Here is a 115,343-nt window from a genome sequence, read left to right on the forward strand (position 1 = left end):
GATATAGCTTCAGGGCTTGGATTGGATATCTTGATTGAGGTGCATGACCGAAATGAACTGGCGGTTGTACTGAGCACAGAAAAGATAACCCAACCTAACGTCCTGCTAGGAATTAATAACCGTAATCTACGTACCTTCGAGACCTCTTTGGAGACAACAGCCGAGCTGGCAGCTCTTGTGCCGCAAGGTGTTCCAGTGATCAGCGAAAGTGGAATTTCCGGGTCAAAAGACATCGGCTACCTAAGAACTACTGGTGCTCACGGAGTGCTCGTTGGGGAGTATCTAATGCGTCAAGCTAACGTAGAGGATGCGGTTAACGGTTTGCTCGGTGAGCTTCCTAACGGAAAGGACCGTGTCCGGCATGGCTGAGACATTAGTAAAAATCTGTGGACTTCAGGACGTTGAAGTGCTAAAATCTATGTTACACTTACCACTAGATTATATCGGATTTGTTTTTGCACCTAGCCGCCGGAAGGTATCCATAGAGCGTGCTGCCGAACTGATTGCAGAACTTCCAAATTGGAAGACTGGTGAAATTCCTAAGGCTGCAGGAGTTTTTGTTAATCCGGAGCTGGATGAGTTGAACGAATTGTTGTCTGTGGTGCATTTAGATGTAATTCAGCTCCATGGACAGGAGAGCCCGGCTTTTTGCCAGCAGGTTCGCCAAGCTTATCCACAGGTTCAGGTATGGAAGGCACTGTCCGTTGCTGATCAAGAGCGGGATAAAGCTGAAAATGAATATACCTTGGAAGATTACGCAGCTGCAGTAGATGCGGTTTTATTAGATACGTATGATCCATTGCAGAGCGGCGGCTCTGGCCGAACCTTCGCATGGAACAAATTACCTGAGTACCAAGAAATTGCAGTACGACATGGCTTGCCCTTGTTTGTGGCTGGAGGGCTTCATTCAGATAATGTTGGTGAATTGCTTGATACCTATGTCCCGTATGGGGTAGACGTATCGAGTGGAGTAGAGACTGACGGCATTAAGGATATTCAAAAAATGACAGCTTTTGTGGAAAGGGTGAAGCAATCATGATACAAGTACCGGACCAGCATGGACGTTTCGGTTCATTCGGAGGCCGCTTCGTGCCCGAGACTTTGATGAATGCATTGATTGAGTTGGAGGAGGCCTACCGTAAGTTTTCGGCAGATCCAGCTTTTCAGGAAGAAATAGATTATCTATTAAAGCAGTATTCCGGACGGGAGACCCCGCTGTATTATGCGGAACGTCTGAGCAAACATCTGGGAGAAGCTAAAATATATTTGAAGCGTGAAGATTTGAATCATACAGGTGCCCATAAGATTAACAACGCGATTGGTCAAGGGATTTTGGCCAAAATGATGGGAAAAACGAAGGTGATCGCTGAGACTGGCGCGGGTCAACATGGTGTAGCCACAGCTACAGTTGCAGCTCTGCTAGGTATGGAATGTAAGGTGTTTATGGGGGAAGAGGATACGCGCCGCCAGGCCCTTAATGTATTCCGGATGAAGCTGCTTGGTGCAGAAGTGATTCCCGTTACTTCCGGATCGCGCACTTTAAAAGATGCCGGCAACGAAGCGCTTCGCTACTGGGTTAGCAATGTAGACGATACCTTCTATATATTGGGTTCAGCTGTAGGACCGCATCCTTATCCGATGATGGTCCGTAACTTTCAGCGGGTTATTGGGGATGAAACACGGCGCCAGATTCTGGAGGCTGAAGGAAGGCTGCCGGATCTGCTCGTAGCTGCTGTAGGCGGTGGCAGTAATGCCATCGGTATGTTCTATCCATTCGTTGAGGATGAAAGTGTCGGTATGATTGGTGTAGAGGCGGCTGGTAAAGGCATTGATACCCCTTTTCATGCGGCAACAATGAGTAAAGGAACTCATGGCGTATTCCAGGGTTCGATGAGTTATCTCCTGCAGGATGAGCATGGACAAGTAACAGAAGCACATTCCATCTCCGCAGGCCTGGATTATCCTGGTGTGGGTCCTGAACACTCCTATCTAAAAGATATCGAACGCGCAAAATATGTACCGATTACAGATGCAGAGGCGCTAGATGCATTGAAGCTGCTATGCGTAACGGAAGGCATTATTCCAGCGTTAGAATCGGCGCATGCGATAGCACATGTTGTAAAAATGGGTCCAACCCTTACTAAGGATGATATTGTTGTCATCTGCCTGTCAGGCCGGGGAGACAAAGATGTAGAATCCATTATGGCGTATACAGAAGGGAAGGGAACTGAATGACAACCCAAACTACAAACCGGATGGATTTGGTATTCCGGAAGCTTAAAGCTGAGAACCGAACCGCATTGATTCCTTTTCTGACTGTTGGAGATCCAGATTTGGAGACTACTCTTGCCATCATTACTGAACTGGAGACAGCAGGTGCAGATATTCTGGAGCTGGGAGTACCTTACTCTGATCCGCTTGCAGACGGCCCTGTAATTCAGAGAGCATCTGCCCGGGCACTGCGGGGTGAAGTTCACCTGCGCACTTGCATGGAGACCGCGCTAAAGGCTCGTCAAGCCGGCAGCAGTTTGCCATTTATCTTGTTTTCTTATTACAATCCTATCCTGCAAATGGGTCTTGATACGTTTTTTGCTGATCTGAACAAGCATGAAATTAGCGGACTTATTATCCCGGATCTTCCCGTTGAGGAATCAGCGGAGATGCGGCGCCGTAGTGATGAAGTTGGAGTCAACCTCATTCCTTTAGTTGCACCAACCTCAAGCGAACGTATTGCAAAGATTGTATCCGGTGCGAGCGGGTTTATCTATTGTGTATCTTCATTAGGGGTGACTGGAGAAAGATCCTCTTTCCATGCGGATGTAGAAGCCTTTATTGCTTCCGTTCGTCAAGCTACGGATCTGCCAGTGGCTGTAGGATTTGGGATCTCTACTGGCGAACAGGTTGCCCGTTTTGCTCAGATTTGCGATGGTGTTGTAGTAGGGAGTGCCATTGTCCGCAAAATAGAAGAAGTAATTCCGCTGCTCGGTCATCCTGCTACGCGGAATGAGGGGCTGTTGCAAATTCGAGAATTTGTGGCACAATTAAAAAGACCATAACAGTGTCATTCTGACCTGTGTATAGTGGAGTAATCAACTATGGAGAGCGAGGACTATTCAATGAATCCAAAACCGAATATAGTTAATCTCCCTGTCTACAAACCAGGGAAACCTATAGACGAAGTCAAGAAGGAGCTTGGCTTAAGTGAGGTTATTAAGCTTGCATCCAATGAGAACCCGTATGGAGCTTCACCGAGTGCAAAAGAGGCAATTCTAGCAGAACTTGAGAATCTTTATCTTTATCCGGACGGCTCAGCCGTTGAATTGACTTCAGCACTTTCCAGCCGTCTTGGCGTGAATAACGACAATATTATTTTTGGCTGTGGCTCAGATGAGATTATTGCACTTATTGCTCGTGCCTTTTTCTTGCCAGGTGATGAGACCATCATGGCGGACCAGACCTTCTCCGTGTATAAGAGTAACGCAGACATCGAAAGTGCGGTATCTATTGAGGTGCCACTTGTAAAAGGGACACATGATCTGGATGGAATGCTGGCCCGTATAACAGACCGTACTAAGGTTATCTGGATCTGTAATCCGAATAACCCAACAGGTACGATTGTACCAGAGGAAGCTTTGGTTTCTTTCCTGGATGCTGTGCCTTCCAATGTAATGGTTGTCCTTGATGAGGCATACTGTGAGTATGTAACAGATCTTTCATACTCCAATGGCATCCAGTTACTGACTCGTTACAAGAATTTGGTTGTGCTTCGCACATTCTCCAAAATTTATGGCTTAGCTGCATTGCGTATTGGATACGGTGTTGCGAGTCCTGAGATCATTTCGTTGATCAACAAGGTACGCGAGCCATTTAATACCTCTCGTCTTGCTCAAGCTGCAGCTCTTGCTGCTTTGATTGACCAAGATTATGTGCAGGAATGCCGTCGTCTTAATAGCGCGGGTATTGTCCAATTGCAAGGTGAATTCAAACGCCTGGGCCTAGAATCCTTCCCGGCACACGGTAACTTCATTATGGTAGATGTTCGTAAGCCTGCTGCAGAGGTCTTTGATGCTTTGATGCGTAAAGGAATCATCGTAAGAGCAGGTCATCAGGTTTATCCGACTTATATTCGGGTTACTGTGGGCTCGGCTGAGCAGAATACAGCTTTTATCACCGCGCTGGAACAAACTCTTATAGAGAGTGGAGTACGCGCCTAGTAATAACAGCAAGTCAAGACTAAAGAAGGCAGGTAGTTCAAAGAACATGACGACAAAAATAGCAATATTCGGTGTCGGTCTGATCGGAGGCTCACTGGCCCTTTGCTTTAAAGGCAAGGAGGGCCTGACCGTCGTTGGCCATGCCCACCGTCCTGAATCCGCGAGTAAGTATATTAGCAGAGGTGTGGTCGATAGTGCCACATTGTCTGTGGAGGAAGCGGCAATCGATGCCGATTTCATTTTTTTATGTGTGCCGGTGGGTATGCTAGAGGATTATTTGCAGCAGTTAAGCAAATTGCCGCTCAAGCCCGGCTGCATCATTACAGATGTTGGAAGTACGAAGGCTAGTATAGCCGCATGCGCGGTCTCTTTGGATATTCCTGGAGTACATTTTATCGGCGGTCACCCTATGGCAGGATCAGAGCGTTCAGGTGTTGAGGCAGCTTCATCGCTGTTGTTTGAGAATGCCTATTACGTATTAACGCCTCCACCGGGAGTGCCAGACGAGGCTTATCACGCGTTGGAGTCCTTACTCCACCTTACTAGAGCGCAGATTGTACGCCTTAATCCAGAACGTCATGATGAGATTGTAGGTGCCATTAGTCATTTGCCACATATTATTGCGGTTGCGCTGGTAAATCAGATTAAAGCTTATGATGATACTGACTCCTTGTATAGTACGTTAGCTGCAGGGGGCTTTCGGGATATTACACGGATTGCGTCCAGTGATCCAATTATTTGGCGTGATATCTTGTTAAACAATCGTTCAGTGATGCTTCGTTTGTTGAAGGATTGGAACGAGGAAGTTTCTTCTTTTGTTCGTTTGCTGGAAAGTGAAGATGGTGTAGGGATTGAAGAGGCATTTCATGAAGCCAATGGCTTCCGTAGTCAATTGCCTGAACGGCGTAAAGGTATGATAGCACCTTTATTTGACCTACATATTGATGTACCCGATCATCCGGGGATTATCGGTCGTATTGCTACAGAGCTGGGGGATCAAGGAATTAACCTTAGCAACGTACAAATTATCGAAAGCCGTGAAGATGTTCCGGGGATTATGCGTCTCTCTTTCCGTCAGGAGAACGATATGGAGCGGGCGAAGATCCTGTTGCAGCATCATGATTATACGGTATACGTGTAGTATTAAGGTTCGCTCAGGTTCATTTTCAAATCGTAATAAACAGCAAAACAGCGATTCTCATGTTGATAGAGAATCGCTGTTTTTTTGTTGGCTGCTTACTTCAACATGCCGCCGTCAGTATCGTCATCGGTATCGCCATCGCCATCGGTATCACTATAAGTACCAGTATAAGTACCACTATAAGTACCACTATAAGTACCACCTAGTACTTACGGACCCTAATGACGTTATTTGCTCGTTTTTTGCCTTTGAAGCAGTCTTTCGGACTCCACTGACACTATTTCATATGAAGAGGCTTATATTGTGTGTTTTTCGTGACAATAGCTGCTATGGGGTCCGTTAGCATCCCAAATGTGGATTAATGCTGCATTTAAGGTCATCTGTGTCCGATAGCGTCTTCGTACAAGCTAAATGTTTATTGGATCAACGAAGAAAAGAAAGGAGTGCCGCAAAATGCTTCCGGATTTATACCCGCAGACTCTAATTTAGGTTTGGTTTGTTGCAACTGTTCCCAAACTCGCTTTCTTCATTTCGATCAGTATTTCTTCCAAGAAATTCTCTGGTACTTGAATTTTCTTCGTCGTAACTAGCTTGGCTACCTACAAAACGATTTCTTGCTGCTCCTAGACCGACAATAAAGAGTAAAACCGAAGCGCCAAGCAGTATGAAAAGTGGCAGGTTCCAACTATTTGTCGTGTCATGCAAATATCCTATAAGGGCAGGACCAATTGCGGCAAGCAGATATCCGATCGATTGCGCCATACCAGACAGTTCCGCTGCTTGATGCGCACTTTTAGTACGTAAACCGAAAAACATCATGGACAAGCTAAAGGCGCAGCCTCCACCAATTCCGAGTATGATAATCCACAACAGAATGATATTGGAGCTTCCGTAAAGCAGTCCGAGCGTTCCCGTCAAAAGCAAAATGGTTGTGATGAACACTAACGAACGTTGATTTGACATTCGCCCTGCAATAACGGGGACAATAAAGGTAAATGGAAGCAGCGCTAACTGCATTATTGAGAGGTACCATCCTGATTGGCTTGAGTCAATGCCTTGCTGTTTTAAAATTTCAGGCAACCATGCGATTAGCACATAGAAAATCATGGACTGCATCCCCATAAACAAGGTTACTTGCCAGGCAAGAGGGGAACGCCAAACATTCACATCATTGCCGGCCATCTGTTGACTCGTCGAGGCTGTTTGCTTCGTATGCTTTCTTAATTGAGGCAACCAGCAGAGGATCGATATAAAGCTTAGGATCGCCCAAATTCCCAATGCACCCTGCCATTTTAAACCTGCGTTTGCAGCTAGCGGTACACTGATTCCCGAGGCGATCGCTCCAGATAAACTCATTGAAATTGCAAATACACCAGTCATGGCACCGATTTTATTAGGGAAATCGCGTTTGATTAAACTTGGCATTAATACATTACAAACGGCAATTGCAAATCCAAGAATTGCAGTTCCAATATACAGATTTGCAGCCCCAGATAAAGAACGTATTACAATACCAACAGTCAAAAAGATCAGGGCAAACAAAATTAAAAGTTCTACTCCATACCTACGTCCTAGTTTTGGTACTAGAGGCGATAATAAAGCAAAGGTAAGTAAAGGTACCGTTGTTATCAGGCCTGCTAAAGTATTGGAAATATGAACGTCACCCCTTATGAGACCCACTAAAGGACCGACCGAGGTTAAGGGAGCACGTAAATTTGCGGCAATAATAATAATGCCGAGTAGTAGCAGCCCTAAAGATGATGTTACAAATTTTTTATTCGGCATTCTTCATTTTCCCTCCCAGAATTAATGCGTACTAATATCCGCGCGGACAATGAAAGTATAGTATAATATATTTAATTTAACAATAAGTATTTCAAAGTTTACTTTTGTTGAGATAGTTCTATAACTTGAAATGCTTATATTAGTTAAAAAAAATACAACTCAGAGTATCCATATAGAATGGAATACTGAGTTGCATTTTATAGGTGAAATTTTCGACTTTTAGAAACCATATTTTAAGGAGATATGGAGCACTGTTTCGCTATTTGTATGATTGGTATAAGAGTGAGGGCGATCTGCACGAAAACTGATCGTATCATATTGATTCAATGTGTACATTTCTCCATCGACTCGAATTTCAATGGAACCAGTCATTACTGTCGCAATTTCAGTTGTATTCACATGATGACCTTCAGGGTGATACGAACTATTTGGCTGTAAGTAAGCCCGACACATTTCAATATCGTTGCTTACGTTTTTAAAGACGGGTTCAATGATCCAATTCTTTTGATCATTAGAAAACCGGAGACCTTCACCTGCTCGATACAGACTAACAGGGTCTTCAGATTTGAACAAAGCTAATAGGGGCAAAGATATGCCTTTTGAAATTTTCCATATTATCGCCAAAGTTGGATTTGTCTCGCCACGTTCGATATTCCCCAGAGTAAGTTTGCTTACGCCTGTTAATTCCGCTAAGTCATCTAAGCTCATGTTTTTTTCTTTTCTGTACTTTTTCAAGGCACCGCCGATTTGTAGTACCAGTTGTTTTGATTCATCGATTTCATCCATTTCAAATTCACCTCAATAAATAACTTTATAGCTAGTATATTGTTTATTTTGACTCTTTTCCATACGATTAGGATTAGAGGGTGGATAACACACGCAGCTAAACAAAATCTGACGTCTATGTAACGAACCTGCCCGTAGGTTTATCACCGTCCCCGGTTTAATCCTTTATTTTTGAAAAAGGAAGGATACCAATGGGGTGAGCGCAGAGGAGGCTATATTTGTAGTTGATCATCCAATGAATGACGTACAAGCGAGCCGTAACGCAGGGCTGCAAGGCATTTGGAAACGTAATGAGCATATACCTCTTCAAGTGGACGCAGACGGGGTAATAGATGATTGTGGGGATTTGTGGAAGTTAATTCGCTCGCTATAGTAAAATAATCTGATATTGACCATCTAAAAAAGGTAGAGCGCTTTCAGGACAAAAAAAGACCGCTTACAAAGTAAGCGGCTACAGTTCACAATAAATTGGAACCGTTAAGTATTGGATAGGAGTGGAGAGAAACCATACTGTACTTTTATTATATGTATACGTTTACATTTTGTCAACAGTTTTTAAAAATTGATAAATGTGTTATTTTTAAAGCCGGAATCTATGTCAGAAATCCAATGTCGGGTCTTGTTGGCGAGAGGACCTATCTTAAGTCTATTAATGTCATCCTATGAGAATATGTGGTACAATAGAGCAGGTATGTTTCTAGATTCGTTTCTATATTTATTTAAAATTAGAAGTATGCCTTATTTCTTTTTGTCTTCTTCATATACATCATGCCTTAATTATCGGGTAGTTGAATATACATAGGTGTATTTCATAAAAAAACTAAAAATTTGCAGTAACACCGCAACTTTTAAAGCCCAAACCGGTATAATAAGTACGGACCGGATGGGAAAAGACGTGCAAGGGCGAGGAGGGCCAATCTCACCATGACGGATTCCCAGTTGATCCAGCAAATCAAACAAGGAAACACAGAATTATATTCAGAATTAATGCGTCGTTATCAACGTAAAATACTAGCATTTGTATATCATATGCTTAGAAATTCACATATGGAGCTTATCGCAGAGGACCTTTGTTCGGAGACCTTCTACAAGGCATTTCGTAGCTTGCATTCCTTTCGAGAGGTAGATGCTTCATTCTCAACATGGCTGTACACTATCGCCCGCAACACTGTGCTAAGTGAGCTTCGCAAGAACCGTGCCGGTAATGTATCTCTGGAAGAGAGTGGATATACACCAGTAGCACCGTTTGAAGTTGCACCCGAGCAGGCTGCATTGCGCAATGAACGGATGAATTTGGTCCGTGAGGCGATAAATAATCTTCCCGAAAAACAACGCTCTGCACTTATCCTACGTGAATATGATCAAATGGACTATCAAGAAATCGCAGAAATTTTAGATCAGAGTGTAAGCTCAGTGAAATCATTATTGTTTCGTGCCAGGAGTAGTGTGAAGCTTCAACTCGAATCCTATTTCAATGAGCCTGAAGTTGAAGAGCAGGTTGAGAGGGTGTAAGGCGAATGAATTGCAGGGAAGCGCAAGAATGTATTCCGCTCTTGTGGGACGCTCCCCCCACACATCCTAGGCGGATTTTACTTGAAAGACATATTGAAACTTGTCCTTACTGCGCTGCAGAATGGGCTCTATGGCAAGAGAGCAGCCTGCTTATGCAAGATTTGAGGGAAGAGATCAGTGAAGAGCGTGCTGAAGCCATAAATGTTAAAGTCATGGAGCGGATTTATTTAGAGAGTCCATGGTTGATGCCCGGTGACGGGAAATCTGCTGGGACCTCTGCTATTGTTCGCCATCGGCTTAGCTTATGGATCGCATGCTTTCTGGCAATATTTCTGTCCAGCGTTCTTTATTTTACGATGTTCAGAACTCCAGGTGATGCAGTTGTTGCTCAGAGTGGAATTGTGGAGACAGGTGTCGCTGGATCCTCGATGGAATGGCAATCAACGTATCCAATCTTGGGCTCTGAAGGTGGGATCATTGAACCCCTTGTTGTAAGTATGGGACCCACTCATCCTCAATACTGGATGATGTTATCGATGTTAGGTGTAGGCTTTGCAGTATTTTCATTAACTAGGCTGAATCGTTATCGCCGATCATAGAGGGTTATTAGACGTATGTCTTTGCTTCCGTTGTTTATAATATTCAGAACATTGAAGGAGTCCCTTTACTTAATGTAATGAGGGGCTTTTTGCATTGTAAAACTCATAAAAAGAAGACTTTTTATTTCATCCATGTTACATTAAGAGACAAATACTTTGCTGAAAAGGGGGAGGCAACATGCTAATCGGCTTGATACGCCATGGATTGACGGACTGGAACGCGATAGGGAAAATACAGGGACAAAGTGATATTCCACTTAATGATGAAGGACGGATGCAAGCTGCAATGCTTGCTGACCGCTTATTACAGGAACCGTACAGCTGGGACTACTGCGTTACTAGTAATCTTTCCCGCGCTGCTGAGACCGGTAAGATTATTGCTGACAAGTTAGGAATTCCGCTATTAGAACCTGATCAGCGTATCCGGGAACGTGCTTATGGGCAGGTAGAAGGGCTTACTGCCGCAGAACGTGAAGAGAAGTGGGGTAAGGAATGGAGCCAGCTCTCCCTCGGTCAAGAAACCGACGAACAGCTTCAGGCTCGGGCTCTTGCTTTTATGGAAGATATTTCTGCACTGCATCCCAATCGGAATATACTCGTCATATCCCATGGAGGATTTCTTGCTCAGCTGTATACTGCTCTTTACAAGGATAAGTATTCTGAACGAATTGGCAATCTATCCTTGACGATTCTGGAGAAGAAAGAGCGGGAATGGAATCCTATTTTATATAATTGTACTCGCCATATCCTGCAAAATCAGCATTAACCCGGGCTTCGGGTTATTTTTTTTGCAATAAAGGGAATAAAATAGGCAGTATTCCCCATAATGGTAGTAAAACGGTGAGGCGATAAAACATGAATCTGGCGGATATGCTTACTTATGCAGATATTGGACAGCTGACCGCCATAGCGGGCCGCTACCGGTGTGAATGCAAACAGAATTCCAAACACGACTTGATCCAAAGTATTTTGATTATGCTTGGAAGCAGAAGTTTTATGGAGTCTCATATCCGGGAATGCGCTCCGGAGGATTTACGGTTTTTGAATACATTGCTTTTTGATGAACGCACCTACTTTAGTCTTGAGGATTTGTTGGCCGTGGCAAGGCAAGCGTCCTTTGATGCACCTGAAGGGAAAACTGGAGGTTTCCGGGAGATGGTCTCTCGTTTCAAAAGTGGAGGCTGGCTTTTTAGTGGTTCCTCACAGCAGACCAGATATTTGTACCAGGTACCCAAGGATTTAAAAGAACGTTTTCGGGAGACGATGAGTGCACATATCAAAGAGAGCATCGCAACTAGCCCTGAACCTGTTATGTATCGCAGTGAAGGAGAATTAATGATCAGTGATCTGGTAATGCTGCTGAGATATATTAAGGACAATGAGCCAGAACTGAATCAGGAAGGGGCAATGTATAGGCGGTACCAGCAAGGTGTGATGAACGCGCTTCATATTCCGGAGGAGCTTCTTAGCAAAGGCGGTTGGAGATTTGGTTATGGGAGAGCTTGTGAGCATTATCCTCCAAGATTTGCGCTTTTGTATGACTATATTCGTCACCGCCGCTGGATCTCTGAGGAAGGCTTCCGGCTAAGGCTTACTGCGACCGGTGAGGCTGTGTTAAACGATGGAAAATGTGATTCGTTGATGCAGATATTCTCTTTTTGGTTAAGACTATATAAAGGGGCTGTGCCAAATCTACCTTCACTTGTGTATTGGATAAGCATCAGCGCCAGTAATTGGGTGACAGTACCTTCTTTAGTGGATGGTGTGGGGTGGCTAATTAAACCGTTTTATTATGACAGTGCTGCTTCTATTCTAGAGCAACGAATAATACGGATGATGGTGCACCTAGGGATGCTTAAATTGGGCGAGACTTCTGGTGGACTCGCTGTGATGATGACGCCATGGGGGATAGAGACAGCCGTACCTAAGTATCTTCGGTAGAGGTGCGCATGCGAAAAGGCTTATGGGGATTACATACGCAGATGTAGGAATCCGTTAATGCTGCTGATGGGTACAATAGAAGAAGTATTGAGCGTAATGGGCAAATATGTAGAACGAAGACAGGATTGATGAATATGCTTTAGTAGGTGCCGCTTCTCTTGAAACCGAAAACATAATCATCTTGATGGATATCAAAATATCAAATAACAAGAAAAAAGGATCTCTTAAACAGCGGAGGTGTATCGAATGGACAAAATGAAGGCTACGTATGAAGTGATGCTAGGACTTGCGGCAGAAATGGTGTGGGATGAAGCGCTGCGAAAGCGTCGCTCCGACATCTTGCACCGTGAGATTGACACGGCGCTGGCTACCGGAGATGAGATGGCTTTCCGAAATCTTACTGAGGAACTTAAAAGTTTGGCATAAAGAAATGCGCTTAGCGCATTTCTTTTTTTGCTTATAATCTACTCACTTTGCTTAAACGAACGAAAATAAAAAATCTAAATCTGGACGTTCATCCTCCTCCTTCAATATAATGGGTTCTATAACTTCAGGAAGATCTGCGAAAGATCAAAAAGATTAACAATTATACATAGGGAGATGAATGGAAATGAAATTCAGCGATTTTGAAGTGGACACTTGGGAAGAAAATCGAAAATTCTATGATACATGTCTCATACCTTTTACAGGATTAACTGGACTTGAGAGTCCTCCTGAGACCGTTCAGGCACTCGAAAGATTACGTAATTTCATGGATATGGTGGAAATACCGTTCAAGGGGCGGATCGTGACTTACCCAGCCATTCAGTATGCTGGAGAGGGTTATGTGAATTTAATTAATGAGATTTGCCAAAAAGTCAAATCCAGTGGTTTCCAGCATGTTGTGGTGTTGACAGCGGATGTACCTCTCCAAGGAAGCCAAATCTATGAAAGCGATTTAGTTCTCTCTCTGCCTATCATTGAGGCTTCTCCAGAAGGGGAGAATAACAGTGGAATTAGTATCAAAATTCAAGAGATGTGGCGGAGATGAACTCCTTATAAATGTGACAGAAAATCAACAATTACAGGTTGAAACCGCTTTTTAGCCTGTCACAAATTAGACAATATTCTTGACGGGTTTTGGAGCCTAAGCTATTATTAGGTTGAATCCAAATGGTATGTGATGTATTTCATTGAAAAGATTTGAAAACGGATTATTTATATTGAGACATCTCTGATCGGACACCACAGATACTTTCTTATATCTTGAGAAGGGGGTTATATAACAGTATGAGCAGCCATAATGAACAACAGGAGACATGGCCTGAACAACCACCCAGCCGTAAAGAGATGTCGCGCAGGCAATTTTTGACCTACACGCTTGGTGGCGCCACTGCTTTTATGGGGGCGGGTACAATTCTTCCAATGGTCCGTTTTGTCGTAGATCCGATATTACATAAGAAGGGTGCTGGAGATTTTATCAAGGTTGCTGAGATAAGCAAAATCACCGAAGAGCCCCAGGAATTTACTTTTGAATTGAAACAGAAGGACGGATGGTACGACAGTACAGCGACACTCACTGCGTGGATCCGGAAAGACGCGAAGGGTGATATTTATGCGCTTTCACCGATTTGTAAACATTTGGGATGTACGGTCGGGTGGAACAACAATAAAGCTCATCCGGACGAATATCACTGCCCTTGCCATGGTGCACGTTATACAAAGCTTGGCAAAAATCTCGAGGTTGCTCCTAAGCCGCTTGATCAGTATAAAACGAAATTCGATAACGGGTGGGTGCTTTTGGGAGACATTGTGCCAAATACAGTAGCTCGTGAGGAGGCGTAGTTCTGATGTTTAAAAATGTCTATAACTGGATTGACGAACGTCTGGATGTTACGCCAATTTGGAGAGACGTGGCCGATCACGAGGTTCCTGAGCATGTTAATCCGGCCCATCATTTCTCTGCGTTCGTGTATTGCTTTGGCGGACTGACCTTTTTTATTACAGTCATTCAGATTTTATCAGGTATGTTCTTAACGATGTATTATGTTCCGGACATTATTAATGCTTATGCTAGTGTTGAGTATTTACAGACAAGTGTTGCATTTGGACAGATTGTCCGCGGGATGCATCACTGGGGTGCAAGTCTAGTAATTGTTATGATGTTCCTTCATACGATGCGCGTCTTCTTTACAGGCTCTTACAAAGCGCCGCGTGAGATGAACTGGGTAGTTGGAATGCTGATTTTCTTCGTAATGTTGGGACTTGGTTTAACAGGTTACTTGTTGCCTTGGGATAATAAAGCTTATTTCGCAACAAAGGTAACTCTTGAAATAGCCAATTCTGTTCCAGTAATGGGGCCGGTGCTGAAGGAACTGATGCAAGGCGGAACGATTGTTGGCGCCGAAACCTTAACTCGGTTTTTCGCACTACATGTATTCTTCCTCCCAGCGGTGCTTCTTAGTCTGCTCGTAGGACACTTTATTATGATCCGCAGACAAGGGATTTCCGGGCCGTTGTAAGTTAATCTGAGAGAGGAGGAATACGGATGGCGCATGGAAACAATTCTAAGGAAAAGGTTGTATATGTCGGTGATTCCAGAGTTCGCAAAGGGAACGGATTTATCACACCTCCGGACTACACGGCTTACCCCGGCAAATCGGAAGCCTTTATCCCTAACTTTCTATTGAAGGAATGGATGGTCGGAGTCGTTGTACTTGTAGGAATATTAGTACTTACTATTTCAGAGCCAGCTCCGCTAGGGTTTCCAGCAAATGCTAGTGCTACGGTTATCCCGATTCCTGACTGGTATTTCTTGTTTCTCTATCAGTATTTGAAGCTCCCTTATGCTTCGGGCGATTATATCGTTCTGGGTACACTAGGAGTTACTGGTGTGGCTTTTGGTTCACTTCTGTTGGCTCCTTTTCTGGATACGGGTAGAGAGCGTCGCTTTTACCGTAGGCCGATTGCTTCATCTTTGATGTTCTTGTCCCTAGCAGCAATTGTTTATTTGACCAATACAGCCTGGACTGAATATAAACATGAAATGGCTGAAACGGGTCAGATTCCTGAAGATGTTCAACGGGAAGAAAAGGCGGCGGAGAACAGGGCAAAAGGTCTTCCAACCTCCAGCGCCGTTAAGGCAAAAGAAGTAGCAATTGTGGACAAGGATGATCCAGCTATGGGGCTCTACAAACAAGCCACTTGTATCACCTGTCACGCAGCGGATTTGAAAGGGGCAGGCGGACCTTCGCTTCGCGGAGTTGGGGACACTCATGACAAAGAAGCAATCCTTACTATTATAAAAGAGGGTCAAGGGCAGATGCCAAAAATGTACGATACCGCGTTGGGAGCAGGTCTGTCAGAAGCGGATATCGATACTTTGGCCGGCTGGCTTGCCAAACAAAAAAGCGAACAGTAAAATAATGATAACGCAACCTGATCGTGCATGCGGTCAGGTTTTTGTATGTCTAAATGTAAAGTGCCACTACTTGGGGAGGTTAATAATCTGTATGCCAGTTCATTGGTTTAACAAACTGTTTAAGAACCGGGGAATTATTTGGTTGTTATTTATCGTAAATTTCCTGGGCACAATTTATGGCTACATATGGTATGGCAATCAACTGGAGTTCACTGCGGCTAATTATCCACACTGGCTGCTTCCATTTGTTCCGGATAGCCCAACCGCAAGTTTGTTTTTTACCTTAGCTCTGTTGCTGATGCTCTTCCCTCCAAAAAGCTACACAGGAAACAATGTAAGGGAACTTATTGAGGCTTTGGCGGTCGTTACGTCAGTGAAGTACGGGATATGGGCAGTGAGCATTATTTTTGCCGGGGGTTATCACGGTGATGTTTTGGTTTGGAAAGATTGGATGCTGGTAATCTCCCATACGGGGATGGCAGTTGAAGCGTTGATTTATGCAAGGTTTTTTTCTTTCCGCAAAATGATTCCATTAGCCTTACTATGGACACTCGCCAACGATATGCTGGATTATTCTTACGGAATCTATCCGTGGTTACCTTCTGTTTTGAACGATTATGTAATTCAGGTACAGTACTTTACTATGGCGCTTACGCTGCTTAGTGTTGCAGCTGCTTGGTTGTTTAGTAGAAGACAAAGACCGGTAGAGTCAATCTATCAGTTCAAGAATAGACGTTAGTAAGCAGTTCTATCCCTTGTCCCCCTGCCATACATTTAGAATTATAAGAAGTATAAGTTTTATACTATACTTTATCCTTATAATTTTACGAGAAACGAATATCGTCTTTAAAAGACGACAACGTCGTTTCTTCTTGGGTAGGAGGGGAGTTTCATGCTCCGCGGGAGATATTATGTAGTGGTTGTGCTAGTATTCTGCTGGCTACTGACCAGTATGGATGTTGTAAAGGCTTCAGCAGTGCTAGGGGATGATGGCGAAGGGTCTGGCAATGCTTCGAAGCAAAGCGCCGACGTTAGTTCGGGTAACGGTTTGGCAGTAATGAGCGGAAAGACTGGAGCACAGCAGCTGGAACAAGCCGCTGAGGCGTTGTATGGGTATGTTTTGGAAGGGGATGTAATGAAGGTCCGACAGGAGACCGAAGCGATCTCCAAGATCTTTGTGTCCACATCCTTTGAGGGAATGACCTCTGTGGAGGGGATTAATGCGTTGTCAGGGGCCATTATGGACCTGAAGGCTACAGTGGCAGGCGCGAAAATAAATCCACAGCAATGGGAAGCGGCAGCCGCCAAGCTACGTCTAGCTGCCAACAGTCTTAATCATCCGCGTCAGCCTATCTGGCTTCAGTACTACAAGCTGATTCGTGAGGATCTAAATGCGATGGAGCAAAGTGCGGTTGCAAATGATTTGGCGGGCTGGAAAACAGCTCTGGAAAGACTGCAGGGCAGGTATGATAACATCCGTCCGGCAGTGATTGTCTCCCGCCAGCCTGAAGTTGTGAGTGCTTTTGATTCTTGGCTCTCATATGCGGCCGGCATTCCTTCGTCCTCACAAAAAGTTGAACGTGCCCGCCTGCTTGAAATTGTATCTTATGGTCAGGATGCGGTAAGAGTGATGTTCGGAAAAGAGAAGGATGAACCCGCATTGTCCTTGCCGCTGACATCGCAAGAATTTGGGATTTGGGGAGGGTTAGCAGCAAGCTTCATTATAGCTGCGTTAGCCTATGTAGCTTATCGCAAGTACCGTGGTCAGAATCAGAATTGGAAGCCGATTCCGTAGGGTGAAATTATAAACAGCAAAAAGGAGTGTGGGCTTGAAATGGCCTACACTCCTTTTTATTTAGGTTTCTCGAAAGCCTTCTCCATGTACGTCGTGTACATCGCTAATAATTACGAAGGCGCGTGGATCAACGGATTTGACCAGCAGACTTAGCCGGCGAATTTCTTGCCTTGAGACTACACAGTACACCATATATTTAGCTTGCTTGGAATAAGCACCAATGGCAGGGATGAGGGTTACACCACGATCCATTTCCGCTGTAATCAGATCGGCAATTTGCGGTGCATCATCACTGATAATTGTAAATGCCTTGGCAGCATAGGCACCTTCTTGGATAAAATCTATAACTCGTGATGAGATGAAAACTGCGACAAGTGTGTAAAGTATTTTTTCTTTAGGAATGTAGAGGATGGAAGAGCCAATAATAATAATGTCGATGGCCAAAATAATCTGCCCCATGCTCCAGCCAAAATTCCGTCCCAGAATTCTTGCGACAATATCAACACCACCTGTTGTACCCCCAAAACGGAATACTAGCCCAAGCCCCGTTCCAAGCGTTACTCCTGCGTAAAGTGCCGCAAGAATAAAGTCGTGTTCGGTACTGAAGGGGATAATCCATCCCGCAGTAATCATTCGTTCGAAAACCCACAGGAAAAAGGTCAACGCCCCGATCCCTACACCTGTATACACAATTTGCCGCCCGCCTAGGACTTTCCAGCCCAGCAGAAACAAAGGAAGGTTGATCAGCAGTGTGGATAAAAAGATGGGAATACTAAAGGCATAATTAAGGAGAAGTGTGATCCCGGTTACGCCGCCTTCCATCAACTGATTTGGAATGATGAAATACAGTAGCCCGAAGGCATATACTGCGGCTCCGAGCAAGATGGGAGCGACTGTCTTGCTGATTGTAATTACCTTTTTTGAATTCATGAAATCCCTCGTTAGGCCTTTTGTAGGCAGTTTTTCTTTTCCTATAATAACTATACCTTTTCTTGCGTGTGTTAAAATATTCAAAAAAGATTGTCTTCAAAACGTCTTTACGATAACATAGGGGCAAACAGAAGGCAAGATATACAGAGGGGGAGAAGTTACATTTTATGGACAAAAGTCTTGGTGACATACAGCGTGAAGTAGACGCTTATATATCGCAGTTTAAGGAAGGGTACTTCAGTCCACTCTCTATGCTGGCCCGCATGTCCGAGGAAGTCGGAGAACTGGCTAGAGAGGTCAATCATGAGTTCGGTGAGAAGCCTAAGAAGTCTGATGAAGCTGAGAATTCCATTGAACTTGAACTGGGAGATATTCTGTTTATTACCGTTTGTTTTGCAAATTCTCTCGGGATAGACCTGACGGAAGCGCATAATAAGGTAATGCATAAATTTAATACCCGTGATGCGGGACGTTGGACACCGAAAGACACCGATTAGGCCTCTATAACATATGCTGTACCAAACGAACGGGATTTAGCCGTGAGGATGGTGAGTATATGGATCATAAGGATTATGTAAGAGAGGCTTACCGCTCGATATTGCGCAGTGACTTTGCCGAAGCTATTGTTTGCTTCGAGTCTGCAATTGCGGCAAGCCCTGCTGATGCCGAGGTTAGATATCGTTGTTCCATAACGTATGCCCGCAGTGGTATGCTAGATAAAGCTTTAGTTCATGCTCAGGCTGCTGTAAAGCTGGACACCAGCAAACCTGAGTATAGTCTGCATCTGCAGCATTTGCAGGCTATGATGCATGTACAGGAAGCCAAACGGTTGATAGAAGATGAAGACAACAAAACTCGCAACCCTTATCATCCGATTACACTGCTCAAAGAGGCGATTACCCTTGATCCATTATATGGGGATGCTTATGTATGGCTTGCTATCGCGCATAGTCGAGTGAATGAACATTTACAGGCTATGACTGCCTTAAAAGAAGTGATTTCGTTACATCCGGATGATTCTGGCTTGCGGGAATTGATGAGAGACCTTCAGAAATCCATACAATCGTATATGCAATAACTATATAACTAGTGAGAGCGAGGATGGAAAAAATATGAATAACAAGATCAGGGTCGTTGTATCCGGCGCAGGCGGAAGAATGGGTAAAGAGGTTGTTAAACTTGTATTGCAGGACGAAGAGCTGGAGTTAGCAGCAGCAGTAGATCGTTCTTCGGGCGATATTGATGCAGGGCGTCTGGTAGGTCTGGAAGACTCAGGCGTTATTGTAACTTCTGATCTTGAGGCCGCCCTCGCGGGAAGCAACGGAGATGTCCTTGTGGATTTCACTACACCACAGTCAGCGTATACGAATACAGCGCTAGCTATTAAGTACGGAGTGCGTCCGGTTATCGGTACAACCGGATTCACACCGGAGCAGATGGTGGAACTGGACAAGCAGTGTCAAGAACAGGGGATAGGCGGACTTATTGCTCCGAATTTCTCCATTGGGGCTATTCTATTGATGAAATTTGCGGCGCAAGCTTCAAAGTACTTCCCGCATCTGGAAATTATAGAGTATCATGGTGACCAGAAACTGGATGCTCCATCTGGAACTGCGGTCAAAACCGCAGAGATGATTTCGGAAGTTCGTGAGGAACTTCGTCAAGGTAATCCTAAAGAGGAAGAAACCATTGAAGGTGCCCGTGGTGGTTACTATAACGGATTCCGGATACATAGTGTCCGTCTTCCTGGTGTGTTTGCTCAAGAAGAAGTGATTTTTGGCGGATTCGGACAATCCTTGAAGATTCGCCATGATTCTTATGAGCGTGCGGGATATATGCCAGGCGTTAAGATGGGTATTGAAAAGGTAATGGGATATACAGGCTTGATCTATGGATTCGAGCACTTTATAGAATAGACAGGAGAGAACACCATGTTAAAGATCGCATTTATTGCCCACGATCGTAAAAAAGATGAAATCGTAAATTTTGTATTAGCTTATGAACATGTATTTGAAGGTCATGAACTTTTTTCTACAGGGACTACTGGCCAACGGATTATGGATGTAACTAACTTAGAAATTCATCGTTACATGTCTGGTCCATTAGGTGGAGATCAGCAAATCGGTGCAATGGTAGCACAGGATGAACTGGATCTTATTATTTTCATGCGTGATCCATTAATGGCGCAGCCACATGAACCTGATATTTCAGCTCTACTTCGTCTATGTGACGTATACGGGATACCAGTAGCTACGAATATTGCCACAGCGGAGGTTCTTGTGAAGGCGATTGATCGTGGTGATTTTGCTTGGCGTGCACTGGTTCATAAATACAAACCAGGTGTTGATGAATGAAGCTGGACATTCTTGTATTTGGTGCGCATGCAGATGATGCGGAGATCGGTATGGCAGGAACAATTGCAAAACATACCGCTGCGGGACTTAAGGTGGGACTTTGCGATTTAACAGCCGCGGAAATGTCATCGAACGGTACAGTAGAACTTCGCAAGCAAGAAGCGCAGCAAGCTGCAGACCTTCTCGGAGCATCCGTGCGGACAAACCTGGGTCTGCCAGATAGAGGGCTTTTTATTACAGCAGAGCATGTGGCGGCTGTGACTGCTGAAATTCGCCGCTTTTCTCCTACGATAGTTTTTGCTCCTTATTGGGAGGATCGTCATCCCGATCATATCGCCTGTAGCAAGCTGGTGGAAGAGGCTGTTTTTAATGCCAAGCTACGTAAATATATGCCGGACAAGCCGGCAATTCCTGCTCCACAGCTGTACTTCTATTTTATCAATGATTTAGGACGTACCGATCTTATTGTTGATGTTACTGAGCAATATGGCTTGAAGGAGCAGGCGTTGTCCTGCTATCGCTCCCAGTTCACCAAACCTCCGGGTGAGGATGCTGTATCCACACCGTTAACGGAAGGCTACATTGAACGAGTCCGTTCGAGAGATATGCTGCTTGGCCAGCGCAGGCTGATTCCTTATGCAGAAGGGTTTGCAACGAAGGTACCTCATACGGTGGAATTGTTTACTTAAGGAACGGATATAACGAAGTTTGTATGATAATATAATAAGCTGATTATGATTGATCCAGGAGTGCTTGGAATTAATACGCCATTGCGCTCCTGAGAGCTTTTTTTGAACAGCTTAGAGAAATGAAGTCCTGTGATTTTGAAAGAAACGGTGTTCGCTTCGCTTTTTTGAAAGCGGCCGACAAACAATAGATGATTCATTAGACGAATCAATACTGGAGAAGAAGGAGACAGGAAGATGGATCGTATGCTGAAAATAGGAATTACCTGTTATCCGTCTCTTGGCGGTTCAGGCGTAGTTGCGACTGAATTAGGTAAACTCTTGGCCGAGAAGGGTCATGAAGTTCATTTTATTACACATAGTATCCCGTTCCGGTTGGGAACGTTTCAGAAAAATATTTTTTACCATGAGGTAGAAGTAAACGATTATTATGTATTCCGCTATCCCCCGTACGATCTAGCGCTTGCTACGAAGATGGCTCAGGTTGCCAAAATGCAAAATCTGGATCTTCTCCATGTTCACTATGCAGTGCCACACGCAGTGTGTGCTTTCCTTGCAAAGCAAATGCTTGGGAACGATATGAAGGTTGTAACGACTTTGCATGGCACGGATATAACGGTGCTTGGTCAGGATGAATCGCTTAAAGATTTGATTCGCCTGGGGATTAATGAAAGTGATGCCGTTACGGCGGTCTCTCAGGATCTTATTAGAGAAACAAGGGATGTCCTCGATATTACCCGCGACATTGATCTCACTTATAACTTCGTGGATCATCGGGTCTATTATCCGCGTGATGTAACGGATCTGCGGGGAGATTTCGCAGCGCCTGATGAGAAGATTCTGATGCATATCAGTAATTTCCGTCCTGTAAAAAGAGTCAGCGATGTTGTTGACGTTTTTGCCAAAGTGAATCGTGAACTGCCTTCCCGCCTGCTGCTTGTAGGGGAAGGTCCGGATCTTCCCAAAATTCAAGCCAAAATTAGCGAAATGGGTCTGGAAGATAAAGTTCGTTTTCTGGGAAGGCAGGATGAAATCGCTCAGGTGATCTCTTTAGCTGATCTGCTTCTGCTTCCTTCCGAGAAGGAAAGCTTTGGTCTGGTTGCTCTGGAAGCAATGGCTTGCGGCGTACCGACGATTGGCTCGCAAACCGGAGGCATTCCTGAGCTTATAGAGCATGGAAAGACTGGATTCCTTGCACCGATTGGCGATACAACGGCTATGGCTAAATATGCAGTTAAGCTCCTGTCGGATGAACGTATGGTGCAACAGTTCAGAGAAGCTTGTTTACAAACAGCCTGCAAAGATTTCTGTAAGGATTCGATAACGAAACAATATGAAGATATTTATTACCGGGTGCTGGGGCGCAAGGTACTTGGACTGGACCCAGTTCGGGGGTAAGGAGTCACATATGGAATGGACAATGGCACCTTCTGCGATGGCAATTGCAGCGGAGATTGTAATTTCCGAGTTAACCCAAAATGGCCACGAGGCTTATTGGGTTGGAGGATGTATTCGCGATGAGCTATTAGGTAGGCCAGTGCACGATATGGATATTACAACCTCAGCACTGCCGGAGGAAGTGATAGCTATCTTTGCGCGCAGTGTGCCAACAGGATTAGCTCATGGTACGGTCACCGTGATACAGGATGGTTGCGGGTTTGAAGTGACGACATACCGGACAGAAAGTGGTTATGTAGACCATCGTCGTCCTGAACATGTTTTTTTCGTGAACGATGTGAAGGAGGATCTTCGTCGTCGTGATTTCACGATCAACGCGATTTGCTGTGGATTAAATGGGGAACTTATTGATCCATTCGCAGGTGAGAAGGATCTACAGCTACAGGTGATTCGCTGTGTAGGCGATGCGGAGGAGCGGTTTGACGAAGATGCGCTTCGCATGCTTCGCTGCATTCGTTTTGCATCGGTGCTGGATTTCTCCATCGCGAAGAACACGTGGAGGGGCCTGATGCGCCAGCGGGATAAGCTGGCGCATATTGCTGTGGAGCGTGTCCGCGCGGAGCTGGACCGCATCGTCGAGGGGCCGCATCCTCTGCGCGGCCTAGGCATGCTAGCGCGCTGCGAGCTGCTGGCGCGCGGCAAAGCCCCGTTCCCCTGGACCGGAACCGATATGGCGGCTGCTGCCGCCTTAACGGCCGGGATCGGGGAACTGGAGAGCGCCCGCCTGCGGTGGGCGCTTCTCCTCCATGCCCTGAAGCAGTCGGCCCAAGAGGCCGATGTGCTGCTGCGGGCATGGACGTTCTCGGGGACGACGCGGAGCGGCGTCGTCCAGGTGCTGCGGGTCCGCGAAGCTTGGACCGCTGCGCTAGAGGCCATGCCGCCGGATATGGGCGGCATGGAAGGTCTGCGGCGGCAATGGATCGCCGCTGTGCTGGCCTTCGGCGTGGAAGCCGCCGAAGGGTGGCTTTCGCTGCTGGCGATACTGCCAGCAGCCGCACCTACTCTTCCCACTGCTGCTTCTTCTGTCTTTTCCGTCGTGGAATCGTCAGAGGCCTCAACCTCACCTGCCGCTGTAAATGTACAAGCGGCAAGAGAATGGATCGCGCAAATGCCGCTAACCAGCCTTTCGGAGCTTGAGATTACAGGCAATGAGCTGCTGGAGTCTTTGGACAAACGTCCGGGGCCATGGCTCGGCAAAATGTTAAATGGACTCCTGCAAGCGGTCGCTTCAGGTGATTTACCTAATGATAAACAATTATTGCTGCTTGAAGCAAAAAGGATGGATGGACATGAGCGATGATAAAGCGCTGTCGCTAACTGAGCTGAAGCGAGAGACCTCCGCTTCGAATTGGATAGGCAACGTTCAGTTGCTGGAATCTGTGGTGTCCACACAAGAAGAAGCTAAGTTTTTAGCGGAAAACGGCGCGCCGGAAGGAACAACCGTCATCGCAGAAGAACAGACGGGTGCCCGAGGCCGAATGGGAAGAAAGTGGTTCTCTCCCCGTGGCAAGGGCATTTGGATGAGTATTGTGTTACGGCCCCAATTACCCTTGTCGGAGACTCCGCAGCTGACATTGCTGGCTGGAGTTGCCGTCTGCAAGGCAATTCGACGGGTGACCGGTGTAGATGCCGGCATCAAATGGCCGAATGATCTGCTCGCAGGCGGTCGTAAGATTTGTGGGATTTTACTCGAATCTTCTCTAAGAGAAGGGGAGCTTCATTATTGCATTGCTGGAATTGGCATTTCCGCGAACATGACAGAGGAAGATTATCCTGATCATCTGCAGGAGGTCGCCACTTCACTTCGGATTGAGCGGGGGGGTGCTCCAGTTGACCGTTCTGAGCTGGTAAGGGCGGTTTTGGACGAACTGGATATGCATTACAATCTGTACATGAAGCAAGGTTTTAAACCTATAAAGGAGCTTTGGGAGTCCATGTCTGTGACTTTGGGGCGCCAGATCGCACTGAACAGCCCTCAGGGGCGTTCTGAAGGTGTGGTAGTGGGTTTGGATGAAATAGGTGGTCTACTGCTTAAAAACAGCTCAGGAGAGATCTCTAACGTATGCTCAGGTGAAATTGAACTTTTATAAGATTTATTTATATGACAGGGGTATCATCCCTTGTCATATTTTTTTCGTGTAATTCCGCGCTCTTTTTGATATACTATGGGTCGGAGGCGGTATCGTTTATCGAACTGTACTCTTGAATTGTAGAACTTTTTATATTTTTTATTACTGAAAGTACCTTCATAACTGCGTTTGACGGTTACGTTGGATTCTGCTCTGAGCCGTAAGGACCGAGACAGAAGGGACGATCGCAAGTGACTCTTTTTTGCCCTTCGGACCTTTTTAGCAAATGATTGCTAAAAGGTTTTTTTGTTGCGATTTTTACGGGCAGGTTACTTAAAAAAGGAGGACGAAAAGAGAAATGGCAAACAAACAAGCACTAAATATTGTAAAAATGAAAAAAATGAAAGCAGAAGGTGTGCCACTGAGCATGCTGACCGCTTATGATTATCCATCTGCAGTTCTTGCAGAAGAAGCAGGTATCGACCTTATTTTGGTTGGTGACTCTCTTGGGAATGTAGTCCTTGGATACAATACAACTTTACCGGTAACGATTGAAGATATGGTGTACCATACCCGCTCGGTAACTCGAGGAGCACAAAGTACATTTATCGTGGCTGATATGCCATTTATGACGTATCACGGGAGTATAGATGAAACCCTGCGGGGTGTGCGCAGATTGATGCAGGAAGGGCGGGCTCATGCCGTCAAAATGGAAGGTGGACTTGAGATTTGTGAGACTGTAGCTACGGTTGTGGCTGCGGGAGTCCCTGTGCTGGGACACATCGGGCTTACTCCTCAATCCGTGAATATGATTGGTGGCTACCGGATTCAAGGCAAAGACGCCAAGGATGCCCAACGCCTGATGGATGAAGCTAAGGCGCTTGAGGCAGCAGGTGCTTTTGCAATCGTTTTGGAGCTGGTAACGGAAGAAGTAGCCCAGGCAATCTCTGAAGCGCTTAGCATCCCAACCATTGGGATTGGTGCAGGCCGTTACTGTGATGGACAGGTATTGGTTTTCCATGATTTGCTGCGTTATGCCTCACCTTATCGTGAGAAACGTTTTGTCAAAACCTATGCGGATGTGGGTAATGTGATCCGTGAGGGCATAAGCCAGTATGTGAAGGAAGTGAAGGAACGTTCCTTCCCAGATGAAGGCCACGTTTTTAATGCAGATGAAACAGTCTTGGAATCTTTATATGGCGCTGCCAGAAAGGAAGGGAAATAAATGAGAGTCGTCAGAAGCATTGAGCAGCTGCGCGAAGCTTTGGAGTATATGAGACAAGGCGGGCACGCCCCGATTGGGTTCGTTCCTACGATGGGATACTTGCATGACGGACATGCCAGTCTGCTTCGCCGGGCTGGAGAAATGAGCAACACAGTGGTAATGAGCATTTTTGTGAATCCTTTGCAATTCGGGCCAAACGAGGATTATGATTCCTATCCGCGTGACGAGCGTCGTGATTTGGAACTCGCTGAACGTGAGGGAGTAGATATTGTATTTATCCCCAGTGTGGAAGAAATGTATCCGCAGCCTACTCGGACTACTGTCTCGGTATCGGAGCTTACTACCCGGCTATGTGGGGCTTCCCGCCCTGGGCATTTTGATGGTGTAACCACAGTGGTTAATAAATTCTTCAATATTGTACAGCCGGATTATGCTTTCTTTGGGCTGAAGGATGCTCAACAAGTTGCTGTCCTTCGCCGAATGGTGTCCGATCTTAATATGAATGTCGAAATTATCCCTTGTCCGATCGTTCGTGAAGGGGATGGACTTGCGCTCAGCTCACGTAACGTATTCTTGTCTCCAGAGGAGCGTAGTCAGGCATTGGTGTTATCTCGTTCCTTACGTGAAGCACGTCAGTCTATTGAAGAAGGAAAAGTAAGAACCGTTGCTGAAGTGCGGGAATTGTTGACATCGGTTATTTCCAGCTCTCCTCTAGCGGTGATTGATTATGCGGAGATCCTAACATTCCCTGATCTTGAAGGATTAGAGGATGAAGCTCTTTTATCAGAAGTGGATGGGGAAATTATTATAGCGCTTGCCGTGAAGTTTGGCAGAACACGCTTGATTGATAATAATGTATTTATTCCAAAGGAGGTTGCTGCACTTGTTTAGACATATGATGAAATCCAAAATTCACCGCGCAACAGTAACGGAAGCGAATTTAAACTATGTGGGCAGTATTACCATTGATGAGAGCTTGATGGAAGCCGCGGACATTCTTGAGAATGAAAAAGTTCAAATTGTGGATAACAATAATGGTTCGCGACTGGAGACCTATGTAATCCCTGGACCGCGTGGAAGCGGAGTGATCTGTCTTAATGGTGCCGCAGCTCGTCTTGTTCAGCCGGGCGATACAGTAATTATCATTTCGTATGCGATGTTGTCCTCGGAAGAACTGGAGTCACATAAGCCAACGGTGGTATTCGTGGATGAGAATAACAAACCAGTGAAGCTGGCTGATCATGAATTGCATGCTACAATCGCTTAATGTATGGACTTACGCCATGTAATGAATGGCAGGGATGAAAGACCCCGATCTCGCAGAAAATGAAGTCAGGCAAGCTGAACTGATTTCATCTTCAGTAAGGGGGGATAGCCCATGTTTCAACATTTGTTTGCTGAAATGAACAAGGTGCTTCAGGAGATCATAACAGATTACCCTACAGCGGAGGGTGCCCGCCGGAACGAGCTTTTATGCAATTATAATATGCTGCATAGACTGAGCGATAAAGTGATGGATGAATGGCTCGCTTTTGCTGAGAAGCTAAGTCACTTTCGCGAAAGTGCGGATTTTACAGCAGTGGTCGAAGAGGAAGTGCCGGAACAGGAAGCACCAGAGCTGTGTATGGATTCCTTTGTAAGAGGTCAGGGATATTATAAGCTGCTGATGTATGGAAAGTGTATTGATCAGTTTAAAGAAGTTATTGCGCAATACCCGGATAGCTTGGCTGCTCGATTATATTTAGCCATCTCTTATCTGCAGGAAGGTGACGGTGAAGCCGCTTGGAGTCATCTGAACCATATGCTGGGCTTGATACGGGAGACCAAGCTGAAAGCCATGGTATATAATGCTTTAGGCTGCATACGAGCCTCACAGGAACGTTTTAATGAAGCGCAGGAATTGTTTGACCTTGCCTTGCAGCATGACCCGGCGCTTCCGGAGCCAAACGTTAACTTAGAGGTATGCCGCCGTCGTGGAGGGAAGCTGCATTTTGGAAATCAGCTGGTTTCCCTTTTGTAAAAGAATAACGGTTTTGGAAATTTCTATTCAAGCGATGCATCCCCTGAACCAGTGGTGTGCATCGCCTTTTTTCGCAACTTCTGTTATGCTGATTAAGAGTCTCAATTGAAAGGGAATAGAATTATAATGAAATTTGCCGTGCTTGATTTTGAAACAACAGGAACCCAATCCGTGGGTGAAATTATCCAGGTTGGCCTTGCAATTATAGAAGAAGACCGGTCCATCTCCCGGGTATATGGTTCCTATGTCAAGCCCGGAACGCCGATTCCTCCTTTTATAACAGGTCTGACGGGGATTACCGATGATGATGTGAAGGATGCGCCTGAGCTGGATGAGATGATGATGGAGCTTGTTCCGCTCTTGGATGATGTTGTGCTTGTAGGGCATAATGTCGCTTTCGACTTCCATTTTTTACAAAATGCTTTAGATCGTTGTGGTTATTTGCCATTTCAAGGGCGGATTTTGGATACGATTGATTTTCTGAAAATTTGCTTTCCTTCGCTCACATCTTATCAGCTAGGCTCTGTCAGTGCTCATTTTGGAGTGACACATGATCGTCCGCATCAGGCAGATAGTGATGCACTTGCGACTGCTTTAGTGCTGTTGAAATGTCTGGAGGAGCTCTACGAGCTGCCGCTGCTTACGATCCAGAGACTCTGTGAGCTGTTTACCGAAGAGGATAGTGATCTGGGCTGGTACTTTGATGGTCTGCTGCGAGAGCGGGAAGCGGAGACGCTACAGCCCGAAGGTGATCTGACTTTCTATCGTCAATTAGCGCTTGCAGTAGGAGACTGGACGGAGTTAGCGCCACCTAGAGATGAGCATGCTGAGAATCCGCTAGCGAATTTATCTTTTACTGATTATATGGACGAAGTAACCAAACGACTTAAAGACACATTACCGCAGTATGAAAGCCGGGAAGCTCAGGATATTATGATCAATGAGGTGATGACGGCACTTGCCGAAGACAAACACCTACTGATCGAAGCGGGCACAGGAACCGGTAAATCGCTCGGTTATTTGTTGCCTGCCATTTATCAAAGCGTTCGCACCAATGAAAAAGTCATGGTCAGCACTCATACCATTAATCTGCAGGACCAATTGCGCGAGCGGGATATCCCTTTGTTAACGCAGGTAGTTCCTTTTCCGTTTAAAGCTGCTATTTTTAAGGGAAGAGGACATTATTTGTGTCTGCGTAAGTTTGAGCATAAAATTAATAAAAAGGACTTTATAAGCCCAAGGGAAGATGCGCTTACTGCAGCTCAGATGATCGTATGGCTCACTCAAAGTGAATCAGGGGATGATGAAGAGCTGAATTTAAGCGGCCGGGGCGGTGATTTCTGGGAGACGGTGGCAAGCGATACCGATTCCTGTCTGGGACGTTCCTGTCCTTGGTTCCGCAAATGCTATTATCATAGGGCCAAGCATGAAGCTGGGATTGCTGACGTGGTCATTACGAACCACTCCAAGCTATTCGCAGATGTTAAAGCTGGGCACCAGCTGCTTCCAGCTTACGAGCATCTTGTAATTGATGAAGCACATCATTTAGAAGATGTGGCTGGTAAACATCTTGGCATGCATATGAAGCATTTCACTGTGGCACACACGTTATCGCGACTGTATAAAGATAGCCGAAACGGACAGCTTCCTGCTCTGCGCCAGATCTTACAGTCGTCAGGCAGTGAAGAGGCTTCAGAATGGAGCGGAGTCATCGATCGGATCTACCCGGATCTGCTTACTGTCAAAGAAACCTGGGATGCACTCAGCGACAAGCTGTTCAGCCTTTTGCCGGAACGCAGTGATGCAGCAGCAGGGGAAGCGGGACAACTGGTTATGCGTTTGCTTCCCGCCCGTAAGCCGAAGGATTGGGATGAATTAGTTGCGCTTGAGAACACTATGAATCTGACGTTAAGCGACATCATCCGTAAGGGTGATAAAATGCTTAATGAGATGCGTGACCAGGAAAGCCAATCCTCAGCAGACAGTCTTGTTACTGATATTAGCGGTTTATTTAAGGATTTGGCTTCCATACGTGAGCAAGTAAGATTCTTTATGGGGCTGAATGACGATAATGTAGTATATTGGCTGGAGGCAAATGGAAATTACCGCAGCAAATCACTGCAGATGTATGCCGTCCCTGTGGATGTTAGCAGCCAGCTTAAAGAGTTGTTCTTCGATAAGAAAAAAAGCATCGTGCTTACCTCGGCGACGCTGTCTGTAGATAAATCTTTTCAGTTTATGATTGATAATCTCGGACTTAACGAAGCTGCGGAAGAGGGACGTCTAATGACTTCACTCCTTCCTTCTCCCTTTAAGTATCGCGAGCAGGCGCTGCTAGTTATACCGCGTGATTTTCCTAGTGTGAAGGGCAGTGTGGGCGATGCTCGATTTGTCGATACACTCGTACAGTCGTTAGCAGAAGCTGCCAAAACAACACGTGGGCGGATGCTGGTTCTGTTTACTTCTTATAAAATGCTGCGTCAGGTATATGATCCGCTTAAAGAGGCTTTGGCCTCACAAGAGATTACGGTGCTTGGTCAAGGCGTGGAAGGTGGCAGCCGGAGCAAGCTGATCCGCCGCTTTCAGGACAGTGCAGCATCCGTTCTGCTGGGGACGAGCAGCTTCTGGGAAGGTGTAGATATTCCAGGTGAAGCACTGACTTGCCTGGCCATCGTGAGACTTCCGTTTCAACCGCCGAATCACCCGTTGGCGGAAGCGAAGTCGGAGTTATTGCAGGCTCAGAAGAAGAATCCGTTCATGAAATTGTCTGTTCCTCAAGCGGTTATTCGCTTTAAGCAGGGATTCGGAAGACTGGTTCGCACGGCGCAGGATCGCGGAATAGTTATTGTTTATGATACAAGGGTTATTGAATCTCATTACGGGAAGTATTTCCTTTATTCATTGCCTGGTCCCAAAATGGAGCATATGCTGACTGATCAAATGGTCCCCCGCATAGCGGAATGGCTAGAGGATGGCGGCGCTTCTTAAAATGCTCGTCTTCAGTTTAGCTCCTCCTTATCCTTAAGGGCGGTAAGTTACAGTACCGCCCTTAATAAGGAGAGGTATACGTTTGAATATGGATTTTCACAAGAACATTACTATTTTTAGGAGGAAAAATATGAAATCGGATAAAATATCAGAAGCCGTTGTTCGCAGACTACCTGTGTATTTGCGTTTTTTGAATGATCTCCAGAATCGCGAAATATTAACAGTTTCCTCTCAGGAACTTGGACAAAAGCTGGATCTTAATCCCGCACAGATTCGTAAGGATTTAGCGTATTTTGGTGACTTCGGCAGAAAAGGTATCGGCTATGATGTAACGTATCTTATTGAGAAAATCCGTCATATTCTGAAGCTGGATCAACAGCTTAATGTAGCTTTAGTAGGGGCAGGTAATCTCGGACATGCCTTGTCTAATTACAATGCATATCTTAAAGATACAATGAAAATCACCGCTATATTTGATTCGTACGCTCCTAAGGTTGGACGTAAGATCAACTCCCTTACTGTGCAACCAATGGATGAACTAGGCAGCACGATTCGTGAGCAAGGTATTCGCATTGCCATTATTACCGTACCTGATTCAGAAGCTCAAAATGTAGCAGATATTCTCATTTCTTCTGGGATTGAAGCGATTTTGAACTTTGCCCCTGTGATTCTGAAGACACCACCGAATATCCGGGTGCATGCAGCTGATTTTACAACTGATCTGCAAAGTCTTGCTTATTACTTGCGGGATGGAAAGGAAGAAAGCGAACATGAACAGCAATAAAACGATAATTAAGGGCGGGTATTTTCTGACTCCGGGAACGGATGAGCCGGTTCTGAGTGGATATATGACTATTGAAGATGATTTAATCACTTACATAGGAAAAGAAGAGCCTCAGATGGAAGCTGGAGTGCAAGTGGTTGATGGCAGTCGTCTGCTGTTCATGCCTGGACTTGTAAACACACATGGTCATGCGGCGATGTCTTTGCTGCGTGGATATGGAGATGATTTAGCGCTACAAGTGTGGCTTCAGGAGAAAATGTGGCCGATGGAGGAAAAGTTCACCGGTGATGATGTATACTGGGGAACCTCCTTATCTGTATTGGAAATGCTGAAGGGTGGAACTACGACCTTCCTCGATATGTATGATCATATGGACCGAGTAGCTGAGGTAGCTGAGTTATCAGGTATCCGTTCCGTATTGATGCGTGGTGTGATCGGGTTATGTCCAGAGGATGTACAGAATCACAAGCTTGCGGAAGCGATTTCTTTTGCCCGTAACTGGCATGGAAAGGCGGACGGTAGAATTACTACTATGATCTCGCCGCACGCCCCTTATACTTGCCCTCCGGACTTCCTGGTTAAGTTCGTGCAGGCAGCGCATGATCTGGATTTACCGATGCATACGCATATGTCCGAAACGAAACGTGAAGTGGAACAAAATGTGGCGGATTACGGGTTGCGTCCTGTAGCTCACTTAGAGAAGCTTGGAATGTTCACACGTCCCTCGATAGTTGCACATGGTGTTCATTTAAATGATGAAGAGATTGAGATCTTGGCTCGCCATAATGTGGGTGTCTCTCATAATCCGGGCAGTAATTTGAAGCTGGCTAGCGGAGTGGCTCGGGTTACTGATCTTCTAAAAGCTGGTGTGAAGGTGTCTCTTGGCACGGATGGCGCGGCAAGCAACAATAACTTGGATATGTTTGAAGAGATGCGGCTTGCAGCTCTCATTCATAAGGGTGTCAGCGGTGATCCAACGGCTGTTCCAGCTCCAGAAGCTCTACGTATGGCTACAGAATATGGCGCCCAGTCCATCTTTTTAAATAATGTAGGTAGACTTGCTGTTGGGATGAAAGCTGATTTCATTGCAATTGATATAGATCAGCCGCATTTGCTGCCACACACAGATCTGTTGTCTCATGCAGTTTACTCTGCTAGCGCTAAGGATGTTGAGCATGTGTGGGTGAATGGTAAACAGGTCATCAAGCATGGACAATGCTTAACCCTGGATGAGGAAGCTATCCGGCGTAAAGCGCAAGAAGCCTTCGAAGGTTTATTGAAGCGTTAAGTCTGGATAATAACGAATAAATAATAGGCTGCGACTTTTTGCTTTTAGCAAAAGTTGCGGCCTTTTGTACATTTTAAAGGCTGGGAAAGCTAGAAAATTATGAAATTTTGGATAAACACGCGGGTGTGTTATATAATCAAAAAAGATATATTACTAGAAAGGGAGCTGTACCTTGAAGAAAAGGAAAAAATGGATCCTCCTGGGGTCAGTTCTGATTCTGCTCCTGGGGTTTGGACTTATCCAGTTCTATGCCTATATTATGAAAGATCAATGGAACGAGCGGGATATCGCCAAGGATGTTGCCAAAACCAGAGCGGGTCTAACAGAGGTAACCAAAGCACAAAAATCGGTTTGGGATGAAAATGCAGTGTACTGGGTTTTAACAGGAAAAAATGAAGCCGGGACTGCTCTTATGGTCTGGGTCCGCTTTACGGTAGATGGAAAATATGCTGAAGGCGACGACGCAGTGTTTGCTGAGGAACTAAGTAAAGGAACCTCAGAAGCCCAAATACGCGGCATTATCAAAGCTGATCTTCCGGACATAACGATTGAACGCTTGCTGCCGGGAGTATATAACGGAGAGTATGCTTGGCAGCTTTTTTATAAACAGAGCGGTCGGTATTATTATCAATTTTATCGGTTTTCGGATGGGTCCCGAATGGGTGAAGGTTACAGTTTACCTAAAAGTTAAGCCGAACATAAGGAAATTAAGGGTGGCAATGTAAACAAGCGAACTTATTATAAGTTCGCTTGTTTACATTTATTTGATGTACAAAAGTGATATACTAAGTGATATACTGAATGGGTGGTTATCACCGAATATTCTCTTAAATTCACATACAAAAATAGGCCGATTGATTAAAAATCAAGGCCGATTTTGTCGAAAACGAGGAATATATTTGGTATTGATGGAAATATTTAAAAAATTAAATTTTAAATATATTCACATTTATTTTGAAATTAGTATATACACCTGTGATATACTACTACTTGTAATTAGAACAGCAATAAGAGACTTCAGTCTCTCTGATGAGCTCTCAAGTAGCTATAAATTATTATACTGAGCTTTATATTTTGTCATCTTTGAGAGGAGGACGTTTCTTGAAATTACGTCTTGTACCTGTGCTGATAACGTCTCTACTGTCGGCTACTCTATTGTTTGGTGGCTTCTTTTTGTATCGTCAGTTTGCAATGCAGGAACCACTTCAGAAGATTGTATCTCAATATGAGGGCGTCAATGATTCTCATATCAGTATTAACCGCAATGAGGTCACTTTGAAACTTGATCTCCAGCCAGGCACGAAATTACGTGAACTGGTTCAGTACGTCTCTAAAGAAGGAAAATCGATGATTGATGGACGTACACTGAAACTTGATGTAGAACAGAACTCCAGTGAACTGCTGGATGAATACTGGGATAAAGCGATGTTCTCTGTAGCTGAAGCCATGGAGAGCCGTAAATATACACTTATACCCACAGAACTTGATGGACTCAAAGCGCAATATCCGCAATATAAAAATGTGATAGCCTCAACAGAAATTGACGACAATAATGTCTATGTAAGCTTGAGTAATGGAAAAGAAAGCAAATTTATTATTTTGCCGCGCAAACCTGCGACATTGGGGGTATGGAATAATGCCTAAATACCTTAAAGAAATTCTAATCGGATTTGTTCCTGTCTTGTTTATTTTTATGGCTTTTCTAGGCATTAATATATTCCCGATCGTTATTGCTGCTGGGATGCTCACGGCTTTACTTATCATTGCTCATTTAAGAGGCGGACTTGCGGTGAATGCAGGTGCCGGGAAGAAACGCAAGAAGGATGGACCTTCAAAGCTTACTTTTGAAGAAATTGGCGGGCAAGACAATGCAAAGCAGGAGCTTCGTGAAGCGTTGGATTTTCTGATCCGGCATGAGGAAATCAGCAAATTCGGGATTCGGCCTTTGAAAGGGATTCTGCTTACAGGCCCTCCAGGAACAGGTAAGACCCTTATGGCTAGAGCAGCAGCACATTATACGAACTCTGTATTTGTGGCAGCATCAGGCAGTGAGTTTGTAGAAATGTACGTAGGTGTCGGTGCCGGCCGTATCCGCGATTTGTTTAAGGATGCCCGTACCCGCGCCCTTAAGGAAAACAAGCAAAGCGCTATTATTTTCATAGATGAAATTGACGTAATTGGCGGTAAGCGTGAAGGCGGACAGCAGCGAGAATATGATCAGACCTTGAATCAGCTGTTGACCGAGATGGACGGGATCTATAACAACGAAACGCCGCGCATTCTGCTGGTAGCAGCCACTAACCGTAAAGAAATGCTTGATTCAGCATTGCTGCGTCCTGGCCGGTTTGACCGTCATATTCAAGTGGACATGCCTGATAAAAAAGGCCGCAAATCGATTCTCGAATTGCATGCCAAAAATAAGCCGCTTCATGCAAATGTGAACCTCGACAAAATTTCCGAAGAAGCCTATGGTTTTTCCGGTGCTCAGCTCGAAAGTGTTATGAATGAGGCAGCAATTTATATGATGCGTGAGGAATTGACAGAGGTTGAGCAGCGGCATCTGTCGATGGCGATTGACAAGGTTATGATGGGGGAAAAAACGGACAGAGAAACTAACCACGAAGAGAAAAAACGGGTGGCAATCCACGAATTGGGACATGCCATTATGGCAGAGCTGCTTCGTCCGGGAAGTGTTAGTCAGGTTACGCTGACTCCGCGGGGGCAAGCCCTTGGTTATGTACGTCACAATCCTCAGCAAGAGCAGTATTTGTACACCAAAGATTATCTCGAAGATCAGATTATGATCGCACTTGGTGGAGCGGCTGCAGAAGAAATGTATTATGGCGGACGAAGCACTGGTTCGCGTGGCGATTTTGATCAAGCCCTGAATATTGTCGAAACCATGATGAAATCCGGATTAACTTCGTTGGGTATCGCCAAGCTGGAAATGGTTACCACTGAAGAGCTTATGAAGGAAAACAGTAAAATATTGGATGAATTGATGGTGCGTACTCACGACCACCTTGAAAAGCAACGAAATGTATTTGATTACTCCCTTGACATTTTAATGAAGGAAGAAGTGCTCTCTGGAGAGCAATTTCGATGTCAATTTCGTGACAGCGTGCGTTTACCAGCATAAATATTTATGCTGGTTATTTTTTTTTACTTTTCAGGCATGCTAAGATATCATTATATGTCGGGCTTTATAAATTTTTGCGACAGACAAGGTACAATACAAAAGTATAGATACCTGAAAGGATGGAGACTTTTTTATGAATTTCAAGAAAATTGGTGTCATCGGCGGTGGCACAATGGGACAAGGGATTGCCGAAATGCTGGCAGCCAAGGGCCTGGATGTATTGCTGGTGGAGAAAACCCCTGAGAAACTGGACTACTCCTACGAAATGATCGAGACAAGTCTAGATAAGCAACTGGAGAAATGGGCGATCACTCAAGCTGAGAAGAAGCTGATTCTTAGCCGCATTCAAAAAGTGACACATTTCGCAGAGCTGAGCTCTTGTGACATGGTTATCGAAACAATCGTTGAGGATTTAGAAGAAAAGAAAAAAATATTAAATCAACTGGATCAAGTATGTCCAAACCACATTATTCTTGCCAGCAATACGTCAACACTTAGCTTGACTGAACTTGCAAGTTCTACAATGTATCCGGAACGCGTGATCGGAATGCATTTCATATACCCTGTAGCTAAAGTGGATCTTGTTGAAATTGTACGCGGTCTGAAAACTTCAGATGCTACTTTTGAAGATACAAAATCCTTTGTTGATGAAATTGTTGAGAAAAAAGGTGTAATGATTTATGAATCCCCAGGATTTGTAACATCACGCCTCATTTGCTTGTTTATCAATGAAGCTATGCACGTGCTGCAAGAAGGCGTTGCCTCCGCACAGGATATTGACGATGCTATGCGTATTGGTTATCAATTCCAATATGGACCGCTTGAAATGGCTGACAGATTCGGTCTGGATTCGGTTCTTGCTGCACTTGAAAATATGTTCCGTGAATATGGTGAGCTGAAATATCGTCCTTCCACGATCCTTAAGAAGATGGTGCGTGCAGGACAATTGGGTATGAAATCAGGCGAAGGCTTCTTCCAGTACGACAAGGATGGTGACCGTATATGAATATTCTAGTAATTAACTCCGGTAGTTCTTCTTTAAAATATCAATTGTACAATATGGCTGATGAATCCGTTTTGGCTAAAGGTTTGGTGGAACGTATCGGGATGGATTCCTCCATTCTGAACCATAAACCTACTGGTAAAGCTGAAGTAACAGAAGTAAGTGAAATTTTGGAGCATAACACAGCGATTCGTAAAGTTCTAGCTTGCCTAACGGATAAAGAGCATGGCGTTATTGAATCCATTAAAGAAATCAATGCTGTGGGTCACCGTGTAGTACATGGTGGTGAATTCTTCAAAGCTTCCGCACTCGTGGACGCTGATGCCAAGACTAAAATTCGTCAATTGTTTGACCTTGCACCACTGCATAACCCAGCAGCAATGATGGGGATTACGGCTTCTGAAGTAAATATGCCGGGTGTACCGCAGGTTGTTGTATTCGATACTGCATTCCACCAAACAATGCCTGAAAAAGCTTATATGTACGCGATTCCTAGAGTACTGTACAATAAATATAAAGTTCGTCGGTATGGCGCACACGGTACATCACACGACTTCGTAAGCAAAGCTGCTGCGGAGTACTTGGAGCGTCCGTTGGAAGATCTGAAGATCATTACTTGTCATATCGGTAACGGAGGTAGTGTAACTGCTGTTCAAGATGGAGTGTCTGTGGATACTTCCATGGGTATGACTCCTCTGGAAGGTTTGATGATGGGTACTCGCAGTGGTGATCTTGATCCAGCAATTGTTCCTTACGTGATGAACAAGGAAGAATTGTCCGTAGGCGAAGTTAACTCCATGTTGAACAAACATAGTGGACTCCTAGCAATTTCGGGCGTAAGCAGTGATATGCGTGATATTATTGAGGGTATGGAAAAAGGTGAGCCTAATTCCACGCTAGCTTTTGAAATGTATGAGTACCGCTTGCGCAAGTATATCGGTTCTTATGCGGCTGCTATGAACGGTGTAGATGCTATCGTATTCACTGCTGGTGTTGGTGAAAATGCTTCATTGCTACGTGAGAAACTGCTAAATAACCTTACGTTCCTGGGTATTGAGTTGGATGTTGAAGCTAACAAAGTTCGCTCCGGCGACCCGCGTCGTATCTCTACGGTAGATTCCAAAGTGCAGGTGCTTGTAGTTCCGACTAACGAAGAACTTGTCATCGCACGTGATACAAACCGTATTGTGCAAGGAATTAACGGCTAAATTAGAGGAGAGATTGAAGGCATGGCTAACAAGAGTGTAATCAAGAACGTGAATGAACATGTTGGAGAAAGTGTTGTTATCGGTTGTTGGGTAAACAACAAGCGCTCCAGTGGTAAAATTCAGTTCCTGCAGCTTCGCGATGGTACAGGTTATATTCAGGGAGTTGTAGTGAAATCAGAAGTGCCTGAAGAGGTATGGGACGCAGCTAAGAGCCTCACGCAGGAAAGCTCATTGTATGTGACTGGTATTATTCGTGAGGAGCCTCGCAGTCAATCCGGTTTTGAAATGACTGTTACCGGAATTGAAGTTCTGCACCTTACAGAGAATTATCCAATTACTCCGAAAGAGCATGGCGTTGATTTCTTGATGGATCACCGTCACCTCTGGCTCCGTGCCTCGAAGCAGCGGGCTGTTCTGGTTATTCGTGCGGAGATTATCCGGGCAATCCAACAGTTCTTCAACGAGAGCGGATTTACAAAGGTGGATCCTCCGATTCTGACGCCAACGTCAGCAGAGGGAACTACTAACTTGTTCCACACGAAATACTTCGATGAGGATGCTTACCTGACCCAAAGCGGACAGTTATACATGGAAGCTGCAGCTATGGCACTGGGCCGTGTATATTCCTTTGGACCAACCTTCCGTGCGGAGAAATCTAAGACTCGTCGCCACTTGATCGAGTTCTGGATGATCGAGCCGGAAATGGCCTTCACAGATCATGAAGAAAGCTTGAAGGTTCAGGAAGAGTTTATTAGCTTCGTAGTGCAATCCGTATTGAAGAATTGCCGTGCGGAGTTGGAAGCGGTAGGCCGCGATATTTCCAAGCTGGAGAATATCAAAGCACCATTCCCACGCATTACTTATGACGATGCGATCAAGTTCTTGAATGATAAAGGCTTTGAAGATATTGCTTGGGGTGATGATTTCGGTGCACCTCATGAAACAGCAATCGCTGAAGCATACGATAAACCTGTATTTATTACTCATTATCCTGCTTCATTCAAAGCGTTCTACATGAAGCCGGATCCAAATCGTCCTGAAGTCGTACTGTGTGCTGATATGATCGCTCCTGAAGGTTATGGAGAGATTATTGGGGGTTCACAGCGGATCGATGATCCTGCGCTGCTTGAAGAGCGTTATAAAGAGCACAATCTTTCGATGGATTCTTATAAATGGTACATGGATCTGCGTACTTACGGATCTGTACCTCACTCCGGTTTTGGACTTGGGCTTGAGCGTACTGTAGCTTGGATCTGTGGTCTTGACCATGTACGTGAGACTATTCCATTCCCACGTACACTGTACCGCCTCTACCCATAAGTTCTTAGGATTTGAACAAAGGGGGAAGCACATGGACGGCAAGACATGGAGTACCTGGAGCGAAGGCGTCTCCTTCGGTCTGGAGAACGGAATGGCCGTCATACCTTACGCTTTACTGAAGTATTACCGGAAGCTGAATTTAAGCGGAAGTGAAGCCATGCTGCTGATTCATCTGCTCTCCTTCAGGCAAGTAGAAGGGATTGAGTTCCCTTCTCTGGAGGAGCTTCAGGTTGTAACTGGTCGTAGCATTTCCGTTCTCGCCGGAGAATTGCAGAAGCTCATGAAGGAAGGTTTCATTAGCATCGATGGAGACAACGATGAGCTAAGAGATATCCATTATGAACGCTACAATTTCTCAGGGCTATATGGAAAGCTAGGTGCTTATCTTGCGACAGCTGTACAAGAAAATGAGCAAGATAAGGACAAGGGAGCATATGGAACATCAGCTCCCCGGGCTGCTGCGTCAGGTGGAGGATTCGGAACTCCCCCCACATCTCCTTCTTCACTTGGAGATAAAGAGGAGAGCCGGAATCTATTCAGTATTTTCGAGAAGGAATTCGGGCGCCCGCTGTCTCCAATGGAATGTGAGACGATTTCCAGCTGGGTGGATCAAGACCGATATCCTGAGGAGCTGATTCTGTTAGCACTCAAGGAATCCGTATTTGCGGGGAAGGTTCATTTTCGTTATATCGACCGGATATTGCTGGAATGGGCCCGTAACCGGGTCAAGAACGCTCAGGATGTTAAGACGTATACACAAAAATTCCGCAATGGTGGAAGATAGATCGTTTAGGAGAGAACCGTATTGCTTTAGCTATTGCTAGAGTCTGTACGGTTCTTTTTTTATTTTTTTAGATAAGTGCAGGGGTAGGCGAAGAACTCAGCGTCTATTGCTGTGGGAAGGAGGGGAGAGTCATTGAGGAAGAGCTATTAATCAAGCGGATTTGCCAAGGAGACGAAGATGCGTTTCGCCAGTTTGTAAATACATACAGTCAGCATATATACAAAATCACCTATTCTGTATTACGTGAAGTTAAAGCGGCTGAAGACGCTGCTCAGGAAGCTTTTCTCCAGATGTATAAATCTCTCCCTGACTACCGTTATCAAGGCTTAAAATCATGGATTACGCGGATCGCCTTAAATAAGGCTATTGATGCCAAACGTAAACGTGATCGGCTACGAGAGTTACCTGTTGACTATGAGCTTGTGCTGAGCCAGACACCTTCTAATGAGGAGGATGTACTAGCCACTGTTGTCCGTCGTGACCGGATGAATCGTCTGTCGGGTGAGATCAACAATTTACCGGAGGGTCATCGGGAAATTATGGTGGCTTATTATCTGGAAAATAAAAAATATGAGCAAATTGCTGCTGAAAATGAAATTACTCTGAAGACGGTGGAGTCCAGACTATATAGGGCGAGACAATGGATGCGAAAACATTGGAAGGAGGACGAATGGCTATGATGAAGAGTGGAGAAAACCTAATTCGCCGCGAGCAGGCAAAAGCTTATCTTGAAGGGCAAGAAGATAGTATAGAGCGAGAAGAATGGGAACTAATGCTGCTCAAGGATGAAGACACATTTGTTTCATACATGGAGATGCTGGATGAGCTAAAGGAGGATCTGCCTTCATTGGAGAATTCGTCTGCTTTTACAGAGAGAGTTATGGGAGATTGGGTTGCTACGGTGAGATCTTCAGTAGTCATAGAAGAAGTAGCGGGGAAAGAAGAAGGATCACGGCGTTATCGCTGGTATGAAAAAACAATCTTTCATTATGCCGTTGCTGCTTCGTTAACGCTGTTGATTATGTCTTCCGGGATGTTTGATAAGTTACTCACGGGTGAAATGGAGCTTATTGTCCCTAAGAAAGATAATTCGCCATCTTATAGCGAACAATTCATGCAAGCCACCAGCGGATGGTTGAGCCGGATTATGGACGGAAGACAGAAATGAGAGGAGAAATGAACAATGCAACAGCAGCGTAATAAAATTAAGGGTCTTTTTCTTAATATGATTCCTGGAGCAGGTCATTATTATATGGGAAGACGCCCACAAGGGATTGTTTATTTTTTGCTAAGCTTTGGTGTGTTATTTATGTCATTCTTAATCGCTATGGCTGAAGGGGATGAGGGAATTCTGGCATTGGGAGTGATCGGATTCTTACTTCTATGGATCCTTTCGATGATTCATCTGGTAATTAAATTACTGCAAATGCCCACTCCAATTGTAGCGCCTGATGGATCAATGCTGGATTTTAGTTCTACTATGCCCGTAAAGACGGAGGATAATGAACGTGTGCATGTCATCTTATTGTCTTTCATTCCTGGATTGGGTCATTTTCATATGGGGCTGATGCAGCGTGGACTATCCTTTCTGATTTCTTTTTTCGGATTCATGACCGTTATGTTGTTCTTGGCCGGAATTACTTCGAGTGATGCATTTTTGCTGCTGTTTGGAGTATTGCCAGTAATTTGGCTGTATTGCATGTTTGATGCAGTTCAGTTGATCCATCGTAAACAAGCAGGAGAAATGCTTGTTGACCGCACATTATTCGAAGAGATGGAGGCTGGACGTGAGGAAGGACGACGCAGCAAAGTATTAGCGACATTACTATCCGCATTTCCTGGTGCTGGACAGATGTATCTGGGACTGCAAAAAAGAGGGCTCCAGCTCATGCTTCTTTTCTTAGGAAGTATCTATGTCATGGATCTTTTGCGGTTAACATTGCTGTTTTTCCTCATCCCGGTCATTTGGTTCTATAGCTTATTCGATGGCTTACAGTTAGTTAGCCGATATGGACGTGAACCTTTGCAGGATAAGCCGGTTATCGAAGGTTTCTTAAATCATCAAGGTTGGCTCGGTGCAGTCCTGATGTGTCTCGGATTATACTTTATTGTTGTGAATGTCGCAGTTCCTGCCATCGATATCAGATTTCCAGAATGGCGGCTGGAATATCGCGTAAATGAATATTTTAAGACCATTGTCGTCTCCGTGTTATTGATTGGTGGTGGGGTGAAGCTGATGACTGGAAGTAAGAATAATAAGAGTAGAAAAGGGGCGGGGGGTCAATCTTGAATAATCCAGTAGAAGTAGAGCCGGGAGTCATGGTAACTAGCGAGTTTCCAGTGAACGAAGGGAAATCTAGAAGTTGGCGTGTAGGTACGTTGTCGATGGGACTGAGCCTTTTATTTCTCGGGGCATTAATAATGGTCTCGCAGTGGAAAGGAGCGGATGTGTTCGAGACAACACTTGCTTGGTGGCCGCTCATTTTTATCTTACTTGGTTTAGAAATTGTAATTTACACCTTATGGTTCCGTGGTAAAGGGAAAATGTACTATGATGTGCTAAGTGTTCTGTTCGTCGGATTTCTGGCAGTGTGCTGTTTAGTATTCGCAGGAGTCAGCTCTTTAGGATTAACACAAGAACTTAGACATGTGATCTCATCTACGGAGGAGAATTATTCCTTGCCGGAATGGAAGGGGAATGTTCCACAGGGTGTAGGCACACTTATAATCCAGGCTGCTGAACCTTATGGAATTATGGTTGATCGAACGGCTGGGAACGAGTTGAATGTATTTGGGAGTTATTCCACGGCAGAAGGGCAACTCAAGCAAGAGCAAGAGAAGCGGCTGTTGCAAACTAAACAAGTCGGAGACACATTTTACGTCATTTTAGGAGACATACCTAGACATCTAGTATTCGATAACTCCAGGAATGCATTGAACGTGACCATTGCGGCTCCTGTAAATCTAAAGGTAATCGTAAGAGATAATTATGGAAATGTTGTAACAAGATAAAAAAAAGATCGCTTCCCACCCGATGAGGGGATGGGCTGCGATCTTTTTTTGGTTAAGAACGAAGCTCTTTCTCTAGGGCAGCACCCATTTCACGTGAGCGCTCGGCACATCGGTTAACTGCAGCAATCACAGTTTCAAAGAATTCCCCTCGTTCAAGCACTTCTATAGCTGCTTGTGTTGAACCGTTAGGGGAAGTAACCTTCTTACGGAGTGCTGCGGGTTCTTCTCCCGTCTGTTGTACCATTCGGGCAGCACCCAGCACTGTTTGAACAGTTAATTCGGTGCTTTGATCAAGTGGCAGCCCACCACGGATACCAGCGGCGATCATGGCTTCCATCATGTAATAGATATACGCAGGCCCGCTGCCTGAAATTCCGGTCAAGGTTTCCATACGTTCCTCATCAATGACTGTTGTAAGCCCGACAGCCTCAAAGATATTAAGAGCAAGGCGACGGCCTCTTTCGTCTACTTCTTTGGAGAAGGCTAGACCAGTGGCACCCAGACCGATGGAACTGGAAGTGTTAGGCATTGTGCGAACAATAGGCTGGGCTTTGCCAAGTAGACCTTGCATGGTGCGAATAGATAGACCTGCAATGACAGAAACTACGATCTGATCCGGAGAAAGAATTGGACCTAGTCCGCGTAAGGATTCTGCGGCATCTTTAGGTTTCATTGCCAGTACTATTACTGGTGCGTTCCGTAAGTATTCTATTTTTTGTTCGGGATCATTTGTGCCTATTACACCATAACGGCTTTTTAGTTCTGCCAGACGTTCACTGCTGCTGCGATTGAGCATGATGACATTATCGGACTTCACGATATTGCGGCTAATCATCCCGCGAACGATGGCTTCTGCCATGGAGCCTGCGCCATAAAAAACAATATTATGATTCATGAGTGGAACTGAAGGTTGCTGACACATGGCTAAAATCCTCCTAAAAGTTGTGTGATAGAATACTTAAACGTGCATACTAACCCCGAATTTGTCCCGTTCCGTAGATCTTATATTTGGTTGAAGTTAGTGCAGGCAGACCCATCGGGCCACGAGCGTGGAGTTTCTGGGTACTGATACCAATCTCTGCACCGAATCCAAATTCAAAGCCATCCGTGAAGCGGGTTGAGGCATTGTGATAAACAGCGGCAGCATCCACTTCTTGTAAAAAGCGTGTGGCGTTCTCCTGATCTTCTGTTACGATACATTCCGAATGTTTCGTACCATACTGCGCGATATGCTGCATAGCTTCTTCCAAATCACTGACGATTCTAATATTAAGGATATAATCGTTGTATTCTGTAGCATAGTCTTCTACGGTTGCAGGTAATACCCATGGGACAAGAGAGATGGTTTGTTGACAGCCACGAAGTTCTACATGAACCTCACGAAATGCTTCGGCTAAGGATAACAGATATTTGCTCGCGTAATCCTGATGAACGAGTAGTGTTTCCATAGAGTTACATACCGAAGGGCGCTGAGCTTTGGCATTTAAACTAATGTCCCGTGCCATTTCTGGCAAGGCAGTTGTGTCGAGATAAGTATGGCAGATGCCTGCTCCAGTTTCAATTACAGGAACGGTTGCGTTAAGGACTACATTTTGAATAAGAGAGCTGCCTCCGCGCGGGATAATCACATCTAAAAGTCCGTTCAGCTTTAGCATTTCATCTACTGAAGAACGATTAGGATCTTCAATCAGCTGAAGCGCGTTAGGCGGCATTGAGGTTTCAGCAAGAGCATTGTGCAGGACCTCGACAATTTTACGGTTGGAGGACAGGGCAGAGGAGCCCCCGCGCAACACAACAGCGTTGCCGGTTTTGAGACATAGACCTGCAGCATCAACAGTTACATTGGGACGTGCCTCGTAGATGATGCCGATCACACCAAGCGGAACACGCAGCTTCTGGATGTTGAGGCCGTTAGGACGTTCAATGCTTTCTAGCGTGTCACCGATAGGATCCGGTAATACAGCGATTTGTTGCAGGCCTTCGGCAATGCTGTTAATCCGGCCCACATCTAACGCCAACCGGTCGAGCATGGATTCCGGAGTTCCATTAAGTCTTCCTCGTTCCAAATCCTCCGCGTTGGCGGCGATAATGGCGGGAGCTTCGCGGCGAAGCGCATCGGCCATGACCAGCAGTGCTTCATTCTTCTGGCCAGTTGTTAAGCTTGCTAGAACTCCTGTAGTCTCCTTGGCTAATTTACTCTTATTAATTACTTCACTCATGACGATTCCTCCCTATATTTGAATTGAAAAAAATGTTTATCTCAGTGTAATCCATTCGTCACGGTGAATGACCTCAAGCCGGTGTACTTCTCCCAGCTTTGGTACAATCTCACGGCTTGGCAGACCTTGAATGCTGCGCAGCTGAGCATCATCGTAATTTACAATCCCACGTCCAAGCAATTTGGAGTCGGGTCCAAGTACTTCTACAACATCTCCTGCGTGAAAGCTACCCTCTGTCTGTTTGACGCCTACAGGCAACAGGCTGTGACCGCCATGAAGCAAAGCTTCTACAGCCCCTTCGTCCACGTATAGGGAGCCGAGAGGGGTAGACATAAAGCCAAGCCATTGCTTTTTGACGGGAAGAGAGGATAGCTTCGTTGCAAAATAAGTGCCCCTGCCTTCTCCTGTTGCAGCAAGCTGTAAATCTCCAGGTTCGGTGGCTCTTCCGACAAAGACAGGAACACCACCCCGAGTAGCGATCTTGGCCGCATCGATTTTTGATCGCATACCGCCTGTTCCAACACTAGAGCCAGCTCCACCAGCAATAGCATATATCTCCGGTGTAATGTCATCTACGAACTGATAGCGGACAGCATCCGGATGCTTGCGGGGATCTCCACTGTATAAACCATCCATGTCGGTTAAGACAAGTAGTCTAGAGGCTTTTAACAGGTTGGCTACTAGCGCAGAGAGGGTATCGTTATCGCCAAATTTCAGTTCATCTACGGAGACAGTGTCATTTTCGTTAAATACGGGCACCGCTCCTTGGCGAAGTAGCTCTTCTACAGTCATCATAGCGTTATTCATGGCTCTGCGGCTGCAGAAATCGGTGCGAGTCAGCAATATTTGCGCGGTAGTAATTCCATGCTGGGCAAAAGCTTCCTGATAGGCTTGCATCAGCAGCACCTGGCCAACAGCCGCAGCGGCCTGCTTCTCATGCAGCAGCTTCGGACGTGCTGGATAACCGATACTGCGGAAGCCTGCGGCTACCGCACCAGAGGTTACTAACAACACCTCACAGCCGTTTTTCTTCAACTCGGCAATCTCTGAGGCAAAAAAGGAGACTGCTTCACGATTCAAACCGCCCTCGGGTCCGGTCAGCGAGCTGCTGCCTATTTTGACCACGATTCGCGTCGTCATTTCTGTCCACATCCTCTTCGTTTATTAAGTCCTGAAAACAACAAAAAGCCCCCATCCTTAGACTTAGCAAAGGACGAAAGCTTATAAACTTCCGCGGTACCACCTTCATTGATGAGGGATCATCCGACTTCATTCTCATAACGGGAGGATCCGTCCTGTTAGACACAGGCCGCTCGGGGGTAGGATTCGGAACGAAAACCGCGGTAAATTCTTTCAGCCTGTCGGAATCTACTCTCTAGGCGCGGTTAGACTCATTCTTACTGGTCCCGTCTGCACGTTTCACTTATTTTCAATAGAATACCATGGAGCTGGTTGCATTGCAAAGGGAAAACGTAGGATATATTTCTTCATGCAGAAAGCTCTATATATTATGTTTAACCTCAAAGAGAAGGGGTAAAGAACTTATAATCTGTTACCAGGAGGTGGATTAAATTGACTAAAGACAACAATGCCGAGCAGGGACAGAATCAAGATTCAAACGAAGTTGCAGAGCTTCAGAATAGTGTGACTCGTGAATTTGTGGAAGAGCACACCGGGGCTCCAGTTGATAAGGGATTGGCTGATTCAAGTAAAGCACGTGTGTCGGATGATCAGAACCGCCTGATTACACAGCGTAATTTGCGTAAATAATCTAGTACTGTTACAAGAGGTTCACCTGAAAAGTGCCCCGACAACCACACGAATGGTTACTGGGGCACTTTATTTGTATATATTCTATTCTTCCGTTAATTCAGACACGGTTGATTTGAATGTTTCTACAAAAGCCTTTGCGGCTTTGGACAAATATCGTCCGCGTCGATATGCTACAACTAGCGTACGACTAGGCACTGGATCAGCAAGCGGTAAGTAGACTGGAACAAATTCACTCCGCGGTGCACGAGCGATAAAACGAGGAACAAGAGTCACGCCCATACCTGTTGCCACTAGGGATTGAACGGTTTCCATATTATTGCTCTCGAAAACGATTCGTGGCTCGAATCCGGCTTTCCGGCATAGTTCCACAGTCATTTTGCGGAAGCCCTGACCTTCCTTAAGTACGATAAAAGGTTCGTCCTTAAGCTCTTCAAGTGAGGTCCGTGTTCCATCTAGGATTCGTTTAGCGAGTGGATGTTCAGGAGGAACAGCGAGATCGATTCTTTCCTCTCCAAGCTCTTCATAAGCTAGTGCAGGAATTTCGAGGGGTAAGGAGAGCAGGCTTAAATCGGTTTGGCCACTTGCCGTGAGCTTCTCTAGGTTCATTGACGAGTCTTCGAGCAGCGTTATTTCTACCTCAGGATAATTTTGTTTAAAAACTGGAAGTACATGCGGCAGAAGATGTGCACCTGTAATCGGCATACTACCCACAACTACACGTCCAGTACGCAGTTCTGATATGTCGGACATTTCTTGCCGCAGCAGCTCCACTGCGTCAATGATAATCTGGGCTTGTTCAACGAATTTAGAACCTGCGTAGGTCAGCTCAACGGAGCTGGTATTACGCTGAAACAGCATTACGCCGAGCTCTTTTTCCAGTTTGGAAAGCTGCTGGCTGAGCGAGGGCTGGGCAATATGCAGCTTGTCCGCTGCACGAGAGAAGTTTTTTTCGGCTGCGATTTGCAGCACATACTGCAGTTGTCTCAGTTCCATGTATGAACTCCTTAGGAAAATGATTTACTTATAAGTATATCCTATTGGATTATAGTTTTGTATAGGCAACCCGAAAGAGCCTTCACTTCATCGCTCCTCAGGATTTGCGGGCCTGATTTCAAGAGATTAACCCTCCAACACTGACCGAAGTATCCGATATCCTCTAACAGTATATTTTTAGCGCCGGATCTTGAGAGTATCTATGAAATAACTGTATTTTGTACAGCTATTTCGTATGCAAAAGGGATCATTTTGGTTTTAAGTGTATTCTATACAACTAAAAACTAGAGTTCCCAGCTATAAGGCGATAATTCAAGAAAATAGCTGTACACAATACACTTATATTCATTAACGAATGATTCACAGGAATATAGCTGTACAAAATACAACTAAACGCACCTACACATCACACTTGCACATCTCTCCTACATATAGCGCTTGCGCATCGCTTCTACACACTACGCTTGCGAATCGCACCTACACATCACACTTGCGCATCGCTTCTACACATTACACTTGCGAATCGCACCTACACATCACACTTGCGCATCGCTTCTACACACTACGCTTGCGCATCGCTTCTACACACTGCGCTTGCGCATCGCTTCTACACACTATGCTTGTGCATCGCTTCTACACACTATGCTTGCGCATCGCTGCTACATATCCCGCTTGTGCAACGCTGCTACACACCCCGCTTGCGCAACGCTGCTACATACCCCGCTTGCTCATCGCTCCTACATATTGCGCCTCAACATACCCTAACTCAGCTTATAGGTTCAGGCTATCACTTTTATAGATATCATATCTTGGAATTATAAAGACAGGGGTGTTATATTTAGATCATTCAAGAGAGACTCCACGCTCTCTTCCAATGAACGATTCTATTAATGAGGTGAAATTATGAGCAACAAGACAATGTTTGAGAAGATTTGGGAGAATCACGTTATTCATCAAGAGGAAGGTAAACCTAGCATTATTTATATTGATCTGCATTTGGTTCATGAAGTAACTTCTCCACAGGCTTTTGAAGGGCTTCGTCTCAGCAACCGGAAGGTTCGCCGTCCTGAGCTGACCTTCGCAACGATGGATCATAACGTACCAACTAAAGATCGTTTTAACATTAAAGATCCAATCTCCAAGCAACAAATTGATACCCTTTCTAAGAACTGTGCTGATTTTGGTGTAAGACTGTTCGATCTGAATGATATTGATCAAGGCGTTGTACACGTAATGGGTCCTGAAATCGGCTTGACACATCCTGGCAAAACTATCGTTTGCGGCGACAGCCATACCTCCACGCATGGTGCATTCGGCGCACTGGCATTCGGTATCGGAACTAGTGAAGTTGAACATGTAATGGCTACGCAATGTTTGCAGCAATCCAAAGCTAAGACAATGGAAGTACGCTTTACAGGCAAACGTAACCCTGGCGTAACAGCAAAAGATATGATCCTAGGTGTTATTGCTAAGTACGGTACTGATTTTGCCACAGGTTATGTAATTGAGTATACAGGCGAAGCTATTCGTGAATTGTCGATGGAAGAACGTATGACTGTCTGCAATATGTCGATCGAAGGTGGAGCAAGAGCTGGCTTGATTGCCCCTGATGAAACTACTTTTAATTATCTGCGTGGACGTCAATACGTACCGCAAGGCGAGGCTTATGATGCTGCTGTAGAAGCATGGAAGAGTCTTGTAAGCGACGAGGGCGCTCAGTACGATACGGTTGTTGAATTTGATGTGGAAACATTGATTCCACAAGTGACCTGGGGTACTAGCCCGGGCATGGGTACTGACATCAACTCCAGCGTACCGAATCCGGCTGACTTCACCACTGAAAATGAACGTAAAGCTGCTGAAAAAGCGCTTGAATATATGGATTTGACTCCTGGAACACCTATTTCTGAAATTCCGATTGATTATGTATTTATTGGTTCCTGCACTAACGGACGGATCGAAGATTTGAGAGCTGCAGCAGTGGTAGCTAAAGGTCATAAGGTGTCTGAAAAGGTTACTGCCATTGTTGTTCCAGGCTCGGGCCGTGTTAAGATGCAGGCTGAGAAAGAAGGACTTGATAAAGTCTTTACTGAAGCTGGCTTTGAATGGCGTGAAGCGGGATGCAGCATGTGCTTGGCCATGAACCCGGATGTTCTGCAGCCTGGACAACGCTGTGCATCTACCTCGAACCGTAACTTTGAAGGACGCCAAGGACGCGGAGGACGTACACATCTGGTATCTCCAGCTATGGCAGCCGCAGCTGCGATCAAAGGTCGTTTCACTGATGTACGTGATTGGAATTATAAGACGGAAGCCGTCAGCTCATAGAACTAGAGAGAACACGGGAGGATAAAACTATGGATGCTTTTAAAAAATTAACAGGAATTGTTGCACCAGTTGACCGGGTAAATGTAGATACGGATGCGATTATTCCGAAACAGTTTTTGAAACGGATTGAACGGACGGGATTTGGACAGTTTTTGTTCTATGAATGGCGTTTTGATGAAGAAGGTAACGATAATCCAGCCTTCGAAATGAATAAACCACGTTATCAAGGGGCTTCTGTTCTGATCTCACGCGCTAACTTTGGTTGTGGATCCTCTCGGGAGCATGCACCATGGGCGATTATGGATTACGGGTTCAGAGTTGTAATTGCACCTTCTTATGCGGATATCTTCTACAATAACTGCTTTAAGAACGGCATTCTGCCGATTAAGCTTTCGGAAGAGCAAGTGGATGAATTGTTCAAACGGACAGCTGAGCATGAGGACTACAAGCTGACAGTTGATCTTGAGAACAACGCTTTACAAGATGAATTCGGACTGAGCATCAACTTTGATCTGGATGAGCACCGTCGTCAATTCCTGCTGCAAGGCTTGGATGATATCGGTTTGACCCTTCAACATGCGGATGAAATTGCTGCTTATGAAGAGCGTCATGCTGCAAAGCTATTCTCTTAAAAAGAGGATATAACTGGTCTGATTCTTAAACTTTACAAAAAATACGCAAAACTTCTATTTCCGGGTGTCGGAAATGGAAGTTTTTTTGCTATAATCGATATATTCATTGGTCATTAAGGAAACATTTGGTGATTTCTGTCGTCTAAATACTTATCTAGGATCTATTACTTGCAGAAGGAGCGGAAAATGAGAATGAGAAGAGCTGGGCTTCGTATATTGCTGCTTTTGTTACTGCCATTATTATTATCATCCACCGGACAAGAAGCTGCCGCAGCTGGTAGCAGCGCAGGCAGAATTATTATGGACAATCAGGAACTTGCTTTGCCAAAAGGAATTAAGCTCGAAAACGTAAATGGTAGCGTTATGATTCCGGTCAGAGTGGTAGTAGAGAATCTTGGATTCGAGGTGTTATGGGAGCAGCAGACCCGGAAAGTAACCGTTCACCAGGATGGTAAAAGCATTGAGCTGGCGGTAGGACGGAAAACAGCTGATGCAGATGGGGTGACGTTTGATTTAAATGCAGCTCCTAAGCAGAGTGGCGGCACAGTACTCGTTCCAATTCGTTTCGTAAGCGAGCAGTTCGGCTTAAAGGTGGGCTGGGATAATGTTGATAAAACCGTCTATTTGACAGGTGGACAAGTTAGCAATTCTGCAATGACACCTGAGGGGAATACTACCAATCCAACAGCAACTATTACACCTGTCCCAACTCCAAGTGCTACGCCGGGAAGTGACAACGGGACAACTGCTGGCAGTGTAGTAACTTCACCCAGCCCGACACCAGTTCCACAAACAACTACGGCACCGGGAAGCACAGCAGGAATTCCAATAGGCCCTCTAGTAAACGGGGCAGTATTCACTGAGAACCGACTTATTATCGCTGTGTCGGGGGCTACTAAGCCAAACGTTACAAAAATGAGCAACCCTGATCGAATCGTCGTAGATTTTCCGGGTGCTGCGTTCGATCCGGATTTCATTGGAAGTCTTACGGGTGTTACCACCACTGGCGGTCCACAAGGTAAGCTGGACGTTGCCGGCTACCCGCTCGTTTCTGAGATCCGTTATGCACTGTTCAGTGTGAGTCCGTCCACTGTCAGATTCGTAATTCAAACGGTTGGAAATCAACCGTACCAGCTTAGTACGGATGAAAGCACCGGGCTGGTTACGATTGATTTGAATGTAACTAGCAGCGGAGGCAACACCCCAGGGGCTAATGGAACGTTAGGTAAACCCATTGTAGTTCTAGATGCGGGGCATGGCGGAACTCAATCTGGAGCTGTCAGTCTCACAGGCAAGCTGGAAAAAGACTTCAATCTGGCCGTCATCCGCAAAGTACAAACGCTATTAACGCAGGAAGCATTAGTTGACGTGGTCTTTACTCGAACGGATGATGCTACCTTGGGGCTTCAGGATCGCGTGAAAATTGCGGAGGCTGCTAAAGCGAATCTCTTTATTTCAGTGCACGCGAATTCGCTAGATGTTGGATATCCAAATAGAGATAAAATAAATGGCAGTGAAACCTATTATTCTCGCAGTGATAGTCTGCCTCTTGCTCAGATTATGCATAAGCATTTATTAGCCGCTACTGGTTTTAAAGACAACGGGATTCGTACGAAAAGCCTACATGTTACACGAGAAACTACTATGCCGGCAGTCTTGCTGGAGGTAGGATATCTTACAAATTCAGGGAATGAGTCGGCGATGTATAGTGAGCAGCTTCAAGAGAAATTAGCGAGAGAAATTGTTGCCGGGATTAAGGAATATCTGGGGCTTTAAGACTTGAGGTTGGTGAGATTTCTCAATTTTTATGGAATATATTCGCAACCTTTATAGATTACCAGCGTCTAATAGAGGTCTGAGGTTGACGGAGACAGGGCACCACGATCGCCATTCACAGGCGAATACTAGATTCTTAGAGGTGAAGAATGAAGAAATTCAGTTTGATGTTGTTTTTGTTGCTCTTTGTGTTGGTTTTGCCTGAGCATGGACATGCTGCTGCCGCGAATAGCAAGATTTATCTGGACGGCAAAGAGATTACTGCAGGGCAAAAAGGACCGGTTGAAAATGTGAATGATACTATCATGGTACCGTTGAGATTGATCTCCGAGAGTCTTGGTTATACCGTGGGCTGGGATCAAAAAAGCAAAACGGTGACGATTGAACAGCAAGGTAAGGTCATCAAACTTATTGTTAATCAAAAGACAGCTTCGGTTGATGACAAAACAGTACAGCTTACCACTGCACCTGTCCTGCGGAGTGATACGACACTTGTACCTATACGGTTCATAAGTGAGCAGTTTGGTCTCACCGTCACTTGGGATAATGCAAAGAAGATCGTGTACCTTATTACCCCAGGATCCTCAAATGAAAACGGAAGTTCAGATGGAAACTCTGGAAATGGTGGATCTGAGGTTGTTCCGCCGGTAGATCCTACTAAGAATTTAACCATGATAAATGGTTTGAGCTTTAGTGAGAATCGTTTGAGCATTGCGATGGAAGGTAATTCAGCGCCAAAAGTAAGTGTAATGACAGGGCCGGATCGGTTAGTTATTGATTTTCCTAATGCCACTTTCTCAGATCTGTTTGGTACGGGACAAGTTCTTGATCCTGATCTGAATGGCAAACTGGAAGTGAAGGATTATCCTGATGTATCAGGCGTACGGTATTCGCTTTATAGCTCCAACCCTTATACTGTACGTTTTGTAATTGATTTGAATTATCCTAAGAATTATAACATCAGCGTATCTGGAACTGATTCTAAGTTGGTCATCATTGACCTGAATGCAGAAAGTACGGATGATACTTCAACACAGCCAGGTAATGATGGCAAGAAGCTCGTAGTACTGGATGCAGGGCACGGAGCTAAAGATTCTGGTGCAGTAGGAGTAACAGGAAAATACGAAAAGAATTTTAATTTAGCTATAGTACTTAAGACAGCAGCATTGCTGAAAAAAGAAAGTAATATCGACGTCGTACTGACACGCAGTGACGATACATTCTTGGAGCTCAAGGATAGGGCGGCTATGGCTAATAATTTAAAAGCAGATCTATTCATTTCTGTACATGCCAACAGTTCCGCATCTTCTGCGGCAAGCGGGACAGAAACGTATTATCAGCGGGAAGCCAGTAAGGCCTTAGCGAAAGTGATGCATAAGTATCTAGTTGAGGCTACAGGACTTAGTGATCGCGGTGTACGATACGGGAATTTCCATGTCATTCGTGAAACGAAAATGCCTGCTGTTCTACTTGAAGTAGGATACCTTAGCAATAAGAAGGATGAGACATTGCTATTTACGGAAGCATTACAAAACAAAGTTGCTGCTTCAATAGTGAGTGGAATCAAGGAATATTTGGGTATAAAATAACAGACCAGTGGCAGACGAGCGCCGCAAAGTCAGCTTTCTGCTTTTATCTATAAAAAGGCAAGAAGTGGTTTTGCGGTACCTGTCTGCCCGTATTCATCTAGAGGAGGCGTTTATTAATGTTTAAACAAAAATGGACTATGGTTGGGGTTGCTGCGCTGCTTCTACTAGTGATTGCTGGCTGTGGAGATAAGCCTACTGCAGCTCCTGCTAATGGAGTGGAGCAAGATACTACAAACGTTGTAAGTGGTGCGGGAGAAAGTACCCCAGCTCCGTCTGATGATCAGGAAAGCGAAGTGGCTAGCACTCCGCATCCGACAGCAGATAATACTAATGCAGAAACACAGCCGTCATCGAAGCCGGTAGAAAATGAGACACAAAAGCAAAGCCAGAGTATTGAAGTTTATTACACAGATTCGCAAATTATGGATTTAGTGCCTGCTAAGACTACGATTAACTACTCTGACGATGTTGAGAAATATACAGAGACGTTCAAAGCACTGCAAAGTAATGAGAATACAGATCTTGTACCTTTATGGGGTAAAATTGAGCTGAAATCATTGAAATTCGTAGAGGGTCAAATCGTAATGGATATTCATAAACCAGATGAAGCTCAGCTTGGTGCGGGTGGAGAATCCTTTGCCATTACTTCACTTGCCAAAACTTATTTTCAATTTGCGGAAGTAAAGAGTATCGAAGTTTTAGTTGATGGTGAAAAGGTAGAAAGTCTGATGGGCCATGTGGACCTATTGCATCCTATGACTAGAGATAATTCTTAATTGGTCATGCAACAAAGGAATTAGGCATCTAGCTGACGAATTTTTAAACATACTATTTATTTGAGTCATAGAGAGGGGAATAATCTATTGTCCGCGCAAAAAAGGTCAAAACGTCCATTGAAGGCTTATTCTAATAAAGCAGTGTCGGCTGTTATGGCTGGTGTTATGGTTTTTGGTGGTGCAAGTGCAGTGTTTGCAGACACAGCTGCCACTACACCGACATCAACCACTACTCAATCTGTAGGGATTTTTAGCGATGTGAAGACAGGCTTCTGGGCTGAAAAACATATTTACAAACTCGCTTCACAAGGAATTGTGGTTGGGAATAATGGATTGTTCCGTCCTGGAGATTCTGTAACTCAACAGGAAGCAGTGCTTATGGCCCTGCGGTTTATGAAGTTGCAGGATAAAGTGGATGCTTCTTCTGCGGTAGCATTGCCTACCGATTTTAAGGTTACGAATTATTACAAGGATTATGTTGTGTTGGCTTTTCAACAAGGATTACTCGATAAAGCAACCGAAATGGCTCCAGATAATCTGAAGACTTCTTGGGGAGAGCGTAAAGCATCCCGGGAATGGATTGCGGAGCTGTTAATCCGCTCCCTTGGAAAAAGCGCAGATGCAGCAGGGGCTGCTAGTGAGCCAACTGGCTTTGCAGATGATACCAAAGTGTCTGCCAACAAACGTGGTTACATCAACGTTGCCGTTGATTTAGGCCTAGCCAATGGACTTGATGGCAATCGTTTTGATCCGCAAGGCGCTGTAACACGTGCGCAATTGGCGACTTTTTTCAGTCGCGCTGAAGCTCACAATACGGTTGAATACGACAACACGGTATCAGGAACGATCAGTCAATTAGCAGATGGGAAACTATCCGTCTATAACAACGGAAAGACTTCTACATATACCCTGGGAGCAAGCACTGCTTATTACACAAGTGCTTCTGAAAGCAGAATCAATCTAAGTGATGTCCAACCCTACACTAAGGTTACTGTAATTGGCGCGACATATAACGCGGCTTATGTTGAAGTGACTGACCCTACACAACAAGTAGAGACTCTGTCAGGAAACTTCGCCATGGTAGCTCCAGGTAATAAGCTTTGGTTAAAGTCACCAACAGGGTTCACAGAATACTACTACGATGAGACTACTTCCTTTGTGGATGTAAATGGAGCTGGAATTGAACCTGCTTCGCTGGTAACAGATAGTGTAGTTTCACTGCAACGTGAAACGTATAGTGGTTCACATAAAGTAGTAAAGGTTCAAGTGACTTCAGGGGTTGTTAACAAAACAACAACAGGCACTATTCAAAGTGTAGATCTTACTGGTAAAAGCATTACTTTCAAAAATACTGCGGGTACTGTAGAAACTTTTAAATGGGAAGATGGGACTTCATTATTCAGCTCTCAAGCATCAGTGCTGAAACCTGCAGATTTGAAGACAGGTAATGCGGTCAAATATACGATTCAAGATAATGTGATCCGCACTGTAGAAGTGACAGAAGGTGTTGAACGGACAGTTGACGGGGTACTTACCGAGCTGACTAGTTCCACAGTTGTTTACAAAAAAGCAGACGGAAATCGTGAGGTTAAACTGCTTGGCACTAAACCGACGATTGTTATTCCGAACATGAGTGGAGCAGTAGCTGATGATCTTATTGCTGATGCAGTAGGTGGGGACAAGATTCAGGTTACCTTAAACAGTAGCGATCAAGTCACCAAAATTGAAGTGTTAAGCCGCCAAATTGAGCAGTATAGTGGAGCAACAATTGTGGATTATAATAGCAAAACACAGCTCCTTACAGTTATGGACAGCAGCAAAAAAGCCCATGTGGTTCAGTTGGATGAGAAAACAAAGCTGATTTATGAAGGTGCATTGCCTAACTTAACTAATATGGGTGCGAAACTTATCGAGAACCGCAAAGTTAATCTGAAGGCAATAGGACAGCGGGCTTTGTCTTTGGAAATTGTCACAAAGTACGAAGGAACTTTAACAGCTGTTAATTCTACGTCGAAAACTCTTGTTTTGAAGCTTAATGATGGACAAAGTTTAACGATGCCTTATCCGCAACTTGTTGATCTCTTTGGTAAGACTAGTCCTTCCCTAAGTGATATTCCTATTGGAAGCAATGTAACGGCTTCACTGACTACAGGTCAGGATCTGATAGCGGTATTGAAAGTGAAGACTGTGCTGCAAGTTGAAGCGGCAACCGTGAATTCTGGAACCAACCGTTTGGGCATCAAATGGAATGGGGGAACCAGTGATATTAATACTTTGGCAATCCCGTTGACCAATGAAGCTGGTGAGAGCATTAAGCTAACGGATTTAAAAGCGGGAGATTATCTTAATGTGACTTTTGATGGTAGCTCACCGCTGGCTATTCAAGCAGTTAAGCTCACAACAGGCCAGGTAAGTTCTGTAGATGCCGCGGGGAATAGTGTAGTCGTGAAGGATTATGCTGGAGCTGCACAGACCTTAGCGGTAAGTGGAGGAGTCAAAATCATTCGTGACGGCTCGACAACGACTGCTCTTAGCAACTTGACGGCAGGGGACAGAGTAGAGATTCGCAAGGATCCGGATGGATCTACAACGATTCGTATTATGTCTCAGCTCAGTAGAACATTCTCACGTTATGAGAGTGCAACAAACTCATTGGTGACGAAGAGACCTAATTTGAACGATAAATATCAATTCTTTGTTCCTGCTAATGTTTATATTCATCAGGGAGATTCGACTTTATCCGTGCAATCTTTGAAAGAAAATGATAATATTATAATGTATTTCAATAATGATATTTTGGTTGAAATTGTGAAACAATAGTTGCAATGGTGGATTTCTGAGTGAATCACCGTCTTGACACAGGGGGCTTTACCTGCGTCAAGACGTTTTTTTTGAAATATAAGAAAGTATAAGTATTGCTCTTATACTGTATGTCTTATATTTCTCTCTTAAACGCTTACTGTTCTTATTAGGACAATCAAGGCGTTAATACTTGAAATATAATGCCAGTATCGTATGTGTTGAAATGTATGAATCCATACGTTATAATACATACTTTGCTTATATTTCTAACATTTGAGGTGAGACGCTCGATAGAATTTTCTGAGCGTTTTTGCTCCGTGGAGGGGACACTATGAAAGCTGCAGACGTCCGCCACATTTTGGATACGATTGGAGATTTGTTTCCGGATGCACATTGCGAGCTGAATCACAGTAACGCTTTTGAATTGACAATAGCGGTGCTGCTGTCAGCCCAATGTACGGATGCAACGGTGAACAAAGTGACCGAGGACCTGTTCCAAAAGTACAAAGCCCCCATCGATTATATTTCTGTGCCGCTGGAGGAATTGGAGGGGGATATCCGGCGCATCGGCTTATATCGTAACAAAGCTAAGCATATCCAAAGCCTGTGCTCTATACTCATAGAACAGTATGGCGGAGAAGTGCCTGAGGCACATGACTTGCTTGTAACGTTGCCAGGAGTAGGTCGTAAAACCGCTAACGTAGTAGTATCCAACGCATTTGGAGTTCCTGCCATTGCTGTGGACACTCATGTGGAGCGGGTTGCTAAACGACTTGCATTGGCAGGCTGGAAAGATTCTGTGCTGGAAGTGGAGAAAAAGCTGATGAAGGCTGTGCCACGTGATGAATGGACGCTCACGCATCACCGGCTAATCTTTTTCGGACGATATCACTGTAAGGCTCAGAATCCAAAATGTCAGGTTTGTCCGCTCCTTGATGTATGTCGAGAGGGCAAAAAACGTATGAAAACGGCTGTCGTCAGGAAAGCTAAAGATCATACGCCAAAAAGTTAAAAGTTAGAGTTGAAGAAGAGGATGGGATAGAGATGAAATGCATTTCTGTATACACAGATAATTTTGAGGTATTCTCGGATATTTTTGACCGCGTAGTGGAAAGCCCGCTGGAAGAAAATGAAGAGCAAGAAGTAGAGGGCATTACGATCAGTCATTCCGGTGACGTGCCTGAGCACTATCTGGAGCGTATGTCTGTAAAACCAGAGGTTGTCGTAATGAGAGACAAATCTCGTGGATTGACTATTCTGCAGCACGGGAAAGTATTCGAAATTCTGTTGCCTGTTTTGGAAACTGCATAATTGAGAAGTGACCTGAAATGGAGTCAGCCCTTGGGGCTGGCTCCTTTTTTTATTGAATATCCTTATATTTCTACGAGAAACGACTGTTGGCTTTACAGGACGACAACGTCGCTTCTTTTTTTATATCATTTCGTAGGAGATGATAGGTTATTTTGTAAGTAGTGTGTATTTAATTTGTGTCAAACTGGTGATAAACTGTAATTATTATTTATAAAAATGTTCCGCGCTAAATTTCAGAAATTGCACCTATATAAGTTTTGCATAAAAAAGAGCTTAAATCAGTATTCATGAATGGATTAAGATCAGTGCATGATTAGAAGGTAACTGTGGAGGTGGAATGTCTGTGGGAGCGGAACGGGTTAGAATTCAGAGAGAGACATTAAGTGAAACAGCATCGCTGCTTTCCCAACTGAAAGATTTAATGCGCCACTGGCGCGATGAGAGCGCTGAACGAATATATGAAGATTTACAAAATAAAGAGGGTGGGAATGAACTGACCCTTGCTTTTTGTGGGCATTTTTCGGCAGGGAAATCCAGCATGATTAATCTTTTATGCGGCAGCTCAGTGTTGCCCTCCGGACCTGTGCCGACTAGTGCCAATATTGTTTCAATCCGCAGCGGGGCTCCACGAGTGCTTATCTATCCAAGGGTTGAGGGAAGTGAAAATGAACCTGACCCTGTAGAGACAACACCAGAAAGATTACAGGAATATTGTCGAAATGGCGGAGAATATTCCGCTATTGAAGTCTGGAATGAGATTCCTCTTCTAGGGAAGCATGGTGTTCTATTGGATACACCTGGCGTGGATTCGACGGATGATGGCCACCAGGCGGCCACTCGTTCCGCGCTGCATTTAGCTGATGTCGTCTTTTATGTTATGGATTATAACCATGTACAGTCAGAGAATAATTTAGCATTTGCCAAAAATCTTAGTGACTGGGGCAAACCGCTCTATCTTATTGTTAATCAGATAGACAAGCACAGAGAACAAGAAATTTCCATTGAAGAATATAAACGCCAGCTTGAAAATGCTTTTGAGCAGTGGGGGATTCATTGTGCGGGGATTCTGTTTACCTCACTCAAAATGAAAGAGCACCCATTGAATCATTGGGATAATCTGCTGAACCTTATAACAGAGCTGTTGGAGCACAGGGAACAATTGCTTCAATATAGCTTGTCACGTTCCATTCATCATACAGCAGATTCTTCGTTAACCGCGTTCCGTGAAGACCAGCAGGAGGAACGGGAAACTCTTTTAGCTGAGCTAGAGGGTGCAGAGATTACAGTTGTGATGGATGAGCTGAAATCGCTGGAAGAAGAGAAGGCACTGCTTGAGGAGCTGCCTCAGCAATCACGAGCGAGCCTGCGAAGTGATCTTGATGCCTTACTCAATAATGCTAACTTAATGCCTGCGGATGTTAGAGAGGCGGCAGGGAGCTATGTGGAGAGTGTCAGTCCAGGCTTCCGCTTAGGTTTGTTCTCTACAGCCGGACGGCGGGAGAAGGAACAAGACAAACGACTGGATGCCTGGCAAGGATTACTGGCCCGAGAGGTTTCCGCTCAGCTGGAATGGCATCTGATTCAGCTGGTACGTCAATGGGCGGAGAATCTCGGACTGTGGGCAGAGGAGGCAGAGACGACTCTGAAGCAAGGGTTCCCGGCGGTGAGCCAGGAATGGCTGGCGGCTGCAGTTAAGCCGGGAACGGGGTATAGCGGCGAGGCGCTGCTCAATTTTTGCCGCACACTTGCGGCAGATCTGAAGAGCCAATTCCGCCGCGCTGCGCTGTTAGTTGGCGATGAGCTGCTGGCGAAGCTGCCATCGCTTATCGAGGAGCAGCGCGCGGAACTCCAGCGCCGCGAACAGGCCCTTACGCTGCAGGCGAGCGCTGCCCGCGCGCTAGCCGCCCTGGACCGCGCGGCTGACGCCCGCGCGCACGAGCTAGCGGCGCTGCTGCCGCCGCGCCGGACCCTCACCCCCGGCATCCTGCCGGAGGTGAGGGTCACCCCGCATGCGGCAACGCAGAGCGCCGCACCGCGGGAGACCCAGCCGCGCGAACGCGCCGCGGCTGGAAGTGCCGCCGCCGCAAGCTGGGCGGCGGGAACGGCTTCGCCGGCGGGCGGACGCCGCCGGCTCTCGGCAGCCGCTGACGCGCTGGCGGCTGCGGCAGAGCTGCTGCGCCGCGAGCCAGCGATGGCATCGGCGGCGCGCAGTCTGGCCGCACGGGCGGAGGATCTCGCCGGCGGCCGCTTTACCCTTGCGCTGTTCGGTGCGTTCAGCGCAGGCAAATCTTCCTTCGCCAACGCTTTACTCGGCGAAGAAGTGCTGCCCGTGTCGCCACACCCTGCCACGGCCGCAGTTAACCGCATATTGGCGCCGGAAGGAGACTTCCGCCATGCCAGCGCGGTTGTAACGATGAAGAGCATGGCGGATTTCTGGGATGACATCTGCCATTCCTTCAGCGTGCTGCAGCTTGGAGAGCCGCAACAGGATACGTGGACAGCAGTACTTGCGAACCTGCCAACACGGGGAATCCACCCCTCTGCGCTGCCGCATGCAGGATTTCTAAGAGCCGCAGCATCCGGTTGGGCTGAAGCGGAGCCGTTGCTAGGAACGGTGCGGACGGTTGATTTGGAAGAATATCGAAACCTAGTTGCGGAAGAGACCCGAGCTTGCTTTGTGCAAGGGATTGACCTCTATTATGCCTGTCCTTTGACTGAGAGCGGGATTGTGCTCGTAGATACACCAGGAGCAGATTCACTGCATGCACGTCACACTGGCGTAACCTTTAGTTACATGAAAAATGCGGATGCGATCTGTTTTGTGACCTATTATAACCACGCTTTTTCGAAGGCGGATCGCGGCCTCTTGGCCCAGCTGGGCCGCATTAAAGACAGCTTTGCTCTCGATAAAATGTTCTTTATTATTAATGCCTCCGATCTCGCTTCAAGCGAAGAAGAACTAGATGAGGTTAAAGCACATGTCGTTCAAAATCTGCGTGCCGGAGGTTTGCGGTCTCCGAGAATCTATGCTTTGTCCAGCTTGCTTGCTCTAGAAGCTAAAACTCAACATAATCACGATCTTTATGGAACCTCCCGCTTCAATGAATTTGAGCAAGCACTATCCAGCTTTGCTGGTGATGAGCTTCCTCAGCTTTCACTTAACGCAGCTGCTGAGAGTATCGCATCGGTTCGGCGCCGGGCTGAGGAATGGCAGAATCTGGCTTCCAAGGCGGCGGGCGAGCGTGAAGCCGGGTTAAAAGAACTGCAGGAACGGCGTCAGTTCGCCATGAAGCGGTTGTCTCTTTTGGAGACTGAGGAACGTCCTAGCAGAGATCTTATTCACGAAAGTGAAGAACTGATCTATCATGTGTGCCAGCGGATTAGCTTCTCCTTCAATAGAAATTTTCAGGAATCTTTTCATCCCTCCTTACTGCGTGAGGATGCAGGGAATTTAAAAGCCATTTTCTCTGCCTGTGGTGCCGAACTAATGCGTACTACTCAGCGCGAGCTTGAGCAAGAGCTATGGGCAACAACGCTGCGGCTAGAGAGCACGGGACGCAGGCTTGTTCATGAAGCTGCTGAAGCGGCAGCTACAGAGCTACTCTTTTCCACGGAGGAATTTCATCTTATGGAGAATGAGGAGCAGGCTTGGCCATCTCCTAAGGATCTGGAATGCCAGCTTCAGCCTGTGCAGTGGTCCGCTTTATGGGGCCATTTCAAATCCCCGCGTTATTTCTTTGAGGGAACTGGGCGGGAATTGGTCAAAGGTGCGGCAGAGCCGCTTTTGAAAGAAGCGGTTAATCTTGCAGCGGCAGTGCAGAAGGAAAAATTAATTGCTCATTACGTCGAGAATATCAGCAGAGAATTAAAATCTGCTGCCGAAAGCCTGCAAGAAGGGCTTGCGGAGCAAGAGAAAGCGATGTTAGATCTCCTTAAAGGGGGTGAGACTGCAGATCATTGGGGCCAAATAAGCCACCAATTATCACGTCTAGAACAAACTTTCGTTGATAAAGTCGACAAAGTTCTGTGAAGTTTGTAGGAAAATGTCGAAGAACACTTGCAATCTGGCGTATGATGGATGAAAATAAAGAAGCCTGAAAATATACAATGAAACTGTTACGTTTTCTGAAATTCATAAAAACGAGACAGTCAATTTGCCGAAAGAGGTTGGAATCGACAATGTGGGGAGCTCCTTTTTCAGCTCAAAGCCGCAAGCTGTTGCTGCTGGGCAGCGGGGAACTGGGTAAGGAAGTCATAATTGAAGCTCAACGCCTTGGCGTAGAGACCGTAGCTGTAGACCGTTATACCGATGCACCGGCGATGGGTGTAGCTCATCGTTCACATGTAATTGATATGCTGGATGCAGAGGCGCTGAAAGCGCTGATTCGCTCTGAGAAACCGGATGTCATTGTTCCGGAGATTGAGGCAATTGCCACTCATGCTCTTCAAGAGCTTGAAGAAGAAGGCTTTTTCGTTGTTCCGACGGCGCGGGCGGCTCGGCTGACCATGGACAGAGAAGGGATTCGTCGTCTTGCGGCTGAAGACCTTAGACTGCCAACCGCTGATTACCGTTTTGCGGATAGTCTGGAAGAGCTGCAACAAGCTATAGCCGAGCTAGGCACTCCTTGTGTCATTAAGCCGATTATGAGTTCTTCTGGCAAGGGTCAGAGCGTATGCAAAAGCCCTGAGGATGCAGAAAACTGCTGGAACACTGCTTTGGATGGAGCGAGAGCTAAAGGAACGCGAGTTATCGTGGAGGCTTTTGTTACTTTTGAGAGCGAGATTACTCTTTTGACGGTGCGTTCTGTATCTGGAACGGTATTTTGTCCACCTATTGGACATATTCAGAAGGATGGAGATTACGTGGAATCCTGGCAGCCTCACTTTATGAAGCCAGAGCTGCTTGAAGAAGCGCAATCTATTGCAAAAGCAGTAACGGATCAGCTCGGAGGTTTCGGTATTTTTGGAGTGGAACTTTTTTTGACAGATCGAGGCGTATTGTTCAGTGAAGTGTCACCTAGACCCCATGATACGGGGATGGTCACGATGGTGACGCAGGATTTATCTCAATTTGCAGTGCATGTCAGAGCTATTCTTGGTTTTCCTGTCCAGTCAGTACAATTGCTGACACCTGGTGCCTCAGCTACGCTGAAGGCTGATGGAGAAGGACGAGCCTTTGCTGTGACCGGAATTGGAGGAGCTTTGGAACTGCCCAGGACTCAGGTTCGCGTATTTGGTAAACCGGAAGTTCGTCCTGGCCGGCGGATGGCAGTAGCGTTAAGTGCGGCGGAAGATGTGGAAATCGCGCGGACGATAGCCAAGCAGGCGGCGTCTATGCTAAAAGTGGAGGTATATGAGGATGAACAGTAGTACCATGGCACCTGTACTGGAAATTCGCAAATGCGGCTTGAATGATCTGGAGAGAGTTACAGCGCTTCTGCGGGAATTCGGCTATCCAACAACGCTAAGCGTGATGAAAGAGAGACTGGAAAGCATGGAGAACAGCAATCTCCAATGCACACTTGTAGCAGAGCTGAACAATGAAGTTGTGGGTATGATCGGCCTTAGACAGGTAAGCTCGTATTACAAACAGACAGATTGTATCACTGAGATTACTGCACTTATCGTATCAGAAGAACTCAGAGGAAACGGACTCGGTAAAAGACTTGTGGCCGCAGCAGAAGAATGGGCACGTGAGCAAGGTTGCTGTCAGCTTTTCCTTAGAAGTGGCAACCGCGTAGAACGCGCACCGGCACATGCTTTTTATCGTCATATCGGTTTCGAAAAGACAGCAGGCTATCGCTTTAACAAAGCGTTGCTATAATACTTATAGGTTACCGATCATCCCCATCCCAGCTACGGCGGGATGGTTTTTTTTTGCTCTGGAACTCTTTTTTTATATGTATTTAATATATTAATACCTAAAACTATTTAAATAACTTAACCATAGATGGATTGGTTTGAATCATATACAATAAAATTTATGACATCTAAAACGTTTCCAAAGAGGGATGAGACATGTATAAGCTAGTTCTTGCTGAAGATGAAGAAGACGTTAGGGAAGGCGTTATCGGGCAGATTGACTGGGAGCGTTACGGATTTGAGATTGTTGAGCAGGCGGAGAATGGACGGGAAGCTGCGGATGCCATAGACCGTTTGCTGCCGGATGTGGTAGTTACCGATATCCAAATGCCTTTTATGAATGGACTTCAGCTGGCTGAATGGATTCGTAGTCATCATCCTAACACTAAGATTATCATTTTGACTGGGTATGATGAATTTGAATATGCTCAGAAGGCGATAAAATTGCAAATTGATGAGTATATTTTGAAACCGTTCTCTTCGCAGGAATTAATTGAAGTATTGCTTAAGGTTAGAGCCACTATCGAGGCTGAAATTGCAGAAAAAGAAAATGTATTTGTACTCAGTGAGCATTACCGGAAAAGTCTGCCTGTGTTAAGGGAGCAATTTTTATCGTCCCTTATTTCGCGTAGATTGCGTACGGATGAAATTGCTGAGAAAAGCTCTGAATATGGCATAAAATTAACGGGACGGTGGTTTCAGGCTTCGGTAATTAGTGTGGATTATATTCGTCCTGAGCGGGAATCGGCTGGGGGTGCAGCAGGCAGGCAAATTTCTTTACGAGACACTGGTGAAAAGAATTTACAGCTATTCGCTGTGCTGAATATTGCTGAAGAAATATGCTCGAAGCATGGTTTTGGAAGGGTGTTTATTCATCGTGATGAGGTCGTATTGCTCACAATCCATGAAGAAGGGGAAGAAACTGATATCACTGGAAAGACTTTTGAGCTTCTTGAAGAAATCCGCCAGAACGTACAGCGTTTTCTGAAGCTGACGGTAACGGCAGGCTCCGGAACGGTCTGTTCATCGCCTGCTTTGTTATTTAATTCATTTGGGGATGCCATGCAGGCATTAGATTATCGGCTTATTCTCGGCAATAACCGGGTGATCTGGATTGAGGACGTTGAGTCACGTTCCAGCACACTGCTAACCTATGATGAACTAACCCAGCAATCCTTAATCCGGACGATTAAACTAGGTACGGTGCAAGAACTTAAAGAGGTTGTTGAGGAGTTATTTGCTGGTCTTGACGCAGAGCAGGTGTCTACACAGGATTATCAGATTTTTTTGCTGGAGATTTTTACATCTATCCTGCGAGTGGCTAAAGAATCCGGCAGTGAGGCTGCAAAGTATATTGGTTCTGGCATTTCGTCGCTAACTGCCATTAATAAATTTAATAGTATGGCCGAAGCCAAGCAATGGATTATTGCAGTCTGTAGCGGTTTAATGGATACGATTGCATTAGAACGTCAATCTTCCTATAAGCTGCTTATTGATGAAGCTAAAGAATATATACGCAGCCACTATGTTGAATCTGATATTTCCATCGGCAAGGTTTGTCAGCATTTACATATAAGTACCGGCTATTTTAGCAGTATTTTTAAGAAGGAAATGAAAATGACATTCGTTAGTTATCTTTTGCAAATTAGGTTAGAGGCAGCCAAGGAACTTTTGCGGTCCACAGAGCTAAAGGCTTTTGAAATCGCAGAAAAAATAGGTTTTGCCGATCCTAACTATTTCAGCTTTTGTTTCCGCAAAAAATATGGCCAATCTCCTAAAGAGTATAAAAACAGCTCCAGAGGAGGGTAAAGATGCTGAAGGATAAACCATATTCCTTTCCTCTAAGACCGCAGCATCCCAAAGGCGGAAAACGTCGGTTGTCCTCCAAGCTCCGAAGCATTCAAGTTACGATTACACTCACTTTTACATCTGTTGCCGTGCTGGTAGCTGTCGTTGTCAGTCTTATGCTGTACAACAAGTTTGCCAAGACCGCAGAAGAGAATGCCAATATGAATATGCAGCAGATCATTGAGCAAGTGAATTACAATCTGGGTCTTTATGTTAAGGGAATGCGCAATATTTTTGAGACAGCGGAGGAGCAGATTACGAATAGCCCTTCCGTGGATTCCGCTTTATTGACGGAAAGAATGGCTATGCTAATGGGGAGCAGAGAGGATCTGGTCTCGGCGGCTGTTTTTACACCACAGGGGAAATATGTCGTGGGTACACCCGGTCAGAAGCTGCGCAGCAACACACAGCTGGAGACTCAGAGCTGGTTTACGACGGCGCAAAGAACATCAGAGCTCTCCTATTCCGCACCTCATATTCAGAATTTATTCAAAGGTCAATATATCTGGGTCGTGTCTATCAGCAAATTAATTCAATATAAGGAGAACGGAGTCTTAAAAACCGGCATCCTGCTGATGGATTTTAACTTTCGAACCATTGATGAGCTGAGCAAGCAGGTTAAGCTTGGCAAAAGAGGATACGCTTACATCCTCGATCAGCTAGGAAATATTGTGTACCATCCCCAGCAGCAGCTGATTTACGCTGGCTTAAAATATGAGAATGTGGAGCCAGTACTGGAATATGCTTTTCGTAGCTATTTGGATGAGTCTACGGGTGAAAAACGTTTTATCACCGTAAGGACACTGGAACAGACAGGCTGGAAGATCGTGGGCGTGGCTTATTACGATGAGATTGTAACCACCAAACGTGATCTAAACACTTTTTTATCCTGGTTTTTAGCGGTAGTCATTTTATGCGTAATTATTGTATCCGTCTTTTTGTCTGCACGTATTGCCCGCCCTATCCGCAAGCTGGAACGGACGCTTCAGCAGGTGGGCGAAGGGGATCTCAACACTCGAATAGATGTCAGCGGGGCGTATGAGGTGGAACAGCTGTCCAAACGGTTTAACCTTATGCTGCAACGTATCCGCCAACTGATGGATCAGATTATTTATGAACAGGAAACCAAACGTAAAGGTGAGCTTGAAGTGCTGCAATCCCAGATCAATCCGCACTTTCTGTACAATACCCTGAATTCTGTGATCCGGCTCGCTGAACGCGGCAAGACTGAGGAGGTAGTCACGATGATTCAGTCCTTATCAAAGTTTTTCCGGATTAGCCTTAGTAAAGGGAATAATATGATTACCGTGCAGGAAGAGCTTGATCATGTTCGTCATTACCTTGTGATTCAGAGCTTTCGGTTCAAAAATAAGTTCCGCTACGAGATCGAGGCTCAGGATGAAGTGCTGCAGTGTCAGACTATTAAGCTAATTTTACAACCTATTGTGGAGAATGCCCTGTATCACGGGATTGAAATGATGCCTGATGAAGGTTTTATTTCGATCCAAGCGGAGCTGAAGGATGATCTTGTCATCATCCGCATTCGTGATAATGGACTGGGTATGTCCGAGGAGACTATGAAGGTTCTTTTAACTGGCGGCAGTAAGAGTATGCATGGCTCCGGGGTAGGCGTTAGAAATGTTAACGAGCGTATTGAGCTGTATTATGGGCGTGATTATGGTCTTTCTTTTGAAAGTGAAATTGAAGAAGGCACTACGGTTACTCTTATCTTCCCGGCACTCGCAGCAGGCGAGGGCAATCCTGGACATGAGGAGGATGAGACATCGGTATGAAAATCGTTCGTTTTTGGCTAACCCTGCTGGTATGTGTGGTGTTATGGACCACGATCACGTCTTGTTTTAATTCGGCACCTAATTATATCAATACGAACAAAACCCGCAATATTCATCTTATTGTGAAAATGAACAAAGGCGACTATTGGAATACAGTTAGATTGGGTGCAGAAGCCGCGGCACAGGAATTTAATGTGAAATTAACGTTCAAAGCTCCGAATGCGGAGAGTGATATTGCGGAACAGGTCAGAATGGTTGAGGACTCCATTAAAGAGAAGGCGGACGTAATTATTTTAGCTGCCAGTAGCTACATGGGACTTGCACAAGTAGTCGATCGGGCGGCATATTCCAAGATTCCCGTATTGTCTGTGGATGCAGAAGTCGGTTCGGCCAGAGTAAGAGCCTATGTGGGTTCAAACGGCTATGAAGCGGGACAAAAGTCTGCAGAAAGACTCATTCAGCTGCTAAATGGATACGGGGAGGTCGGCATCATTAACTTCACAAATTCATCTTTGGGGGCGGAGCAGGAGTCTTCAAACGGCATTGAATATGGTGCAAGAGATGCAGAGGAACGGGAAAAGGGATTTTTAAATTACGCTGCCCGATATCCGAACATACAGGTAGTAGAGATTTCTTATACCACTTCGAGTATTAGTGATGCTGAAGAGCTGACACGGTTAATGCTGCTGAAACATCCAAATCTTCGCGGGATCGCCAGCTTGAATGAGACAGCTTCACAAGGGGCGGCAAAAGCTATCCAGAGCCGAGGGCTGCATAATATTAAAATGGTTGCGTTCGACAGCTCCCCGTCAATGATGGAGTTGCTGCAGGAGGGGACGGTTCAAGCGACCGTAATCCAAAATCCTTTTAGTAACGGGTATTTAGCCGTAAAACATGCCGTTGAGGTAATCGAAGGAATGGATGTTCCTGAACGTGTCGATACGGGCACTAAACTCATTGATTTGGACAATATGCTGTGGCCTGAGAATCAAAAATTGTTATTTCCCTTCGTCAGATAGTGGACGGGTTATTTTTGAAAAGACGAATGCCATCCTTAAAATGGGAGGTATTCGTTTTTTGGGTTCAGTAGAATTTTTATAAAAGTGAGTAGGATTTTATATTCGAAACCGTTTTCACCTAAGGCATAATATTGATGTGCCCGAGAGAATTCGGGGTTAAACCAAAAAAAAGAAGTATAAACAGGAGGTCAATGAATAATGAAAAAAATCACTTCCGTTCTTTTAGCAAGCGCAATACTGGGTGCCGCTCTGGCAGGCTGTGGCAATAGCAACAATAATGCAGACAGTGGTAAAGCTACCAATGCTCCAAAAACTGAAAATGCGGGTTCTTCCACTGAAACGCCAAAAGTAGGGGTAGCCATTTACAAATTTGACGATACCTTCATGACGGGTGTTCGTAACGCAATCGACACTGCTGCCAAAGGCATTGCTACTGTAGATATCGTAGATAGCCAAAATTCTCAACCCACACAAAATGACAAAGTTGACTTGTTCATCACCAAAAAATATAAAGGCATGCTGATCAATCCGGTTGACCGTACTGCGGCTGGCGTTATTATCGAAAAAGCAAAAGCGGCAAATATTCCGGTGGTCTTCCTGAACCGCGAGCCGCTGCCAGAAGATATGAAGAAATGGGATAAGGTTTATTATGTAGGCGCTAAAGCGGAAGAATCCGGAACTATGTCCGGTCAACTGATCGTGGACTACTGGAAGGCACATCCTGAAGCGGATAAAAACGGCGACGGTGTCCTCCAATACGTAATGCTAAAAGGCGAACCGGGGCACCAAGACGCTGAGCTTCGTACTACGTACTCCATCCAAGCAATTGAAGATGCCGGCATCAAGGTAGAAAAGCTGGCTGAAGATACTGCGATGTGGGACCGCGTAAAAGGGCAAGAAAAAATGGCAGCCTTCCTTGGCTCCCATGGTGACAAAATTGAAGCTGTGCTTGCGAACAATGACGATATGGCTCTCGGTGCAATCGAAGCTCTGAAAGCTTCAGGTTACTTCACGGGTGATAAATTTATGCCGGTAGTAGGTGTAGATGCTACTGCTCCTGCGATTCAAGCGCTGCAAGATGGAACGATGCTTGGTACCGTGCTGAATGATGCGAACAACCAAGGTAAAGCTGCGATCACAGTTGCTGCTCTGCTTGCTAAAGGAGAAACACCTACAAAAGATAACGTAGGCTTTGATATCACAGACAACCAATACGTGTGGATTTCCTATAAAAAGATCACCAAAGATAATATCGATGACGCCAAATAATAACGCTCTAATCTAGATGGAATTCATGATCATATAGCAGCAACGGGGAGCGGATATTCGCTCCTCGGATTTCTTTCAGGCAGGGAACAGGATGAAACCGCTGTGCCTCTCATGAAAAAAGAAAAAAGCGTAGGGGGCGTAACAACATGGAAAAAGCTGAGTTTTTGCTAGAAATGAATGACATTACTAAAGAATTCCCCGGCGTCAAAGCGCTGGATGCAGTTAGTTTAAAGGTCAGACCAGGTTCGGTGCATGCCCTTATGGGCGAGAATGGTGCGGGTAAGTCCACTTTAATGAAATGTCTCTTTGGTATTTATTCACCGGATGCCGGTGAGATTTTTTTGGAGGGTGAGAAGACCTCTATCGGAAGCTCAAATGACGCTTTGAAAAATGGGATATCCATGATTCACCAGGAGCTGCATCCCGTGCCGTTCCGAAGTGTGATGGAGAATATCTGGTTAGGACGTTTCCCAACCAAAGGGATTGGACCTTTTCAGTTTATTGATCATAAGAAAATGTACACTGACACGGAGAATTTGTTTAAAGATCTGGATATCGATCTGAATCCCGAGACATTAGTGGGTAAGCTGTCTGTATCCAAAATCCAATCCATTGAAATTGCGAAGGCTGTCTCTTTTCACTCCCGCGTTATTGTAATGGATGAACCTACTTCCTCCCTGACCAGTGTGGAGGTGGAGCATTTATTTCGGATCATACGGGATCTTAGGAGTAGAGGCGTAGCTATTATTTATATATCTCACAAAATGGAAGAGATTCTCGAAATTTCTGACGAGGTTACCATTATGCGGGACGGGAAAAAAATCGGAACCTGGCCAGCGGCGGAATTGACCACAGACCTTATCATTTCCAAAATGGTTGGCCGCGACTTGACCAATCGTTTCCCAGAACGCTTTAACGTACCTGGCGAAGTATATATGAAGGTGGAAGGATTAACCTCCCCTGAAGAAAGATCGTTTAAAGATGTTTCTTTTGAATTAAGACGAGGTGAGGTTTTAGGGATTGGTGGTCTGGTAGGCGCTCAGAGAACAGAGGTTATTGAAGCATTATTCGGCCTGCGGGCTATTAAATCGGGGACGATTTCTATCGATGGTAAGCGCATTCATATCCAATCTCCCAAGGATGCTAAGAAACACGGAATGGCCTTGCTTACCGAGGAACGGCGTGTCACTGGTATTTTTCCAGTCTTGTCTGTTCATGAAAATGGCGCAATCGCTAATCTGCATCGATACCAGAAACTACTACTTTTACTAGATGGAAAAAAGAAAAAAGAAGAAGTCGATAAAATGATTGAAAAATTACGGACCAAAACTCCAACAACCAAAACGCTGATCATGAATCTTTCTGGTGGTAATCAGCAAAAGGTGCTGCTCGCCAGATGGCTTCTAACCGAGCCCGAAATCCTGCTTCTGGACGAGCCGACTCGCGGTATCGACGTAGGGGCTAAATTCGAGATTTATTCGATTATTGCCGACTTGGCGCAGCAAGGGAAAAGCATCATTATGATCTCCTCAGAAATGCCGGAGCTGCTCGGAATGTCTGACCGTGTAATGGTCATGTCGGAAGGTAAGCTTACCGGAATACTAGAAGGCGGGCAAGCTACGGAAACCGAAGTTATGCGGCTCGCTGCACAGCATTAGATAGGATTTCAATGATAGTTTTGCTGGGCGAAACTAGATTGGTTTACGAAGAGAATTACTCTTCGCGTAACTTTAAGGAGGAACACTACTAATGAACGCTAAAAGAGCCCAATCTTTTATTACTCAAAATGCCATTTATATTGTCTTGGTAATTCTGATTATGGGTATTGCCTTATATGAGCCGGCCTTTATCTCTGTAAATACTTTACGGGACATTCTTATTCAATCGTCAACACGGATTATCATCGCGCTTGGTGTTGCCTTCATCCTTATCACAGCTGGGACGGACTTGTCTGCTGGACGTGTGGTTGGTTTTACGGCGGTAATCTCTGCTTCGATGCTGCAAATTCCGGATTATTCCCGGCGGTTTTTTCCTGATCTGCCGCAGGTGCAAGTGTGGCTTCCGATCCTTATAGCTATCATCGCTGGTCTTCTCTGCGGACTCGTCAATGGTATTGTCGTCTCCAAGCTGAACGTCCCGCCGTTTATCGCAACACTGGGTACGATGGTTATCGTCTACGGCTTGAATTCCTTGTACTTTGACATGGATCCGAACCAATCGCAGCCGATTGGCGGTCTGCGTCCAGATTTCACTACAATCGGTTCCGGGTTTATTGGCAAGGGGCAATATTCAATCCCGTATATTGTGCTGATAGCCTTGGGTGTCGCCGCCATCGTATGGGTGGTGTTCAATAAAACCAAGCTGGGTAAGAACATGTACGCTATCGGCGGTAACATACAGGCAGCTAAAGTATCTGGCATCGATGTTTCCAAGAACTTGATCTATATCTATGCCATTGCTGGAGCCCTTTATGGTCTGGCGGGTGTGCTAGAGGCTGCAAGAACAGGTGGCGCAACCAATAACTACGGGAACATGTATGAGCTTGATGCGATTGCTGCTTGTGTAGTGGGCGGGGTGTCTACAACCGGTGGTATCGGAACGGTGCCAGGTGTCCTGGTCGGTGTTATTATCTTTACCTTAATCAACTACGGCCTGACCTTCATTGGCATCAGCCCTTACTATCAGTTGATTATCAAAGGTCTAATCATCATTGCCGCCGTCGCGTTTGATATGCGGAAGTATTCTTCGAAGAAATAGTTGCGTGTTGGATGTATGGTGATCATAGCGTTTGCTATTTATGGCAAACGCTTTTTGGTTTGTCCATTTCGCTTGCTGAGATTAAGCAATTCATAAGAAGCAATTCATAAGAAGCAATTCATAAGATGCAATTCATATGAACCAATTTAAAGTACCAATTCATAAGATGCAATTTAAAAGTACCAATTCATAAAAAGCAATTTAAAAGTACAATTTCACAAGTACCAATTCACAAGTACTTAACGTCGCCCCCTTGCTCCTCGCATAGAAAAACTACGCACGAGCACGAAAACTACCCACCATAACTATGTATGAAAAACTACCCACAAAAACTGGTTTAATTAGTTGGGGATAAACCACTTCCGCTCCCACTAGTACCATTGGCACCACCATCAACTACGCCAATAATATCAATTACACCAATAATATTAATTACACCAATAATGCCACTAGCAGCACTGCTAACTACAGCGCTGCTAACTAAAGTACTACTAACTACGGTACTGCCAACCACAGCACTGTCAACCAAAACACCACTAACTAAAGTACTACCAACTACACACAACACCAAAAATACCCACTAAGATGACACCACGACCAAATAGCGTCAACACCACCAACACACAGATTAACAATGGCTACTACCAACATGAAACAAACACACCACAAAAACTACCCGCGAAAATGTAACCACAACTAAACAGCGCCAGCAACACTAAAATCAACATCAACATCAACATCAACATCAACATTATTTACCACCACAAACTTCAATCAACATTGCCACCCTTGCTCCATCAAATCTAATATTCCACCAATAGGATTTACTCGACCCAATAGTTGCACCTTCACCGCCACGGAACATCTACAGCATCATTACCATCACCAATTAATGTCATCAACACAAACACGGCTATCACACTCCACTCAATATTATCAGCATGAACACAGCAATCACGGCCACAAATCAATATCAGCAGCAATAACACGACCATCGCCATCAGGAGCACCACGAAAACACATCATATTCATCATAGCTCCCCAACAATATCAACAAACTAATATTAGTAACAGAACAGAAGCACCATGAGGCTAAAGAACGGTATAAATCCCGTAGGATTGGCTGAAATGAGCTATGTGGGACGATAGAACGGTAAAAATCCCGTAGAATTGGCTGAAACGAGCTACGTGGGGCGAAAGAACGGTATAAATCCCGTAGAATTGGCTGAACCGAGCTATGTGGGACGAAAGAACGGTATAAATCCCGCAGAATTGACTGAAACGAGCTATGTGAGGCGAATGAACGGTATAAATCCCGTAGAATTGGCTGAAACGAGCTACGTGTGGCGAATGAACGGTAAAAATCCCGCAGAATTGGCTGAAACGAGCTATGTATGGCGAATGAACGGTAAAAATCCCGCAGAACTATCCGACCTGAGCTATGTGTGGCGAATGAACGGTAAAAATCCCGTAGAATTGGCTGAAACGAGCTACGTGAGGCGAATGAAAGGTACAAATCCCGCAGAATTGACTAAAACGAGCGACGTGGGGCGAATGAACGGTAAAAATCCCGCAGAATTGGCTGAAACGAGCTACGTGATGCGAATGAAAGAAAGGTAAAAATCCCGCAGAATTAGCTGAAATGATATACAGAGGAGGAAAGAGAGGCAAAAATGCCCTAGAATACGCCTACCCCCTCTGCGGATTCCCCACCAAAGCTCCTCTCCCCCCAACCCCAAAGATCAAAAAGCACATAAACCAACGTTCTCCCATATTCTATAGGCAAATGCCTTTGTTAAAGGGGAGCGACTGGATGTTAAGGATTAGGTTGAATGAGCTAGGGAAAGGGAATGACAATGGTCTGATACAGGCGGATGTATGGAAATGGGATGGCATTGGCTGGAACGAATATATTACTCAGCAGGATGAGGATTTCATACGCACGGAAGAGGAGTTATTTGTCACGATTCCGGCAGAAGCGGGATTATATCGTGTAGATTACTCTAATAAGCCTTTTGAGGCGCCATACTTATTGCCGGAGTGGGTGGGGGACGATCTGCGGACCACGGGTCTGCATCCGGCGCCGTTTAATCTCAAAGAGGGCACACTTTGGGGATATATTAATGACGAAGGCCGTGTTCAGATTGAACCTCGGTACGAATATGCTGAGGATTTTCAAAAGAACGGTCTTGCCGTAGTTCAGCGAAAAAATAGCAGCGGGCTCATTGACAGCACTGGAAGAGAACGAGTGAAGCCGATCTATTCTTTTATTGCGCCTTTTTCGGAAGAGCGCGCGGTAGTGTCGGATGCCAAGGGGTACACTTTTATTGATGAAAAAGGCAAAGAAGTGACGTCCGCCCGGTATGATTATCTGAACTCATTACATGAGGGGCGTGCACTATTTTCAAAACAAAATACAACCGGTGGCCAATCGCTATATGGATATGTGGACGCGCAAGGTAAAGAGGTGCTGCCCGCGATTTATGTGGATGCCAATGATTTTATGAACGGCGTGGCTTTGGTTAAAATCAAAGAAGGAGAGTATGCGCTCATCGATCCGGCTGGGAACATCCTGCATACTTATAACCATCCTTTTGTAGGAAGTCCGGGAGAAGGTTTACTCGCCTATCAAGCGACTGAAAACGGTAAATATGGCTATTTAAATACGGATGGTTCTGTAGCTATTCAGCCGCAATTCACCTCTGCTTTACCTTTTTCAGAGGGACGTGCGGTGGTGAATACCGCTGAGAATTATGGCAACGCCTACGGGCTGATTGATAAACAAGGGAAAATGATCATCCCGGCAAAATATTATGAAGTATTGCAGCTAGGTGAAGGCAGAGTAGCCATAGGAACCATAGGAACGCCTGTATTCCCCAGCCAGCCTTATCGCGGATCACGTTATGTAATTGCAGATGCGGAAACGGGAGCGGTCCTGAGCAATCACACCCTGCTTGGCGTGAACAATTATCAGGAAGGCTTGGCGTCTGTATTTGATGCTAAAGATACCTATTTTATCGATAGAAGTGGAAAAAAGGCAGCCCAGCCTCCAGTTATTCCAGGTACAGGAACACTCACCCTTAGCGGACGTTTGATAAGAGCAGATGTAGATCAGCGCACATCTTATTATGATCGGCAGGGAAAGCAGGTTTGGCGCCAAAATGGAGTCATTCCGCTGAGACCTCCCTATTCCGTAGTGGAGAAGAAATACAAACCGAACAGGGATTATCTGGTGTATTATCTGGTCGTTGAAGGGATTGCCAGTGCGGAAGTTTCGCGAGAGGTTAACGATAAGCTGCGCAAGCTATCCCTTGCTGAAGACGTTGGGAGTGGAGGGGTTTCCCAGGACTTTAGTTATAATGGTGATTTTTCAGTCTCTTTCTTCCGTAAAAACCTGCTGGTGCTGGAGCTGACCGGATATCGTTTTCCTTTTGGAGCAGCACATGGAATGCCTACCAAAATCTATCCGCATATTAATTTGCGCAGCGGCAGGTTCTATAAGCTGGGAGATTTGTTCAAGCCGGGCAGCAGATATGTGGAGAAGCTCAGTAAAATTGTGGGCAAACAGATCGAGAACGATCCACAATATTCATATGTTTTTCCGGATACGTATAAAGGAATTACCTCGGATCAACCCTTCTTTGTGGATAATGAAGCGTTGTATCTGTATTTCGCACCTTATGAGATCGCTCCGTATTCTGCAGGTTTTCCAACCTTCCGGATTCCTTATGCGGAGATCATGGGATTGATCTCTACGGAGGGCGAGTTCTGGCAGTCGTTTCATTAATTGACAGGTATCCATAGGTTTGCTGAAGTTGCCGTCCTTTCGGGGAGGGCGACTTTTTTTGTGCTTTCTTTCGCGAATAATAGATGAATTGGTATTTTTAGGCAGGAAAACAGCGAAAGAAAGCGAATGTATCTAGGAATCAGAAATCTTACAGTCAAGACTATTATATGTAAAAAATTAGAAGCGCACATTTGAGAGATTTATGCTACAATGACTGAGGAACAAATTACAACTTTGTAACATTTGTAGATGGTCACTCTAGGCACAAGCATATATTACACGCAAGAAAAAAGGAGATGGCAGATTGAAGAACAAGACATTAAAAGCAATCATCGGTGGTAGTGTGGCAGCTGTTATGGCACTTAGTATTTCTCTTCCATTGGAAGCAAATGCGGCATCGAATGAATCGACAGTAACAATAAAAGGCACAAGTTATGAGCAAATATTACAATATTTTAAACAAGCTAATCTTGAGGGATTCCCTTTTTCGAATAGCACAATCGTGGTGACTAAGCCGCAAACTGGAACAGTACCAAACAAAGACAACACGACCACAACTACAACTACAAAACCGGTTACAAAGCCAGCAGACACAACTACTGTAACTAAGCCGACAGATAATACAACTACAACAGGTGCTGTGAGCAATAAAGGAACCTATGTTCAGCAAATCGTAACGCTGGTAAACAAAGAACGTGCAGCAGCTGGTTTGTCACCTGTAGCTGGATTGGACAGCCTGCACAAAGTTGCCGCTACAAAAGCTACGGATATGCGTTCGAATAACTATTTTTCACATACTTCACCTACGTATGGTTCACCATTTGATATGATGAAATCCTTTGGCATCACTTATAAAGCCGCAGGCGAGAACATCGCAATGGGACAAAAAACACCAGAAGAAGTTATGAAGGCATGGATGAATAGTCCAGGTCACCGCGCTAATATTTTGAATGCTAACTTCAATTATATCGGTGTAGGTTATGATAATAATTACTGGGTTCAAGAGTTTATTGGTAAATAATACGAGTAGATGCTTCAGGAAGAAATCGTTCTCCGATGTAAGTCGGGGAGCGGTTTTTTTTGTGTGGTGAAGATCAAAAATGCAACAAAAAAAGAAGCAAGGAACTTGTCCTTACTTCTTCTGTCTAGCTCTATGGGTTATGCAGGGGTCGAACCTGCGACCTGCCGATTAAGAGTCGGCTGCTCTACCAGCTAAGCTAATAACCCGTAATGTCTAAAGAGTCAACGGGAAATATTATATAATGGCATTAATTAAAAAGCCAGTATTTTTTTATTTTCAAAAAAGTCCACACTCGCTCCTCGGCATAAACACTGTAACAGCGGGATTTATTTCTTTGCTAGACATTTGCAAAACTTCTATGGAAGAATTATGTTTATGTAACATAGTTAAGATCTTTGTAAATTGTGGAACAATACATAATAGAACGGCATACGGAGGGATAGCTTTGAAGGATTCGAAATGGACATGGCGCAGCGTCAGCTTGATTTCCATAGTAACAACTATAGTTTTGATGGTTGGTTTAGTTTATGCGGTTAAAGATATTATCTATCCGGTCGGAGAGGTTACCGAGAGCAGCTTGCCTCAGCAAACAGCCGCACCGGTGACGGAGACTGTCAAGCTCCTCAAAATTGTTGCGCTCGGGGATTCGCTTACCAAGGGGACTGGTGATAACACCGGAGAAGGGTTTGTTAAGCGTACGGTTACTGGTTTATCTGCAAAAGGTGTCACAGTAGACTTTTTAGGTAATATGGGGATTAACGGGTTGACTACTGCCGGGCTGTTAAGCAAACTGAACGAAGATGGTGTGGAGTATGCCTTGCGCATGTCGAATGTTGTTTTGCTATCCGTCGGAGGAAATGATCTGTTTAAGGATTCGGATATTCTTGAGAATAATGGGGCGCAGCAAGGAAACACAACTTCATCAACCTCTGAGCAGGAGCTGACTCCAGAGTCTTTATTAGCCGCTCTGCCAGAAGCAGCAGCTAGGCTGGAGAAGATTCTCGATAAAATCTCACAGATCAATCCAAATGCGCAAATTTACTATATGGGGCTGTATAATCCCTTTGGCGATATTCCAGAATTACTGGTACCAGGCAATCAAGCGGTAACGAAGTGGAATAATACGGCAATGGATATTATTAATAAGCATAGCAACATGACCTTGGTTCCTACGTTTGACTTGTTTAACAGACATTTGGACAAGTATCTATCCACCGATCATTTTCATCCTAATGGTGATGGCTATCAGCGAATCGGAGAACGGTTCATACAGGCTGTGCAGTAGTATATAGGTGAGTGTTAAATTTTGCAGTAAGATCATGTAGGTAAATGCCCTTTGAGCAAGTACAAACCGAGAAAATGACAGTCACAAGGAGCTAAATTAAATATGACAAAAGCGAATAGTGAAGACTCCGGCACAGTCGTCTTGTCTGTGGACGGGGTACGTAAAAAAATAGGACGGAAATGGATAATAGATGATGTTACTTTCGATGTGAGAAAAGGGGAGATTTTCGGCTTTCTCGGCCCTAACGGCGCTGGGAAGACGACCACGATCCGCATGCTTGTGGATTTGATTCGTCCTACTGAGGGCAAGATTACAGTATGTGGGTACAATGTGAACCGAAATCCGGAAAAAGCATTGCAATATGTAGGCTCTATCGTTGAGAATCCTGAGGTATATACCTATTTGACCGGGTGGGAGAATTTGCAGCATTTTGCCCGGATGCAGCCTGGTGTAGACAATGAACGTATTAGCGAAGTGGTAGATATTGTTCGATTAGATCAGCGGATACATGATAAGGTAAGTACATACTCGCTTGGGATGAGACAACGATTAGGCATTGCGCAGGCACTGTTGGGACGTCCACGGCTGCTTATTTTGGACGAGCCGACGAATGGACTTGACCCTAAAGGTATTAAGGAGCTGCGAGAATTCATTCGCAAGCTGGCGGATGAAGGGCTGGCGGTGTTCGTATCGAGCCATTTGCTAAGCGAAATTCAACTTCTTTGCGACCGTGTAGCGATAATTAGTAAAGGGCGTGTATTGGCTGTTGGTGCGGTAGATGAGCTGATCGCTCGTAATTCGCCGTATGTACTTTGGGAGCTGGAGCCTTTTGCTGAGGCTCGGGAAATGCTGGCTGATCGTTCAGATATTCAGATTCAAAAACTGGAAGACGTCACATTAGATGACTCAATTATTGCAGGGATGGGCCCCAATTCTTTAATAACGATCATGGATCAGGATCTGATCCCCGAGATTGTGGCCGTAATGGTTACTGCTGAAATCGAGGTGAGGGCTGTGCATAAAATTAATCCGACACTGGAACAGCTATTCTTGAAACTAACGGAGGGTGAGAATGTTGAGTAACTTGCTTCCGCTAATCCGTAATGAGTGCTTGAAGATTATAAAAAAGAAACGGTTTTATGTTATACTGCTGATTCTGATTGTACTGGTGCCTATGTTCACCTATGCACAGATGCGTTCAGCCGAACGGAGCCGGGAGAAGTTTAATTCCGATTGGCGGCTTGAGATCCAGCAGCAGATTATCGATAATCAAAATTCACTGGGAAGTGACCGGATTCCAGAGGAATGGAAGACTTATCGGCGAATATTTGTACAACAGCTTCAGTATTATCTTCACCATGACGTTAATCCGAATGAACCTAGCGGGGTTACCTTTACCCGTGAATTTATGGATAATTCGGTTACATTATTTATTCCGTTGCTTATTATGGCGGTGGCCTCAGATTTGGTCTCGGCCGAAAGGACAACTGGAACTATCAAAATGCTGTTGACTAGGCCGGTCAAGCGCTGGAAGGTGCTTTTTAGCAAAATGACAGCACTGCTAATGTTTGTCTCGCTTATCGTACTTTCCACATTTGCAATCAGCTACTTTATCTCTGGTCTCGCCTTTGGTTTTAAAGGCTTTAACATTCCTGTTTTCACAGGCTTTAAAATAAGTGGTGATTCGCTAGATATGTCTACTGTACATGCAGTGCCTCAGTGGAAATATATGCTTATGCAAGGTGGTTTGATTTGGTTCGTCAGCGTAGTGGTTGCACTGCTCGCATTCATGATCTCGGTGCTTGTTCGCAGTACTGCCGCGAGTATAGTAGTTATGATGGCCGCTCTGATTGCAGGTAGTATACTGACCAATATGGCCTCTGCCTGGACAACAGCGAAATATTTATTTATGGTAAATCTTGGACTGACCAGCTATTTGTCTGGTACTCCCGCCCCCATTGAAGGGATGTCCTTGTCATTTTCCATGGCTGTGCTGGCTGTATGGGGAGCCGCTTCGGTGATCATTTCATTCGCCGTCTTTACGAAAAGGGATATTTTGAATTAGAATGAACAAAGTGACCAAAACGTTTGTTTGCATTTCTTAGAAATATAGGAGAGTATAATTTCACGTTATATTCTATCCTTAGGTTTTTGGCAGTAACGGATACCGTTCTTAACAAAAAGGACGGCCAAGCCGTTTCTTCTTAGTATAGAGAAAAGAAGGAGGAGCATGAATGCTCGAACAGATCGATATGTTTGCTGAAGTTTCTAATAACGGCGAGAATGGCCGTACTGGATACGATGCTGACGACATTCAAGTGCTCGAGGGTCTGGTTGCAGTACGCAAACGACCTGGCATGTATATCGGCAGTACGAGTTCTTCAGGACTACATCATTTAGTATGGGAAATCGTAGATAATGCCGTAGATGAGCATTTAGCCAAGTATTGTACAAAGATTGACATACTGCTTCGCAAGGATGGCTCGGTAACCGTTAGCGATAATGGACGGGGGATCCCGACTGGAATGCATAAGACAGGGGTACCTACACCGCAAGTTGTATTTACAATTTTGCATGCGGGCGGTAAGTTCGGTGGATCGGGTTATAAAAAATCAGGCGGTTTGCATGGCGTAGGGGCTTCTGTCACAAACGCTTTGTCTGAATGGCTCGAAGTAGAAATTTATCGTGAGGGCAAAATCCATCGTCAGCGGTTTGAGTACTGGGTGGACAAGAAGGGCAAAGAGCATGTCGGCGAACCTGTAACTGGTCTTGAAATCTTGGGTAACACCAATAAAACTGGTTCGAAAATTACTTTCAAGCCAGATATTCGTGTCTTCCCAAATGGAATTGCTCTGAATTATGACACGCTGGCAGAGCGGGTTCAGGAGATTGCTTTTCTGAATTCCGGTCTGCGTATTACACTGCAAGATGAGCGGAGCAACCGTCAGGATGAATTCTTTTATGAAGGTGGAGCCAGTCAATTTGTGCAGTTCCTCAACGAAGGTAAGGATGTTCTCCATGATGTTATTCATTTCAGTGCAGAAAAGGATGATATCGAGGTAGAAGTAGCTCTTCAATACAACGGAGGCTACACAGAAACCTTGGCTTCCTTCGTAAACTCCATTCCAACTCGCAGCGGGGGCACACATGAGACCGGCTTTAAAACTGCGTACACTCGTGTATTAAATGAATATGCCCGCCGCACGCAATTGCTTAAAGAAAAGGATAAAAACCTGGAAGGTAATGATCTGCGGGAAGGCATGATGGCTGTCATTAGTGTAAAAATGTCCGAGGTTGAATTTGTTGGACAGACAAAGGATCAGCTTGGCAGTGCTTCCGCCCGTAGTGCAGTAGATTATATTGTTTCTGAAAATATGGCGCGTTTCTTGGAAGAAAATCCACAAGTTGCGCAGAGCCTGCTGAAGAAATCGATTCAAGCGTCGAAAGCCCGGGAAGCGGCACGTAAAGCCCGCGATGAGATCCGCACAGGCAAGAAACGCAGCGAAAGCTCGAATCTTGGCGGTAAGCTGTCTCCTGCACAATCAAAGGACGTTACACGTACGGAGCTGTTCATCGTGGAAGGTGATTCCGCGGGTGGTTCGGCTAAGCAAGGCCGTGACTCTAAGATTCAAGCGATATTGCCGCTAAAAGGTAAACCGATGAATCCGGAGAAGGCTAAGCTGCTGGACATCCTGAAGAACGACGAGTATAAAGCAATTATTTCTACGATAGGCGCTGGAATTGGTCCGGATTTCACTGTCGAAGACAGCAATTATTCCAAAATTATCATTATGACCGATGCCGATACCGATGGAGCGCATATTCAGGTGCTGCTGCTGACATTTTTCTATCGTTATATGAAGCCTTTATTAGATGCAGGTAAGGTCTTTATTGCTCAGCCTCCACTTTATAAGTTGACCCGCAAAACGGGTAAGCTGGAGACCGTAAGGTATGCATGGAGTGATGAAGAGCTGCAAAATTACTTAAAGGAATTCGGCAAAAACTTCGAGCTTCAGCGTTATAAAGGGTTGGGTGAGATGAACCCCGATCAGCTGTGGGAGACAACGATGAATCCAGAGTCGCGTACGCTGCTTCAGGTACAGATTGAGGATGCCGCTAAGGCGGAGCGCCGTGTTTCAACACTTATGGGTGACAAAGTCGATCCACGTAAACGCTGGATTGTTGAAAATGTCGATTTCACCGAAATTGTAGAGTAATGTCAGTGCTGCAAGTGACGATAATCCCGATTTTCTAAGAGTTTGGTGATTTATGGGACCTAGAAGATTTTTGGAACTGTAGGAGCGATAGTGCCCGGAATTCCAAAAATCCCTGAAGTACCCGAGAATCACCACACTATTTTAAAACGGGCAGTTTGAGGAACAGAAGGTGAGCAAAGTGAGTAGTTTATCAGAACAATTTTTGCCGGCATTTCTGGAAGAGGTCGTCGGTGACCGCTTTGGTCGGTATTCCAAATATATTATTCAGGACCGGGCAATCCCCGATGTCCGTGATGGACTTAAACCCGTGCAGCGCCGGATTCTTTACGCGATGTACGACTCCGGCAACACACCTGACAAGCCATACCGCAAGTCAGCCAAAACCGTCGGAGATGTAATGGGTAATTACCATCCACATGGTGACTCCTCTATTTACGATGGTATGGTACGTATGGCACAGCCTTGGAAGATGGGGCATGTGCTAGTTGACGGTCACGGCAACTGGGGCTCCATGGACGATGACCCAGCTGCGGCAATGCGTTATACAGAAGCACGGCTGTCTCCCATTGCAATGGAGATGATGCGTGATATCGAGAAGCGGACCGTCTTGTTTAAAGATAACTTTGACAATACCGCCAAAGAGCCTGTTGTGGTTCCTTCCCGGTATCCGAATCTGCTCGTAAATGGCACGAGTGGGATTTCTGCGGGTTTTGCTACTGAAATTCCGCCACATAATCTGCGTGAAGTAATTGACGCTTGTATCGCAGTGATGCAGAAGCCAAATATTGAGCTGGAGGAAATTATGACCTTTATGAAAGGTCCGGATTTCCCTACAGGCGGCACGATCATGGGCGGAGACGGCATCATGGATGCTTACCGCACAGGTAAAGGGCGTATTTACCTGCGCTCCAAGACAGAGATTGAGAATATGCGGGGCGGCAAGCAGCAAATCGTGATTACGGAAGTTCCATTCCAGATTGTAAAATCACGGCTGGTTACTTCCATGGAGAATATTCGGCTGGAGAAAAAGATCGATGGCATTGCCGAGGTTCGTGATGAGAGCGGCCGTGAGGGATTGCGGATTGTAGTCGAACTCAAAAAAGAGGCTGATGCTCAAGGCGTGTTGGCCTATCTGCTCAAAAAAACCGATCTTCAAATCACCTATAACTTCAATATGGTTGCTATTGTTAACAAAGCGCCTCAGCAGCTTGGTCTAAAAGCCATCCTAGAAGCTTATATCGCGCATCAGCGTGAAGTTGTGACTCATCGCACCCAGTTCGATCTGGAACGCGCTGAAGACCGTGCTCATGTCTTAGAGGGTTTAGTTAAAGCACTAAATATCCTGGATGAGGTTATCGCTGCGATCAAAGCATCGAAAAACCGTCAGGATGCTCAGAACAATCTCGTATGGATGTTCGGCTTCAGTGAACGCCAAGCCGATTCGATCCTTACTTTGCAATTGTATCGTCTGACCAATCTGGAGATCACTTCACTCCAGAAAGAGTTAGATGAAATGATGGCAAAGATTACACATCTGCGCGGCATTTTGGAAAGCGACAAAAAGCTAGTTTCTGTAATCCGTAAGGAACTGCTGGAGATTCGCGACAAATACGGCATTGATCGCCGTTCTCTGATCCAAGGCGAAGTAGAGGAGCTCAAGGTTAGCCTTGAAGCGCTGGTCAACGCGGAGGATGTGCTAGTTGCTCTTTCAGCAGATGGTTATATTAAGCGGACTGGTATGCTTTCCTTCACCCGTTCAGGTGGGGAGCGTCATACCTCAGGCGTCAAAGAAGGTGACCATATCGTCAGGCTGCTGGATGTGAATACCCGTGACAGTCTGCTGGTATTTACCCGCAAGGGGCAATACTTCTTGCTTCCTGTGCACCAGATTCCGGAGTTTAAATGGAAAGAGCCTGGTACAGCGATTGTGAATGTCATTGGATTGTCTAAAGGAGATGGAATCGTTAGTGTGATTCCGGTTAATAATCTAGATGATCCGCAGCAAAGTCTTGTGTTCGTCACCCGTCGGGGTCAGGTGAAGCGTACAGAGCTCAAGGAATACTCTACAAGCCGTTCTGGAGCGGTAGCGGCCTGTAAGGTAGCCGAGGGTGATGAGATCATTACAGTGGCTTCCAGTACGAATGACAAGGACATTGTGCTGGTTACCCGTGAGGGAATGAGTATCCGATTCCATGAGAATGAGGTTAACCCTATGGGTCGCGTTGCATCTGGTGTAAGAGGAATTCAGCTGCGCGAGGGCGACGAGGTGATTTCCTGCTTCTGGGTCAGCGAAGATGAAGGCGAAATCCTTGCTATTTCTGATATTGGTTATGCGAAACGTTCATTACTTGTGGATTATCCATCACAAAGCCGTGGTGGCAAAGGAATGCCAACCTTCGAATTCAAGGAAGGCAAACGAATACGTCCAAATGGCAGCAGGTTAGCAGGGGCTTTCTATTGCAAGGAGCCATTAGAACTGAATGCCGTTACTCGTGAGAATGCCCACCATACGTTCTCCTCTGAATCAGCGCCGCTGGGCGAGCGTCGTTCTACAGGCAAACAGATTGTAGCTGTGGAGAAAAAGGATGAGATCATAAATCTTTTCCCATCAGTTCATTAAAACTAGCGATTAACAAGTGATTTTATAACGGCGTTTAGTCCGCTCTTTTGGAGGGTTGACTAAGCGTCGTTTTTTATTTTTTTATGCTGAAGGTCCGGCAGATTTATTTTTTCTTCTTTTGCAGGAAATGGAAGTTGTTTCGCGAAAATGTAGATATACCGGATAGAACCGCGAGGAAAGGAAGGAATAAGTGTGCATGCTTCTGAATTCAGTAAAATTTGGCATAAGATTTTAAAAGATTATAAATTACATATGGACAGTAATCTTGCTCCAACGCTGACGGATGCCCAACTTACTGTACTTGAACTGCTTCAGGAACGCGACGCGATGAAGCCTTCTGATCTGGCTCCACATTTGGCGACCAGTCCTGCAGCGGTTACGATGTTACTTGATCGGATGGAGAAGCATGAGCTTATTGTGCGGGAAAGAGATGCTTCGGACCGGCGGATTGTATGGGTGAGCATAACGGAGACTGGAAAGGAAGAAACTGCACGTGGTCTAAAGATCCGCAGTGATTTTTTTGCGGAAGCGCTTGATCCGATCTCCTCTCATAACCAACAGTTACTGCTCTACTTAATGGGCAAAATGGTTGTTACAACCACACCGGAGGGCTCAACACCTTGAAGCAAATAGCTTTGCTGTATCACTAGTGCATTTAGAGGATGTAGAAGCATTTAGAGTGTTTTAGAGCAATTAGAGGCACCTAGATGCATTTAGTTGTATTTTGTACAGCTATTATTTGCTAATTACTCGATTGATGAAATTTAACTGTATTTTATACAACTATTTTCTTGATTTACTTCTCTTTTTGCAGTTTCCCTGATTTTTAATTGTAAAAAGTACACTTAAAATCCGATCTACTGCTTTTTTATTCGGAATAAGTGTATAGAATGCAGTTATCTTACTTTTCATTTCAGATTCCATCTAGGATCCACTGCTGAACCACTGCTGAACCACTGCTGAACCACTACTGATCCTCAGCTAAACTGAGCGGGTTACCGTTAGCTAAGTTCAGGCTGGAAGGGATGTTTAATCTCGAAAGGATGTTTAATCTCAAAGGGATATTCAATGCCCGGCTGGAATAATCGGACTAAGCATATCCTGCGGAGCTAGGAAGAACACTTCAGCATGCGTGGACCCTCTTCCCATAGTCTGTTCAAGTAGCAGACGCAGAACCAAAAACGAGGCAGTGATTCTCCACTAACCGGAGAATCACTGCCTCGTTTTTTATCGTTTCAATGCCTAGAAACGGCTGCTTTAGAACAGCCCTTTTTTTAGTGTTTCCCGCGGCCACAGATCCCAAGGATGGGTTTGTGGGGGCAGAGAGATGAGTTCCACTTCTTCTTTAGTAACAGGGTGAGGGAATCCTACAAGTGCTGACCATAACGCAATTTGTTGCCCCGGTCTGTTCACTGAAGCCCCGTACTTCTGATCACCGTATAATGGGCAGCCGATCGAACTTAGCTGCACCCGAATTTGGTGGGAACGGCCTGTAAGTAAATCAATCTTAAGCAGGCTGTATCCTTCTGCACTGTCAAGAACTGTGTAATCCAGAATTGCTTCCTTGCCGCCGGGAGTTCCTTTTCGAACCACAGTGACGGTGTTACTCTTTGCGTCTTTAAGCAGCGTATCTGTAAGACGGCCACGAGTGGCTGGCGGTTTACCATGCACGACTGTTAAATACACCTTATGAAAGCCGTGAGTACGGACACTCTCGGATAGTCTTGAAGCCGCTTTGGAAGTCTTGGCAAAAATCATTGCTCCCCCAACCGGTCGATCCAAACGGTGGACCAGACCGATATAGACGTTGCCGGGTTTGTTGAAACGTTCCTTCACATCTTCTTTCAGCAGGTTCAGCAGGTCAGGATCGCCTGTTGCATCCTCCTGAACAGGAATATTCACGGGTTTTACAATCCCCAGAAGATGGTTGTCTTCGTACAACACTTCAAAGCGTTGTGATCCGCCGCTTACAGCCTCATTGTTGCCGGAACTATGCTGTGTCATGGCTTACGCCTCCCAGCGACCCAGGATACCACATGGCAGATTCATGCCGGAGGAGGTGATCGGAAGACCGATTTCGCCGGAGGTAAGCTTTCCGCCATAACGTTTGCCCATGGTCATGGACAACATGTTGCGCAGTACAGTTGGAGAAATTCCTGTGGTGTAGGAATTAATGAGCATGAACAAAGGGTTGTCGCTCATAATCTCCATACAGCTCTCAAGGAAAGGATACAAGCTTGATTCAAGCTTCCACATTTCTCCACCAGGTCCTCTTCCGTAAGAAGGAGGGTCCATAATAATCGCATCATATTTACTTCCGCGGCGTTGTTCACGTTGTACGAACTTGAATACATCATCCGTGATAAAGCGGACTGGACGTTCTCCAAGACCAGACAGCTGAACGTTTTCTTTCGCCCACTGCACCATACCTTTGGCTGCATCTACGTGAACGACAGACGCACCGGCACTCGCCGCTGCCACAGTAGCTCCACCTGTGTAAGCAAAAAGATTCAGCACTGAGATTGGACGGTTAGCCGCTGCAATCTTGTCCATCATCCAGCTCCAGTTGGCTGCTTGTTCCGGGAATAGTCCTGTATGCTTGAAGTTTGTAGGACGTAAGTGGAATTTTAATTTACCATAGCTAATCTTCCAATCGTCCGGAATGGTTTTTTTCATTTCCCATTGTCCGCCACCAGCGGAGGAACGGTGATAATGTCCGTGCACATCACGCCATTTAGCGGTCTCATTATTTAGAGGCCAAATAATCTGTGGATCAGGACGACGCAAGATAATATCGCCCCAGCGTTCGAGCTTCTCTCCACCGCCTGTATCAATTACTTCATAGTCTTTCCAATCGCTCGCTATATACATGATTTAATCCATCCTTCAAAAAAATTCATTTAGCCTTTATTGTACAACATTTCACCTGATTGCTACAAACAAATTACGCCTCAGCCAGCTTCACCAATTATTTTGTCCAATGCTAATGAGGTGTATAATATTCCCATGCTTATGCGGCTATTCAACTGGTGCTGCAAGACTTGATTGTGTATGATCAGATAGTAGAGTTCTTACCCTATTTACGATCGGAGAACTAAAGCTATGTTCAATCTCTCACCGCTGTATTTCCCTATAACTGCAAAACCCAACCACACTAGTGAGTTTCTGCCCAGCCATGCCTTGCAGCCGTTTATTCGCTGTTTTTGGGGTTCTGTAGATGTGGAGTCTATACAACAACCTGAGACGGAGACAATAATTCCGGATACCTGTATGGATATTATTTGGGATTTGGATAGAGAATCAGGCAATACAAACACTTTTTTCTCCGGTATCAATGACACTCCATTTGAAGTCTCTTCAGACGGAAAGCCAGGGGGGAGTTCAACCTTTGGTATCCGGTTTCATTTCTGGGCGGTTCATTTTTTTGCAGATGATCATCTGCGGAATGTCTTGAATGCACATGTCGATGTAGAACATTATTTTGGCACTTTTAAAAAAGAGCTTGGTCATCTATTGGAGAAAGTAAACTCGATGGACGAAAGGATTGCAGCCGCTGAAGCCTATCTGCTTCGTCGTCTTGAGCGTAGAGGGCGGACTAACAATCGGATGATGAACGCAGTCTATACTATGGTTAAACAAAAAGGGATTGTGACCGCAGAGGATTTGGAGACCAGTTCTAATTTAAGCAGACGACAACTTGAACGGCTTTTTCAAGAATATATAGGTGTATCGCCCAAAAAAACAGCAGATCTCGTGCGGTTTCAGAATGTATGGCGGGAGATGTGTCATTTACCTGGGCAGACAAAGAATATGCAGGATCTTATTTTCGCGTATGGTTACAGTCACCAGTCCCATTTTATCAATAATTTCAAAAAATATGCAGGAAGAACCCCACTTGAAGCCTTGGTCTATGCAGGCCGAAGAATGTCGTAATTTTGCAATACAAAGCGTGTTAACCTTGTTAGACTAAACCCATGTAAGAAATGAGACATATTATGAAAATGAGAGGGGACAAGTTATGATTTCGTCTTTTGAAGGGACTAACATTTACACTAAAGATACTGCGGTGTCAGCTAAATTTTATACGGAGGTACTAGGAATTCCTATGCCTTTCGAAGGCTACGGTAATTTCGACGGGGCAAAGCTTGGTTTTGACAAGAAACAGCCGGGAATTATTATTTGGGATGCTGCAAAGTGGGAAAATCTTACGACAGGTTTTGTTAATTTAGTATTCGGCTGTGATAATCTTGATGAGACATACGAGCAGTTGAAAGCTAAGGGACTGGATTGTCAGCCACCTGTTACGATGGAATATGGCGGTAAAGAAATGAATTTTCGTGATCCTGATGGGAATCACATAACCTTGCTGGAAGGTGCTTATTAAGCTTCTTTTTAAGAAAAATGAGACGGTGCGCAAACTTCAACCGTGTGTAATAACGGGGAGTTTGCGTTTTTTTAACTTTATTTATTGACAATGATAATCATTATCAAATAGAATGAGGTGAAGCGTATATGATTTAAATTTAAGGTGTTAGTAGGGGAGGAACAGGAGTTTATGGCTAAAGTGCTTGTGGCATATGCTAGTTTAACTGGCAACACTGAAGAAATGGCTGAATTGATTGTAGAAGGAATACGCCAAGCAGGCGGTGAGGCTGTTTTGAAGTCGGTCACTGAATGTAATGCGATTGAGATAAAATCATATGAAGGCGTTCTGCTAGGGGCATATACTTGGGGAGACGGAGAGTTGCCGGATGAATCTCTTGATTTCTATGAGGAGATGGATGAACTTGATTTGACTGCCATGAAGTCAGCAGTTTTTGGTAGTGGGGATACAGGCTACGCCATTTATTGTGGGGCAGTGGATGTTATCGAGGAGAAGTTAAAGGAGCGTGGAGCAGTCATTTTGCAAGATAGCCTAAAGATTGAGTATGGCCCTAATGCTGCCGAAAAAGAAGCCTGCCGTCAATTCGGCCGTCAATTTATCGAAGTCTGTATGGCGGTAACCTAAGATGGGTGGGCCAGTGGGAAGTTGGTTTAACAAACCAAGGGATGTACATACCCCTCCGTATAAACGGCTGCACGATTATCGCATGGAGCATATTATGCTGGGCGGGACTGAGAATTTAGCTAGCGGAGCTCCAGCGACGGGTCTCCCACGCTGGCGCCAGCAGGTTCAATATGCTGTGGGGCATACACTTAATGACTTCTATAGTCTGCTGCCGGAAGTGCGAAGAGAGACACCTATACAATTTCTGTTAGAACGCCGGTGGCCTCCTAGGGGAGATGCTTTTCCCTCCCTTTTGCAATATTGGGATATCAAAACGAGTGTAGCTGATGAGCTTATGCGTATCGTTTCAAGCAATCATCTACAGGAGATTCCAGTGATGTTATATGAACAGTGGCATGTCCCAGTTCCAGCGCTGAATTTGGAGTTATCGATGATTACGCAGCTGGCTTGGAACTCTTCAAAAAGTGGCCGAAGCGTGAACATTCAGAAGTTTATGGTTAATGGCAATGAGGATATCATCACTGGATTTATGCATATGGCCAATGTTTTTTGCCATCATGCTTATGGTGAGCCAGCGGAGACCGTGGAAGTTTTCTCACTGCTGGATGGACGTAAATACTGCTTTGCTGGAGAGGCAATCTCGCTTATGGAGTCACTGGATTATGTTCGTTTGTTATCCGTATTTCTTGAGCGTGAAGTGTTAGCTGACGGTTCCTTAAGCTGCAGCGATCGTAGAAATGAGAGAGGCGAAGCGAATTATTTACTATAATAAATATAGACCTCCTTATCTGCAGGTTAGAACACCAGCAAGTAAGGAGGTCTTATTGTTACTGCTTTATTAAAATCTCAAGAGTTAGGTCGGGGGATTAGCCGATAAATCGGTAATAATCCTGTTTATTCTGAATGACAAAGCCGCAGCTCTCATACAGCTTAAGTGCATCGGGATTATCCAGTGCGACCTCCAGATTTACACCATTATAATTTTGGCGCTCTCGTTCGATGGTCTGAAGAAGGGCGCTGCGGCCAATGCCAAGCCCACGTAGCTTTTTGTCGACTGTAAATCCATAGATCCAGGATTCATTATCTTCAGTCCACACTCGCATTTTCCCAACAGGCCTGCCGTCCATCTCGATCATAATATTCTCTTGCATACCTTCCTGTTTGTGCAACTCATACTGCTCGGCAGCATCTTCTGTCTTCATATCAAAACCTCCACAATCCAGTTCGACCAGAATGTGTGCCTCTTCTTCACGAGCTGGCCGTAAGACCACAGTCCCTGTTGCTGAGCTAACATCAGAAGAAACCATGGAATTGCCATCCCATTTCATTTGATATTCAGCGTGATTGAACTGTAGAGGCAAGGTTTGCAGGAAAGCAGTTCCAGATGAAGAAGCGGCGGGTGCATTTAGAAGAAGAGTAGAGACTTTATTGCGTTTGATTATGGTTTGTGCTCGGTTCCACAGAGAGGTGAAGATTCCGCGTCGACGGTAGCCTGGCTGAACCATGCCACAGACCTCCATATCGCTTCCAAAACCATAGAGTCCCAAGAAACCGACCAGTAATTCGTCCTCATAAGTCACAAGCCATTCCGTATCACCTGCGCTTGATGGCTGGCGGAGCATATCCCAATTCAGTTTTAATGAGATTCCTTCATATTGCTCACAGCGTTGTTGCAATTCCTCAATATTCTTAAAAGTGTCGGCAGTCGTCAAACCCGTTTCCCCCTAAAGTGTATTTGAACTATTATAAGTTCGCATAGTTACTAAAAAAGCTTCGCGGAAACGGGAGCAGGTTTTAAGCTCTCCCGCCAGTATTCCCGCTCAGCACGTCTTTGTACTCCGGGTGCTTCTCAAATTGATGCGCAGCATAGGAGCACACGGGTACAATTTTTAAATTCTCATTCCGAGCCTTGTCCACAACAGCACGTACAAGCTCTTGTCCAGTACCTTGCCCGCGCAGTTCTTCGGAGACACGAGTGTGGTCAATGACCAATTCCCCGGTTTCTTTATCCAAACTGTATGTGATTTCGGCAAGGACCTTACCGTCATTAGCAACAAAAAAACGTCCGTTTTCATTTTGAATTTGCATCTTATGGCTTCACTCCTAATTAGTTATTGCCTATATTTTACTACCATGAATTGCAAAAAGCGAGGAGCGAACCAGATTGATTGTTCTTCGGGCTGAATGTTGCTTTCCTTGTTACCCGTGGATCGCTGCGCTGTATTTTTTGTTCATGTGGGCAACTTGGTCAAGCAGAATATAGCAAGTGAGAGTTAACTAACCTCGAGTATTTGTTTTGGTAAGCTGAAAACTGGGAACGCTGGGAACGCTGGGAACGCTGGGAACGCTGGGAACCCCCGGAACCCCCGGAACCCCCGGAACCCCCGGAACCCCGAAATGCCAGAACCCCGTAACCCCGTAACCCCGTAACCCCGTAACCCCGTAACCCCGTAACCCCGTAACCCCGTAACCCCGTAACCCCGTAACCCCGTAACCCCGTAACCCCGTAACCCCGTAACCCCGTAACCACGAACTTCCGAACCCTTGGTTTTCCTATCAGCAGAACCTTTCGGACCCAGCAGACGCTATTTGCACATATTTAGCCGTTTGAGCAAAGTTTCGGACACCAGTGCAGCTATTCCTTATGAATAGGCACGAAATAGGCATTTATAGTGTCAATAGCGCCTATGGAGTCCGATTGCACACAAAAAATGGGATAATACTGCGAATAACGTCAACTGTGTCCGAGAGCGTAGGATACTAATCCTCAGCAGAAGCTTACGGACCAGAGTCCTAATTCCCCACTGATGCTTTCGGACCCAGCAGACGCTATTTGCACATTTTTAGCCTTTTGAGCAAATTTTCGGACCCCAGTGCAGCTATTCCTTTGGAATAGGAGCGAAATAGGCATTTTTAATGCCCATAGAGCCTATGGAGTCCGATCGCACACAAAAAATGGGATAATACTGCGAATAACGTCAACTGTGTCCGATAGCGTAGGATCCTAATTCTCCGCAAAAGCTTACGGACCAGAATCCTAATTCCTCACTGATGCTTTCGGACCCAGCTGACGCTATTTGCACATTTTTAGTCTTTTGAGTAAATTTTCGGACATCATAGCAGCTAATCCTTTGGAATAGGCACGAAATAGGCATTTATAGTGTCAATAGCGCCTATGGAGTCCGATAGCATGCTGAAAAGGGGATAATACTGCGAATAAGGAAAACTGAGTCCGATAGCGTAGGATCCTAATCCTCCGTAGAACCTTTCGGACCAGAGTTCTAATTTCCCACTGATGCTTTCGGACCCAGCTGACGCTATCTGCACATATTTAGCCGTTTGAGCAAAGTTTCGGACACCAGTGCAGCTATTCCTGTGGAATAGGCACGAAATAGGCATTTATAGTGTCAATAGCGCCTATGGAGTCCGATCGCACACAAAAAATGGGATAATACTACGAATAACGTCAACTGTGTCCGATAGCGTAGGATACTAATCCTCAGCAGAAGCTTACTGACCAGAGTCCTAATTCCCCACTGATGCTTTCGGACTCAGCAGACGCTATTTGCACATTTTTAGCCGTTTTAGCAAATTTTCGGACCCCAGTGCAGCTATTCCTTTGGAATAGGAGCGAAATAGGCAGCCTATGGAGTTCGATAGCATGCTGAAAAGGAGATAATACTGCGAATTAGGTCAACTGAGTCCGATAGAGCTGAGTCCTGATCTCCCGCTGAAGCCTGCGGACCCAGCAGACGCTATTAGCACAAGGTCAACTGAGTCCGATAGAGCTGAGTCCTGATCTTCCGCTGAAGCCTGCGGATCGAGCAGACGCTATTAGAATAAGGTCAACTATGTCCGATAGCGCAGAGTCCTGATCTCCCGCTGAAGCCAGCGGATCGAGCAGACGCTATTAGCACAAGCTCAGCTGTGTCCGATAGCGCCCACGCTCGCGGAAATGACAGCTAAACCAGCGTGCAATGCAGAAAATTCGGTGCTGAAACAGCAGCTAATGAATTTTTATGCACTCCCGTTTATAGAGTAGCTTGCGTATTCTCAGGATAATACAATAAGATTAAGAGAATATCTCACTACTGAAAAGAACCACTAGCAGGAGGAATCATTGTGGAATACAAGGTTGAGGTTGAATTTGGATCGATTTATGAATTGTTGAACAGCTTACATACTTATCTCTGCAAAAAATCCTATAAGAAGATTGATTTAGGGGTAGCGTGGGCTAATGAAATTGAAAGCACGCTCAGTGAAGAGCTGTTATCCCGTCTGAAAGAAACCGAACTAAACAATGAGTGGAAAATGTTGAATCTGCTCATTTACTGTTGTCCATTTAAAGATGATGTAGACAGTGTGTTGAACTGGATTGAAGGGTTATCGGTTGGTGAGTTATATGAGACCTTATCAAAGTATGTAAAGGTATTTCCAAGCCATATGGAGGATTACCGTAACCGCGTAGTATTTTTACTTTCCGAGTGGAACCGCCAGTACTTTAGCCAATTCAATCCTGCGATTTTGAGCAAACTGCAGCAGCATGCGGATTCGAAGAACACGGAGCTTAATGAACTGGACACTGCGGATTTCGTGAACAAGACGACCAACGGATTTTACTTCATGCCTACGGATGGGCTTAAGAAGCTCGTACTGATTCCACAGTATCATTTTCAGCCTGCTAATATTATCTATTGCTATGGGGAATTAACGATCTGCCATTATGCGGCGTGGATATCGATGGAGAATGAGGAAATCTCCCCTTTTATGTACAGAGCGATCCGTAGTCTGAGTGAAAAAAGCCGGCTAAAAATCCTCCAAGCCCTTAGTGATGGCCGTAAGACGTTTACCGAAATTGTTAAGCATGCGGGGATCTCGAAGGGGATTGTGCATGATCATATTTTTAATCTTCGTTGTGCAGGTTTGCTTCATGCCTATATTGAAGGAGAGAATGTCACCGGATACAGTCTGCGTCTTGAAGGTATTCATCGGATGAATGAGCAGCTATTCGAGTATTTGAAATAATGATTTTGAAAAAAAATAACCGTCTGAAAGCCAGGGCTTCTCTTATGCAGAGAGGGGTTTTGGCTTTTTTATTTGTTTTAATTATCGCCTAATTCTGTTTATGGAGAATTTATTTGAAGTTCTCTCTTTACAGAACTCGAAAACCTTTCTATAATGAACATCAGATGTTATTCATACTTAACGGGTAGGAATTATAGTTATTATTCTATCAGAGAGAAAAGGGAGATAGGTACATGAGAAAAAATGCGATTGTAATCACTTCATTACTGCTTACGGGGTCACTGTTACTTTCTGCTTGCGCTAACAACAGTAATAACGAATCCTCATCCGCAAACAATGCGGCTGCAGGCTCCAATTCAACCAACGTGGAAGCAACCACTGCACCAGAGATTGTTCCTGCGGGTGCTCTAAGCGAACCTTTTACTGCCACGGATTTATCCAAACTTCCAGCGGTGGCCCAGAAACGTACAGATACCATTATCGTTGGGCTTACGGACCCAAGCGGAGCGTTCACTCCTTATTTTCAACAAAGTGGTTATGATGGCAATGTCTCTTCACTGCTATACGCTTCTCTCGTAACTGTTGATGACAAAGGCGTTCCAACGCCGGAGCTTGCGGAGAGCTGGGATGTTTCGGATGATCAGCTTACATACACGTTCCACTTGAGAAAAGATTTGAAATTCAGCGACGGTTCACCGTTAACAGCGGATGATGTGGCATTTACATGGACGATCCAATACGACAAATCGTATGACGGTAGCTCCCAGCTTCCATCGCTAAATGTTAAAGGCGGCAAAGCCTATAAGGAAGGTACATCCCCTACAGTTGAGGGCATTAAAGTAATTGATCCACAGACGATCTCAGCAACCCTTGAGCAACCAAACGCAACGGCGCTGGTACAGCTCGGCTCGAATGTACTATCGAAAGCTTACTATGGCAAGGACTATAAAATTGGAAATCTTGAATACATTAAAAAGCTGCATGAGAAGCCACTTGGCGATGGACCTTACAAGCTGGAAAAATTTATTCCAGGTCAAGAAGTGCGTTTTGTAGCGAATGAGAATTATTTCAAAGGTAAACCAAAGACGGAGCATTTCATCTACAAAACTACGGAAGGCGACGTATGGCAGTTCGTAGAAACTGGTGAAGTGGACTACGCTTCCTTTAGTGCGACAGACGAGAATATCGAGAAGCTGAAAGCACTTGGTTTTGTGAATATTATTCCATACACTCCAAGTACCTATGGTTACTTGCAAGTTAACCTCAAGCATGAGCAGCTCAAGGATAAGCTTGTACGTCAAGCTATTGTGTACGGTTTGGATCGTCAGAGTATTTATGTGGATGCAGCACAAGGTGCAGGTTCTATTGCCAACATCCCGGCATCGCCGATTTCCTGGTCTTACACTGAGGAAGGTATTAATCCTTACAAATATGATCCGGAAAAAGCAAAACAATTGCTCGATGAAGCTGGCTGGACGGTAGGCGCGGGGGGGATCCGTGAAAAAGATGGCAAACCGCTGAGCATCCATTACCTCGGTTCGAAGAGCAAAAACACAGATATTTTCATCGCTGTAGCTAAAGAGAATTTTGAAGCGCTGGGTATCGAATTCCAGCCTGAGGTTTTCGCAGACTTTAACTCACTGGTATCGAAAGTAGAAGGTGGGGACTATGATCTCGTATCCTTCTCCACAAGCATGTTGACTGATCCGTCTGACGGGTTCATGCAATTCTTCGATGGAGAAATCACGGATTATGACAATCCGAAATTCCTAGAGCTGTACAACAAAGCCTTGGCCACTACTGATATTGAGGCACGCAAAGCGGTATATAAAGAGCTGTATCAGCTTTTCAATGATGAACTGCCTATTATTTTTACAAGTTATAAAAAGACAGTATACGCCTATAACGGACGTATTGAGAATCTCTCGGTCAGCCCGTTCATCGGTCTTGCTGGCAGTCTGCCAACTTGGAGCCTGAAATAAATAAACCAGTGTCCCCTGCCCTGACTGGATTCAAGGGCAGGGGACGAATCATAAGGAGTCTGTCATGAGCGCTTATTTATCGAAAAGACTGTTGTACATGGTCATCATCTTATTTGCGGCATCATTATTGATCTTCTGTCTGTATGCTTCAACTCCCGGTGATTTCATAACCGGAAATATTAAATTGACCGCTGAACGCAAAGCTGAGCTTCGTGAAATCTACGGCTTAAACAAGCCTGTGCTTGAACGGTATGGGATCTGGATGAAGAATGCGCTGCATGGTGATTTCGGGTATTCCTTAGCTCAACAAAAGCCTGTGCTGCAGCTTTTTAATGATTATATTTGGAATTCCTTTTTGCTGGCTGCCGTATCTACGTTTCTAACGTGGGTGATTGCGGTCATTATTGGCGTCATCTCTGCCTATAAGCAATATTCCTGGTTCGATACACTAGTGATGATCGCTATATTTGCAGCAATGTCGCTGCCGTCATTTTTTATAGGCTTATTCCTGATCAAAATCCTGGCCGTCGATCTCAAGTGGCTGCCTCCAGGTGGAATAATCACCACGGGTAGTAATGCTACGGGTTTGGCTTACTTTAAGGAGATCGTAATGCATATGACCCTTCCGGTTGTAGTTATGACCCTTCTGGGATTAGGTTCGCTCACCCGTTATTTCCGCAGCAATATGATTGATGTCTTAAAACAGGATTATATCCGTACGGCACGCGCCAAAGGCCTAAAAGAACGCAAGGTGCTCTTTACACACGCCTTACGTAATGCCTTGCTGCCCGCAATTACACTGGTTGGTTTTGAGCTTCCAGCACTATTTGGCGGATCACTTATTATTGAGAAAATATTCAATTGGCCTGGGATTGGCCAACTGTATATGCAGTCCTTCGGACTAAGGGATTATCCTTTGCTGATGGGCTTTACGATGTTTATTGCCATACTTACCGTCATAGGAACGTTGCTTTCGGATGTTTTGTACCGGATTGCCGATCCTAGAGTTCGGCTATAGAGAGGAGGAAGCTGACGTGGCAGTTCAAAGTAATGTAGCTGGGATCGCGAAGCCGCAGACCACCAAAGGAAAATCCTCTTTATTCCGGCAATCCATGCGGAGGTTGCTGAAGAACAAGCTGGCGGTATCCGGATTTGTGGTGGTGATCTTTATGTTTGCGCTTTGTTTTATTGGTCCGCTGTTCTCACCTTATACGGATAACAAAATTAATATGGCTATGATGAACAAGGCACCCAATATGAAGCATTGGCTGGGCACTGATGCATTGGGCAGAGATATTCTGACCCGGGTAATGCAGGCGGGGCGCATTTCACTGACCGTAGGACTAGCATCAATGGTTCTTTCGGTGTTTATCGGTGCTCTTTTGGGGGCTATTGCTGGGTATTACCGCGGTATTGCCGATCAAATCATTATGCGGATTGCGGATCTTTTATTGACGGTCCCGAGTCTGCCACTGCTCTTTATTTTTGGTGCGTTATTATCGGAGTGGAAGATTCCAACGGATTATCGGATGTATATCGTTATGCTGATGCTTAGTATTGTTAGCTGGCCGGGTATGGCACGTATGGTACGGGGGCAAATGCTTAGCCTGCGTGAACGTGAGTTTATGCAGGCGGCGGTAGTATTAGGCCTCCGTGATCGGCGTAAATTATTTAATCATTTGCTGCCGAATATCGTTCCGTTGCTGATCGTTATGGCTACCCTTAACATCGGTGGCGCTATATTGAGTGAATCGGTTCTTAGCTTTTTTGGGCTAGGTGTTATGCCGCCAACTCCAACCTGGGGCAATATGATTGATGCTGCGAATAATATGATCGACTTTCAGGATCGGCCGTGGCTGTGGATTCCACCAGGGTTATCGATTTTTGCGACAGTGATCGCGATCAATATCTTTGGAGACGGACTCCGGGACGTGCTTGATCCTAAACAGAAGAGGTAGGTGACCCTCAGATGAGTGATTTAATGAATATAGACGGTCTAAGTACATACTTCTTCACGGAAGAAGGAAAAGTGAAAGCCGTTGATGATGTAAGCTTCCGTGTTCGCGAGGGAGAGACGGTATGTATCGTTGGAGAATCAGGCTGCGGCAAAAGCGTGACTGCGATGTCCATCATGGGACTTGTCGAGGAACCAGGGGGCAAGGTAGCCCAAGGGAAAATTGATTTTCAGGGTGAGGATTTGTTGAAAATGGACAAAAACACACTGCGGACCATCCGCGGGAATGAGATCGCGATGATCTTTCAGGAGCCCATGTCCTCCCTTAATCCTGTAATCAAGATCGGTGAGCAAATCATGGAGCCGCTGATTGTACATCTGAAGATGAACAAGAAACAGGCGCGTATCCGGGCGATTGAACTGATTAAGCAGGTAGGCATATCACGACCAGAGCAAATTGCTGATAGTTACCCGCATGAATTAAGTGGAGGTATGCTGCAGCGGATCATGATTGCTATTGCCATTGCCTGCAGTCCAAAACTTTTGATTGCTGATGAACCGACTACGGCGCTGGATGTAACGATTCAAGCGCAAATTCTGGATATGCTGCGTGAAATTAAAGATAGCTCGGGCATGTCCATTCTACTAATCACCCATGATCTTGGCGTAGTGGCAGAGATGGCCGATTATGTGATTGTTATGTATTCCGGAAAGATTGTGGAGGAGGGGGAGGTTGTTGAATTGTTCAACAACCCCAAACATCCCTATACAAAAGGGCTGCTCAAATCGAAGCCGGTAATCAATCAGCGACAGGATGAGCTGTATTCCATACCAGGTCAAGTGCCAAATCCGCTTGAGCTGGTGCCCTCTTGTTATTTTCATGACCGCTGTGAGCATTGCATGCCTGTATGTGTCAGCCAGCAGCCCCGGCTTAAAGAGGTAGCTAGCAGACAAAAGGTAGCTTGCTGGTTGTATGAGGAGGCGGTTGTTCATGCCTGAGGCACTGCTTGAGGTCAATCATTTAAAGAAATATTTCCCTGTTACTAAGGGGCTGCTTAATCGAACCGTTGGGCATGTGAAGGCTGTTGATGATATTAGCATCACACTTCAACCTGGGGAGACGTTTGGGCTTGTAGGGGAATCTGGGAGCGGCAAAAGTACAGTCGGACGGACGATTTTACGGCTAACGGATAAAACGGCAGGTGAGATCAAATTCAAAGGGATAGACATTCACTCCCTGTCTCCCGCTGAATTGCGCAATATTAGACCCCAAATGCAGTTGATCTTCCAAGATCCTTATAGCTCTCTTAACCCACGGGTTCGTATAGGTGATGCCATTGGTGAAGCTTTACTAGATCATGGTTTATGCTCAAGGTCCGAGGTGCGAGATCTGGTGCTTGAAGCGCTAGCGGCTTGCGGTTTATCTTCTTATCATATTGATCGCTTTCCGCATGAATTCTCCGGGGGGCAGCGGCAGCGGATCGGGATCGCCCGTGCGCTTGTTTTGAATCCTGAGCTGATTATTGCAGACGAACCAGTTTCAGCACTGGATGTTTCCATCCAAGCACAGATTATTAATTTATTCAGTAAGCTCCAGCAGAGTCGAGGGTTAACGTATTTGTTCATCTCCCATGACCTGAGTGTTGTGGAGCATTTGTGTTCAAGAATCGGTGTCATGTACCTGGGCTCTATGATGGAGACGGCATCAAGAGATGAACTGTTTAAGAATCCGCTCCACCCGTATACCAAAGCGCTGCTGTCGGCTGTTCCGATTCCTATTCCAAAGCTGAAAAGGGAAAGGATTGTACTTAAGGGAGATATTCCGAGTCCGGTAAACCCGCCTTCTGGCTGTAAATTCCATACCCGTTGTCCCTTTGCGCAAGAGGTTTGCAGATCTGAAATCCCGGTATTTCGTGATGTTGGCAGTAACCATTTTGTAGCTTGTCATTTAGTTTGATAGTTGTCACAAATATAGCAATGATTTACTCCTAAGACATGAATAATTAATGTTGAATTGTATAATAATACAATTTGACCTTATTTTTACCTAGGCTCAAAAGTCTTGAGAGGTTTCAAAGCCAGGTCAATGGGGTAATTAGAGAGTGGTTAGGTTAGGCGTACATATCTAATCGGTCTAGTATAAAATCCCTACTTAGGAGGAATCATCGTGAATACAACAGTACGTTTGACAGAAAGATCCGGCTCGACTTCTTCACAGCGCAGAAAAGGCTTTGTACCGGTAGTCGTGTACGGTGCAGGTTCAGATAGCCAGTCCTTTACAGCGGATGCTAAGACAATTTCAGGTATTTTAGCCAGCAACCCACGGGCTGTTCTTACTTTGGAATTGCCAGACTCGGGCAAAAAGAACGTGGTTATTCAAGAAATCCAACGTCAGCCAATCTCTAAACAACTGCTGCACATTGATTTTCAGCAGATTGATATGAAGGCCAAATTGGATACAAAAGTAGCGTTCCACTTTACAGGTGAACCAGTAGGTGTGAAGAGCGGCGGCGTGCAACAAATTGAATTGCATGAGCTGGATATTCGCACACTTCCAGATAAAATAGCTGCATCCTTTGAAGTGGATATCAGTGGACTAGATATTGGTGATCAATTGCTGGTATCTGATTTGCCGAAGCATGAAGGCTGGGAAGTATTAACGCCTGAGGACACTTTGATTGTCCGTATTTCACCTCCAGCAGCGCAAGAGCCAACAGAAGAAGATACTGCTGAACCCGCTGCAGCTGAAACTGCTGGCGAAGATAAAGCAGAATAGTATAGAGATAAATAGTAAAGAGCAGATAGAATCCTTATAAAGGAGCTGTCTGCTCTTTTTGTTTTGCCTTCATAAATATGAATTCATAAAAAAGATGCTGGTCTTTCGTATGGTTTCTCAAATGGCAATTTTGGTTGTTTCGCCTCATTTAGTTAAAAATTTACATAAAATCGTTGACGAACGGGTTTCTAAGCCTGAAAATGAGGACAATTACCATGGTGAAATATTCAAAAGTCCCTGTTGTTGCTGTTTGAAAACGCTTTAGTTTTTATGCTTCAAAGAACTCTCATTGCCTAGTTCATCATGATTAAGAGGAGGAAAGTTATGAAGATGAGGAAGCTGTTTTCGATCTTAATGACAAGTTTGCTGGTGCTTGGGGTAGCTCTGCCCTTTGGTGGAAAAGCGAATGCAGATGCTGCAAGTGACGCTTCAAATCGTGCTTTAATCTGGTTGAAAGCCCAGCAGGATGCAACAGCGGGGTATGCTTTTGAGGGACTGGTAGATAGCTTTGAAGATTTCTGGGGACCGAACAACCCCAAACAGATTGTATACACGTATGATCAAGCGGTTGCAGCTATCGCCTTTATTGTAAAGGGTGAACGGACGCGGGCAGAGCAGGTTTTGAACAAAATGCGGGACATTCAAGATCCTTCCGGCTTCTGGCTGAATTCTTATTGGTATAACAACGGCTTCGGAGAAGAAATCCGTAAACATGTAGGACCCGTTGTATGGATGGCAATGGCTGCTATGGCTTATGAGAAGCAATATAATGATACACGGTATCGTCCGATGGCACTTAAAGCACTCGATTGGAGTTTACAGTATAAAAAGGCTAATGGCAGTATTGCAGGAGGATGGAGTGGTTGGAGTAATTCCGATGAGCCTTGGAGCTCAACCGAGCACAATATCGATATTTACCGGGTATTGCAGTATTATGCTTCGGTGGATTCCTCAAAGGCAGCGACTTATAACAGTGCAGCTTCTGGAGTCAAAACCTTCCTGGATAATTATGTGTGGGATGACACTGTCAAACGTTTCAAGGGGGGCTGGAAAAACGATACAAATCTGATCGACCCCAAAATACCTTTAGACGTGAACCCTTGGGGAGTGTTAGCTTTAGGCGTATCCGGGGCCCATAACTACGGCGCAAGCTTAACCTATGTGGAAAATGCCTCCGGCACCCCGGGAACACTAGCAAATCCGCGTTACAAGCAGACGCTTACTTACAATGATGCTGGGAATACGCTCACCGGATACGACTTTGACTGGACAGACGAAGTATTGCCGGCGTATGACGATAACGGAAATCAAATTGGCAATACGGGTGCTGACGTATGGTTTGAAGGAAGCGCATTCATGTCACTCGCTTATTATCTGCAAGGCAATGCCTCAAAGGCAGACGCCATTAATACAGAGATTATTAAAAAACAAGGCACAAGCGGTGCTTCGCTCGGGGGTATTCCCTACTCGCTGAAAGGGTCCAGCAACAGTTATTGGGTGATGGCGCAGCAAAACTGTGTTTCCAGCACAGGCTGGTTAATAATGTCCCTGCACCGGTTTAATCCATTCACAGGTCAATATTTGACGGGTGGTGGTAATACTGGGGATACAACCGCGCCAACCGCTCCCGCTAATCTAACGGTAACCAGTAAGACGGATACAGGAGTTAGCTTAACCTGGTCCGCTTCTACCGATAATGTTGGCGTTACAGGTTATATTGTTTATCGCGGAACACAGCAGGTGTCCACTGTGGGGGGAACTACAGCTACTGTTAGTGGACTTACTCCAAGCACAGCCTATACGTTTACAGTAAAAGCTACGGATGCAGCAGGTAATTTATCCTCCGCTAGTAATACCGCAACAGTTACTACTAATTCCACTGGAGGCAGCGGTGGCGGTGATCATGTGACGGCTGACTTTACAGCAGGGGTAACGAGACTTTCTGCTACAGAGGCGAGTATCTATATTACACCTGTAACCAGTGCTCTTTATGTAGATGTACATTACAAGATTAGCGGTGGTTCCCAGCTTAATTACCGGATGACTAATAACTCAGGAACATGGAAGCAGACGGTGAGTGGATTAAGCGCTGGCAGCAGTATTGAGTACTGGTTCACTTATGAGAAATCCGGCCCGCAATATGATTCAGCACATTATACTTTTGTTCAGTAAGATTAGCAGTTCGTAAAAATCATTCTAAGAGAAGGCTGTTCCATGCTGCCATTTATAAGCGGCGGGGGCAGTCTTTTTTTTGTGGGAAAAATAGTGAATAACCGTTAAATCCTTCTCAAGACGGAGGTCTGCTCTTAAGGTATGCTTTAAAATCTTTGGGGGAGACGTTAGGACTCGATGGTTACTAGCGTAGGTAGGTATGAGGTGAGTTTATTTTATTGGTTTTACAACGTAACAGTGTTATGTTACGATGGCTTCAAGGAGTGATAAGCATGGAAGAGGATTTGATCTCGAAGAAGCAGCTATTGGAATTAACCGGTATATCCTATGGGCAATTGTACCGCTGGAAGCGGAAGCAGTTGATTCCAGAGGAATGGTTTATCCGTAAATCTACGTTTACTGGACAGGAGACTTTTTTTCCAAAAGACATGATCTTGTCCCGTATCGATAATATTGTGAATATGAAAGATGGACTTTCTTTGGATGAAATGGCTGATAAGCTATCAGATAAGGCTTCTTTTGACAGAGTAAGTGTATCTTCTGCGGAAATTATAGAACGTAACATTGTTTCGTCAGTGACACTGGGGAAATTTGGAGAGAGGCTTGGTGTCAAGAATGGATATAGCTTCGATCAGCTCACTTATTTATTGGCTGTAGACCGCCTGCTTAGTGCAGGGGAGATGAATATGGAGGAAGCAGAGCTCCTGTTTCGAACCTTAATGAATAAAGCCTCCAATCTTGAGAGTGAAAGCTGGGAGTTGTTTTTTATCCGCAAAATGGGGGTGTCATCCTTTATTCTGGCTCAGGCACCAGCGGAGTTATGGTTCGATGAAGGGGTAAAGCTGGTCAGTAAAATACTCAGTGCAGATGTAATAGAACAATTGAAAGGTAAGCTTGCTTTTAAGCTTGTTGAATAGGGGGTTACTGTAATGGACAAACGACAGCTGCCGGATCTGATTATAAACGGAGTCAGCGGGGGGGCAGGAGGTACTTATAACAGTGTGCAAATCGATGGTGTAGGCAAAGTAACGGGACCCATCGTGACGCGAATTTTTAAAGGAAATGGGCATATGAATTTGAAGAATGATCTCTCGGCGGAAGAAGCGGAATGCAATGGGACGATGAAAGTGCTGGGACATTTGCGTTTTAACTCCCTAAAGGTGGATGGAATGATTACTGTCGGTGAGAGCTTTCGGGGAGAAAGTTGCACTCTTCATGGAATGCTGAATATCAAGGGTGATTGTGAGCTTGAGGATTTTGCGGGGGAAGGAAGCTTTAGTGTCGGAGGTTTACTTAGTGCAGGACATGTAGACTTCAAACTGCAAGGGCAGGGAAAGGCGCATGAAATTGGTGTGGAGAGTCTAGTGATCCGGCAAACGAATAGTGGAGTCTGGAGCAAAATGTTAAGTGGAATCATCCCTAAATTAAGATCGGAGCTGCGGGCTCGGACTATTGAAGGAGATTTTATTGATTTAGAGTATACAATAGCGGATGTTATCAGGGGCAATATTGTGATTGTAGGGCCAGGCTGTACTATCGAACGGATAGAGTATCGTGATCAGATCACAGTACATCCAGAAGCAAAGGTTGGAAAGGTGGAGAAGATCGGTGAGTGAAGAAACAACTCGGAGTAATTTGAAAATAATAGGCACAACGACCTCAGCGGGAGGCTTCTTTCGGGACATTAAAGTTACTGGGGAAGGTCATTTTGCAGGTGATGTAGATTGTGAGAAGCTGAGCCTGACTGGAAATGCCAGAGTAGATGGAAACCTGCTAATGACCAAAATGAAAATAACCGGTGAGATGACACTTTTGGGTAATCTTGAAGGGGATTCCTTGCGGGGTCAGGGTGAAATTAAAGCAACCTCCGTAAAAATCGACGATATTCATCTTAATGGTAATTTGGAGGTCAATGGTGATTGTGAAGGTGAACATCTGCGTATTTCGGGCGCTCTCAATGTGGCAGGACTGCTAAGTGCGGAGCAACTGGAGATCAATTTATATGGAATAAGTAGAGCGAAAGAGGTTGGAGGCAGTGCTTTAACGATCAAAAAAAGCAAGACCGGAAAATTCCTGCATTTGATGAAGCAGAATCCTAAAGTGCTTTTTGAGGCTGGGCTCATTGAAGGCGATACGATAGAGCTGAATAATACAAAAGCAAATATTGTCAGAGGAGATCGGGTAATCATCGGTGTGGACTGTGAGATTGATACTGTGGAATACCGTAGTGATTTGGAGATTCACAAGAATGCAATAGTGAGGCATCAAGTGAAGTTGTAACACATAGTTATAGATCTTTTTACAATGGGGAGTGGAACAAATGAGTGCTGCCAAAGCGCCCAATCTGGGCATTGTTATCGCAGGTCTGCTGTTAGGAATACTGATGGCCTCCATGGACAGCACCATCGTTGCTACAGCAATGGGCAATATTGTTGGGGAACTAGGCGGTATGGACAAATTTGTCTGGGTAACATCAGCTTATCTCGTAGCTGAGATGGCGGGGATGCCTATCTTTGGCAAGCTGTCTGATATGTATGGGCGTAAAAAGTTTTTTATTTTTGGGATTTTTGTATTTATGGCAGGTTCGGCGCTTTGCGGGACGGCAGATACAATTACTCAGCTGGCTGCTTATCGGGCGGTTCAGGGAATTGGAGGCGGCGCGCTAGTGCCGATTGCTTTTGCCATAATGTTCGACGCCGTACCACTGGAGACACGGGGCAAGCTGGGCGGTGCATTTGGTGCGGTGTTTGGATTATCAAGTATTTTTGGTCCATTGCTAGGCGCGTATATCACCGATCATATTGCTTGGCAGTGGATATTTTATATTAACTTGCCGCTTGGACTGTTGGCTTTTGTGATGGTCGTATTCTTTTATAAAGAATCACACGAGCATTCTAAACAACCTATTGATTGGCTGGGTGCGGGCACACTGCTGGGCTCTGTCATTTGCTTAATGTTTGCGTTGGAGCTGGGTGGAAAAGAGTACGCTTGGAGCTCATCGATGATCCTCGGCTTATTTGCAGCTTTTGCTATATTGGCGGCAGTGTTCCTTTTTGTAGAGACGAGAGCGAAAGAGCCGATCATTTCCTTTGCTTTATTCAAAAAAAGACTGTACGCCGTCAGCATTCTGTGTGCGCTATTTAGCGGTGCTGCATTTATCGTGGCTTCCGTATATATCCCGATCTTTATCCAAGGTGTATTAGGGGGTTCGGCTACCAATTCAGGACTTGTCCTGCTGCCGATGATGGTCGGCTCAGTAATTACCGCCACAACGGGAGGATTCCTGATGGCAAAAACCAGTTACCGCAATCTGCTGATACCTACGTTTGTACTTTTGGTGATCGGCACAGGACTGGTAGCAACGCTTACTCCGGAAGCTTCACGTCTCTTGGTTACCTTGTACATGATTTTAATCGGATTGGGCATCGGCGCTTCCTTTTCTGTGTTAAGCACAGCAGCTATTCATGGTCTGACTGCGCAGCAACGCGGCTCCGCCAGCGCAACACTGAATTTCATTCGTTCGCTTGGCATGACCATTGGAATTACTACATTTGGCATTATTCAAAGCCATTATTTCTCGGGCAGTCTAACTAAGTTGCTCACAGCAAATGGAGGAGGAGCTGCTTCTGCGGGGGCTGTGGGGGCTGTGGGGGCTATGGATTTTAAAGATCCGCATTCCCTGCTGTCGCCTGAGACTAGAGCACTCATTCCACCGGAAATTTTGAGCAAAATTACAGAGGGACTTTCCTCTTCCATTGCGAACACCTTCGCTTGGGCGGTTATTCCAGCTGCATTAGCTTTGCTGGCTTCCTTTTTTATGGGGCGTCAGAAAATGGATGCCTCCGCGGAGGGGGAAGTTCAGACGCCCGGGCATTAGGCTGTGGCGGAAGACGTTGGGCATTCGAATAATGAGCGGAAAATAGTGCGTATTATACGGAATGCAGTGATTTGGTGTAAACAAACTATGGTTGTAAAGTGATGGAGCAGCTTCTCATTTGAGAGGCTGCTTTTTTATGTGTGGTTGGGAGTACAAATGAGCATGAACCCTCGAAGTAAGGGAGCTGCGTTGAAGGATGAGTAAATGCGATGAATCCTGGAAATAAGTGCATCTGAGTCCGATAGATGAGGGAATGCGATGGATTCAAGAATGAGTCCGATAGCATGAGCAAATGTCATGGATTCAAGAATGAGTCCGATAGCTTGAGCAAATGTGATGGATTCTTGATAGAAGTGCGCCTAAGAATGATGCGTGGAGTGTTGCGGACCGTATAGTCGCTATTGCTGATTTTTTAGCTACTTTGCGGTAGTTTCGGACTGTATTGTTCTTATGGGCATGAATTTGCTCATATTTGGACTATATTTGTGTGAATAGCTGCACCTGAGTCCGATAGCACGAGGAAAAACGCTGAATCCCGGAAATAAGTGCATCTGGGTCCGATAGCATGAGGGAATGCGGTGGATCCAAGAATGAGTCAGACTGTATGAGTGAATGCGATGAATTCTCGATAGACGTGTGCCTGATTTCGCTGCATGAAGTGTGTTGCGGACCGTATAGTCGCTATTGCTGATTTTTTAGCTACTTTGCGGTAGTTTCGGACTGTATTGCTCTTATGGGCATGAATTTGCTGATATTTGGACTATATTTGTGTGAATAGCTGCACCTGAGTCCGATAGTACGAGAAAATGTGTTGAATCCCGGAAATAAGTGCATCTGGGTCCGATGCAAGATCTATGAAGTGTGAAAGACCATAACGGACGAAGAGGACAAAGCGCACCATAGTTGATGTATCGGAAGAAGAGAACATAGCGCACCATAGTTGATGTAGCAGATGAAGAGGACAAAGCGTGCCATAGTTGATGAGCGGACGAGGAGGACATAACGTACCTTAGTTTGATGTAGCAGACGAAGAGAACATAGCGCACCATAGTTGATGTAGCAGAAGAAGAGGACAAAGCGCACCATAGTTGATGTAGCGGACGAAGAGGACAAAGCGCACCATAGTTGATGTAGCGGACGAAGAGGACAAAGCGCACCATAGTTGATGTAGCAGATGAAGAGGACAAAGCGCACCATAGTTGATGTAGGGAACGAGGAGGGTCTAGTTGCCCATAGCTCCCAAGCGCCCCTTAGAAACCATTTCTTTCAGCGGCAGGATGAGGGGAATTCCCGTCATCCTACCGCTTTTTATAAGCCAAAAGGCATGTAGGCTCTCCATCACTAGACCCACAGTGATTAGGTAGAAAATGGTCGAAATATATGCGAATTTGGTTCACAAGCATCAGACGGTTCTCCAGTGAGGCCGTTCTGTGTTCTATCTCGCCATACATAAAGGTTCTGATACTATGAAAACGTAATCAAAATCTGGGTATAGGAGATTCCGACATGGGGGTACCTTCTGGTGAATTACTTCCCAGCGTCGATCCGGTTCATCGATCCCGCTGGAAGATGAAGAACAAACATAAATTGTTCTTCATGGCTTTTCCGTTTCTTATTGTCACCTTTATTTTCTATTATCTGCCGATCAGCGGATGGATTTATGCATTTTATGATTTCATTCCCGGAATACCGTTGTCTGACACGCCATATGTCGGGTTGAAATGGTTCAAGACGATTGTATCCAATCCAACACAGACCGCAGAGGTTGTGCGCGTGCTGAAGAACACTCTTGCCATGAGTTCACTTGGACTAATTACCTCGATATTTCCAGTGATCTTTGCGATTTTTCTGACCGAGATTAAGTCAGGCTGGTATCGCAAGATGGTGCAGACGCTAACCACGATTCCGAACTTTATCAGCTGGATTCTGGTATATGCATTGGCTTTCTCGTTGTTCTCCGTTGATAACGGGGTCATCACGCACATTTTAGTGCAGCTTGGAATCGTTGATGAAGGTTATAACTTTTTAGCCTCCAGCTCGAATATTTGGGTCACGATGATTATTTGGTATTGGTGGAAATCGTTAGGCTGGGGTGCCATTCTCTATCTTGCTGCAATCGCAGGCATTGATCAAGAATTGTACGAGGCCGTTGAGGTGGATGGTGCAAGCCGGTTCCGTAAAATCTGGCATATTACCATTCCGGGTCTTGTCCCAACCTTCTTTGTCTTACTGCTGCTCTCCATAGGTAACCTAGTCAATAACGGGATGGAGCAGTACTTTGCCTTTCAAAATGCGATGAATAAAGATTCCATAGAAGTGCTGGATCTTTATGTATACAATATTGCGTTCGCTAACAACTTTCCGTTTGCCACTGCTGTCAGTATGCTGAAGTCGGTCGTCAGTGTAATTCTACTGTTCGCGGCAAACACATTATCCAAGATGGTGCGTGACGAATCTATCATTTAAGGCAGGGGTGATCCCATTTGAGAAAGAAAAAACTAACTTCTGGAGAATTAATCTTTCAAATTATTATCTACACACTCTTTGGATTGTTCACCCTGTCATGCATTTATCCATTCTACTATTTGTTCATTAATACGATCAGTTCGAATGATCTTAGCGCAGCGGGGTATATCAAATTTTATCCAAGGCAGATCCATTTTGATAACTATAGTAAGGTTCTAAGAATCAGTGGTTTAGGTCATGCGGCGACAGTCTCTATTTATAGAACAGTTGTTGGTACTTTGCTCACCGTTGGATCTTCGGCATTTCTTGGGTACTTGTTCACCAAAAAGGAAATGTGGGGCCGGAGTATTTGGTACCGCAGTGTTGTAGTCACGATGTATTTCAGCGCAGGGCTGATCCCATGGTATATCACCATGCATAACTTGCATCTGACTAATAATTACCTGGCTTATATTTTGCCAACTATTATTACTCCTTTTAATATCATTTTGGTCAAAACCTTCGTCGAGGCTATTCCGCCCTCACTTGAGGAGTCGGCGTCAATGGATGGAGCAGGTTACTTCCGGGTGTTCTGGAGTATCATTGTTCCTCTTACAACACCTATCTTGGCTACGATTACGATTTTCTCAGCGGTGAATCAGTGGAATGCCTTTATTGATACGGCGTTTCTAATGACAGATACGAAATACTTTACGCTCCAGTTCTTATTATGGCGTTATTTGAACGAATCCAGCTCGCTCGCAGCCTTAATTCGTAATTCACCAGATATGGCCGCTAGTGCAGCGAATATGCAGACTCCAACCTCTGTGCGGATGACTGTAACGATGATCGTCGTATTGCCGATTTTGATCGTATATCCGTTCTTCCAACGCTTTTTCGTCAAAGGAATTATGATCGGTGCGGTTAAAGGCTGATGGGTGGCCGCTCTGGACCAGAACTGGGTTTTCCTCTGCTATAAGCAGAGTTGAACTATAAGTGAAGAGATGAAAGGGAGGGTATAAAGCAATGAGATTAAGAAGAGCATCGCTTGTCATGCTATCCGTAATCCTGGTCTTCGTTCTTGCAGCATGTGGCGGGGGGAATAATACGGCTAATTCGGGCAAAAACACGAGCACAGAGAAACCTACGTCGGCTGCCACAAATGCCCCGGCGGAGGAGACAGCAGCACCGGATGACGGAGCGCTTGATCATTCCAAGCCGCTGAAGCTGACTGTATTCTCAACAACCGCTAACTATGCCGGTCCACAGACCGGATGGTTTGCAAAAATCATCAAGGATAAGTTCAACATTGAAATGGACATTGTAGCTTCAAACCTGACTGGTGGAGATACCAAAATCTCTGCAATGATGGCTTCCGGTGATCTTGGAGATATCATTATTTTCGGTGACGACAAGAACCACTATCCAAATGCCATCAAAGGAAAGCTGCTCTTGGACTGGACACAGGACGGTCTTTTGGACAAATACGGAAAAGACATTTCTAGCACTTTCCCAAAAGCTATTGAGAAAGCAAAGGTAGCTTTTGGCGGTGGATCATCAGTCTTTGGTATGGGGAACAGCGTAGCTTCTAACCCATCCGGACCTTCTGAAGGAAAAGATATGACTTGGGGTCCAGACCTGCGCTTTGATCTTTACCAACAAATTGGAGCGCCAGAAATTACAAAGATTGAAGATTATCTGCCTGTGCTGAAAAAAATGCAAGAGCTCGAGCCTAAGAACGAACAAGGCAAAAAAACCTATGCTTTCTCGATGTGGTCTGATTGGGATGGCAACTATAAAATGACATTGGCTAAACAGTTCGCAAACATGATGGGCTATGACGAAATTCCTGATACTGCTGTGTATGTTAAGGCAGATGAAGAAAAGTATTATGACTTTTTATCCGAAGATAGCTGGTACATGAAATCGCTCAAACTGTATTTTGAAGCTAACCAAATGGGGCTGGTTGATCCGGACTCTATGACGCAAAAATTCGACGATGTTGTAGCGAAATACAAAGATGGTCGTCTATTGTTCTCTTGGTTCCCATGGCTAGGAGCTGCTAACTACAATACACCAGAAAGAACAGCCGAAGGTAAAGGTTTTGCGCTAGTTCCGTTCAAAGATGAATTGATGTATTCCACAGGCTTCAATGTTTACGGTGGTAACGGTATTATTGCAATCGGCGCAAAAGCTAAGGAACCTGCTAGAATTATGGAATTCATTAACTGGATGTACACACCGGAAGGTGCAATGATTTCTGCAGGAAGTGGTACAGCAGTACCTAACGGACCTCAAGGTCTGACTTGGGATATTGATGCAAACGGCAAACCTGCAGTGACTGATTTTGGTTGGAAAGCTTATACTGATCAACAGAATACTCAAGTTCCTGCTGAATACGGCGGTGGTGACTACTACTATGGCTCCAATCAAATGAACTTCTCGTTTGTGGTTCCGGCGATGGTGAATCCAGAGAATAGTGAGCCATTCGATCATAATCTGTGGACAACAACCCTAGAGCGTAACCCTTCCAAGCTTGATAGTGACTGGAGAGCGAAAATGGGCGTTCTGACTCCTAAGGAGTATTTTGAGAAAAATAATCTATTGGCTGTAGCACCACAAGGTTTCACTGGCAAAGAGCCATTAACCATGGATAAAACAGTGGAACAAAAGAATAAACAAATCGGTACGGTTATTCAACAGATTTCCTGGAAAATGGTCTTTGCTAAAGATCAAGCGGAATACGATAAGTTGAATAAAGAAATGCATGATAAGGTAAATGGTCTTGGGTATTCCGAAGTTATGGATTTCTCGATTAAAAAGGCTGAGGAATTGTTTGAGGCCCGTAAAAGCGTTAAATAAACACGGCTAGTTAACTATAAAATAAGGCGGGGCGGCGTGGAGGCTGTTCTGCCTTATTCTATTCAATTAAGGATAAATGTGGTATTCTCACATTAATATAAAACGCTTTCAGATAGAAAGAAGA

103 protein-coding genes and 1 tRNA gene (1 of these 104 only partly in view) are annotated in these 115,343 nt (G+C 45.2%); 90 read left to right on the forward strand and 14 right to left on the reverse strand.

The genetic code is table 11. The features are described 5' to 3' along the window. The 6 genes in view from trpC to NST45_RS06860 are tightly spaced (at most 60 nt apart) and all read left to right on the forward strand, a layout consistent with a single transcriptional unit that may run on beyond the window. Positions 1 to 369, forward strand: the final stretch of a protein-coding gene (gene trpC / locus NST45_RS06835) for an indole-3-glycerol phosphate synthase TrpC (RefSeq protein WP_036676246.1). It extends 462 nt beyond the left edge of the window; only the last 369 of its 831 coding nucleotides appear in the window; the start codon falls outside the window, past its left edge; its stop codon occupies positions 367 to 369. Then, positions 362 to 1,039 carry a phosphoribosylanthranilate isomerase gene (locus tag NST45_RS06840; protein ID WP_036676248.1) on the forward strand — a complete coding sequence of 226 codons (678 nt, stop codon included), beginning with the start codon at positions 362 to 364 and terminating at the stop codon, positions 1,037 to 1,039. Before trpC ends, NST45_RS06840 begins: the two co-directional genes overlap by 8 nt. After that, the gene (gene trpB, locus NST45_RS06845) at positions 1,036 to 2,235 is read left to right on the forward strand and encodes a tryptophan synthase subunit beta (RefSeq protein WP_036676250.1); all 1,200 of its coding nucleotides are present in this window, start codon (positions 1,036 to 1,038) and stop codon (positions 2,233 to 2,235) included. Before NST45_RS06840 ends, trpB begins: the two co-directional genes overlap by 4 nt. Continuing rightward, the gene (gene trpA, locus NST45_RS06850; RefSeq protein WP_076141312.1) at positions 2,232 to 3,056 is read left to right on the forward strand and encodes a tryptophan synthase subunit alpha; all 825 of its coding nucleotides are present in this window, start codon (positions 2,232 to 2,234) and stop codon (positions 3,054 to 3,056) included. Before trpB ends, trpA begins: the two co-directional genes overlap by 4 nt. A gap of 60 nt (positions 3,057 to 3,116) precedes the next feature. Next, on the forward strand, positions 3,117 to 4,214 hold the full coding sequence (gene hisC, locus NST45_RS06855; RefSeq protein WP_076141350.1) for a histidinol-phosphate transaminase: 1,098 nt from the start codon (positions 3,117 to 3,119) through the stop codon (positions 4,212 to 4,214). A gap of 46 nt (positions 4,215 to 4,260) precedes the next feature. Continuing rightward, positions 4,261 to 5,355: a prephenate dehydrogenase gene (locus NST45_RS06860; protein WP_036676253.1), complete on the forward strand. Its 1,095-nt coding sequence runs from the start codon at positions 4,261 to 4,263 to the stop codon at positions 5,353 to 5,355. Between the two features lie 480 nt (positions 5,356 to 5,835). Here NST45_RS06860 and NST45_RS06865 read toward each other — a convergent pair whose 3' ends face one another. Further along, the gene (locus NST45_RS06865; RefSeq protein ID WP_339825223.1) at positions 5,836 to 7,140 is read right to left on the reverse strand and encodes an MFS transporter; all 1,305 of its coding nucleotides are present in this window, start codon (positions 7,138 to 7,140) and stop codon (positions 5,836 to 5,838) included. 219 nt (positions 7,141 to 7,359) lie between these two features. Next, positions 7,360 to 7,926, reverse strand: coding sequence for an XRE family transcriptional regulator (locus tag NST45_RS06870; protein WP_038572428.1), 567 nt, complete (start codon positions 7,924 to 7,926; stop codon positions 7,360 to 7,362). Positions 7,927 to 8,122: 196 nt separating this feature from the next. Between NST45_RS06870 and NST45_RS06875 the strand changes: the two genes are divergently transcribed. The 12 genes from NST45_RS06875 to NST45_RS06930 all read left to right on the forward strand — a co-directional run bounded on the left by NST45_RS06875 (position 8,123) and on the right by NST45_RS06930 (position 17,173). Then, positions 8,123 to 8,299, forward strand: coding sequence for a hypothetical protein (locus NST45_RS06875; RefSeq protein ID WP_179087736.1), 177 nt, complete (start codon positions 8,123 to 8,125; stop codon positions 8,297 to 8,299). Positions 8,300 to 8,850: 551 nt separating this feature from the next. Then, entirely contained in the window at positions 8,851 to 9,438 is a 588-nt protein-coding gene (locus NST45_RS06880; RefSeq protein ID WP_036676255.1) for a sigma-70 family RNA polymerase sigma factor, read from the forward strand. Between the two features lie 152 nt (positions 9,439 to 9,590). Further along, entirely contained in the window at positions 9,591 to 10,037 is a 447-nt protein-coding gene (locus NST45_RS06885; protein ID WP_051490909.1) for a hypothetical protein, read from the forward strand. 178 nt (positions 10,038 to 10,215) lie between these two features. Further along, a complete protein-coding gene (locus NST45_RS06890; RefSeq protein ID WP_036676257.1) occupies positions 10,216 to 10,803 on the forward strand; it encodes a histidine phosphatase family protein in 588 nt (195 codons plus the stop codon). A gap of 89 nt (positions 10,804 to 10,892) precedes the next feature. Further along, complete coding sequence (locus NST45_RS06895) at positions 10,893 to 11,978, forward strand: hypothetical protein (RefSeq protein ID WP_036676259.1); 1,086 nt, start codon at positions 10,893 to 10,895, stop codon at positions 11,976 to 11,978. Positions 11,979 to 12,224: 246 nt separating this feature from the next. Then, entirely contained in the window at positions 12,225 to 12,404 is a 180-nt protein-coding gene (locus tag NST45_RS06900) for an IDEAL domain-containing protein (RefSeq protein ID WP_036676261.1), read from the forward strand. 184 nt (positions 12,405 to 12,588) lie between these two features. Further along, complete coding sequence (locus NST45_RS06905) at positions 12,589 to 13,008, forward strand: DUF2487 family protein (RefSeq protein WP_339825225.1); 420 nt, start codon at positions 12,589 to 12,591, stop codon at positions 13,006 to 13,008. Positions 13,009 to 13,247: 239 nt separating this feature from the next. Next, positions 13,248 to 13,802 (forward strand): ubiquinol-cytochrome c reductase iron-sulfur subunit, encoded by a 555-nt coding sequence (locus tag NST45_RS06910; protein ID WP_036676264.1) that lies wholly within the window; start codon positions 13,248 to 13,250, stop codon positions 13,800 to 13,802. 5 nt (positions 13,803 to 13,807) lie between these two features. Then, positions 13,808 to 14,479: a cytochrome b6 gene (locus NST45_RS06915; RefSeq protein ID WP_036676266.1), complete on the forward strand. Its 672-nt coding sequence runs from the start codon at positions 13,808 to 13,810 to the stop codon at positions 14,477 to 14,479. 26 nt (positions 14,480 to 14,505) lie between these two features. Then, positions 14,506 to 15,378: a menaquinol-cytochrome c reductase cytochrome b/c subunit gene (locus NST45_RS06920; RefSeq protein WP_036676267.1), complete on the forward strand. Its 873-nt coding sequence runs from the start codon at positions 14,506 to 14,508 to the stop codon at positions 15,376 to 15,378. A gap of 91 nt (positions 15,379 to 15,469) precedes the next feature. Further along, the gene (locus NST45_RS06925; protein ID WP_051490910.1) at positions 15,470 to 16,117 is read left to right on the forward strand and encodes a DUF1405 domain-containing protein; all 648 of its coding nucleotides are present in this window, start codon (positions 15,470 to 15,472) and stop codon (positions 16,115 to 16,117) included. A gap of 153 nt (positions 16,118 to 16,270) precedes the next feature. Then, a complete protein-coding gene (locus NST45_RS06930; protein WP_076223058.1) occupies positions 16,271 to 17,173 on the forward strand; it encodes a sporulation protein YpjB in 903 nt (300 codons plus the stop codon). Positions 17,174 to 17,233: 60 nt separating this feature from the next. On the opposite strand, the gene NST45_RS06935 is transcribed toward NST45_RS06930, so the two are convergent. After that, on the reverse strand, positions 17,234 to 18,103 hold the full coding sequence (locus NST45_RS06935) for a YitT family protein (RefSeq protein ID WP_036676270.1): 870 nt from the start codon (positions 18,101 to 18,103) through the stop codon (positions 17,234 to 17,236). A gap of 167 nt (positions 18,104 to 18,270) precedes the next feature. Between NST45_RS06935 and NST45_RS06940 the strand changes: the two genes are divergently transcribed. The 26 genes from NST45_RS06940 to NST45_RS07065 all read left to right on the forward strand — a co-directional run bounded on the left by NST45_RS06940 (position 18,271) and on the right by NST45_RS07065 (position 43,441). Next, positions 18,271 to 18,600, forward strand: coding sequence for a nucleotide pyrophosphohydrolase (locus NST45_RS06940; protein ID WP_036676271.1), 330 nt, complete (start codon positions 18,271 to 18,273; stop codon positions 18,598 to 18,600). Between the two features lie 59 nt (positions 18,601 to 18,659). Beyond that, a complete protein-coding gene (locus tag NST45_RS06945; RefSeq protein ID WP_036676272.1) occupies positions 18,660 to 19,181 on the forward strand; it encodes a tetratricopeptide repeat protein in 522 nt (173 codons plus the stop codon). A gap of 34 nt (positions 19,182 to 19,215) precedes the next feature. Next, on the forward strand, positions 19,216 to 20,019 hold the full coding sequence (gene dapB, locus NST45_RS06950; protein WP_036676273.1) for a 4-hydroxy-tetrahydrodipicolinate reductase: 804 nt from the start codon (positions 19,216 to 19,218) through the stop codon (positions 20,017 to 20,019). Between the two features lie 15 nt (positions 20,020 to 20,034). Next, positions 20,035 to 20,457, forward strand: a complete 423-nt coding sequence (mgsA, locus tag NST45_RS06955) for a methylglyoxal synthase (protein WP_339825228.1) — start codon at positions 20,035 to 20,037, stop codon at positions 20,455 to 20,457. Further along, on the forward strand, positions 20,454 to 21,146 hold the full coding sequence (gene bshB1, locus NST45_RS06960) for a bacillithiol biosynthesis deacetylase BshB1 (protein WP_038572419.1): 693 nt from the start codon (positions 20,454 to 20,456) through the stop codon (positions 21,144 to 21,146). The genes mgsA and bshB1 overlap by 4 nt, the downstream gene beginning before the upstream one ends. 234 nt (positions 21,147 to 21,380) lie before the next feature. Next, positions 21,381 to 22,541, forward strand: a complete 1,161-nt coding sequence (gene bshA, locus NST45_RS06965; RefSeq protein WP_036676278.1) for an N-acetyl-alpha-D-glucosaminyl L-malate synthase BshA — start codon at positions 21,381 to 21,383, stop codon at positions 22,539 to 22,541. 10 nt (positions 22,542 to 22,551) lie between these two features. Next, a complete protein-coding gene (locus NST45_RS06970; protein ID WP_339825231.1) occupies positions 22,552 to 23,901 on the forward strand; it encodes a CCA tRNA nucleotidyltransferase in 1,350 nt (449 codons plus the stop codon). Continuing rightward, a complete protein-coding gene (locus NST45_RS06975; protein WP_051490911.1) occupies positions 23,891 to 24,691 on the forward strand; it encodes a biotin--[acetyl-CoA-carboxylase] ligase in 801 nt (266 codons plus the stop codon). Before NST45_RS06970 ends, NST45_RS06975 begins: the two co-directional genes overlap by 11 nt. Before the next feature lie 337 nt (positions 24,692 to 25,028). Continuing rightward, complete coding sequence (panB, locus tag NST45_RS06980; protein WP_036676283.1) at positions 25,029 to 25,895, forward strand: 3-methyl-2-oxobutanoate hydroxymethyltransferase; 867 nt, start codon at positions 25,029 to 25,031, stop codon at positions 25,893 to 25,895. Next, on the forward strand, positions 25,896 to 26,786 hold the full coding sequence (gene panC, locus NST45_RS06985; RefSeq protein WP_038572414.1) for a pantoate--beta-alanine ligase: 891 nt from the start codon (positions 25,896 to 25,898) through the stop codon (positions 26,784 to 26,786). It abuts the gene before it with no gap. Next, entirely contained in the window at positions 26,779 to 27,162 is a 384-nt protein-coding gene (gene panD / locus NST45_RS06990) for an aspartate 1-decarboxylase (protein ID WP_036676288.1), read from the forward strand. Before panC ends, panD begins: the two co-directional genes overlap by 8 nt. 111 nt (positions 27,163 to 27,273) lie before the next feature. Continuing rightward, positions 27,274 to 27,915, forward strand: coding sequence for a hypothetical protein (locus NST45_RS06995; protein WP_076101460.1), 642 nt, complete (start codon positions 27,274 to 27,276; stop codon positions 27,913 to 27,915). 126 nt (positions 27,916 to 28,041) lie between these two features. After that, on the forward strand, positions 28,042 to 30,903 hold the full coding sequence (dinG, locus tag NST45_RS07000) for an ATP-dependent DNA helicase DinG (protein WP_036676291.1): 2,862 nt from the start codon (positions 28,042 to 28,044) through the stop codon (positions 30,901 to 30,903). Between the two features lie 130 nt (positions 30,904 to 31,033). Then, entirely contained in the window at positions 31,034 to 31,687 is a 654-nt protein-coding gene (locus NST45_RS07005; RefSeq protein WP_036676294.1) for a redox-sensing transcriptional repressor Rex, read from the forward strand. Beyond that, the gene (locus NST45_RS07010) at positions 31,674 to 32,975 is read left to right on the forward strand and encodes an amidohydrolase (RefSeq protein ID WP_076101458.1); all 1,302 of its coding nucleotides are present in this window, start codon (positions 31,674 to 31,676) and stop codon (positions 32,973 to 32,975) included. The genes NST45_RS07005 and NST45_RS07010 overlap by 14 nt, the downstream gene beginning before the upstream one ends. Before the next feature lie 172 nt (positions 32,976 to 33,147). Then, a complete protein-coding gene (locus NST45_RS07015; protein WP_076104448.1) occupies positions 33,148 to 33,666 on the forward strand; it encodes a DUF5590 domain-containing protein in 519 nt (172 codons plus the stop codon). 410 nt (positions 33,667 to 34,076) lie between these two features. Then, positions 34,077 to 34,619: a hypothetical protein gene (locus NST45_RS07020; protein WP_036676301.1), complete on the forward strand. Its 543-nt coding sequence runs from the start codon at positions 34,077 to 34,079 to the stop codon at positions 34,617 to 34,619. Beyond that, positions 34,612 to 36,114 (forward strand): AAA family ATPase, encoded by a 1,503-nt coding sequence (locus tag NST45_RS07025; RefSeq protein WP_036676302.1) that lies wholly within the window; start codon positions 34,612 to 34,614, stop codon positions 36,112 to 36,114. The genes NST45_RS07020 and NST45_RS07025 overlap by 8 nt, the downstream gene beginning before the upstream one ends. 133 nt (positions 36,115 to 36,247) lie before the next feature. Continuing rightward, positions 36,248 to 37,120, forward strand: coding sequence for a 3-hydroxyacyl-CoA dehydrogenase NAD-binding domain-containing protein (locus NST45_RS07030; RefSeq protein ID WP_036676304.1), 873 nt, complete (start codon positions 36,248 to 36,250; stop codon positions 37,118 to 37,120). Further along, positions 37,117 to 38,325 (forward strand): acetate kinase, encoded by a 1,209-nt coding sequence (locus tag NST45_RS07035; RefSeq protein WP_036676305.1) that lies wholly within the window; start codon positions 37,117 to 37,119, stop codon positions 38,323 to 38,325. The genes NST45_RS07030 and NST45_RS07035 overlap by 4 nt, the downstream gene beginning before the upstream one ends. Before the next feature lie 21 nt (positions 38,326 to 38,346). Next, positions 38,347 to 39,645 carry an asparagine--tRNA ligase gene (asnS, locus tag NST45_RS07040; protein ID WP_036676308.1) on the forward strand — a complete coding sequence of 433 codons (1,299 nt, stop codon included), beginning with the start codon at positions 38,347 to 38,349 and terminating at the stop codon, positions 39,643 to 39,645. A 31-nt stretch (positions 39,646 to 39,676) separates the two neighbouring features. Continuing rightward, positions 39,677 to 40,429 carry a DnaD domain-containing protein gene (locus NST45_RS07045; protein ID WP_038572407.1) on the forward strand — a complete coding sequence of 251 codons (753 nt, stop codon included), beginning with the start codon at positions 39,677 to 39,679 and terminating at the stop codon, positions 40,427 to 40,429. 224 nt (positions 40,430 to 40,653) lie between these two features. Further along, the gene (locus NST45_RS07050) at positions 40,654 to 41,109 is read left to right on the forward strand and encodes a sigma-70 family RNA polymerase sigma factor (RefSeq protein ID WP_256715977.1); all 456 of its coding nucleotides are present in this window, start codon (positions 40,654 to 40,656) and stop codon (positions 41,107 to 41,109) included. Next, on the forward strand, positions 41,100 to 41,597 hold the full coding sequence (locus NST45_RS07055; RefSeq protein ID WP_141240287.1) for a hypothetical protein: 498 nt from the start codon (positions 41,100 to 41,102) through the stop codon (positions 41,595 to 41,597). Before NST45_RS07050 ends, NST45_RS07055 begins: the two co-directional genes overlap by 10 nt. Before the next feature lie 15 nt (positions 41,598 to 41,612). Next, positions 41,613 to 42,719 (forward strand): hypothetical protein, encoded by a 1,107-nt coding sequence (locus NST45_RS07060; RefSeq protein ID WP_036676314.1) that lies wholly within the window; start codon positions 41,613 to 41,615, stop codon positions 42,717 to 42,719. Continuing rightward, positions 42,716 to 43,441: a hypothetical protein gene (locus NST45_RS07065; protein WP_051490914.1), complete on the forward strand. Its 726-nt coding sequence runs from the start codon at positions 42,716 to 42,718 to the stop codon at positions 43,439 to 43,441. Before NST45_RS07060 ends, NST45_RS07065 begins: the two co-directional genes overlap by 4 nt. A gap of 52 nt (positions 43,442 to 43,493) precedes the next feature. On the opposite strand, the gene proC is transcribed toward NST45_RS07065, so the two are convergent. From proC to proB, 3 genes are read right to left on the reverse strand one after another with little or no spacing between them, the layout of a single operon-like run. Next, positions 43,494 to 44,363, reverse strand: a complete 870-nt coding sequence (proC, locus tag NST45_RS07070; protein WP_036676316.1) for a pyrroline-5-carboxylate reductase — start codon at positions 44,361 to 44,363, stop codon at positions 43,494 to 43,496. A gap of 49 nt (positions 44,364 to 44,412) precedes the next feature. Further along, positions 44,413 to 45,660 carry a glutamate-5-semialdehyde dehydrogenase gene (locus NST45_RS07075; RefSeq protein WP_076101455.1) on the reverse strand — a complete coding sequence of 416 codons (1,248 nt, stop codon included), beginning with the start codon at positions 45,658 to 45,660 and terminating at the stop codon, positions 44,413 to 44,415. A gap of 36 nt (positions 45,661 to 45,696) precedes the next feature. After that, positions 45,697 to 46,800 carry a glutamate 5-kinase gene (gene proB, locus NST45_RS07080; RefSeq protein WP_076101454.1) on the reverse strand — a complete coding sequence of 368 codons (1,104 nt, stop codon included), beginning with the start codon at positions 46,798 to 46,800 and terminating at the stop codon, positions 45,697 to 45,699. A gap of 432 nt (positions 46,801 to 47,232) precedes the next feature. Between proB and NST45_RS07085 the strand changes: the two genes are divergently transcribed. Continuing rightward, positions 47,233 to 47,430 (forward strand): hypothetical protein, encoded by a 198-nt coding sequence (locus NST45_RS07085; protein ID WP_076101453.1) that lies wholly within the window; start codon positions 47,233 to 47,235, stop codon positions 47,428 to 47,430. Between the two features lie 84 nt (positions 47,431 to 47,514). Here the strand turns inward: NST45_RS07085 and NST45_RS07090 are convergent, their stop codons facing one another. Next, complete coding sequence (locus NST45_RS07090; RefSeq protein WP_076101451.1) at positions 47,515 to 48,426, reverse strand: LysR family transcriptional regulator; 912 nt, start codon at positions 48,424 to 48,426, stop codon at positions 47,515 to 47,517. A 903-nt stretch (positions 48,427 to 49,329) separates the two neighbouring features. On the opposite strand from NST45_RS07090, the gene leuC reads away from it, so the two are divergent. The 17 genes from leuC (at position 49,330) to mglC (ending at position 74,188) form a co-directional block, all read left to right on the forward strand. Continuing rightward, positions 49,330 to 50,754 carry a 3-isopropylmalate dehydratase large subunit gene (gene leuC / locus NST45_RS07095; RefSeq protein ID WP_036676324.1) on the forward strand — a complete coding sequence of 475 codons (1,425 nt, stop codon included), beginning with the start codon at positions 49,330 to 49,332 and terminating at the stop codon, positions 50,752 to 50,754. Between the two features lie 29 nt (positions 50,755 to 50,783). Then, positions 50,784 to 51,386, forward strand: coding sequence for a 3-isopropylmalate dehydratase small subunit (gene leuD, locus NST45_RS07100; protein ID WP_036676325.1), 603 nt, complete (start codon positions 50,784 to 50,786; stop codon positions 51,384 to 51,386). Between the two features lie 186 nt (positions 51,387 to 51,572). Then, positions 51,573 to 53,162: an N-acetylmuramoyl-L-alanine amidase gene (locus NST45_RS07105; protein WP_339825235.1), complete on the forward strand. Its 1,590-nt coding sequence runs from the start codon at positions 51,573 to 51,575 to the stop codon at positions 53,160 to 53,162. A 149-nt stretch (positions 53,163 to 53,311) separates the two neighbouring features. Continuing rightward, the gene (locus NST45_RS07110) at positions 53,312 to 54,751 is read left to right on the forward strand and encodes an N-acetylmuramoyl-L-alanine amidase (RefSeq protein ID WP_076101448.1); all 1,440 of its coding nucleotides are present in this window, start codon (positions 53,312 to 53,314) and stop codon (positions 54,749 to 54,751) included. A gap of 116 nt (positions 54,752 to 54,867) precedes the next feature. After that, a complete protein-coding gene (locus NST45_RS07115) occupies positions 54,868 to 55,527 on the forward strand; it encodes a GerMN domain-containing protein (protein ID WP_076101446.1) in 660 nt (219 codons plus the stop codon). 87 nt (positions 55,528 to 55,614) lie between these two features. Continuing rightward, on the forward strand, positions 55,615 to 58,347 hold the full coding sequence (locus NST45_RS07120) for an S-layer homology domain-containing protein (RefSeq protein ID WP_081382623.1): 2,733 nt from the start codon (positions 55,615 to 55,617) through the stop codon (positions 58,345 to 58,347). A gap of 313 nt (positions 58,348 to 58,660) precedes the next feature. Beyond that, positions 58,661 to 59,341, forward strand: coding sequence for an endonuclease III (gene nth, locus NST45_RS07125; protein WP_036676333.1), 681 nt, complete (start codon positions 58,661 to 58,663; stop codon positions 59,339 to 59,341). A gap of 32 nt (positions 59,342 to 59,373) precedes the next feature. Beyond that, positions 59,374 to 59,640 (forward strand): hypothetical protein, encoded by a 267-nt coding sequence (locus NST45_RS07130; RefSeq protein WP_036676334.1) that lies wholly within the window; start codon positions 59,374 to 59,376, stop codon positions 59,638 to 59,640. Between the two features lie 343 nt (positions 59,641 to 59,983). Next, positions 59,984 to 63,670: a dynamin family protein gene (locus NST45_RS07135; protein WP_339825241.1), complete on the forward strand. Its 3,687-nt coding sequence runs from the start codon at positions 59,984 to 59,986 to the stop codon at positions 63,668 to 63,670. A gap of 149 nt (positions 63,671 to 63,819) precedes the next feature. Beyond that, entirely contained in the window at positions 63,820 to 65,010 is a 1,191-nt protein-coding gene (gene purT, locus NST45_RS07140; RefSeq protein ID WP_076141299.1) for a formate-dependent phosphoribosylglycinamide formyltransferase, read from the forward strand. Then, the gene (locus tag NST45_RS07145) at positions 65,000 to 65,464 is read left to right on the forward strand and encodes a GNAT family N-acetyltransferase (protein WP_232061416.1); all 465 of its coding nucleotides are present in this window, start codon (positions 65,000 to 65,002) and stop codon (positions 65,462 to 65,464) included. The genes purT and NST45_RS07145 overlap by 11 nt, the downstream gene beginning before the upstream one ends. Positions 65,465 to 65,658: 194 nt before the next feature. After that, positions 65,659 to 67,311: a response regulator gene (locus NST45_RS07150; protein ID WP_036685685.1), complete on the forward strand. Its 1,653-nt coding sequence runs from the start codon at positions 65,659 to 65,661 to the stop codon at positions 67,309 to 67,311. Positions 67,312 to 67,313: 2 nt separating this feature from the next. Next, positions 67,314 to 69,143, forward strand: a complete 1,830-nt coding sequence (locus tag NST45_RS07155; protein WP_081383399.1) for a sensor histidine kinase — start codon at positions 67,314 to 67,316, stop codon at positions 69,141 to 69,143. Next, a complete protein-coding gene (locus NST45_RS07160) occupies positions 69,140 to 70,162 on the forward strand; it encodes a substrate-binding domain-containing protein (protein WP_038572394.1) in 1,023 nt (340 codons plus the stop codon). The genes NST45_RS07155 and NST45_RS07160 overlap by 4 nt, the downstream gene beginning before the upstream one ends. 198 nt (positions 70,163 to 70,360) lie before the next feature. Beyond that, positions 70,361 to 71,431, forward strand: coding sequence for a galactose ABC transporter substrate-binding protein (locus NST45_RS07165; RefSeq protein WP_094903385.1), 1,071 nt, complete (start codon positions 70,361 to 70,363; stop codon positions 71,429 to 71,431). Between the two features lie 146 nt (positions 71,432 to 71,577). Continuing rightward, positions 71,578 to 73,089 carry a sugar ABC transporter ATP-binding protein gene (locus NST45_RS07170; RefSeq protein WP_076141297.1) on the forward strand — a complete coding sequence of 504 codons (1,512 nt, stop codon included), beginning with the start codon at positions 71,578 to 71,580 and terminating at the stop codon, positions 73,087 to 73,089. Positions 73,090 to 73,180: 91 nt separating this feature from the next. Beyond that, complete coding sequence (gene mglC / locus NST45_RS07175; protein WP_036685697.1) at positions 73,181 to 74,188, forward strand: galactose/methyl galactoside ABC transporter permease MglC; 1,008 nt, start codon at positions 73,181 to 73,183, stop codon at positions 74,186 to 74,188. Between the two features lie 337 nt (positions 74,189 to 74,525). Here the strand turns inward: mglC and NST45_RS07180 are convergent, their stop codons facing one another. Together NST45_RS07180 and NST45_RS07185 are read right to left on the reverse strand one after the other, a co-directional pair. Beyond that, positions 74,526 to 74,756: a hypothetical protein gene (locus tag NST45_RS07180; protein ID WP_076316387.1), complete on the reverse strand. Its 231-nt coding sequence runs from the start codon at positions 74,754 to 74,756 to the stop codon at positions 74,526 to 74,528. A 280-nt stretch (positions 74,757 to 75,036) separates the two neighbouring features. Next, positions 75,037 to 75,189, reverse strand: coding sequence for a hypothetical protein (locus NST45_RS07185; RefSeq protein ID WP_155288159.1), 153 nt, complete (start codon positions 75,187 to 75,189; stop codon positions 75,037 to 75,039). A 298-nt stretch (positions 75,190 to 75,487) separates the two neighbouring features. Here NST45_RS07185 and NST45_RS07190 point away from each other — a divergent pair, with 298 nt between their 5' ends. The 3 genes from NST45_RS07190 (at position 75,488) to NST45_RS07200 (ending at position 78,996) form a co-directional block, all read left to right on the forward strand. Beyond that, a complete protein-coding gene (locus NST45_RS07190; RefSeq protein WP_339825245.1) occupies positions 75,488 to 75,808 on the forward strand; it encodes a hypothetical protein in 321 nt (106 codons plus the stop codon). A gap of 193 nt (positions 75,809 to 76,001) precedes the next feature. Beyond that, positions 76,002 to 77,975 carry a WG repeat-containing protein gene (locus NST45_RS07195; protein WP_339825248.1) on the forward strand — a complete coding sequence of 658 codons (1,974 nt, stop codon included), beginning with the start codon at positions 76,002 to 76,004 and terminating at the stop codon, positions 77,973 to 77,975. Between the two features lie 304 nt (positions 77,976 to 78,279). Beyond that, positions 78,280 to 78,996, forward strand: a complete 717-nt coding sequence (locus tag NST45_RS07200; protein ID WP_036685704.1) for a CAP domain-containing protein — start codon at positions 78,280 to 78,282, stop codon at positions 78,994 to 78,996. Between the two features lie 133 nt (positions 78,997 to 79,129). On the opposite strand, the gene NST45_RS07205 is transcribed toward NST45_RS07200, so the two are convergent. Further along, positions 79,130 to 79,202: transfer RNA gene (locus NST45_RS07205), tRNA-Lys, on the reverse strand. Between the two features lie 239 nt (positions 79,203 to 79,441). Here NST45_RS07205 and NST45_RS07210 point away from each other — a divergent pair. The 6 genes from NST45_RS07210 (at position 79,442) to NST45_RS07235 (ending at position 87,742) form a co-directional block, all read left to right on the forward strand. Then, a complete protein-coding gene (locus NST45_RS07210) occupies positions 79,442 to 80,281 on the forward strand; it encodes a GDSL-type esterase/lipase family protein (protein ID WP_051491403.1) in 840 nt (279 codons plus the stop codon). Positions 80,282 to 80,383: 102 nt separating this feature from the next. Beyond that, complete coding sequence (locus NST45_RS07215; RefSeq protein WP_036685707.1) at positions 80,384 to 81,364, forward strand: ABC transporter ATP-binding protein; 981 nt, start codon at positions 80,384 to 80,386, stop codon at positions 81,362 to 81,364. Continuing rightward, the gene (locus NST45_RS07220) at positions 81,357 to 82,346 is read left to right on the forward strand and encodes an ABC transporter permease (protein WP_036685819.1); all 990 of its coding nucleotides are present in this window, start codon (positions 81,357 to 81,359) and stop codon (positions 82,344 to 82,346) included. The genes NST45_RS07215 and NST45_RS07220 overlap by 8 nt, the downstream gene beginning before the upstream one ends. Before the next feature lie 169 nt (positions 82,347 to 82,515). Beyond that, entirely contained in the window at positions 82,516 to 84,498 is a 1,983-nt protein-coding gene (gene parE / locus NST45_RS07225) for a DNA topoisomerase IV subunit B (protein WP_036685709.1), read from the forward strand. A 178-nt stretch (positions 84,499 to 84,676) separates the two neighbouring features. After that, positions 84,677 to 87,118 (forward strand): DNA gyrase subunit A, encoded by a 2,442-nt coding sequence (gyrA, locus tag NST45_RS07230; RefSeq protein ID WP_036685712.1) that lies wholly within the window; start codon positions 84,677 to 84,679, stop codon positions 87,116 to 87,118. Positions 87,119 to 87,310: 192 nt separating this feature from the next. Further along, entirely contained in the window at positions 87,311 to 87,742 is a 432-nt protein-coding gene (locus NST45_RS07235; protein WP_036685713.1) for a MarR family transcriptional regulator, read from the forward strand. 633 nt (positions 87,743 to 88,375) lie between these two features. Here NST45_RS07235 and NST45_RS07240 read toward each other — a convergent pair. Both NST45_RS07240 and NST45_RS07245 read right to left on the reverse strand, forming a co-directional pair. Beyond that, positions 88,376 to 89,122, reverse strand: a complete 747-nt coding sequence (locus tag NST45_RS07240) for an RluA family pseudouridine synthase (RefSeq protein WP_036685716.1) — start codon at positions 89,120 to 89,122, stop codon at positions 88,376 to 88,378. 3 nt (positions 89,123 to 89,125) lie between these two features. Continuing rightward, positions 89,126 to 89,989, reverse strand: coding sequence for a class I SAM-dependent methyltransferase (locus NST45_RS07245; RefSeq protein ID WP_036685718.1), 864 nt, complete (start codon positions 89,987 to 89,989; stop codon positions 89,126 to 89,128). 231 nt (positions 89,990 to 90,220) lie between these two features. Here NST45_RS07245 and NST45_RS07250 point away from each other — a divergent pair, with 231 nt between their 5' ends. The 4 genes from NST45_RS07250 (at position 90,221) to NST45_RS07265 (ending at position 92,895) form a co-directional block, all read left to right on the forward strand. Further along, positions 90,221 to 91,051: a helix-turn-helix domain-containing protein gene (locus NST45_RS07250; protein ID WP_036685720.1), complete on the forward strand. Its 831-nt coding sequence runs from the start codon at positions 90,221 to 90,223 to the stop codon at positions 91,049 to 91,051. 85 nt (positions 91,052 to 91,136) lie between these two features. Continuing rightward, the gene (locus tag NST45_RS07255; protein WP_036685723.1) at positions 91,137 to 91,502 is read left to right on the forward strand and encodes a VOC family protein; all 366 of its coding nucleotides are present in this window, start codon (positions 91,137 to 91,139) and stop codon (positions 91,500 to 91,502) included. 171 nt (positions 91,503 to 91,673) lie between these two features. Further along, entirely contained in the window at positions 91,674 to 92,126 is a 453-nt protein-coding gene (locus NST45_RS07260; RefSeq protein ID WP_036685726.1) for a flavodoxin, read from the forward strand. Position 92,127: 1 nt separating this feature from the next. After that, positions 92,128 to 92,895, forward strand: a complete 768-nt coding sequence (locus tag NST45_RS07265) for a hypothetical protein (RefSeq protein ID WP_051491404.1) — start codon at positions 92,128 to 92,130, stop codon at positions 92,893 to 92,895. A gap of 97 nt (positions 92,896 to 92,992) precedes the next feature. Here NST45_RS07265 and NST45_RS07270 read toward each other — a convergent pair whose 3' ends face one another. Beyond that, positions 92,993 to 93,838, reverse strand: a complete 846-nt coding sequence (locus tag NST45_RS07270) for a GNAT family N-acetyltransferase (protein WP_339825253.1) — start codon at positions 93,836 to 93,838, stop codon at positions 92,993 to 92,995. An 82-nt stretch (positions 93,839 to 93,920) separates the two neighbouring features. Beyond that, positions 93,921 to 94,214, reverse strand: coding sequence for a GNAT family N-acetyltransferase (locus NST45_RS07275; protein ID WP_339825256.1), 294 nt, complete (start codon positions 94,212 to 94,214; stop codon positions 93,921 to 93,923). A 2,034-nt stretch (positions 94,215 to 96,248) separates the two neighbouring features. Here NST45_RS07275 and NST45_RS07280 point away from each other — a divergent pair. The 15 genes from NST45_RS07280 to NST45_RS07350 all read left to right on the forward strand — a co-directional run bounded on the left by NST45_RS07280 (position 96,249) and on the right by NST45_RS07350 (position 115,219). Continuing rightward, positions 96,249 to 97,151, forward strand: coding sequence for a winged helix-turn-helix domain-containing protein (locus NST45_RS07280; protein WP_339825259.1), 903 nt, complete (start codon positions 96,249 to 96,251; stop codon positions 97,149 to 97,151). Between the two features lie 233 nt (positions 97,152 to 97,384). Next, positions 97,385 to 99,133, forward strand: coding sequence for an ABC transporter substrate-binding protein (locus NST45_RS07285; RefSeq protein WP_036685737.1), 1,749 nt, complete (start codon positions 97,385 to 97,387; stop codon positions 99,131 to 99,133). 64 nt (positions 99,134 to 99,197) lie between these two features. Beyond that, entirely contained in the window at positions 99,198 to 100,151 is a 954-nt protein-coding gene (locus tag NST45_RS07290; protein WP_036685739.1) for an ABC transporter permease, read from the forward strand. Positions 100,152 to 100,167: 16 nt separating this feature from the next. After that, on the forward strand, positions 100,168 to 101,091 hold the full coding sequence (gene opp4C / locus NST45_RS07295; RefSeq protein WP_036685740.1) for an oligopeptide ABC transporter permease: 924 nt from the start codon (positions 100,168 to 100,170) through the stop codon (positions 101,089 to 101,091). Positions 101,092 to 101,102: 11 nt separating this feature from the next. Beyond that, entirely contained in the window at positions 101,103 to 102,086 is a 984-nt protein-coding gene (locus tag NST45_RS07300; protein WP_036685742.1) for an ABC transporter ATP-binding protein, read from the forward strand. Beyond that, a complete protein-coding gene (locus NST45_RS07305) occupies positions 102,079 to 103,044 on the forward strand; it encodes an oligopeptide/dipeptide ABC transporter ATP-binding protein (protein WP_036685744.1) in 966 nt (321 codons plus the stop codon). Before NST45_RS07300 ends, NST45_RS07305 begins: the two co-directional genes overlap by 8 nt. A gap of 210 nt (positions 103,045 to 103,254) precedes the next feature. Beyond that, the gene (locus NST45_RS07310; protein ID WP_051491406.1) at positions 103,255 to 103,863 is read left to right on the forward strand and encodes a 50S ribosomal protein L25; all 609 of its coding nucleotides are present in this window, start codon (positions 103,255 to 103,257) and stop codon (positions 103,861 to 103,863) included. A 324-nt stretch (positions 103,864 to 104,187) separates the two neighbouring features. After that, positions 104,188 to 106,035 carry a fibronectin type III domain-containing protein gene (locus tag NST45_RS07315; RefSeq protein WP_076100118.1) on the forward strand — a complete coding sequence of 616 codons (1,848 nt, stop codon included), beginning with the start codon at positions 104,188 to 104,190 and terminating at the stop codon, positions 106,033 to 106,035. A gap of 272 nt (positions 106,036 to 106,307) precedes the next feature. Then, positions 106,308 to 106,952 carry a YhbD family protein gene (locus NST45_RS07320; RefSeq protein ID WP_036685747.1) on the forward strand — a complete coding sequence of 215 codons (645 nt, stop codon included), beginning with the start codon at positions 106,308 to 106,310 and terminating at the stop codon, positions 106,950 to 106,952. Between the two features lie 12 nt (positions 106,953 to 106,964). Further along, positions 106,965 to 107,651, forward strand: a complete 687-nt coding sequence (locus NST45_RS07325) for a hypothetical protein (protein ID WP_036685749.1) — start codon at positions 106,965 to 106,967, stop codon at positions 107,649 to 107,651. After that, complete coding sequence (locus NST45_RS07330) at positions 107,644 to 108,315, forward strand: hypothetical protein (protein ID WP_036685751.1); 672 nt, start codon at positions 107,644 to 107,646, stop codon at positions 108,313 to 108,315. Before NST45_RS07325 ends, NST45_RS07330 begins: the two co-directional genes overlap by 8 nt. A 40-nt stretch (positions 108,316 to 108,355) precedes the next feature. Continuing rightward, positions 108,356 to 109,912 carry an MDR family MFS transporter gene (locus tag NST45_RS07335; protein ID WP_036685753.1) on the forward strand — a complete coding sequence of 519 codons (1,557 nt, stop codon included), beginning with the start codon at positions 108,356 to 108,358 and terminating at the stop codon, positions 109,910 to 109,912. A gap of 1,506 nt (positions 109,913 to 111,418) precedes the next feature. Next, the gene (locus NST45_RS07340; RefSeq protein WP_036685755.1) at positions 111,419 to 112,378 is read left to right on the forward strand and encodes an ABC transporter permease subunit; all 960 of its coding nucleotides are present in this window, start codon (positions 111,419 to 111,421) and stop codon (positions 112,376 to 112,378) included. Between the two features lie 17 nt (positions 112,379 to 112,395). After that, on the forward strand, positions 112,396 to 113,292 hold the full coding sequence (locus NST45_RS07345; protein ID WP_036685756.1) for a carbohydrate ABC transporter permease: 897 nt from the start codon (positions 112,396 to 112,398) through the stop codon (positions 113,290 to 113,292). A 91-nt stretch (positions 113,293 to 113,383) separates the two neighbouring features. Then, positions 113,384 to 115,219, forward strand: coding sequence for an ABC transporter substrate-binding protein (locus NST45_RS07350; protein ID WP_036685758.1), 1,836 nt, complete (start codon positions 113,384 to 113,386; stop codon positions 115,217 to 115,219). Positions 115,220 to 115,343: the final 124 nt, after the last annotated feature.

The organism is Paenibacillus sp. FSL R7-0163 (assembly GCF_037969975.1).
Taxonomy (GTDB): Bacteria; Bacillota; Bacilli; order Paenibacillales; family Paenibacillaceae; genus Paenibacillus_AQ; species Paenibacillus_AQ odorifer.

Coding starts and splice junctions, on each gene's coding strand:
- NST45_RS06945 (WP_036676272.1), top strand. CDS start 18,660: ATGGATCATAAGGATTATGTAAGAGAGGCTTACCGCTCGATATTGCGC.
- NST45_RS07245 (WP_036685718.1), bottom strand. CDS start 89,989: ATGTATATAGCGAGCGATTGGAAAGACTATGAAGTAATTGATACAGGC.
- NST45_RS07250 (WP_036685720.1), top strand. CDS start 90,221: ATGTTCAATCTCTCACCGCTGTATTTCCCTATAACTGCAAAACCCAAC.
- NST45_RS06925 (WP_051490910.1), top strand. CDS start 15,470: ATGCCAGTTCATTGGTTTAACAAACTGTTTAAGAACCGGGGAATTATT.
- NST45_RS07290 (WP_036685739.1), top strand. CDS start 99,198: ATGAGCGCTTATTTATCGAAAAGACTGTTGTACATGGTCATCATCTTA.
- NST45_RS07150 (WP_036685685.1), top strand. CDS start 65,659: ATGTATAAGCTAGTTCTTGCTGAAGATGAAGAAGACGTTAGGGAAGGC.
- NST45_RS07350 (WP_036685758.1), top strand. CDS start 113,384: ATGAGATTAAGAAGAGCATCGCTTGTCATGCTATCCGTAATCCTGGTC.
- NST45_RS06915 (WP_036676266.1), top strand. CDS start 13,808: ATGTTTAAAAATGTCTATAACTGGATTGACGAACGTCTGGATGTTACG.
- NST45_RS06900 (WP_036676261.1), top strand. CDS start 12,225: ATGGACAAAATGAAGGCTACGTATGAAGTGATGCTAGGACTTGCGGCA.
- NST45_RS06940 (WP_036676271.1), top strand. CDS start 18,271: ATGGACAAAAGTCTTGGTGACATACAGCGTGAAGTAGACGCTTATATA.
- NST45_RS07045 (WP_038572407.1), top strand. CDS start 39,677: ATGGACGGCAAGACATGGAGTACCTGGAGCGAAGGCGTCTCCTTCGGT.
- asnS (WP_036676308.1), top strand. CDS start 38,347: ATGGCTAACAAGAGTGTAATCAAGAACGTGAATGAACATGTTGGAGAA.
- NST45_RS07030 (WP_036676304.1), top strand. CDS start 36,248: ATGAATTTCAAGAAAATTGGTGTCATCGGCGGTGGCACAATGGGACAA.
- NST45_RS07115 (WP_076101446.1), top strand. CDS start 54,868: ATGTTTAAACAAAAATGGACTATGGTTGGGGTTGCTGCGCTGCTTCTA.
- hisC (WP_076141350.1), top strand. CDS start 3,117: ATGAATCCAAAACCGAATATAGTTAATCTCCCTGTCTACAAACCAGGG.
- mgsA (WP_339825228.1), top strand. CDS start 20,035: ATGTTAAAGATCGCATTTATTGCCCACGATCGTAAAAAAGATGAAATC.
- NST45_RS07215 (WP_036685707.1), top strand. CDS start 80,384: ATGACAAAAGCGAATAGTGAAGACTCCGGCACAGTCGTCTTGTCTGTG.
- NST45_RS07035 (WP_036676305.1), top strand. CDS start 37,117: ATGAATATTCTAGTAATTAACTCCGGTAGTTCTTCTTTAAAATATCAA.
- NST45_RS06865 (WP_339825223.1), bottom strand. CDS start 7,140: ATGCCGAATAAAAAATTTGTAACATCATCTTTAGGGCTGCTACTACTC.
- NST45_RS07240 (WP_036685716.1), bottom strand. CDS start 89,122: ATGACACAGCATAGTTCCGGCAACAATGAGGCTGTAAGCGGCGGATCA.
- nth (WP_036676333.1), top strand. CDS start 58,661: ATGAAAGCTGCAGACGTCCGCCACATTTTGGATACGATTGGAGATTTG.
- NST45_RS07185 (WP_155288159.1), bottom strand. CDS start 75,189: ATGGCGATGGTCGTGTTATTGCTGCTGATATTGATTTGTGGCCGTGAT.
- NST45_RS07110 (WP_076101448.1), top strand. CDS start 53,312: ATGAAGAAATTCAGTTTGATGTTGTTTTTGTTGCTCTTTGTGTTGGTT.
- NST45_RS06895 (WP_036676259.1), top strand. CDS start 10,893: ATGAATCTGGCGGATATGCTTACTTATGCAGATATTGGACAGCTGACC.
- proC (WP_036676316.1), bottom strand. CDS start 44,363: ATGTGTCAGCAACCTTCAGTTCCACTCATGAATCATAATATTGTTTTT.
- NST45_RS07160 (WP_038572394.1), top strand. CDS start 69,140: ATGAAAATCGTTCGTTTTTGGCTAACCCTGCTGGTATGTGTGGTGTTA.
- dapB (WP_036676273.1), top strand. CDS start 19,216: ATGAATAACAAGATCAGGGTCGTTGTATCCGGCGCAGGCGGAAGAATG.
- NST45_RS06935 (WP_036676270.1), bottom strand. CDS start 18,103: ATGAATTCAAAAAAGGTAATTACAATCAGCAAGACAGTCGCTCCCATC.
- NST45_RS07265 (WP_051491404.1), top strand. CDS start 92,128: ATGGGTGGGCCAGTGGGAAGTTGGTTTAACAAACCAAGGGATGTACAT.
- mglC (WP_036685697.1), top strand. CDS start 73,181: ATGAACGCTAAAAGAGCCCAATCTTTTATTACTCAAAATGCCATTTAT.
- NST45_RS06885 (WP_051490909.1), top strand. CDS start 9,591: ATGCAAGATTTGAGGGAAGAGATCAGTGAAGAGCGTGCTGAAGCCATA.
- NST45_RS07155 (WP_081383399.1), top strand. CDS start 67,314: ATGCTGAAGGATAAACCATATTCCTTTCCTCTAAGACCGCAGCATCCC.
- NST45_RS07325 (WP_036685749.1), top strand. CDS start 106,965: ATGGACAAACGACAGCTGCCGGATCTGATTATAAACGGAGTCAGCGGG.
- panC (WP_038572414.1), top strand. CDS start 25,896: ATGAGAGTCGTCAGAAGCATTGAGCAGCTGCGCGAAGCTTTGGAGTAT.
- NST45_RS07105 (WP_339825235.1), top strand. CDS start 51,573: ATGAGAATGAGAAGAGCTGGGCTTCGTATATTGCTGCTTTTGTTACTG.
- NST45_RS06910 (WP_036676264.1), top strand. CDS start 13,248: ATGAGCAGCCATAATGAACAACAGGAGACATGGCCTGAACAACCACCC.
- purT (WP_076141299.1), top strand. CDS start 63,820: ATGTGGGGAGCTCCTTTTTCAGCTCAAAGCCGCAAGCTGTTGCTGCTG.
- NST45_RS07190 (WP_339825245.1), top strand. CDS start 75,488: ATGAACGGTATAAATCCCGTAGAATTGGCTGAAACGAGCTACGTGTGG.
- NST45_RS07145 (WP_232061416.1), top strand. CDS start 65,000: ATGAACAGTAGTACCATGGCACCTGTACTGGAAATTCGCAAATGCGGC.
- NST45_RS06860 (WP_036676253.1), top strand. CDS start 4,261: ATGACGACAAAAATAGCAATATTCGGTGTCGGTCTGATCGGAGGCTCA.
- NST45_RS07170 (WP_076141297.1), top strand. CDS start 71,578: ATGGAAAAAGCTGAGTTTTTGCTAGAAATGAATGACATTACTAAAGAA.
- bshA (WP_036676278.1), top strand. CDS start 21,381: ATGGATCGTATGCTGAAAATAGGAATTACCTGTTATCCGTCTCTTGGC.
- NST45_RS07260 (WP_036685726.1), top strand. CDS start 91,674: ATGGCTAAAGTGCTTGTGGCATATGCTAGTTTAACTGGCAACACTGAA.
- NST45_RS07300 (WP_036685742.1), top strand. CDS start 101,103: ATGAGTGATTTAATGAATATAGACGGTCTAAGTACATACTTCTTCACG.
- trpB (WP_036676250.1), top strand. CDS start 1,036: ATGATACAAGTACCGGACCAGCATGGACGTTTCGGTTCATTCGGAGGC.
- NST45_RS06890 (WP_036676257.1), top strand. CDS start 10,216: ATGCTAATCGGCTTGATACGCCATGGATTGACGGACTGGAACGCGATA.
- NST45_RS07075 (WP_076101455.1), bottom strand. CDS start 45,660: ATGAGTGAAGTAATTAATAAGAGTAAATTAGCCAAGGAGACTACAGGA.
- NST45_RS06995 (WP_076101460.1), top strand. CDS start 27,274: ATGTTTCAACATTTGTTTGCTGAAATGAACAAGGTGCTTCAGGAGATC.
- NST45_RS06880 (WP_036676255.1), top strand. CDS start 8,851: ATGACGGATTCCCAGTTGATCCAGCAAATCAAACAAGGAAACACAGAA.
- leuD (WP_036676325.1), top strand. CDS start 50,784: ATGGATGCTTTTAAAAAATTAACAGGAATTGTTGCACCAGTTGACCGG.
- NST45_RS06970 (WP_339825231.1), top strand. CDS start 22,552: ATGGAATGGACAATGGCACCTTCTGCGATGGCAATTGCAGCGGAGATT.
- NST45_RS07090 (WP_076101451.1), bottom strand. CDS start 48,426: ATGGAACTGAGACAACTGCAGTATGTGCTGCAAATCGCAGCCGAAAAA.
- NST45_RS07195 (WP_339825248.1), top strand. CDS start 76,002: ATGTTAAGGATTAGGTTGAATGAGCTAGGGAAAGGGAATGACAATGGT.
- NST45_RS07130 (WP_036676334.1), top strand. CDS start 59,374: ATGAAATGCATTTCTGTATACACAGATAATTTTGAGGTATTCTCGGAT.
- NST45_RS07025 (WP_036676302.1), top strand. CDS start 34,612: ATGCCTAAATACCTTAAAGAAATTCTAATCGGATTTGTTCCTGTCTTG.
- NST45_RS06905 (WP_339825225.1), top strand. CDS start 12,589: ATGAAATTCAGCGATTTTGAAGTGGACACTTGGGAAGAAAATCGAAAA.
- NST45_RS07275 (WP_339825256.1), bottom strand. CDS start 94,214: ATGCAAATTCAAAATGAAAACGGACGTTTTTTTGTTGCTAATGACGGT.
- bshB1 (WP_038572419.1), top strand. CDS start 20,454: ATGAAGCTGGACATTCTTGTATTTGGTGCGCATGCAGATGATGCGGAG.
- NST45_RS07285 (WP_036685737.1), top strand. CDS start 97,385: ATGAGAAAAAATGCGATTGTAATCACTTCATTACTGCTTACGGGGTCA.
- NST45_RS07005 (WP_036676294.1), top strand. CDS start 31,034: ATGAAATCGGATAAAATATCAGAAGCCGTTGTTCGCAGACTACCTGTG.
- NST45_RS07055 (WP_141240287.1), top strand. CDS start 41,100: ATGGCTATGATGAAGAGTGGAGAAAACCTAATTCGCCGCGAGCAGGCA.
- NST45_RS06870 (WP_038572428.1), bottom strand. CDS start 7,926: ATGGATGAAATCGATGAATCAAAACAACTGGTACTACAAATCGGCGGT.
- NST45_RS06920 (WP_036676267.1), top strand. CDS start 14,506: ATGGCGCATGGAAACAATTCTAAGGAAAAGGTTGTATATGTCGGTGAT.
- NST45_RS07335 (WP_036685753.1), top strand. CDS start 108,356: ATGAGTGCTGCCAAAGCGCCCAATCTGGGCATTGTTATCGCAGGTCTG.
- trpA (WP_076141312.1), top strand. CDS start 2,232: ATGACAACCCAAACTACAAACCGGATGGATTTGGTATTCCGGAAGCTT.
- NST45_RS06975 (WP_051490911.1), top strand. CDS start 23,891: ATGAGCGATGATAAAGCGCTGTCGCTAACTGAGCTGAAGCGAGAGACC.
- NST45_RS07010 (WP_076101458.1), top strand. CDS start 31,674: ATGAACAGCAATAAAACGATAATTAAGGGCGGGTATTTTCTGACTCCG.
- NST45_RS07340 (WP_036685755.1), top strand. CDS start 111,419: ATGGGGGTACCTTCTGGTGAATTACTTCCCAGCGTCGATCCGGTTCAT.
- NST45_RS06840 (WP_036676248.1), top strand. CDS start 362: ATGGCTGAGACATTAGTAAAAATCTGTGGACTTCAGGACGTTGAAGTG.
- NST45_RS07315 (WP_076100118.1), top strand. CDS start 104,188: ATGAAGATGAGGAAGCTGTTTTCGATCTTAATGACAAGTTTGCTGGTG.
- NST45_RS06930 (WP_076223058.1), top strand. CDS start 16,271: ATGCTCCGCGGGAGATATTATGTAGTGGTTGTGCTAGTATTCTGCTGG.
- NST45_RS07255 (WP_036685723.1), top strand. CDS start 91,137: ATGATTTCGTCTTTTGAAGGGACTAACATTTACACTAAAGATACTGCG.
- parE (WP_036685709.1), top strand. CDS start 82,516: ATGCTCGAACAGATCGATATGTTTGCTGAAGTTTCTAATAACGGCGAG.
- NST45_RS07165 (WP_094903385.1), top strand. CDS start 70,361: ATGAAAAAAATCACTTCCGTTCTTTTAGCAAGCGCAATACTGGGTGCC.
- panB (WP_036676283.1), top strand. CDS start 25,029: ATGGCAAACAAACAAGCACTAAATATTGTAAAAATGAAAAAAATGAAA.
- proB (WP_076101454.1), bottom strand. CDS start 46,800: ATGACGACGCGAATCGTGGTCAAAATAGGCAGCAGCTCGCTGACCGGA.
- leuC (WP_036676324.1), top strand. CDS start 49,330: ATGAGCAACAAGACAATGTTTGAGAAGATTTGGGAGAATCACGTTATT.
- NST45_RS07060 (WP_036676314.1), top strand. CDS start 41,613: ATGCAACAGCAGCGTAATAAAATTAAGGGTCTTTTTCTTAATATGATT.
- dinG (WP_036676291.1), top strand. CDS start 28,042: ATGAAATTTGCCGTGCTTGATTTTGAAACAACAGGAACCCAATCCGTG.
- NST45_RS07305 (WP_036685744.1), top strand. CDS start 102,079: ATGCCTGAGGCACTGCTTGAGGTCAATCATTTAAAGAAATATTTCCCT.
- NST45_RS07320 (WP_036685747.1), top strand. CDS start 106,308: ATGGAAGAGGATTTGATCTCGAAGAAGCAGCTATTGGAATTAACCGGT.